Origin of the sequence: Thermosynechococcus sp. HN-54, assembly GCF_023650955.1 — a bacterium.
Classification (GTDB): domain Bacteria; phylum Cyanobacteriota; class Cyanobacteriia; order Thermosynechococcales; family Thermosynechococcaceae; genus Thermosynechococcus.
Window position 1 is genome coordinate 979,920 of the sequence record NZ_CP098039.1, and the last position, 115,343, is coordinate 1,095,262.

General features: G+C 53.3%; 109 protein-coding genes, 1 tRNA gene, 2 pseudogenes and 1 riboswitch (1 of these 113 only partly in view). Of the genes and pseudogenes, 47 read left to right on the plus strand and 65 right to left on the minus strand.

The window, feature by feature from the left end:
* On the plus strand, positions 1-203 hold the 3' portion of the coding sequence (locus tag NBE99_RS04675; protein WP_250683325.1) for a polysaccharide biosynthesis tyrosine autokinase. 2,023 nt of this gene lie to the left of the window's left edge; the window shows 203 of its 2,226 coding nt (coding positions 2,024-2,226); its start codon lies off the left edge, out of view; it ends in the stop codon at positions 201-203.
* 19 nt (positions 204-222) lie between these two features.
* Here the strand turns inward: NBE99_RS04675 and NBE99_RS04680 are convergent, their stop codons facing one another.
* The 7 genes from NBE99_RS04680 to NBE99_RS04710 all read right to left on the minus strand — a co-directional run bounded on the left by NBE99_RS04680 (position 223) and on the right by NBE99_RS04710 (position 6,967).
* Positions 223-1,293 (minus strand): RuBisCO accumulation factor 1, encoded by a 1,071-nt coding sequence (locus tag NBE99_RS04680; protein ID WP_250683326.1) that lies wholly within the window; start codon positions 1,291-1,293, stop codon positions 223-225.
* Positions 1,294-1,333: 40 nt separating this feature from the next.
* Entirely contained in the window at positions 1,334-2,239 is a 906-nt protein-coding gene (gene thrB / locus NBE99_RS04685; RefSeq protein ID WP_250683327.1) for a homoserine kinase, read from the minus strand.
* A gap of 3 nt (positions 2,240-2,242) precedes the next feature.
* Positions 2,243-2,905 carry a uracil phosphoribosyltransferase gene (gene upp / locus NBE99_RS04690; protein WP_250683328.1) on the minus strand — a complete coding sequence of 221 codons (663 nt, stop codon included), beginning with the start codon at positions 2,903-2,905 and terminating at the stop codon, positions 2,243-2,245.
* A 59-nt stretch (positions 2,906-2,964) separates the two neighbouring features.
* On the minus strand, positions 2,965-3,714 hold the full coding sequence (uppS, locus tag NBE99_RS04695; protein ID WP_250683329.1) for a polyprenyl diphosphate synthase: 750 nt from the start codon (positions 3,712-3,714) through the stop codon (positions 2,965-2,967).
* A 22-nt stretch (positions 3,715-3,736) separates the two neighbouring features.
* Positions 3,737-4,615, minus strand: a complete 879-nt coding sequence (gene cdaA, locus NBE99_RS04700) for a diadenylate cyclase CdaA (RefSeq protein ID WP_250683330.1) — start codon at positions 4,613-4,615, stop codon at positions 3,737-3,739.
* Between the two features lie 20 nt (positions 4,616-4,635).
* Positions 4,636-5,994 carry a diaminopimelate decarboxylase gene (gene lysA / locus NBE99_RS04705; RefSeq protein WP_250683331.1) on the minus strand — a complete coding sequence of 453 codons (1,359 nt, stop codon included), beginning with the start codon at positions 5,992-5,994 and terminating at the stop codon, positions 4,636-4,638.
* 133 nt (positions 5,995-6,127) lie between these two features.
* Complete coding sequence (locus NBE99_RS04710) at positions 6,128-6,967, minus strand: prohibitin family protein (protein ID WP_250683332.1); 840 nt, start codon at positions 6,965-6,967, stop codon at positions 6,128-6,130.
* Between the two features lie 106 nt (positions 6,968-7,073).
* Here NBE99_RS04710 and NBE99_RS04715 point away from each other — a divergent pair, with 106 nt between their 5' ends.
* Complete coding sequence (locus NBE99_RS04715) at positions 7,074-7,730, plus strand: ATP-dependent Clp protease proteolytic subunit (RefSeq protein WP_250683333.1); 657 nt, start codon at positions 7,074-7,076, stop codon at positions 7,728-7,730.
* Here the strand turns inward: NBE99_RS04715 and NBE99_RS04720 are convergent.
* From NBE99_RS04720 to NBE99_RS04740, 5 genes are all read right to left on the minus strand, one after another.
* Positions 7,727-9,088 carry an LCP family protein gene (locus NBE99_RS04720; protein ID WP_250683334.1) on the minus strand — a complete coding sequence of 454 codons (1,362 nt, stop codon included), beginning with the start codon at positions 9,086-9,088 and terminating at the stop codon, positions 7,727-7,729. The genes NBE99_RS04715 and NBE99_RS04720 overlap by 4 nt on opposite strands.
* Before the next feature lie 180 nt (positions 9,089-9,268).
* Positions 9,269-10,240, minus strand: coding sequence for a solanesyl diphosphate synthase (sds, locus tag NBE99_RS04725; RefSeq protein WP_250683335.1), 972 nt, complete (start codon positions 10,238-10,240; stop codon positions 9,269-9,271).
* Positions 10,241-10,334: 94 nt separating this feature from the next.
* A complete protein-coding gene (locus NBE99_RS04730; protein WP_305879890.1) occupies positions 10,335-11,408 on the minus strand; it encodes an ABC transporter ATP-binding protein in 1,074 nt (357 codons plus the stop codon).
* Positions 11,409-11,411: 3 nt separating this feature from the next.
* A complete protein-coding gene (locus NBE99_RS04735) occupies positions 11,412-11,570 on the minus strand; it encodes a chlorophyll a/b-binding protein (protein ID WP_250683336.1) in 159 nt (52 codons plus the stop codon).
* Between the two features lie 71 nt (positions 11,571-11,641).
* A complete protein-coding gene (locus tag NBE99_RS04740; RefSeq protein ID WP_250683337.1) occupies positions 11,642-12,631 on the minus strand; it encodes a succinate dehydrogenase/fumarate reductase iron-sulfur subunit in 990 nt (329 codons plus the stop codon).
* 126 nt (positions 12,632-12,757) lie between these two features.
* Here NBE99_RS04740 and NBE99_RS04745 point away from each other — a divergent pair, with 126 nt between their 5' ends.
* The 4 genes from NBE99_RS04745 to NBE99_RS04760 all read left to right on the plus strand — a co-directional run bounded on the left by NBE99_RS04745 (position 12,758) and on the right by NBE99_RS04760 (position 15,044).
* Positions 12,758-13,066: a YnfA family protein gene (locus NBE99_RS04745; RefSeq protein ID WP_315897292.1), complete on the plus strand. Its 309-nt coding sequence runs from the start codon at positions 12,758-12,760 to the stop codon at positions 13,064-13,066.
* 267 nt (positions 13,067-13,333) lie between these two features.
* Positions 13,334-14,458 (plus strand): sodium-dependent bicarbonate transport family permease, encoded by a 1,125-nt coding sequence (locus NBE99_RS04750; RefSeq protein ID WP_250683339.1) that lies wholly within the window; start codon positions 13,334-13,336, stop codon positions 14,456-14,458.
* Between the two features lie 41 nt (positions 14,459-14,499).
* Positions 14,500-14,832, plus strand: coding sequence for a P-II family nitrogen regulator (locus NBE99_RS04755; RefSeq protein ID WP_250683340.1), 333 nt, complete (start codon positions 14,500-14,502; stop codon positions 14,830-14,832).
* A 140-nt stretch (positions 14,833-14,972) separates the two neighbouring features.
* Positions 14,973-15,044 (plus strand) — tRNA-Gly (locus NBE99_RS04760).
* A gap of 52 nt (positions 15,045-15,096) precedes the next feature.
* Here the strand turns inward: NBE99_RS04760 and uvrC are convergent.
* The 13 genes from uvrC to NBE99_RS04820 form a co-directional block, all read right to left on the minus strand.
* Positions 15,097-16,983 carry an excinuclease ABC subunit UvrC gene (gene uvrC / locus NBE99_RS04765; protein WP_250683341.1) on the minus strand — a complete coding sequence of 629 codons (1,887 nt, stop codon included), beginning with the start codon at positions 16,981-16,983 and terminating at the stop codon, positions 15,097-15,099.
* A 13-nt stretch (positions 16,984-16,996) separates the two neighbouring features.
* Entirely contained in the window at positions 16,997-18,772 is a 1,776-nt protein-coding gene (locus NBE99_RS04770) for a M61 family metallopeptidase (RefSeq protein ID WP_250683342.1), read from the minus strand.
* 30 nt (positions 18,773-18,802) lie between these two features.
* Positions 18,803-19,117: a 30S ribosomal protein S10 gene (gene rpsJ / locus NBE99_RS04775; RefSeq protein WP_149819531.1), complete on the minus strand. Its 315-nt coding sequence runs from the start codon at positions 19,115-19,117 to the stop codon at positions 18,803-18,805.
* A 101-nt stretch (positions 19,118-19,218) separates the two neighbouring features.
* Entirely contained in the window at positions 19,219-20,448 is a 1,230-nt protein-coding gene (gene tuf, locus NBE99_RS04780; protein ID WP_250683343.1) for an elongation factor Tu, read from the minus strand.
* A 17-nt stretch (positions 20,449-20,465) separates the two neighbouring features.
* Positions 20,466-22,541 (minus strand): elongation factor G, encoded by a 2,076-nt coding sequence (gene fusA, locus NBE99_RS04785; RefSeq protein WP_250683344.1) that lies wholly within the window; start codon positions 22,539-22,541, stop codon positions 20,466-20,468.
* A 74-nt stretch (positions 22,542-22,615) separates the two neighbouring features.
* Positions 22,616-23,086: a 30S ribosomal protein S7 gene (rpsG, locus tag NBE99_RS04790; RefSeq protein WP_250683345.1), complete on the minus strand. Its 471-nt coding sequence runs from the start codon at positions 23,084-23,086 to the stop codon at positions 22,616-22,618.
* 71 nt (positions 23,087-23,157) lie between these two features.
* The gene (rpsL, locus tag NBE99_RS04795) at positions 23,158-23,562 is read right to left on the minus strand and encodes a 30S ribosomal protein S12 (RefSeq protein ID WP_149819523.1); all 405 of its coding nucleotides are present in this window, start codon (positions 23,560-23,562) and stop codon (positions 23,158-23,160) included.
* Positions 23,563-23,618: 56 nt separating this feature from the next.
* Positions 23,619-24,353 carry a 16S rRNA (uracil(1498)-N(3))-methyltransferase gene (locus NBE99_RS04800; protein WP_250683346.1) on the minus strand — a complete coding sequence of 245 codons (735 nt, stop codon included), beginning with the start codon at positions 24,351-24,353 and terminating at the stop codon, positions 23,619-23,621.
* A 24-nt stretch (positions 24,354-24,377) separates the two neighbouring features.
* A complete protein-coding gene (locus NBE99_RS04805) occupies positions 24,378-24,818 on the minus strand; it encodes a hypothetical protein (protein WP_250683347.1) in 441 nt (146 codons plus the stop codon).
* Between the two features lie 108 nt (positions 24,819-24,926).
* Positions 24,927-25,220, minus strand: a complete 294-nt coding sequence (locus tag NBE99_RS13425) for a class I SAM-dependent methyltransferase (protein WP_399370918.1) — start codon at positions 25,218-25,220, stop codon at positions 24,927-24,929.
* Positions 25,202-26,695: a leucyl aminopeptidase gene (locus tag NBE99_RS04810; protein ID WP_250683348.1), complete on the minus strand. Its 1,494-nt coding sequence runs from the start codon at positions 26,693-26,695 to the stop codon at positions 25,202-25,204. Before NBE99_RS04810 ends, NBE99_RS13425 begins: the two co-directional genes overlap by 19 nt.
* A 55-nt stretch (positions 26,696-26,750) precedes the next feature.
* Positions 26,751-27,170: a VOC family protein gene (locus NBE99_RS04815; RefSeq protein ID WP_399371042.1), complete on the minus strand. Its 420-nt coding sequence runs from the start codon at positions 27,168-27,170 to the stop codon at positions 26,751-26,753.
* Between the two features lie 8 nt (positions 27,171-27,178).
* The gene (locus NBE99_RS04820; RefSeq protein ID WP_250683350.1) at positions 27,179-28,465 is read right to left on the minus strand and encodes an efflux RND transporter periplasmic adaptor subunit; all 1,287 of its coding nucleotides are present in this window, start codon (positions 28,463-28,465) and stop codon (positions 27,179-27,181) included.
* A gap of 145 nt (positions 28,466-28,610) precedes the next feature.
* Here NBE99_RS04820 and NBE99_RS04825 point away from each other — a divergent pair, with 145 nt between their 5' ends.
* From NBE99_RS04825 to NBE99_RS04840, 4 genes and pseudogenes are all read left to right on the plus strand, one after another.
* Positions 28,611-29,912 (plus strand): valine--pyruvate transaminase, encoded by a 1,302-nt coding sequence (locus tag NBE99_RS04825; protein WP_250683351.1) that lies wholly within the window; start codon positions 28,611-28,613, stop codon positions 29,910-29,912.
* A gap of 36 nt (positions 29,913-29,948) precedes the next feature.
* Positions 29,949-30,792: pseudogene (locus tag NBE99_RS04830) on the plus strand (Rpn family recombination-promoting nuclease/putative transposase).
* 103 nt (positions 30,793-30,895) lie between these two features.
* Positions 30,896-32,176: a glutamyl-tRNA reductase gene (locus NBE99_RS04835; RefSeq protein WP_250683352.1), complete on the plus strand. Its 1,281-nt coding sequence runs from the start codon at positions 30,896-30,898 to the stop codon at positions 32,174-32,176.
* A 5-nt stretch (positions 32,177-32,181) separates the two neighbouring features.
* On the plus strand, positions 32,182-32,556 hold the full coding sequence (locus tag NBE99_RS04840; protein ID WP_250683353.1) for a YraN family protein: 375 nt from the start codon (positions 32,182-32,184) through the stop codon (positions 32,554-32,556).
* A gap of 5 nt (positions 32,557-32,561) precedes the next feature.
* On the opposite strand, the gene NBE99_RS04845 is transcribed toward NBE99_RS04840, so the two are convergent.
* The 5 genes from NBE99_RS04845 to queC form a co-directional block, all read right to left on the minus strand.
* On the minus strand, positions 32,562-33,989 hold the full coding sequence (locus NBE99_RS04845; RefSeq protein WP_250683354.1) for a mechanosensitive ion channel domain-containing protein: 1,428 nt from the start codon (positions 33,987-33,989) through the stop codon (positions 32,562-32,564).
* A gap of 140 nt (positions 33,990-34,129) precedes the next feature.
* Positions 34,130-34,429: a TMEM165/GDT1 family protein gene (locus NBE99_RS04850; protein ID WP_149819503.1), complete on the minus strand. Its 300-nt coding sequence runs from the start codon at positions 34,427-34,429 to the stop codon at positions 34,130-34,132.
* A 10-nt stretch (positions 34,430-34,439) separates the two neighbouring features.
* Positions 34,440-34,604 (minus strand): hypothetical protein, encoded by a 165-nt coding sequence (locus NBE99_RS04855; RefSeq protein ID WP_250683355.1) that lies wholly within the window; start codon positions 34,602-34,604, stop codon positions 34,440-34,442.
* Positions 34,605-34,829: 225 nt separating this feature from the next.
* Entirely contained in the window at positions 34,830-36,752 is a 1,923-nt protein-coding gene (dnaK, locus tag NBE99_RS04860; protein ID WP_250683356.1) for a molecular chaperone DnaK, read from the minus strand.
* Between the two features lie 125 nt (positions 36,753-36,877).
* Positions 36,878-37,579: a 7-cyano-7-deazaguanine synthase QueC gene (queC, locus tag NBE99_RS04865; RefSeq protein WP_250683357.1), complete on the minus strand. Its 702-nt coding sequence runs from the start codon at positions 37,577-37,579 to the stop codon at positions 36,878-36,880.
* 143 nt (positions 37,580-37,722) lie between these two features.
* Between queC and NBE99_RS04870 the strand changes: the two genes are divergently transcribed.
* The 3 genes from NBE99_RS04870 (at position 37,723) to NBE99_RS04880 (ending at position 39,864) form a co-directional block, all read left to right on the plus strand.
* A complete protein-coding gene (locus tag NBE99_RS04870; protein ID WP_250683358.1) occupies positions 37,723-38,757 on the plus strand; it encodes a Gfo/Idh/MocA family protein in 1,035 nt (344 codons plus the stop codon).
* Positions 38,758-38,842: 85 nt separating this feature from the next.
* A complete protein-coding gene (locus NBE99_RS04875; protein ID WP_399371044.1) occupies positions 38,843-39,253 on the plus strand; it encodes a hypothetical protein in 411 nt (136 codons plus the stop codon).
* 23 nt (positions 39,254-39,276) lie between these two features.
* Positions 39,277-39,864 carry a 4'-phosphopantetheinyl transferase superfamily protein gene (locus NBE99_RS04880; protein ID WP_250683360.1) on the plus strand — a complete coding sequence of 196 codons (588 nt, stop codon included), beginning with the start codon at positions 39,277-39,279 and terminating at the stop codon, positions 39,862-39,864.
* 8 nt (positions 39,865-39,872) lie between these two features.
* Here NBE99_RS04880 and NBE99_RS04885 read toward each other — a convergent pair whose 3' ends face one another.
* The 4 genes from NBE99_RS04885 to NBE99_RS04900 form a co-directional block, all read right to left on the minus strand.
* Positions 39,873-40,367 (minus strand): hypothetical protein, encoded by a 495-nt coding sequence (locus tag NBE99_RS04885; protein WP_250683361.1) that lies wholly within the window; start codon positions 40,365-40,367, stop codon positions 39,873-39,875.
* A 59-nt stretch (positions 40,368-40,426) separates the two neighbouring features.
* A complete protein-coding gene (locus NBE99_RS04890; RefSeq protein ID WP_250683362.1) occupies positions 40,427-40,741 on the minus strand; it encodes a hypothetical protein in 315 nt (104 codons plus the stop codon).
* An 11-nt stretch (positions 40,742-40,752) separates the two neighbouring features.
* Positions 40,753-41,133 carry a hypothetical protein gene (locus NBE99_RS04895; protein WP_250683363.1) on the minus strand — a complete coding sequence of 127 codons (381 nt, stop codon included), beginning with the start codon at positions 41,131-41,133 and terminating at the stop codon, positions 40,753-40,755.
* Between the two features lie 93 nt (positions 41,134-41,226).
* Positions 41,227-42,618 (minus strand): ParA family protein, encoded by a 1,392-nt coding sequence (locus tag NBE99_RS04900; RefSeq protein ID WP_250683364.1) that lies wholly within the window; start codon positions 42,616-42,618, stop codon positions 41,227-41,229.
* 217 nt (positions 42,619-42,835) lie between these two features.
* Here NBE99_RS04900 and rpsB point away from each other — a divergent pair, with 217 nt between their 5' ends.
* Positions 42,836-43,627 (plus strand): 30S ribosomal protein S2, encoded by a 792-nt coding sequence (gene rpsB, locus NBE99_RS04905; RefSeq protein WP_250683365.1) that lies wholly within the window; start codon positions 42,836-42,838, stop codon positions 43,625-43,627.
* 17 nt (positions 43,628-43,644) lie between these two features.
* Positions 43,645-44,538 (plus strand): translation elongation factor Ts, encoded by an 894-nt coding sequence (gene tsf / locus NBE99_RS04910; RefSeq protein ID WP_250683366.1) that lies wholly within the window; start codon positions 43,645-43,647, stop codon positions 44,536-44,538.
* A gap of 5 nt (positions 44,539-44,543) precedes the next feature.
* On the opposite strand, the gene NBE99_RS04915 is transcribed toward tsf, so the two are convergent.
* The 5 genes from NBE99_RS04915 to NBE99_RS04935 are packed head-to-tail and all read right to left on the minus strand — an operon-like array spanning position 44,544 to position 51,341.
* Positions 44,544-45,188: a riboflavin synthase gene (locus NBE99_RS04915; RefSeq protein WP_250683367.1), complete on the minus strand. Its 645-nt coding sequence runs from the start codon at positions 45,186-45,188 to the stop codon at positions 44,544-44,546.
* A gap of 7 nt (positions 45,189-45,195) precedes the next feature.
* Complete coding sequence (locus NBE99_RS04920) at positions 45,196-47,046, minus strand: S9 family peptidase (RefSeq protein WP_250683368.1); 1,851 nt, start codon at positions 47,044-47,046, stop codon at positions 45,196-45,198.
* Positions 47,043-48,491 carry an amidophosphoribosyltransferase gene (gene purF / locus NBE99_RS04925; protein ID WP_250683369.1) on the minus strand — a complete coding sequence of 483 codons (1,449 nt, stop codon included), beginning with the start codon at positions 48,489-48,491 and terminating at the stop codon, positions 47,043-47,045. The genes NBE99_RS04920 and purF overlap by 4 nt, the downstream gene beginning before the upstream one ends.
* On the minus strand, positions 48,492-50,777 hold the full coding sequence (purL, locus tag NBE99_RS04930) for a phosphoribosylformylglycinamidine synthase subunit PurL (protein ID WP_250683370.1): 2,286 nt from the start codon (positions 50,775-50,777) through the stop codon (positions 48,492-48,494).
* A 39-nt stretch (positions 50,778-50,816) separates the two neighbouring features.
* The gene (locus NBE99_RS04935) at positions 50,817-51,341 is read right to left on the minus strand and encodes a GNAT family N-acetyltransferase (RefSeq protein WP_250683371.1); all 525 of its coding nucleotides are present in this window, start codon (positions 51,339-51,341) and stop codon (positions 50,817-50,819) included.
* A gap of 71 nt (positions 51,342-51,412) precedes the next feature.
* Between NBE99_RS04935 and NBE99_RS04940 the strand changes: the two genes are divergently transcribed.
* Together NBE99_RS04940 and NBE99_RS04945 are read left to right on the plus strand one after the other, a co-directional pair.
* Positions 51,413-52,135: a hypothetical protein gene (locus tag NBE99_RS04940; protein WP_250683372.1), complete on the plus strand. Its 723-nt coding sequence runs from the start codon at positions 51,413-51,415 to the stop codon at positions 52,133-52,135.
* Between the two features lie 28 nt (positions 52,136-52,163).
* The gene (locus NBE99_RS04945) at positions 52,164-53,834 is read left to right on the plus strand and encodes a Ppx/GppA phosphatase family protein (protein WP_250683373.1); all 1,671 of its coding nucleotides are present in this window, start codon (positions 52,164-52,166) and stop codon (positions 53,832-53,834) included.
* Between the two features lie 10 nt (positions 53,835-53,844).
* Here NBE99_RS04945 and NBE99_RS04950 read toward each other — a convergent pair whose 3' ends face one another.
* The 6 genes from NBE99_RS04950 to NBE99_RS04975 all read right to left on the minus strand — a co-directional run bounded on the left by NBE99_RS04950 (position 53,845) and on the right by NBE99_RS04975 (position 56,839).
* The gene (locus tag NBE99_RS04950) at positions 53,845-54,780 is read right to left on the minus strand and encodes a branched-chain amino acid ABC transporter permease (RefSeq protein ID WP_250683374.1); all 936 of its coding nucleotides are present in this window, start codon (positions 54,778-54,780) and stop codon (positions 53,845-53,847) included.
* Positions 54,781-55,164, minus strand: a complete 384-nt coding sequence (gene gcvH / locus NBE99_RS04955) for a glycine cleavage system protein GcvH (RefSeq protein WP_250683375.1) — start codon at positions 55,162-55,164, stop codon at positions 54,781-54,783.
* Positions 55,165-55,180: 16 nt separating this feature from the next.
* Positions 55,181-55,378: a hypothetical protein gene (locus NBE99_RS04960; RefSeq protein WP_250683376.1), complete on the minus strand. Its 198-nt coding sequence runs from the start codon at positions 55,376-55,378 to the stop codon at positions 55,181-55,183.
* A gap of 22 nt (positions 55,379-55,400) precedes the next feature.
* Positions 55,401-55,967, minus strand: coding sequence for a peptide deformylase (gene def, locus NBE99_RS04965; RefSeq protein ID WP_250683377.1), 567 nt, complete (start codon positions 55,965-55,967; stop codon positions 55,401-55,403).
* A 63-nt stretch (positions 55,968-56,030) separates the two neighbouring features.
* Entirely contained in the window at positions 56,031-56,372 is a 342-nt protein-coding gene (locus NBE99_RS04970; protein WP_250683378.1) for a LapA family protein, read from the minus strand.
* Positions 56,373-56,473: 101 nt separating this feature from the next.
* Positions 56,474-56,839, minus strand: a complete 366-nt coding sequence (locus NBE99_RS04975) for a zinc ribbon domain-containing protein (RefSeq protein WP_250683379.1) — start codon at positions 56,837-56,839, stop codon at positions 56,474-56,476.
* Between the two features lie 78 nt (positions 56,840-56,917).
* Between NBE99_RS04975 and NBE99_RS04980 the strand changes: the two genes are divergently transcribed.
* From NBE99_RS04980 to NBE99_RS04995, 4 genes are all read left to right on the plus strand, one after another.
* Positions 56,918-57,745, plus strand: a complete 828-nt coding sequence (locus NBE99_RS04980; RefSeq protein ID WP_250683380.1) for an aldose epimerase — start codon at positions 56,918-56,920, stop codon at positions 57,743-57,745.
* Between the two features lie 34 nt (positions 57,746-57,779).
* Positions 57,780-59,300, plus strand: coding sequence for an anthranilate synthase component I (gene trpE, locus NBE99_RS04985; RefSeq protein WP_250683381.1), 1,521 nt, complete (start codon positions 57,780-57,782; stop codon positions 59,298-59,300).
* A 166-nt stretch (positions 59,301-59,466) separates the two neighbouring features.
* Positions 59,467-60,084, plus strand: coding sequence for a Crp/Fnr family transcriptional regulator (locus tag NBE99_RS04990; RefSeq protein WP_250683382.1), 618 nt, complete (start codon positions 59,467-59,469; stop codon positions 60,082-60,084).
* A gap of 124 nt (positions 60,085-60,208) precedes the next feature.
* A riboswitch (Glutamine riboswitch) is annotated at positions 60,209-60,293 on the plus strand.
* 44 nt (positions 60,294-60,337) lie between these two features.
* A complete protein-coding gene (locus tag NBE99_RS04995) occupies positions 60,338-60,784 on the plus strand; it encodes a DUF4278 domain-containing protein (protein WP_250683383.1) in 447 nt (148 codons plus the stop codon).
* A 122-nt stretch (positions 60,785-60,906) separates the two neighbouring features.
* Here the strand turns inward: NBE99_RS04995 and NBE99_RS05000 are convergent, their stop codons facing one another.
* From NBE99_RS05000 to fmdA, 3 genes are all read right to left on the minus strand, one after another.
* Entirely contained in the window at positions 60,907-61,377 is a 471-nt protein-coding gene (locus NBE99_RS05000; protein ID WP_250683384.1) for a hypothetical protein, read from the minus strand.
* Positions 61,378-61,984: 607 nt separating this feature from the next.
* Complete coding sequence (locus NBE99_RS05005) at positions 61,985-62,251, minus strand: zinc ribbon domain-containing protein (RefSeq protein ID WP_250683385.1); 267 nt, start codon at positions 62,249-62,251, stop codon at positions 61,985-61,987.
* An 18-nt stretch (positions 62,252-62,269) separates the two neighbouring features.
* Entirely contained in the window at positions 62,270-63,475 is a 1,206-nt protein-coding gene (gene fmdA / locus NBE99_RS05010; RefSeq protein ID WP_250683386.1) for a formamidase, read from the minus strand.
* Positions 63,476-63,605: 130 nt separating this feature from the next.
* Between fmdA and NBE99_RS05015 the strand changes: the two genes are divergently transcribed.
* Positions 63,606-64,805, plus strand: a complete 1,200-nt coding sequence (locus NBE99_RS05015) for a DNA double-strand break repair nuclease NurA (RefSeq protein WP_250683387.1) — start codon at positions 63,606-63,608, stop codon at positions 64,803-64,805.
* Between the two features lie 40 nt (positions 64,806-64,845).
* Positions 64,846-66,288, plus strand: coding sequence for an apolipoprotein N-acyltransferase (gene lnt, locus NBE99_RS05020; RefSeq protein WP_250683388.1), 1,443 nt, complete (start codon positions 64,846-64,848; stop codon positions 66,286-66,288).
* Here the strand turns inward: lnt and NBE99_RS05025 are convergent.
* Positions 66,239-67,078 carry a DUF3598 family protein gene (locus tag NBE99_RS05025; protein WP_250683389.1) on the minus strand — a complete coding sequence of 280 codons (840 nt, stop codon included), beginning with the start codon at positions 67,076-67,078 and terminating at the stop codon, positions 66,239-66,241. The two genes, lnt and NBE99_RS05025, sit on opposite strands and share 50 nt — an antisense overlap.
* A 170-nt stretch (positions 67,079-67,248) precedes the next feature.
* Here NBE99_RS05025 and NBE99_RS05030 point away from each other — a divergent pair, with 170 nt between their 5' ends.
* From NBE99_RS05030 to NBE99_RS05040, 3 genes are read left to right on the plus strand one after another with little or no spacing between them, the layout of a single operon-like run.
* Positions 67,249-68,115: a response regulator gene (locus NBE99_RS05030; RefSeq protein WP_250683390.1), complete on the plus strand. Its 867-nt coding sequence runs from the start codon at positions 67,249-67,251 to the stop codon at positions 68,113-68,115.
* A complete protein-coding gene (locus NBE99_RS05035) occupies positions 68,112-69,359 on the plus strand; it encodes an FAD-binding oxidoreductase (protein WP_250683391.1) in 1,248 nt (415 codons plus the stop codon). Before NBE99_RS05030 ends, NBE99_RS05035 begins: the two co-directional genes overlap by 4 nt.
* Positions 69,360-69,368: 9 nt before the next feature.
* On the plus strand, positions 69,369-70,694 hold the full coding sequence (locus NBE99_RS05040; protein ID WP_250683392.1) for a (Fe-S)-binding protein: 1,326 nt from the start codon (positions 69,369-69,371) through the stop codon (positions 70,692-70,694).
* On the opposite strand, the gene NBE99_RS05045 is transcribed toward NBE99_RS05040, so the two are convergent.
* Genes NBE99_RS05045 through NBE99_RS05055 form a run of 3 tightly spaced genes read right to left on the minus strand, consistent with a single transcriptional unit; the run spans position 70,691 to position 73,283 of the window.
* Entirely contained in the window at positions 70,691-71,125 is a 435-nt protein-coding gene (locus NBE99_RS05045; protein ID WP_250683393.1) for a hypothetical protein, read from the minus strand. The two genes, NBE99_RS05040 and NBE99_RS05045, sit on opposite strands and share 4 nt — an antisense overlap.
* 21 nt (positions 71,126-71,146) lie before the next feature.
* Positions 71,147-71,518, minus strand: coding sequence for a hypothetical protein (locus NBE99_RS05050; RefSeq protein WP_250683394.1), 372 nt, complete (start codon positions 71,516-71,518; stop codon positions 71,147-71,149).
* A gap of 55 nt (positions 71,519-71,573) precedes the next feature.
* Positions 71,574-73,283 (minus strand): AarF/ABC1/UbiB kinase family protein, encoded by a 1,710-nt coding sequence (locus NBE99_RS05055; RefSeq protein ID WP_250683395.1) that lies wholly within the window; start codon positions 73,281-73,283, stop codon positions 71,574-71,576.
* A gap of 353 nt (positions 73,284-73,636) precedes the next feature.
* Between NBE99_RS05055 and NBE99_RS05060 the strand changes: the two genes are divergently transcribed.
* Both NBE99_RS05060 and NBE99_RS05065 read left to right on the plus strand, forming a co-directional pair.
* Positions 73,637-75,562, plus strand: a complete 1,926-nt coding sequence (locus NBE99_RS05060; protein ID WP_250683396.1) for a DICT sensory domain-containing protein — start codon at positions 73,637-73,639, stop codon at positions 75,560-75,562.
* Between the two features lie 55 nt (positions 75,563-75,617).
* Complete coding sequence (locus NBE99_RS05065; protein ID WP_250683397.1) at positions 75,618-76,343, plus strand: segregation/condensation protein A; 726 nt, start codon at positions 75,618-75,620, stop codon at positions 76,341-76,343.
* Position 76,344: 1 nt separating this feature from the next.
* Here NBE99_RS05065 and NBE99_RS05070 read toward each other — a convergent pair whose 3' ends face one another.
* Both NBE99_RS05070 and NBE99_RS05075 read right to left on the minus strand, forming a co-directional pair.
* Complete coding sequence (locus NBE99_RS05070; protein WP_250683398.1) at positions 76,345-77,196, minus strand: inositol monophosphatase family protein; 852 nt, start codon at positions 77,194-77,196, stop codon at positions 76,345-76,347.
* A 6-nt stretch (positions 77,197-77,202) separates the two neighbouring features.
* Positions 77,203-77,595, minus strand: coding sequence for a 2Fe-2S iron-sulfur cluster binding domain-containing protein (locus NBE99_RS05075; protein ID WP_250683399.1), 393 nt, complete (start codon positions 77,593-77,595; stop codon positions 77,203-77,205).
* 166 nt (positions 77,596-77,761) lie between these two features.
* Between NBE99_RS05075 and NBE99_RS05080 the strand changes: the two genes are divergently transcribed.
* Together NBE99_RS05080 and NBE99_RS05085 are read left to right on the plus strand one after the other, a co-directional pair.
* The gene (locus NBE99_RS05080) at positions 77,762-78,286 is read left to right on the plus strand and encodes a DUF1269 domain-containing protein (protein ID WP_250683400.1); all 525 of its coding nucleotides are present in this window, start codon (positions 77,762-77,764) and stop codon (positions 78,284-78,286) included.
* A gap of 135 nt (positions 78,287-78,421) precedes the next feature.
* The gene (locus NBE99_RS05085; protein ID WP_250683401.1) at positions 78,422-80,194 is read left to right on the plus strand and encodes a hypothetical protein; all 1,773 of its coding nucleotides are present in this window, start codon (positions 78,422-78,424) and stop codon (positions 80,192-80,194) included.
* A gap of 6 nt (positions 80,195-80,200) precedes the next feature.
* Here the strand turns inward: NBE99_RS05085 and NBE99_RS05090 are convergent, their stop codons facing one another.
* Positions 80,201-81,034 (minus strand): acyl-CoA desaturase, encoded by an 834-nt coding sequence (locus tag NBE99_RS05090; RefSeq protein ID WP_250683402.1) that lies wholly within the window; start codon positions 81,032-81,034, stop codon positions 80,201-80,203.
* Positions 81,035-81,488: 454 nt separating this feature from the next.
* Here NBE99_RS05090 and NBE99_RS05095 point away from each other — a divergent pair, with 454 nt between their 5' ends.
* The 4 genes from NBE99_RS05095 (at position 81,489) to ntcA (ending at position 86,814) form a co-directional block, all read left to right on the plus strand.
* The gene (locus NBE99_RS05095) at positions 81,489-84,215 is read left to right on the plus strand and encodes an MGH1-like glycoside hydrolase domain-containing protein (protein WP_250683403.1); all 2,727 of its coding nucleotides are present in this window, start codon (positions 81,489-81,491) and stop codon (positions 84,213-84,215) included.
* A 392-nt stretch (positions 84,216-84,607) separates the two neighbouring features.
* The gene (locus NBE99_RS05100) at positions 84,608-85,279 is read left to right on the plus strand and encodes a hypothetical protein (RefSeq protein ID WP_250683404.1); all 672 of its coding nucleotides are present in this window, start codon (positions 84,608-84,610) and stop codon (positions 85,277-85,279) included.
* The gene (locus tag NBE99_RS05105) at positions 85,276-85,974 is read left to right on the plus strand and encodes a DUF2834 domain-containing protein (RefSeq protein WP_250683405.1); all 699 of its coding nucleotides are present in this window, start codon (positions 85,276-85,278) and stop codon (positions 85,972-85,974) included. Before NBE99_RS05100 ends, NBE99_RS05105 begins: the two co-directional genes overlap by 4 nt.
* A gap of 174 nt (positions 85,975-86,148) precedes the next feature.
* Positions 86,149-86,814, plus strand: coding sequence for a global nitrogen regulator NtcA (ntcA, locus tag NBE99_RS05110; RefSeq protein ID WP_190278317.1), 666 nt, complete (start codon positions 86,149-86,151; stop codon positions 86,812-86,814).
* Here ntcA and NBE99_RS05115 read toward each other — a convergent pair.
* Complete coding sequence (locus tag NBE99_RS05115) at positions 86,811-88,427, minus strand: cyclic peptide export ABC transporter (protein WP_250683406.1); 1,617 nt, start codon at positions 88,425-88,427, stop codon at positions 86,811-86,813. The genes ntcA and NBE99_RS05115 overlap by 4 nt on opposite strands.
* Positions 88,424-88,654 (minus strand): photosystem II assembly protein Psb35, encoded by a 231-nt coding sequence (psb35, locus tag NBE99_RS05120; protein ID WP_315897293.1) that lies wholly within the window; start codon positions 88,652-88,654, stop codon positions 88,424-88,426. Before psb35 ends, NBE99_RS05115 begins: the two co-directional genes overlap by 4 nt.
* Positions 88,655-88,814: 160 nt before the next feature.
* On the opposite strand from psb35, the gene NBE99_RS05125 reads away from it, so the two are divergent.
* Both NBE99_RS05125 and hemC read left to right on the plus strand, forming a co-directional pair.
* The gene (locus tag NBE99_RS05125) at positions 88,815-90,149 is read left to right on the plus strand and encodes a TIGR03279 family radical SAM protein (RefSeq protein WP_250683407.1); all 1,335 of its coding nucleotides are present in this window, start codon (positions 88,815-88,817) and stop codon (positions 90,147-90,149) included.
* 83 nt (positions 90,150-90,232) lie between these two features.
* Positions 90,233-91,195 carry a hydroxymethylbilane synthase gene (gene hemC, locus NBE99_RS05130; protein ID WP_250683408.1) on the plus strand — a complete coding sequence of 321 codons (963 nt, stop codon included), beginning with the start codon at positions 90,233-90,235 and terminating at the stop codon, positions 91,193-91,195.
* Positions 91,196-91,202: 7 nt separating this feature from the next.
* Here hemC and NBE99_RS05135 read toward each other — a convergent pair whose 3' ends face one another.
* The 3 genes from NBE99_RS05135 to accD form a co-directional block, all read right to left on the minus strand.
* Entirely contained in the window at positions 91,203-95,447 is a 4,245-nt protein-coding gene (locus tag NBE99_RS05135) for a CHAT domain-containing protein (RefSeq protein ID WP_250683409.1), read from the minus strand.
* Positions 95,448-95,559: 112 nt separating this feature from the next.
* Positions 95,560-97,410, minus strand: a complete 1,851-nt coding sequence (locus tag NBE99_RS05140; protein ID WP_250683410.1) for a serine/threonine phosphatase — start codon at positions 97,408-97,410, stop codon at positions 95,560-95,562.
* Between the two features lie 130 nt (positions 97,411-97,540).
* Positions 97,541-98,464, minus strand: a complete 924-nt coding sequence (gene accD, locus NBE99_RS05145) for an acetyl-CoA carboxylase, carboxyltransferase subunit beta (RefSeq protein ID WP_250683411.1) — start codon at positions 98,462-98,464, stop codon at positions 97,541-97,543.
* Positions 98,465-98,701: 237 nt separating this feature from the next.
* Here accD and rseP point away from each other — a divergent pair, with 237 nt between their 5' ends.
* The 5 genes and pseudogenes from rseP to NBE99_RS05170 all read left to right on the plus strand — a co-directional run bounded on the left by rseP (position 98,702) and on the right by NBE99_RS05170 (position 103,317).
* Positions 98,702-99,808 carry an RIP metalloprotease RseP gene (rseP, locus tag NBE99_RS05150; RefSeq protein WP_250683412.1) on the plus strand — a complete coding sequence of 369 codons (1,107 nt, stop codon included), beginning with the start codon at positions 98,702-98,704 and terminating at the stop codon, positions 99,806-99,808.
* A gap of 8 nt (positions 99,809-99,816) precedes the next feature.
* Positions 99,817-100,485 (plus strand): endonuclease III, encoded by a 669-nt coding sequence (gene nth, locus NBE99_RS05155; protein WP_250683413.1) that lies wholly within the window; start codon positions 99,817-99,819, stop codon positions 100,483-100,485.
* 39 nt (positions 100,486-100,524) lie between these two features.
* Positions 100,525-101,154, plus strand: a pseudogene (locus NBE99_RS05160) (Uma2 family endonuclease).
* Positions 101,151-101,909, plus strand: coding sequence for a hydroxyacylglutathione hydrolase (gloB, locus tag NBE99_RS05165; protein WP_250683415.1), 759 nt, complete (start codon positions 101,151-101,153; stop codon positions 101,907-101,909). The pseudogene NBE99_RS05160 and the gene gloB overlap by 4 nt, the downstream one beginning before the upstream one ends.
* Before the next feature lie 82 nt (positions 101,910-101,991).
* Entirely contained in the window at positions 101,992-103,317 is a 1,326-nt protein-coding gene (locus NBE99_RS05170; RefSeq protein ID WP_250683416.1) for a hypothetical protein, read from the plus strand.
* Here the strand turns inward: NBE99_RS05170 and NBE99_RS05175 are convergent.
* The 4 genes from NBE99_RS05175 to NBE99_RS05190 are packed head-to-tail and all read right to left on the minus strand — an operon-like array spanning position 103,314 to position 107,790.
* A complete protein-coding gene (locus NBE99_RS05175; RefSeq protein ID WP_250683417.1) occupies positions 103,314-104,882 on the minus strand; it encodes a serine protease in 1,569 nt (522 codons plus the stop codon). The genes NBE99_RS05170 and NBE99_RS05175 overlap by 4 nt on opposite strands.
* A gap of 54 nt (positions 104,883-104,936) precedes the next feature.
* A complete protein-coding gene (locus NBE99_RS05180) occupies positions 104,937-105,818 on the minus strand; it encodes a 3'(2'),5'-bisphosphate nucleotidase CysQ (protein WP_250683418.1) in 882 nt (293 codons plus the stop codon).
* Positions 105,815-106,348 (minus strand): GIY-YIG nuclease family protein, encoded by a 534-nt coding sequence (locus tag NBE99_RS05185; protein ID WP_250683419.1) that lies wholly within the window; start codon positions 106,346-106,348, stop codon positions 105,815-105,817. The genes NBE99_RS05180 and NBE99_RS05185 overlap by 4 nt, the downstream gene beginning before the upstream one ends.
* Complete coding sequence (locus NBE99_RS05190; RefSeq protein ID WP_250683420.1) at positions 106,345-107,790, minus strand: cache domain-containing protein; 1,446 nt, start codon at positions 107,788-107,790, stop codon at positions 106,345-106,347. Before NBE99_RS05190 ends, NBE99_RS05185 begins: the two co-directional genes overlap by 4 nt.
* Positions 107,791-107,869: 79 nt before the next feature.
* Here NBE99_RS05190 and rodA point away from each other — a divergent pair, with 79 nt between their 5' ends.
* From rodA to NBE99_RS05210, 4 genes are all read left to right on the plus strand, one after another.
* Positions 107,870-109,144, plus strand: coding sequence for a rod shape-determining protein RodA (gene rodA / locus NBE99_RS05195; protein ID WP_250683421.1), 1,275 nt, complete (start codon positions 107,870-107,872; stop codon positions 109,142-109,144).
* A 54-nt stretch (positions 109,145-109,198) separates the two neighbouring features.
* Positions 109,199-109,366 carry a DUF3285 domain-containing protein gene (locus tag NBE99_RS05200; RefSeq protein WP_250683422.1) on the plus strand — a complete coding sequence of 56 codons (168 nt, stop codon included), beginning with the start codon at positions 109,199-109,201 and terminating at the stop codon, positions 109,364-109,366.
* A gap of 18 nt (positions 109,367-109,384) precedes the next feature.
* Positions 109,385-109,867, plus strand: coding sequence for an rRNA maturation RNase YbeY (ybeY, locus tag NBE99_RS05205; protein WP_250683423.1), 483 nt, complete (start codon positions 109,385-109,387; stop codon positions 109,865-109,867).
* A gap of 141 nt (positions 109,868-110,008) precedes the next feature.
* On the plus strand, positions 110,009-110,461 hold the full coding sequence (locus NBE99_RS05210; protein ID WP_250683424.1) for a diacylglycerol kinase: 453 nt from the start codon (positions 110,009-110,011) through the stop codon (positions 110,459-110,461).
* A 17-nt stretch (positions 110,462-110,478) separates the two neighbouring features.
* Here the strand turns inward: NBE99_RS05210 and ychF are convergent, their stop codons facing one another.
* A complete protein-coding gene (ychF, locus tag NBE99_RS05215; protein ID WP_250683425.1) occupies positions 110,479-111,570 on the minus strand; it encodes a redox-regulated ATPase YchF in 1,092 nt (363 codons plus the stop codon).
* 500 nt (positions 111,571-112,070) lie between these two features.
* Between ychF and NBE99_RS05220 the strand changes: the two genes are divergently transcribed.
* On the plus strand, positions 112,071-113,705 hold the full coding sequence (locus NBE99_RS05220) for an alpha-D-glucose phosphate-specific phosphoglucomutase (protein ID WP_250683693.1): 1,635 nt from the start codon (positions 112,071-112,073) through the stop codon (positions 113,703-113,705).
* Between the two features lie 6 nt (positions 113,706-113,711).
* The gene (gene sbcD, locus NBE99_RS05225) at positions 113,712-115,001 is read left to right on the plus strand and encodes an exonuclease subunit SbcD (protein WP_250683426.1); all 1,290 of its coding nucleotides are present in this window, start codon (positions 113,712-113,714) and stop codon (positions 114,999-115,001) included.
* Positions 115,002-115,343: the final 342 nt, after the last annotated feature.

Below are 115,343 nucleotides of genomic sequence, written 5' to 3' on the forward strand. Positions count from 1 at the left end.
AAAACTACTTTGATCTGGTGATTGTGGATACCCCACCCTTGGCCAACTTTGCTGATGCCAAACTCTGGTCTGGTCTAGTGGATCAGACACTCGTGGTCGTTAATTTGCAGGCACCCCAGCAACCTGTGCGCCTAGCCTTGGCAGATTACAGTTTGGGAAATGCCGGTGCCCTAGGGGTTGTGGTCAATCTTGGCTTAAGGTAGCACGGTTAATTGGCAGGAATTATTCCTCAAAGAACCATAGTTCTTTGTTAATACTCTCATCTAACACTTGGGGGGGGCGCAGGACAAGCAGCAGTTGGCCGAGAATTGGGGTTGTTGGCGGTTCAGGAAACCAAGCGAGTCGGACAGTGTCGCCGGGGGCAGGGCTAATCAGGAGATAGCGATCGCGATCCCATTCTTGAAGACCACGATCCACAATCAGGAGCACCTGTTCAATGGGGAGTCCCTCAGGCGTTGGCGGTAATTCTGTGGGTAAGTCTGCCACCGGCCAAAGCACCGCCACTGGATCAAGGGCATTCAGGAGAACCTGCCAACTGGGGAGAGCCACTAGGCTCATGGGTTGGGGGACAGAGACTAGTTGAAAGGCGCCTGTAGAAGTTAACTGGGGTACTTGATTAAAGGCTGCGGCAGTGAGGGGGGCTGTTCCTGCGACGGGAACGAGGTAGGGCAAGTCTTCAGCGGAATCCAAGCGGTAAAGGGGGAGTCGGGGTTGGCTAGCAGCGGGGACAACGGTAAAGTCCGTTAGCAGCTTTTCAAGCGCTTGGCGACCTGTGGTGGATTCAACAAAGCGAAAGCCCTGGGCAATGAGGCGCGATCGCTGAGCGAGATCTCGTTGCTGCCGCGCCAGTTGCCAATAATAGCGACCAATGCGATCGCCGACGCTGTCACCAAAACCTTCACTGTCATCCTTTTGATAGCTCACCACCTTGAGGGCACGACACACCTCATGAACGGCAGTGACATCCAGTTGTTTCTCGACAATGAGGGTTGCTGCTGCAAGGCGATCGCTCGCCGACAACACCCGCAGTTCATAGAGCAGATCACTGCCGCGCGTTTGAAAATAGGCACGCACAGGTTCCGGTGCCTCCCGCAGGCTCTGGCTCACTTGCAGGGCAATGATGAGTTGATTTTGGTGGATCGGTTCAATCCCAGTTGCCTCAAAAATCGCTTGGGGAGATAGCCCCTGTTTTTGTAGTTGCTGGCATCCTGCTCCCCAATCTTGCCAAGTTCCCTCTTTGCGACGTAGGCGTTGAATCACTTCCGTTGTCAGAGCATCCTGTTCTTGACTCATTAAACCACCTCCTAGCAGCAGGGAAGCATTTTATTGATTTCTAGCGATCGCGCACCGTTGTGCCTTGGCGTTGAATGGCTAACACTTCCACCCGTGCCTGTACACCAAAGGTTGCCCATGTTTCCTGCAAAGCAGTGGCAATGCCCGAAGCAGTAACGGGATCGCCAAGAGCTAAGAGGGTTGGCCCTGCCCCACTAATCACAAGACCATGGGCACCCGCCGCCAGAGCCGCTCTGTGCAGAGCGGCATAGCCCTTAATCAAGCTTTGGCGGTAGGGTTGATGCAGGCGATCGCCCAAGGCCAGTTGCAGCCATTCCCGTTGCCCGGTTTCCAATCCCCGCAGCAATGCCCCCAAGTGACTGATATTAAAGACGGCATCAGCGTAGGTACAGTGGGCAGGCAGCACTTGACGTGCTGTTTCCGTGGCTAGCTCAAAGTCTGGAATTGCCACAATCGGCACCACATCCTGATCCCAAGGAATTTCTAGCCAATGCCATCCCCCTGTACCCTCTTGGACCGCAAGGCGACAGCCACCTAGCAAGGCAGGTACCACATTATCGGGGTGGCCTTCCATTTCAATCGCCAGTTCTAGAACCTCGGTATGACTGAGGGGAAAGCCGGCTAACCGATTCGCCCCCACCAAGCCACCAATAATTGCTGTGGCTGAACTGCCGAGGCCGCGGGCAAGGGGAACCCCTAGATCTATTTCTAGATACACGGGCGGCGCTTCACGCCCTAGATATTCATAGAGACGGGTGTAGGCACGATAGGCCAAATTGTCGGTGCTACTACTGACCGCCGCGGCCTCAGTACCCCTAATGCTGACATGGGGGCGATCGCTCCAAGAAAACGTAAAGGTATTCGTTAGGGTCAGAGCCGCCCCAAGGCAATCAAACCCAGGCCCCAAATTGGCCGTTGTTGCCGGCACAGTGACTACTGTCATCATGGGTTAGCTTTCCTCCCCAGTGCCAAAGGCGCGATCGCCCGCATCTCCCAAACCGGGCACAATAAAGCCCTGCTCATTCAATGTCTCATCAATCGTGGCCGCATAAACTTGCACTGCGGGAAAATGGGCACCGAGTTTCTGCAACGCTGGCGGAGCAGTGACAACGGAAATAATTCGCACCAAGGCTGGGTCAATCCCCCGCTGCACCAATTCCTGCATTGCTGTCATGATTGAACCTCCCGTCGCCAGCATCGGCTCACTAATGAGCACACGGGTTTGCGGGTCAAACTGCGGGGGCAACCTATTGAGATAGCAACTGGGTTCAAGGGTGGCCTCATCCCGCACAATCCCTAGGTGGTAGGTTTTTGCCGTTGGTAAAACCCCTTGGGCACCATCCAGCAAGGCCAAACCCGCCCGCAGAATCGGTACGACCACGACGGGTACTTGGGGATTCACCACCAGCGCTGCGCAGGGAGCAAGGGGCGTTTCCACCACTGTTTCCGCCGTTGGCAACCATTCCCGTGCCGCCTCATAGGCCAGCCATCGCCCCAGTTCTGTCATGGCCACCCGAAATAAGGGGGTGGGCGTGTTGCGATCGCGAGCCACCGTCAGCCAATGTTGAATTAAGGGATGGGGGGGGACATAAATGCGCAATTGGGGAGTCACACTATCGCTCCAACGTGTACCCAGCAGGCTTTCCTATTCTCCACCGAAACAGCTCCCTTTTAGACACGGCCAAATCGCCGCTGTCGCTGTTGGTAATCCCGCAGAGCTTCGTGGAAAGCAGCGCGGTCAAAATCGGGCCAGAGGGTCTTGGTGACGTAAATTTCTGAATAGGCCACCTGCCACAGCAAAAAGTTACTGACGCGCAGCTCACCACTGGTGCGAATGAGCAAATCGGGATCTGGGAGGCCACCCGTGTACAAATGCCGCTCAAAAAGCACTTCATCAATATCGGCTGGATCCAGCAAACCCGCTTTCACTTGGGCGGCAATCGAACGGCAAGCGTGGATGATTTCCCGTCGCCCACCATAGTTCGTGGCCACGACAAATTTAATTTTTTGGTTATTGGCCGTAGCGGCCATTGCCCGCTCAATTTCCGCTTGGAGGGACGGGGGTAAACAGGCCAAATCCCCCACGAAGTGGATCTGCACCCCCTCGGCCACCATTTCCTCTAGCTCCCGCCGCAGCACCCGCTCAAAGAGGGTCATCAGAAAGTCCACCTCCGGCAGGGGGCGACCCCAGTTTTCTGTGGAGAAGGCGTAGGCGGTCAGGGCTTCGATCCCCCAATCTTTGCAACAGCGCAGTAGATCCTTGAGGGTGTCCACCCCCCGTTGATGCCCCATAATGCGCGGTAAATTGCGTTGCTTTGCCCAGCGGCCATTGCCATCCATAATCACCGCTACATGCCGCGGCAGGCGATCGCGATCCAAATCCTCGGGTAACTCAATGAGTGAATGGGGCTGTAGCGTCATGGACACATCCTATTGACGGAAATTAGCGCAGTGGCCATACCATTTTCCAGAATTTTAAGCTGTGGCGACGTTGGCTAGGCTGTGAAGTTCCTGTCCTAGGACTCTGCACGTATTGCCGTAACAACTCTCCTAGTTTACTGCTTGTGAGGGGACGTTGAAGCTCCCCCTTAAAGGCAAGGGAAATTGACCCCGTTTCCTCAGAGACCACCACACAGACACAGTGGCTAATGCGTTCGGTAATCCCTAGGGCAGCCCGATGGCGAGTCCCCAACTGCCAAGGCCCCGTGCGATCCGAGAGGGGCAAGATCAATTTTGCCGCGATCACCTCGCTACCCCGTACCCAAATTGCCCCATCATGGAGGGGCGAACTGACCTGAAAAATTGACGTGATGAGTTCCGGAGAGAGGCGAGCATTCAGGGGAATCCCCGCATGGGTAAAATCTTGGGGGGTGAGTTTTGTATGGGTTTCCAGCAAAATGAGTGCCCCTGTGCGATCTTGAGACAAGCCCTTCACTGCCGTCACAATCAGGTCAACGGCATCATTGGTGAGACTAGATTCCGCCACAGGTTGCATCAAGCCAAAAAATTGCCCCCGTCCCAGTTGCTCAAGAAAAATGCGAATCTCCGATTGCAGAATGACGGCTAAGGCCACCGCAGAGCCAATCACTAAGTTGTGAAGAACAAAGCTCAAAAACTGTAGCTCAATGGCACGACTGAGGGAGGTCGCCAAAAGCAGGAAGATAAAGCCCCGTACCATCCACAGGGTGCGCCGCTCGGCCACAAGCCGCAAAATAGCGTAGGTTAAGGCCAAGACCAAAACCACATCCACCACTGTTCGCACCTTGGCCAGTGTCTCCGAGGACAGCAGCAGCCATGGCAAGTTACCTAGGAGACTCATCATCCCATCGTGCTCGTCACCTCCTAGGGGGCAGGAGTGCTCAAGCGTAGCGGTAAGACATCGTGAGCCACCAAATCAGCGTAGGTTTCCCGTTGCAGGATCAGGTTGGCTTCCCCCTCACAGACGATCACCGCCGCCGGCCGAGGAACCCGATTGTAGTTGGAGGCCATGCTGTAGTTGTAGGCACCCGTACTGGCCACCACCAAAATATCATTAGCTTGCAGGGGAGGGAGGGTGACTTCTGGTAGCAGAATATCGCCCGATTCACAGTGCTTACCGGCTATGCGCACGGTTTCTGTAGCCGCAGTGGTCATGCGATTGGCACACACCGCTGTATATTGTGCCTGATAGGTAATGGGGCGTGGATTATCGGACATCCCCCCATCCACTGCAATGTAGGTGCGCAGCTCAGGAATCACCTTACGGCCGCCCACAGTGTAGGCAGTCACTGCCGCAGGTCCCACGATGGAGCGACCCGGCTCGCAGATGAGTTTTGGTAAGGGAAGATGGCGTTGCCGACAGGCTTGGCTCAGTTGATGGCCAATGGCCTTTGTCCAGTGGGCGATCGCCGGCGGGTTATCGGAGTCTACATAGCGAATGCCAAGGCCGCCGCCCACGTTCAGTTCTCGCATCGGTAGCAGAGCCTCACGGGCTTGAGCCAGCCAATCCACAAGGACATCGCATAGGTCTAAATGGGGTTGTTCCTCAAAAATCTGTGAGCCGATGTGGGCATGCAGTCCCACCCAATCCAGTTCAGGATGCGCCTTAGCAAACTGAAGCAACTCTGGAAACTGTTGGGGGTCAAAGCCAAACTTACTGTCTAGATGTCCAGTGCGGATATATTCGTGGGTGTGACATTCAATCCCCGGTGTCAACCGCAACATAACGCGAGGGGGGGTCGAGAGATCATGCTCTTCAACGTAGGCAACAAGGCGCTCCAGTTCCAGCCAGTTATCCGCAACAATGATGCAGTTGACCTCAAGGGCATAGAGGAGTTCTTGGGGGGACTTATTGTTGCCATGGAAGTAAATTTTGCTCGCAGGGACACCTGCACTCAAAGCAGTGTAGAGTTCACCCCCTGAGGCCACATCAATCCCCAAGCCTTCGCTGTGGGCAAGGGCGCAGGTGGCTAGGCAGTTCCATGCTTTTGAGGCATAGAGCACTAGGAATTCACCGCCATAGGTCTGTTGGAGCGTGTCATGGTATTGACGGCAGGCGGTGCGAAAGGTGAATTCATCGAGGATGTAGAGGGGAGAGCCAAACTGTGCCACTAGCTCCACCACATCGCAGCCACCAATCGTGAGATGGCCGCGGGCATTGATTTCAGCAGTCAGGGGTAAAATCTGTTGATTGGCAGCAAGGGGGACAGGGGTGGAGATCATGGGTCAATATCGGCAGAAATCGGGGAATAAAAGAACAAATCGCTATTCTCAATTCTAGGGGGATTTGGGCGATCGCTCCCTTTCCGCTGTTGAGTCTGTCGATTATTGAAGTGTCCCTCAGCTATTTTTTATTTTATTTTTCTGCTGTGCCCGTCCAATTGAGCAAAAAGGGGGGCAGCCCCTCTTGGCCATTGATCACAATCACTTGGGGGACTTGGGCACCGCCTTCACGCCATGCCTCAATGGCTTCCTTTTGTAGCACTAACTGTCCACCGGGAGCTTTCAGGGTTTCGGCAAGGAGGCGCTGGGCTTCTGCTTTGCCTTGGGCACGATTGATTTCAGCTTGGGCTTGCTGAGCTGCTTCTTGGGCAATATAGACCGCCCGTTGTGCCCGCTGCTCAGCAATTTGCTTATCCTCGACTGCTTTGGAGAATTCCTCAGAAAAGTCAAGGTTGACCACACTGGTGTCCAGCACCAGAATGTGATATTTGGACAAGCGATCGCTGAGGGCGTGATCAAAATCCTCCTTTAGCTCATCCCGCTTGGTAATCGCTTCCTCAGCCGTGCGGCGAGCCGCAGCAATTTTGAAGGCTTCTTGGGTTTGGGGCGCGATAATTTTGGCCACGATATTCTCCAGTGTGCCTTGGGTGCGGCGCACATCCACGATCGCCATTGGATCTAGGCGAAAGTTAATCGCAAAACTGGCCTTAATATCTTGCAGATCTTTGGTGGCACTTTCAGCTGGCACTTCAAACTTTTGAACGGTTACATCATAGACATCCACACTGGCAATAAACGGCGGTTTCCAGTGAATACCCTCGAGGAGGGGGGTATCCTGAGCTTTGCCCAAAATACTCAGCACCCCTGCTTGGCCGGGATTAATAATCACCACGGCATTCAAAAGGACAACCAGCAAGACAATGGCGATCGCCACCACTGAGGAGGCGAGCCGCGAACTGAAGAGTTGATTCATGCCCAAAGAATTGGATTTCTGCTTTGATTATAGGCGGTGCTTCCCGCCGATCCTGAAGGCAATTCCTTGCTAGAGTACAGATAGTCTGTCATTTGCTGAGCGTCCTATGCGGTTGCCCATTACTGCTGCCCAAGCGGCCTACTATGGTGATGCCTACTATCGCACACCACCTCCTGATCTCCCTTCACTGCTGTTGAAGGAGCGGATTGTCTATTTAGGTATGCCTCTGGTGCCAGCGGTCACGGAGCTGATCATTGCGGAACTGCTCTATCTGCAATACGACGATCCTGAAAAACCCATCCGCATTTACATTAACTCAACGGGAACCTCCCGCTACGATGGCGAACCTATTGGCTTTGAAACGGAAGCCTTTGCCATCTGCGACACCATGCGCTACATTAAGCCCCCTGTGCATACGATCTGCATTGGTCAAGCGATGGGGATGGCAGCCATGTTGCTCTCTGCCGGTACCAAGGGGTGTCGCGCCAGCTTACCCCACGCCACGATTGTCCTGCACCAAACTAAGAGCTATGCCCAAGGGCAGGCCACCGATATCCAAATTCGTGCCAAGGAAGTACTGGCCAATAAGGCGATGATGGTGGAAATTTTGGCGCAAAATACCGGTCAACCCCCCGAACGCATTACTCGCGATATGGATCGGCTGCTCTATATGACGCCTCAAATGGCCAAGGAATACGGCATTATTGACCGCATCCTCGAACCCGAAGTGGCGACCAAGAAACTGCCCGCAACGCTGACCTAGTGCAACACGGCCGCCCAGTCACGGCCAATGCGAATGGTGATGTCGGAGGAAAGAACGCCAGTGGAGTTGGCAGATACTCGCCCCATGCCAAGGACAGAACGAATCATTTGCGCAGCTCCAATATCCCCTTGCTGGGCCACAATCTCTGTTTCGGGGGTTTGCTGATACCACTCTTCACTGATGATCACATTGGTATAGCCGTGGTGGGTGAGGAAATCCGCCATGTCTTGGGCAGCGTCACTGCTACCGGAGGCATTTTGCAGAGCAATGCGCAGCGTGCCTGTTTCACGCCACGTATGGTCAACCAGCTTCGAGGGGCGATCGCTAAAGTGCTCGGCAACCACTCGATCAATCCGTTCATAATCAGGAAGCCAGTAGCTCGCTTCATAGCCATCGCCACTAAAGCGTCCCGGCAGCAGGATCAAACGCAGGTTGTCTGGCTCGATGCGCAGACTAAATTGGGCGATCGCCATCAGTTCGGCAAAGGTTAAATCCGTATCCACATATTTTTGGAGGACGCTGTAGATTTTCGGCAACTGAGTCAGCATGACAGGATTGGCCAGTTTCTTTTGCAACGCCTTGATCAGCATTTGCTGGCGTTGGGCACGGCCAATATCCCCCAGTTCATCGTAACGAAAACGAACAAAGCCCTCCGCTTGCTCCCCATTCAGCGTTTGCAGCCCTGGCTGAAGATCAATGTAGAGTTTCTGGGTGTGATCGGTATAGACCATCCGCTTGGGGACATTAACCTCGACACCGCCCACCAGATCGACGAGTTCACGAAATGCCCCTGTATCAATGCGAATGTAGCGATCCACGGGAGTATAGTTGAGGGTTTGACTGACCACTCGCACCGTTAGATCCACGTCCCCATAGACATTGGCGGCATTAATTTTGTCGATGCCGTAGCCGGGAATGTTAACGCGGGTATCGCGGGGAATACTCAGAACCGTAATCGTGCCGTTTTCCGGATTAAATCGGGCCAATAGCATCGTGTCGGTGCGGCCGCGAAACCGTTGAGGGGATCCTTCAGGGGCATCCAAAACTCTATCGACTCCGAGTACCAAGAGGTTCACGGGTCGACTCATGCCATACTGGAACCCCCGTGCCATCATTTCTAGCCAAGAGGCATCCCCTTGGCCACGAGAGGTGGCGCTCTGAAAGGGGGATATCAAGACAAAGGTCATGCCGGCAAAAGCCGAGACCAAGGACACTCCCCCAAAAGCGACAATCCAGCCAAGGGTGCGCCACGGTGAAGGGCGCGATCGCTGAGCCCTGCTTTTTTGAGATACCTTTTGCCTTCCCCGACCACCCACAGTTGAACTCACTGGTTTACGCTGTTTGACGCCTCGTGCCACAAATTCACTCCCCAAATAAAAACGAACTGTGGGCTAGTCGGGTGGACGCAACCCCTATGTCCAGTGTAGGAGATTGACTGCCAATCCCGCACTTATACCTATTTGACTGTCCTAGACAATTCTTGTTTCTATTTTTTCGTCCCATTCAGCGGATTTATGCGCTGGGCATTGGGTTTATCGTTAGTACAGGCGCTCAAGGACATAATCCGTCAACTGACTCAGGGCTTGACGCGGCTCCGAAGGGGGCAACACTTCAAGGGCAGGCAGGGCAGCTTCAGCATACTGTTTTGCCAGTTGGCGTGCCTCCTCAATGGCACTACTTTGGCGCACTAGGTTGAGGGCGGTTTCTAAATCGCCTTCTTCACTGAACTCGCGCTCGATGAGGGTGTGCAGATAGGGGGCTTTGGGTAGGGCAAAAAGGACGGGTGCCGTTAGGTTGCCATCCCGCAGATCTGAGCCAGCGGGTTTCCCTAGTTCTGCGGTGGAGCGGGTGAAGTCGAGGATGTCATCGACGATTTGAAAGGCCAAGCCCAAATTTTTGCCGTAGGTGTACATGGCTTCGATGGTTTCTGGGGGTGCTTCACTAAGAACTGCTGCGGCCTTGGCACTGTTGGCAATGAGGGAAGCCGTCTTGTAGTAGGTTTTCAGTAGATAATCATCTAGGGTGATGCTGGTGTCAAAGCGGTTAAAGCCTTGGCGAATTTCCCCTTCAGCAAAGTCTTTGATCACTTGGGAGAGGAGTTTCACCACTTGTAGGTTATCCAAATCCGCTAAGTACCAAGAGGCTTGGGCAAAGAGAAAGTCTCCCGCTTGAATGGCCACCCGATTGCCAAAGACACTGTTGACGGTGGGCACACCGCGCCGCAGTTGGGCTTGATCCACCACATCATCGTGAAAGAGACTGGCGGTATGAATCATTTCCGTAATTTCTGCCAAGCGGCAGTGCCGGGGAGTAATCCCCTGATCGGGCAGCGTGGCTCGCGACACTAAAAAGACAATGGCGGGTCGGATGCGCTTGCCACTGGCAGCAAAAAGATGTTCGGCGGCAGCAGAGAGTACGGCGTGTTGTGCTCCAATCAGTGCCTTGAGGTTCTCTGTCAGTACGCAGAGATCCGCTTCGACAGGGGAGAAAAGAGAGGTTACCGAAGTCATGGACGGGCTGGCCGCATAAGTTACGAAATTTTACAGAATCCTAGTTGTATTCTAAGCGAAGCCTCCAATCTTAGGTAAGGGTTCCGATGAATTTTCAGGAAGGCTCAAAATTGAGAGCTGCCCCGGTCGTGGAGTCAAAAAGATAAAGATGGCTAGCCTGCAACTGGAGAGGGTCACCCATTTGAGGAATTTGGTGACGCGGAGCAAGCCACAGGAGTTCTTGAGGGCTATTCCTCAGGCGGCAGCGGACAATGGCTTCACGGCCAAGGGGTTCGACCAAGGTGGCGATCGCCCCCAATCCCGTTTCTCCAAGCTGTAAATGCTCTGGGCGAATTCCCACAGTAACCGCCTGATCAGGTTGCAGCGGCCAACGCTGGCTATTGGCACACGGCAGGGACTGTTGCTCTAGCCAAAGCTGGGTGCCATCCCAACGCGCGGGCAGTAAGTTCATTGGTGGTGTCCCCAAAAATCGCGCCACCATTGTATTGGCCGGTGCGGCATAAAGATCAGCGGGGGTGCCAATTTGCTGAATCTGGCCACGATCCAGCACCACAATTCGATCGCCAAGGGTCATGGCCTCCACTTGATCGTGGGTGACATAGAGGGTGGTAATGCCTAGTTGTTGATGCAATTGTTTCAGTTCAGCACGGGTTTGCTCCCGCAATTGGGCATCAAGGTTAGAGAGGGGTTCATCGAGGAGAAACACTTGGGGCGATCGTGCCAAGGCTCTTCCCAAGGCCACCCGCTGCTGTTGACCACCGGAGAGTTGACGCGGTTTGCGCTGCAGCAGGGACTCAATCCCCAGAAGCTTAGCCACTTGAAGTACCCGTTGCTGCCGTGTGGCCGGATCAACCCCACGCATTTTTAAGCCAAAGCCAAGGTTTTCAGCAACGGTCATGTGGGGGTAGAGGGCATAGTTCTGAAAGACCATGGCCACATCGCGATCGCGCCCACTCAGACCATTGACACAGGTATCGCCAATGTAAATCTCTCCACTGGTGGGCTGCTCCAAGCCAGCAATGAGGCGTAACAGCGTGGATTTACCACAACCAGAAGGGCCGACAATCACCCAAAGCGCCCCTGCGGGCACGGTTAGAGAGAGTGGGCCAATTCCCACCCCTAGGGCAAATCGCCGCGTGACTCCCTCTAAGCGCAGTGTTGCCGTCACAACCTATCGCAAGCCCAGCCACGTAAAGAAATCTTGGCCAGTCACCCACTCCAGCACCAGCAGCGCGACAAAGCCAATCATGGCAAAGCGGCCATTGATCAGCTCCGCATAGCGCGACCAACCGAATTGAGGAGTCAAATCATCGGGCGTCGGTTCACTCATGGCGTTAGGAATGCAAAACAACTTCTTTAGATTGGCATAAGGCGCTTAGCATTTCATCCCCTTTCTGTATCTCATATTTTAGAAGCGGGCTGTTTCTGCTGTAGGGCGGTGATCACTGCCTTAATTTGCGCTTGACCGGCAGACTTTTCAAATCGCAGCGGAAACTTGCCGCGCCGCAATAACCGCCAGCCTAAAGGGGCAAGGCTCACAACTCCACCGAGATCTCGAAAGCGATTGCCCACCACCCGTAGGCCAAATTGCCGCTCATCCACCCAGCCCCCTTCTTTCACCAGTGCCAAGAGCACTTGCCGATGGCGCAAAGCACGGTCTTGATTGCGAGTTGCTGTTGTTGAGCGTGCTAAGATTGCCTGCTTGATCTCACTAATGCGATCGAGGGGTTGCACGCCCACGGGACACACCGTATTGCAATTAAAACAGCGGGTACAGCCCCACACACCGCTGGTGGCACTGTTGTATTGGTCTAGGCGTTGGTCAGTTTCGCTATCGCGAGTATCAGCCACAAGGCGAGCTGCTTTGGCAAGGGCATGGGGACCGACAAAGTTGGGATTCACTTCCACCGCATTGCAGGCACCGTAACAAGCCCCGCAGAGAATACAGTTACCCGAGGCATTGAGCTTGGCGCGATCGCTGGGGGATTGCAGAAACTCCCGCTCAGGCACTTGTCGTGCCGCGGTGCTGACGTAAGGGTTAATGGCTGAGAGCTTTTGCCAAAAATCACTCATGTCCACGACAAGGTCTTTGAGGACAGCCAAATTCCCCAAGGGGGCGATCGCAATTTGGTTGGGCACAGAACTATTGGCCAACTCAGCACGAATGCTTTGCTGACAGGCAAGAGCAGAACGCCCATTAATGGTCATGGCGCAACTGCCGCAAATCGTGTTTCGGCAATTTTTGCGAAAGCTGAGGCTACCGTCGTGGTATCCCTTGATCTGAATGAGGGCATCAAGGATCGTCAGGGAAGGATCAATGTCTAACTCAAAGGTTTGCCAGTATGCGCTCCTCTCAGGTGTTTGGCGACGAATCGTAAACTGAATTGACATATCTTGACGTCAGCCCAATGTAGTTTCCAGTTTATAGCAAGCCTTTTGTCAAGGATGGAGGATTGATCAATTGAACCATGGTAAACTCCCCCATCCACAAAGGAATGCCATTTCTTGGAGGATTTTATGAAAATGGTGAAATCCTTACTGGAGCTGGGGGGAGCTTATCTGGTATGGCTCTGGCTGCGCCAGCACAAGAGCATTTGGTATGCCTTAGCAGGAGCAGTTGTACTCTTTCTCTATGGCATGGTACCGACGCTTCAACCCGCACATTTCGGTCGTGTTCAGGCTGCCTATAGTGGCATTTTCCTGCTCGTGGCTCTGTTGTGGAGATGGGGAATTGATAAAGTGCGCCCCGATAAATTTGATCTGCTGGGTGCTGGGGTTGCCCTACTGGGAATGCTCATTATTATGTATGCGCCAAGGAGCCATTGAGGGGGTTGCGATCGCCCTAAGGTCATTTTATAAGTTGAGCTTATCTAAGCTATTTGAAAGTAATGTTTATTAAATTATGTGTTTTGCTCAAGAATTTGCTATAGACTAAGTCAAGCAAATGAAAAAGCTTGAATAGATAAAAGGCTATGTTTTGCTTGCGCCGTTGAGCAACGGATGCAATGCTGGCGATCGCCCAATAGTCTTCTATCAACTTCAACCTCTACAGCCCCATGGATAGCCCCTGATAATTTAAGGAGGAATAGTACTGTGGATTTTCTCGGTCAGTTTTTGCAGGATTTTGTCAAGCAGTTACAGTCACCTACCCTTGGTTTCCTAATTGGTGGCATGGTGATTGCAGCCCTAGGTAGCCAACTCCAGATTCCCGATGCCATCTATAAGTTCATTATTTTTATGTTGCTCATGAAGGTTGGCCTCAGCGGTGGCATTGCGATTCGCAGTTCCAACTTGCAGGAGATGCTCTTGCCAGCACTTTTTGCTGTGGTCATGGGTATTCTTATTGTCTTTATTGGCCGTTATACCTTAGCCAAGCTACCGAAGGTCAAAACCGTTGACGCGATCGCCACCGCAGGCCTATTTGGGGCTGTAAGTGGTTCGACGATGGCAGCAGCGGTGACGGCTCTGGAGGCGCAGAAAATTAGCTACGAACCTTGGGCCCCCGCACTGTATCCGTTTATGGATATTCCTGCCTTGGTGACAGCGATTGTCGTTGCCAGCATTTACCTCAAGAAAAAACAGGAGAAAAAGGCGCCGGCTTCCCTCAGTGCCGTTGGTGCCTATGCCGGTTCAGGGAGCGCCACAGGTTATGCCAGTAGCACGAGTGAGTACCCCACCACTGCCAGTGAATACCGCAGTCAACAAAGCAAACGAGTCAGAATCTGGCCGATTGTCAAAGAGAGTCTGCAAGGGGCAGCCCTTTCGGCACTCCTTCTAGGGCTTGCTTTGGGTATCTTTACCCGTCCCGACAGTGTCTATGAGAGTTTTTACAACCCTCTGTTTCGCGGTTTACTCTCCGTGTTGATGCTCGTCATGGGGATGGAGGCTTGGTCACGCTTGGGTGAGTTGCGCAAAGTCGCTCAGTGGTATGTGGTCTATGCCGTCGTAGCACCGCTGGTGCATGGCCTGATTGCCTTTGGTTTGGGAATGATTGCCCACTATGTCACTGGCTTTAGCCTTGGGGGTGTGGTGATTCTAGCCGTGATTGCCTGCTCTAGTTCTGATATTTCTGGGCCGCCAACATTACGGGCAGGTATTCCCTCCGCCAACCCTTCCGCCTATATTGGTGCTTCCACCGCGATCGGGACTCCCATTGCCATTGGCTTAGGAATTCCGCTTTACCTTGGCCTTGCCCAAGCAATCATGGGCGGCAGCTAGGGAACCAGGAGGTGCGAATTTCACTCAAGGAGGTAAACAGAGTGGCCAAGCCAGCAAAGAAGCTTGTGATTGTGACCGAGAAGATTCTCTTGAAAAAAATTGCCCAAATTATTGATGAGGCAGGTGCCACTGGCTACACGGTGATGGAAACCGGCGGCAAAGGCAGCCGCAATGTGCGCTCCTCTGGGCAACCCAGCGTGTCCGATACCCAAGCCAACATTAAGTTTGAGGTTCTCACCCAGACGCGGGAAATGGCTGAAAAGATCGTGGATCGCGTTGCTGCTGAGTTTTTTAATGACTATGCCGGCATTGCCTACATCTATGATGCGGAAGTATTGTATGCCCACAGCTTTTGTGGCCCAGAGGGCTGCTGAACTCGTTGGGTTGTTTGCCTAGATCAGCCAGCTGACCACCAAGGGGATAAACGCCGCGTTGTCTCCTAATTGATTTAATTTGCAGCAACCTTGTTGGGGCTTGACAAAGCCCCTCTAATTTTTTACATTAGAATTCTGCTGCGGGTATAGCTCAGTGGTAGAGCGCAACCTTGCCAAGGTTGATGTCGCGCGTTCGAATCGCGTTACCCGCTTTTGAAGTAGTGAGCGATCGCCCTCTTCTTTTGGAAAACAGATAGCTTTTTGCTAATCGGTATCAGCATGAAAGTAGCGGTAAATTTTTTCCGCTAGGCGGGGGCCGACCCCATGCACCTGCGCCAACTGTTCAGGCGTGGCCATGCGGATGTAGTCGATGGAGCGAAAGGTGGCAAGGAGTTCCTTTTGGCGTTGATAGCCTAAGCCGGGAATTTGGTCGAGGTGCGATCGCCGTTGGCGTTGGGCGCGTTTTTGACGATGGAAGTTAAGGGCAAAACGATGCGCTTCATCCCGAACTCGCCGCAGCAATTGCACCCCCGGTTGTTCTGGATCAGCCGAGAGAGGTTCGCGTTGGTGGGGCAGGAAAATCTCCTCCCGCTGTTTGGCCAAGCTGAGAATCGTGAGATCCGCCAAGAGTGGCTCCAACACCTGAACCACGGCAGCGAGTTGACCCTTGCCGCCATCAATGAGGACGATATCTGGCCAATCATCAGCCTCTAAGGTCTTCCCTTTTCCTTCAAGGTAGGGGGCAAAGCGGCGGCGGAGAATCTCGGCAAGACTGGCAAAGTCGTCGGAGTGGCCAAGCTTTACCTCGGGGTGGCGGATGTTGTAGTGGCGATAGTGCTGCTTGGCGGGCAGGCCATCAATAAAGACCACCCGTGAGGCCACTGCGTCAGACCCTTGAATGTGGGAAATGTCGTAGCCCTCAATGCGGTGGGGCAGGGGTTCAAGGCCAAGGAGTTGGGCTAAATCTTCAAGAGCTATTTGGGTGCGATCGCTGGCCTGTTGAATGCGTGCCAATTCTAATTCTGCATTGCGTTGCACCATGGCAATGAGTTCTGCTTTTGCCTGCCGCTGGGGAACGGTGAGGGTAACGGCGCGGCCCTTTTTTGCACTCAAGTAGGTACGCAGTAGATCGGCCTCTGGCAGCGGATATTGCAGCAAAATTTCACTGGGAATTTCGACATCGTCCACTTGAGCGTAGTGTTCTTCGAGCACCCGTTGCAAAATTCCTCCCGCACTGGCACTTTGAGCATCGGCAACAAAGGCCAAGCGTCCCACCAAGCGACCAGCGCGAATTTGAAAGAGTTGAATGGCGGCATGGCGATCGCCCAAGGCAAGGGCAATGGCATCCCGTGAGACCGTGTCATCGGGCAAGGACACCTTTTGATCCACGCCTAACTGTTCAAGGCCGCGAATTTGATCCCGCAGTCGTGCTGCCAATTCAAAATTGAGATCCGCCGCTGCCTGCGCCATTTGTGCTTGGAGCTGTGCCACCAGTTCCCCCGTGCGTCCCTGAAAGATCATGGCCACCTTTTGCAACGTTTGCCGATACTCTTGGGGTGAAATCAAGGCTTGGCAGACCCCCGGACAGCGACCAATGTCATAGTTTAGGCAAGGACGATCTTTGAAAAGGGGGCGGGGGCGTTGCCGCAGGGGAAAAAGCCGCTTCACAAGGGCAAGGGTTTGGCGCAGACGAAAGCTATCCACGTAGGGGCCATAGTAGCGATCCTTGGGAGCATCACTGCTCGTATCGCCCACATTGCCAAATTGGCGTTTGCGGGTAATAAAAATGCGGGGATAGGGTTCTGACCACGTAATACAGACGTAGGGATATTTCTTGTCATCCTTGAGGAGGACATTAAAGTGGGGCTGATGCTGCTTGACTAAATTGGCTTCGAGGGCAAGAGCTTCGGCTTCCGTATCGGTGACAATAAACTCAATGTCTGCCACCTGATAGACCATTAACTCAAGGCGTGGCCCCAGTTGAGCCGGTTCACGAAAATAGGAGCGCACCCGCGATCGCAAGCGTTTGGACTTGCCAATGTAGAGAATTTGATCCGTCTTGTCCTTGAAGAAATAAACGCCGGGTGCCAAGGGCAGTTGCCGCAAGACCTGTTCCAAGCGATCGCGATCCTGAATCAAGGGCTGAAGCATGCTGCCACCTCCCCTAAAGCTGCGCCGCTGTGGCTCCCAACCAAGCTTCTAGATGTGCCCGCTGATTCGGCGTGGCATCGGCACGACACTGCACCTGATAGCGGGGCTGGGGTTGCCCTAAAATCAACGCCCCAGTGTGCAATTGGTGATCATGAAACCATGTCAGGTGGATTGTCTCTCCCACTGAGTATTCCCGCAGTCGCTCTGACCAGTCCTCTGCCTTGACGCGCCAACCATTGAGGGCAATGATTTCATCCCCAGCCACCAAGCCTGCCTGTTCAGCGGGGGAGTCCCGTAGCACTGCCTTGATTTGAAGAGAACCATGTTCCTGCTTGAACTGAAGTCCCGTATAGGGCAACGCGTCTTGGGGCACCAGTTCCAAACCCACTTTAGCCAGCCACTCCTGAAGGGGGAGTTCCACCGTTTCTTCAATGAATTGCTCGCGCCATGTTCCCAAGTTTTCATCGGCAACGGTTTCAATCGTCTCCCACAACTCGTCGGGGGTGTAGCCTTGACCTGTTTCGCAATACTGCTGCCACAACCGCCGTAGGACATCGAGGAGCGATCGCCGGTGATTAAAGTTCAGGCGAATCCGCAAATCCAACAGCAGTGCCACTAGCTCGCCCTTCAGGTAGTAGGACATTTGCGAGTTGATGCTATTTTCATCGGGACGATAGAGCTTAATCCACGCATCAAAACTCGCAGCACTCAGAGACTGAACAAAACGACCGGGGGTGTGCAAGTAGCGATTGAGACTGTCGCTCAGCAGCTTCAGATAGGCCTCAGCATCAAATAGCCCCGCCCACAGGGGAATCAGTTGGTCAAAATAACTGGTCACCCCCTCCGCAAACCAGAGGCTCGTGGTGTAGTTTTCGCTGTCGTAATCAAAGATCTCAAAGGCTTGGGGGCGGATGCGTTTGACATTCCAGAGATGGAAAAATTCGTGAGCCACTAAACAGAGAAAGCGGCGATACTGCTCCGCTTGCTGAAAGCCAAAGCGATGAAAAATCAACGAGCAGCTATTGAGATGTTCGAGACCGCCATAGCCTTTGTGGGTAAGGTGCAAAATAAAGACATAGCGATCGTAGGGCAGGCCGCCAAAGAGACTTGTCTCTGTTTCAATGATCCGCTGAATGTCAGCGATCGCCCGCTGCGGCTCAAAATTGCCCTTGCCCCACACCGCCAATTCATGAGGTTTCCCCCCCGCCTCAAAGGTGTAAACAGCATGGGTGCCCACCTCAAAGGGACTATCCACCAGCAGGTCGTAATTTGCTGCCCAAAATGTGAAACCATCCTCGCCAAAGGGTTTGAGGGGAGTGGTCACCCGCCAATCGGGGGGCGCCTCAATGGTTACCGTTAGGGGCTGGTCGCGATACTCGGGCACATAGAGGCACACCGCTGCCGGATTGAAGTAGGCGTGGCTGCTATCAAAGTGGTTTGTGCGTACCGAGAGTTCATGGGCATAGATGGCATAGCGCACTTCCAGTTCTTGAGCGGGGGTGCAGGCCACCTGCCACTGATTTTTAGAGCACTTCCACCAGTCAAGGGGAGTACCGTCAGCGGCCGTTACCGTAAAGTCTTGAAGATGCCTCGCATATTCGCGCACAAGGTAGGAGCCGGGCGTCCATACCGGTAAGTGCAGATCAAGGACATCAGTTTGCGGTGCCCTTAACCGCAACGTCACCCCTAAAAGATGCGTATGCCCCTGCTGGCAGTTAATCCTGTAGGCCATGGCAGGGGTCTGAAGAGAAGACTCAGAGGGGGAAGGATAAATGGTCGTATGCGTCATACCCCTCAGTGTAGTGGACTTTGGCGACGCTTACAATTTCACCTCAATATCCACGCCCGCCGGCAAATCCAATTTCATCAGGGCATCAATGGTTTTGGGTGAGGGTTGGTAAATATCGAGAATGCGACGGTGGGTACGGGTTTCAAAATGCTCTCGTGAGTCCTTGTCCACGTGGGGCGATCGCAGGACGCAGTAAATTCGACGGCGGGTGGGTAGGGGAATCGGGCCAACGGGGGAAGCACCGGTTCTTTTTGCGGTATCCACAATGCGATCGCAGGAAGTATCGAGCAACCGATGATCAAAGGCCTTAAGGCGAATACGAATTTTCTGTTGTAAAGCAGCCATAGAAATCTTCCTTACTTGTCAAGGTTCAGAGACAATCCGACAAACTTCAGACAAAAAAAGGCCGCCAACACTACAAAAAGGCTAGCGGCCATCAAGATCAACTACTTCAGGATTTTGGAGACAACGCCCGCACCAATCGTACGGCCACCTTCACGGATGGCAAAGCGCATCCCCTGCTCAATGGCAATGGGCTGGATCAGTTCCACCGTCATTTTGATACGGTCACCGGGCATCACCATTTCAGCGGCGCTACCATCGTCAGCGGTGAAGGAAGTAATCGTACCAGTCACATCGGTGGTACGCACATAAAACTGCGGACGGTAACCCGCAAAGAAGGGGGTTTTACGGCCACCCTCTTTCTCAGTGAGCACGTACACTTCACCCTCAAATTGGGTGTGGGGCGTAATGGAGCCGGGCTTGGCAATCACCATTCCCCGTTCTACATCCTCTTTTTTCAGACCGCGCAGGAGCAGACCAGCGTTGTCACCGGCAATCCCCTCTTCGAGGCTCTTCTTGAACATTTCAATACCGGTGACGGTTGTTGTACGGGTTTCTCGCAGGCCCACGAGTTCAACGGTTTCGTTGAGTTTAATACGACCGCGCTCAATGCGACCCGTAGCCACGGTACCCCGACCAGTAATGGAGAACACGTCTTCCACAGCCATCAGGAAGGGCTTATCCACATCCCGCTCAGGGGTGGGAATGTAGTTATCCACGGCGTCCATTAGTTCGTAGATCTTATCTACCCACTCATTTTCGCCGCGTTGGGTTTTTGGATTGACGGTCATGGCTTCAAGGGCTTTCAGACCCGAACCACGGATGATGGGCACTTCGTCACCGGGGAATTCATATTCACTGAGGAGTTCCCGCAGTTCCAGTTCCACCAGCTCCAGCAGTTCTTCGTCGTCCACCATGTCCACCTTGTTCAGAAAGACAACGATGCTGGGCACCCCCACCTGACGAGCCAAGAGAATGTGCTCTTTGGTTTGGGGCATTGCACCATCGGTAGCGGCCACCACGAGAATGGCACCATCCATTTGGGCGGCACCGGTGATCATGTTTTTTACATAGTCAGCGTGGCCGGGGCAATCCACGTGGGCGTAGTGACGTTTCTCCGTTTCATACTCCACATGAGCCGTGTTGATGGTAATCCCACGGGCTTTTTCCTCAGGTGCAGCGTCAATTTCATCGTATTTGCGAGCCTGAGCTTTCCCTTGGGCGGCCAGTGTCATGGTGATGGCTGCGGTCAATGTGGTTTTACCGTGGTCAACGTGACCAATCGTACCAATGTTAACGTGGGGTTTGGTTCGTTCAAATTTAGCGCGTGCCATGTTGTTCCTCGTATAGACTATGCGTTCCCTTTATTTTTGGCAATGATCGCCTCAGCCACATTACGGGGGACTTCCTCGTAATGGCTAAATTCCATCGAGAAAATTCCCCGACCTTGGGTATTCGAGCGAATGTCAGTGGCATAACCAAACATCCGTTCGAGAGGGACTTTTGCCGTTACTTTGGCAATGCCATTTTCCACGGTTTGTCCCTCAATTTGACCACGACGGGAAATTAAGTCTCCCATCACTGTCCCAAGGAATTCTTCTGGAACCTCGACCTCGACCTTCATCATTGGCTCCAGCAGCACCGGATTAGCTTTCATCACTGCCTCTTTAATGGCCATGGAGCCGGCAATTTTGAAGGCCATCTCTGAGGAGTCAACCTCGTGGTAGGAGCCATCCACTAGTGTGACTTTGAGGTCAATCACTGGATAACCTGCCAGAATCCCGGATTCACAGGCTTCCCGCATCCCCTGTTCAGCGGGTGGAATATACTCCTTAGGCACAACACCGCCGACAATTTTGGAGACAAACTCAAATCCTGTTCCCGGTTCAGCAGGCTCCACTTCAATGACGACGTGACCATATTGGCCTTTACCGCCACTTTGACGGATAAACTTGCCTTCGGCACGGACGGGTTTGCGAATCGTTTCGCGGTAGGCCACTTGGGGTTGGCCAATATTGGCTTCCACTTTGAACTCCCGCTGCATCCGATCCACAAGGATCTCGAGGTGCAGTTCCCCCATGCCCGCAATCACAGTTTGGTTGGTTTCTGGATCAACGCTGACGCGGAACGTGGGGTCTTCCTCAGAGAGGGCTTGCAGGGCTTTGGAGAGTTTTTCCATGTCCTGCTTGGTTTTGGGTTCCACAGCCACGGAAATCACTGGCTCTGGAATATACAGCGATTCAAGAATCACGGGCGAGCTTTCATCGCAGAGGGTATCCCCCGTGAAAGTTTCCTTCAGACCCAAGGCAGCTCCTAAATCGCCGGCTCGCAGTTCATCCACCTCAATCCGCTCATCGGCTTTGAGCACGATCAGACGAGAAATGCGCTCTTTCTTGCCCTTGGTGGCATTGAGGACATAGCTGCCTTTTTTGAGAACACCGGAATAAACGCGCACGAAAGTCAGGCGACCATAGGGATCCGACATGATCTTGAAGGCTAGTGCCGCTAGGGGTTGATCATCATCGGCAGCTCGCTCCACTTCCGTACCATCCGGCAGATGACCTTTAATAGCAGGAATGTCAATGGGTGCCGGCAGGTAGTCCACCACGGCATCAAGGAGTAATTGCACGCCTTTGTTTTTGAAGGCAGAGCCGCAAAGCATCGGCACAATGGTGCCCGAGATTGTCCCTTTGCGTAGGGCAGCGCGGATTTCCTCTTCTGTGAGTTCTTCCCCCTCAAAGTATTTTTCCATGAGGGCATCGTCGGTTTCAGCAACAGCCTCGATGAGCTTGGTGCGATACTCTTCCGCCAGCTCAGTCATCTCGGCAGGAATTTCGGTGTCTTCGATTTCCTTACCAAGATCGTCTTTGTAGATTTTGGCGCGCATCCGCACCAGATCAACGATCCCTTTGAACTTATCTTCAGCACCAATGGGCAGCTGAATCGGCACGGCATTGGCTCGCAGGCGATCGCGAATCTGGTCATAGACTTTGTAGAAGTTTGCCCCAGTGCGATCCATCTTGTTGACAAAGACAATGCGCGGGACGCTGTAGCGATCCGCTTGCCGCCACACAGTTTCTGACTGGGGCTGCACACCACCAACGGAGCAGAATACCGCAATCACCCCATCGAGAACCCGCATGGAGCGCTCCACCTCAATCGTGAAGTCTACGTGGCCGGGGGTGTCAATAATGTTAATCTGGTGGTCTTTCCAAGAGGTGCTAATGGCGGCGGCTGTAATCGTGATGCCCCGCTCCCGCTCCTGTTCCATCCAGTCGGTAACCGTGGTACCCTCGTGCACTTCGCCAATTTTGTGCACCACACCAGAATAGAAAAGAATACGTTCAGTTGTGGTTGTTTTACCCGCATCAATGTGAGCGGCAATCCCGATGTTTCGCACTCGCTCTAGCGGGGTCGTCCGTGCCACAGCTACCTCCTTGTTTGTTGCATTACGTTAGAATTCTTAAATAATTGTATCCAACTCTTGAACCGTGTGACGGTTTAGTAGCGATAGTGGGCAAAGGCCTTGTTGGCTTCTGCCATTTTGTGGGTCTCTTCCCGTTTACGAATGGTGCTGCCTGTCTCATTAGCGGCATCCATTAGTTCATTGGCCAGCTTGACTGACATTGAACGACCGGCTCGTTTGCGGGAAAATTGCACTAACCAGCGCAAAGCCAAGGCAACCCCGCGATCGGGACGGACTTCCATGGGCACTTGGTAGGTGGCACCCCCCACACGACGGGCTTTCACTTCCACTAGGGGCGTTGCATTTTTCACTGCACGCTCAAAAATTTGCAGAGCATCCTCGCCGGTGCGCTCCTGTACAGTTTTCATCGCGTCATAGACAATGCGGCTGGCAAGGGATTTTTTGCCATTGAGCATAATCCGCTGGATCAACATATTCACCAGCACGTTGTTATAGACCGGATCAGGGGCAGTAGGCCGTTTTTGAGCGCGAGTGCGACGAGACATAGGTGTTTGCTGTTTGCTCTAGTGAAGTTTAGGATTTCAAGGGTGGACTCAAGGAGATAGGAGAACGAAAATTATTTTTTCTTGCCGGTAGCAGCAGCCTCACCGGGTTTGGGACGCTTGGCACCGTATTTAGAGCGACCTTGCTTACGGTCTTTGACACCAGCGGTATCCAGCGTGCCACGAATAATGTGGTAGCGCACACCGGGCAAATCTTTAACCCGACCGCCGCGAATCATTACCACAGAGTGCTCCTGCAAGTTGTGGCCAATTCCCGGAATATAGGCGGTGACCTCAAAACCAGAGGTTAAGCGTACCCGTGCCACTTTACGCAGGGCAGAATTGGGCTTTTTGGGGGTTGTTGTATAGACCCGTGTGCACACCCCACGCCGCTGGGGGCAGCTTTTGAGGGCAGGAGATTTTGTTTTCTTTTTCAACAGTTCCCGCTCTTGGCGGATCAGTTGCTGGATGGTGGGCATTGCTGCTTACGTTAATTTCACCGAACTTCTAGTGTATCGAGGTAGCCGTCGTGTTGTCAATGCCGTTGTGCAGTTGCGCAGTGCCTCTCACTGTAATGGCTCACTAAGGTCAGGCTGGCGATCGCTGCCGTGACGGCTCTCAGGGTACGCCGCCCCAAGGAAAAGGCTTGCCACCCGGCGGCTAAGACCTGTGCTAGCTCTGCGGTTGTCCACCCTCCCTCTGGCCCAATCACCAGATAAATGGGCTGGGAAAAATCCATCTGGGGCAAGCAGTCCCAGAGTAATTGGGAGGCACTGAGACTAGCGATGTAGCCCCTTGGGCTAAGGTTGACCATTTCCGCAACTGAGAGGGGATCACTGAGGGTAGGGACGTAAAGACGCTCACTCTGCTCGGCGGCCTCTTGGAGAATGCGTTGCCAGCGCTGGTATTTATTGGCACTGGGTTGCAGGAGCGATCGCGCGGTTTGAATGGGAATAATGCGCTTGACCCCCAATTCTGTTGCCTGTTGCAACACCTGCTCAAAGCTGGCTGCCTTCAGCAGCGCCAGACATAAAACAATGTCTACCCTTAGCTCTGTCTCTAGCTGTTCCGGCTCCAATAGCTCTACGGTATGTTCGTTGACCCCCAGCTTGCCCTGCCATCGCTGCCCTTGACCATCCAATATCGAGACAATATCGCTATCTTTTAACCGCAAGACATGGCGCAGGTAATGGACTTGCTCAGGGGTGAGCCACACCTGCCGATCCTGAATTTGTGAGGGTGAGACGACTAATCGCTGGGGCGATCGCATGAATACAGACTCTCGTCAAACTCTTTAAGCACTGACAGGCTTAGTAGCTTCCATAAACAGAGAGTCGGGTTTGCGCACTTGGCCATCAACCACATCTAAGTTGTAACGGGAAAAGTCTGGAATGCAACTCTCAAAAGCAGAGACTACACGACAGTCGTGAAAACCACAAGCTTCAATAAAGAGTTTGAGAGAGTAGCCATCGTACATCCACAGATGCGCTTCACCACTTAGACGAAACAGCCCCACACTAAGGGCATCCACTCCTCGTTTTCCAAGAATTGGCCAAACTAAAATTTTCGCGAGTAACTCACGGGGATGACGTAGTGGTCTGAGTATTTTTTTGAGAAAGCTCTTAGCTGTTTGCCGTTGTCGAGCTGCTTTGAAGAAATTTTCAGCTTCTTGGCCAATCCGAGATCGGACAAAGTCAGGATTTGGAATATTTGGATTTAGGAGATAGGCCGCCATTGCACCACCACTGTGATGGCGAACGAGTTGATCCAGAAGCTCTAATTTAAGCCATTCATAGTTGGCAGATTCTGTTTGACTGCCATCTCGTAACGCATCGAGTTCAGCTCAGTAGGCACGAGTGGTTTGCTCTAAGTCGGGAACTACTATCCGCAGAACGCCATTCGGCTTCAATACTCTATAAGCATCGCGTAGAAAGTTTTCTGCTTCTTGGCAACTCAGGTGCTCGAGAACGTGCGAAGAGTAAACAGCATCGACTTCTCCTTCCTTAAAAGGTAAGCCTCGGCGAATATCCCAGCGTTTTACGCCCGCCACCGCTGGTGCCACATCAAAGTTAAGCCACTCTGGATGGAAAGTGTGGCCACAACCAACATTAACCAGTTTTATGGACTGAGACTGCATAGCCACTCCACCAACGTGCGCACAGGATAGCCCGTCCCACAGGGATTATTGTAGCCATCCTCTTTCTCTGTCCAAACGGGACCGGCAATATCAAGGTGTGCCCAAGGGGTGTGATCGACAAATTGCTGGAGAAATAGGGCGGCGGTAATCGAACCTGCGGATCGCGGACCTGTGTTTTTCATATCCGCCACTTGGGACTTCATGCCCTCAAAATATTTATTTTCAAGGGGCATTTGCCAGAATTTCTCGCCGGAGCGATCGCTCGCCTTCTGCAATGCTTGCGCTAACTCTGAGTTATTACTCCAAAGACCAGCAATGTTGTCCCCCAAGGCGACAATACAGGCACCGGTCAGCGTGGCCAAATCCACAATCGCATCTACACCTAGTTTTTCCGCATAGACAAGGGCATCAGCAAGGGTGAGACGGCCTTCGGCATCGGTGTTGTTGACTTCGATGGTTTTACCGTTAGAGGCAGTGAGAATATCCCCCGGATGCATGGCACGGCCACTAATCATGTTTTCCGTGGCAGCAATAATAAAGTGGACTTCAATGCCCGCAGGTTTGAGTTGCCCCATCACCTTGGCAGTTCCCAAAACGGCTGCGGCTCCCCCCATGTCCATTTTCATCGTTTCAATGCCCCCTTGGGTCTTGAGGTTGAGGCCGCCTGAATCAAACGTTAACCCTTTGCCAATGAGGGCAATTTTCTTGTGGACAGTGCCAGTGGGCGTGTAGGTGAGGTGAATAAATTTCGGCGGCAAATCAGACGCCTGAGCCACCCCCAAAAAGGCACCCATGCCAAGGGCAGCACACTCATCGCGCTCCAAAATTTTTGCGGTCAGGCCATAGGTAGCTGCCAGTTGCTGAGCTGTTTCTGCAAGGGTCACCGGGGTAACTTCATTGGCAGGGGCATTCACGAGCTCGCGAGCCAAAATCACGCCATCGCAGATTTGCTGCGCACGGGTCACTGCTGCCGTTTGTTCCCCCAGACCCAACAGGGTCACAGATTCAGGGTAGGGCAGGAGTTTACGGGCTTCGGGATCCGACTTGAAGCGGACATCACTGTGGAGGGCAAGGAGAATCCCTTCAGCAATGGCTTGGGCAGCATCCGCCGCGTCTAAGGTTTCATGGGGGAGTGCCATCGCCACTGTTTTCACGCGTTCACGGCGGGCAGTGCGGGCAATGGTAGCGGCAGTTCGACGCAGGGTCTCTAGGTTAAAGTCCTCGCGATTCCCCAAGCCAACAAGGAGGAGCTTCTTAATGGGGAAGTTAGGCAGTAGGCGCATGAGCAGGGAGGTGCCAGATTTACCTTGAAACTCCCCTTCGCTGATGAGTTCTTGTAAGAGGCCATTGAGGCGCTGATCGAGGGTCGTATAGGGGTCTGTAAGGGTGAGGGTGCCTTCCGTTTGAAAGACGGCGATCGCGAGTAAATCACCCGACCACTCGGGAATTGCAGTAGTGACTGTTTGCAGTTGCATGCCTATGTACGACCCAAAAATCTCCCAGCCCCCTTATTTTATCGGCGTTTAGGCCTCAGCAGGAACCCAGACACTGCAAAAATTCAAGGGGCAAGCCATCGCAGTCACGCACAAAGGCGACGTGATAAAGGTGCGACCCAATCACTTGCTGAGTCGGCTTCAGCAATAGCTCAAAGGGTAAACCTTCTGCCTTCAATGTTTCTCCCACCTGCTTGAGCCATGTTTCGAGGGGGTCAGGATGATCACTGAGATCAAAGGAGAGATGGTAGTAGCCGACATAGTGCTCATCGTGAAAAGGGTCAGCAGCAGGGTAGGGTTCAGGCACTTGCAGGAGTTCAAGGCGGGTATGCCAGCCCTTGAGCCAACAGGCGAGGGTATAGCCTGTGGTAAAGCGGATATCCATTGTGAAGCCTAGGCATTCATAGAAGGCGATCGCCCGCTGAATATTGGCTGTGCGAATGGAAACGTGATGCAAACCCATAATTAGTCTTGTTTTGGCCGCAACTGTTCAGGAAAATCAATAAAGACCCGCTCGCCCACACTGAGGCCGCTGATAATTTGGGTTTGATCTTGCCAGCTACTGCCAATGGTGACGGGGCGAAATTTTGGCCGATTGTCTTCACCCACCACATAGACACCCGTTTGGCCACGTTCAACGGCAATGGCCACCGTGGGTACCAGCAGAGCATTATTAATTTTTTGCCCCAGAAAATCTAAGTCCACATTCATCCCAGAGCGCAGTTTCTCCAACCCAGTGAGAAGGGAGACCCGCACCTGAAAAAACGTCACATTCTGCTCCACAACCGCCTCAGGTGCCACTAACCGCACCCGCCCTTGAAAGGTTTCCCCCGGATAGGCATCGGCACGGATCTCAACCGGCTGTCCCACGAGCACTTGGCCAATATCCACTTCTGGTACTTCGGCAAGAATTTCTAGACCCTCAGCGATCGCCACAATCGAGGTTGAAGTTGCAGAGGTGGTGGCAGAGGCCGTGGTTGTAGGGGTTACAAATGCCCCCGGATTGGCATACTTCTGGGTAATAATTCCCATAAAGGGAGCACGAATCACTGTATCTTCGAGAGCCGCACGGGCAGCTTGAACTTGGGCTTGGGCAGCAGCCACTGCCGCTTCTGCTTGGCGGATTTCTTCACTGCGGGAACCCCGCTCTAACAGCTGCAAACGCTTTTGGGCTTCATTGAGGCTGGCGATCGCGCTATCGCGGTTGGTCTTTAGTTCATCAAGAGTATCGCGGGGAATTGCTCCTTCGGCAGCTAGAATTTGATTGCGGTTGAGGCGCTCTTCAGCTAACCGGGCCCGGGCTGCCGCCGCTTGGACTTGGGCTTGGGCTTGGGCAATTTCTTCAGCACGGTTGCCGGCCACAATGCGATCGCGACGGGCAATGGCATCGGCTAGGTTGGCTTGGGCTTGGGCAAGTTGCGCCTGCTCATCGCGGTTGTCCATGCGGGCAATGATCTGACCTGCTTTGACCTGATCCCCCTGCTCAACATAGAGTTTGGCAAGCAGGCCGGCCCGCTTGGGACTGATATTCACGGTTTGTATCGGCACCACTTTGCCCGTGGCAGCAATACGAGCCACAAGGTCTCGACGATCCTGAACCGGCACGGTGTAGCGATCCAGATCGAGGGGCGTTTGGCGCGATCGCCACAGAAGCCATCCGGCACTGCCAATTAGGCCAGCAGCCATCACCCCAATCACGAGCGATCGCCAAGGGGATGAAGGTTTACCGACAAAGGGGATAAACGCTGCCATGAATCCTTTACAGTTCTTGGCCTATTCTAACGTTATGTTACAGTGGCCAACCGAATAGCAGCATTGACCCTACCTATTGCTCCTATATGTCCCTCAGGAGAAGCGCAGATGCTATCCTAACCAATACTGTTGATGTCCTTTGCCTATGAATCCTGCACTCTCCCAGATTGGCCAGCAGATGTCCCAACTGACGGGAGTTCGGGCAATTATGAAGGATATTATCGAGACGCTGCGCCTCAATCGCGGTCAAGACCTAATTAACTTGAGTGCAGGTAACCCACTGATTCTCCCTGAAGTCGAGCAGCTCTGGCGCGACTGTACCCACGAGCTAATGGCCAGCCCAGAATTTGGTCAAGTGGTTTGCCGCTATGGGACTAGCCAAGGGTATGAGCCGCTGATAGCTGCTGTAGTCGATGACTTTAATCGCCGCTATGGTCTGAATCTGACGGAGCGCAATGTCCTCGTTACGCCGGGCAGTCAGGCCATCTACTTCTTTGCAGCCAATGCCTTTGGGGGCTTTAGCACCAACGGTAAATTAAAGAAAGTCGTTCTCCCCTTAAGTCCCGAATATACGGGGTATGGGGGGGTCAGTCTCACGCCCAATATCGTCGTCGCCTATCGTCCGCGCCTTGAGATTTTTGAAGCCGATCACACCTTTAAGTATCGTCCAGACTTTCAACAACTGCACATTGATGAGACCACTGGATGTGTGATCTTCTCGCGCCCCTGCAATCCGACGGGAAATGTGCTCACGGACATTGAGGTGCGGCAAATTGCTGATCTGGCAGTGCCCTACGGGGTACCTGTGCTGATTGATGCTGCCTATGGCCCTCCTTACCCCAGCCTGAACTTTACCGAACTCGCGCCAGTCTTTGGCGGCAATATTGTCCACTGCCTCAGCCTCTCAAAGGCGGGACTGCCGGGGGAACGGGTGGGAATTGCCATTGGCGATCGCGAGATTTTGAGTGTCCTTGAAGCTTTTCAAACGAATGCTTGTATTCATGCCTCGCGCTACGGTCAGGCGATCGCGGCCTTAGCCATTGCCAATGGTGCCCTAGCCGAAGTGTCCGTCAATGTTATTCGCCCCTTCTATCAGCGCAAGTTTACAGTTCTCGAGGAAACCCTACGAACTGCTTTGCCCAATGACATTCCTTGGTTTTTGCATCGGGGTGAGGGGGCGATTTTTGCGTGGCTGTGGCTACGGGACTTACCCATGACGGATTGGGAATTGTATCAACACCTGAAACGAGCAGGGGTGATTGTGGTTCCCGGCAGTTCCTTTTTCCCCGGCTTAACCGAGCAATGGCACCACAAACAGGAGTGCTTGCGCATCAGTCTCACCGCTAGCGATGAGGAAATTGCCCTTGGTATGCAACGACTCGCGGCCACGGTTACAGAGGTGTATCAGGAATCCCCTAGCCGCTCCTATTCTGATGTCCTTGCTTAAGCCCTCCTACATGGGTGAGTACTTCCCCATTTCTCAATGCGCCGCGACTCCCTCTTTTACCAACTGTTTGCCCAACTGCCCCAGACGCTCTTTGACCTCCTCGGCATGGATTGCCCCACGGGCTACCGCTTTGACTCCGTGGAACTCAAGCAAACCGCCTTTCGCATCGACGGCGTCTTTCTCCCCTGACCCCTCAGGAACCGTCTATTTCTGCGAAGTCCAGTTTCAACGCGATAACACCCTCTACGAACGCCTCTTTGCTGAAATTTTTCTCTATCTGCGCCTGTATCGCCACACCTTCTCTGACTGGCAAGCGGTGGTCATTTATCCCCACCGCCAAGCGGAACAAACGTCCTTTGAACCCTATGACGTCTTAGTGAAGAGCGATCGCCTGCGGCGGGTGTATCTCAATGAGCTAGGAAAGCCAGAAGAGTTGCCGCTGGGGGTTGCCTTAATGCAGTTGACAGTTTTACCAGAGGCACAGATGCCGAAGGTCGCACAGTTCCTTGCTCAGCAAAGTCAACAAGAGGGGGAGCAAATCCATAAGGCGATAATAGAATTGTTGGCAACTATCCTGCTGTACAAGTTTCAGGAGTCCACCCGAGAGGAGGTGCTGCGAATGCTAGGGTTTACCACTCAAGAATTAAAGCAAACGCGATTCTATCAAGAGGTTTATGCTGAGGGGCGAGAAGAAGGATTACAGCAGGGAGAAGCAATGGTTGTTTTACGACAGTTAAGACGACGGTTTGGGGATTTACCGGCTGACCTTGAAGCAGCGATTCGCCAACTCCCACCCACTCAGATTGAGACCTTGGCGGAGGCACTCCTTGACTTTGCTACCCTTGAAGACCTTAGGGGCTGGCTCAGGAATCTCGGTTAGGGACAATCCTCCTTTAGTAAAGACTTGCAAACAAGCGTGAAGGAGGCTCAAGAATCCTGATACAACAATTGATGGAGTTGCAGCCGAACGTCAACCGATTCCTATGAATATTGCTGTCATTGGCTTGAGTCACAAAACCGCCCCTGTGGATGTGCGCGAAAAATTGAGTGTGCCAGAGGATGTGCGGGAGCGGGCACTGCAACATCTATGCGGCTACGCCCACATTCAGGAAGCCACCATCCTCAGTACCTGTAACCGCTTAGAAATTTACATTGTTACCAGTGACACTGAGGTGGGCGTGCGGGAAGTGCATCAGTTTCTCAGTGAGTGGAGCCACATTCCCCTGCCCCAACTGCGCCCCTACCTCTTTATCCTGCTACATCAGGATGCCGTGATGCACCTCATGCGGGTGGCGTCGGGTCTAGATAGCTTAGTCATTGGGGAGGGGCAAATTCTCTCCCAAGTAAAACGCTGTCATCAGTTAGGGCAACAGTACAAGGCCATTGGTTCCATTCTTAACCGCCTCTTTACAGGGGCGATCGCTGCCGGTAAGCGGGTACGCACAGAAACCAGTATTGGCACGGGGGCGGTCTCCATTAGCTCAGCAGCAGTGGAACTGGCCGATCTGCGGCTGCAAAATCTCCAGAACTGCCGCATTGCCATTGTCGGTGCGGGCAAAATGTCCCGTTTGGTGGTGCAACACCTAATTGCCCGAGGAGTCAAGGAGATAAGCATTATTAACCGCTCGTTGGAACGGGCACAGGAACTGGCGCAGCAGTTTCCCGAAGTACGCTTTGAACTCTTTACGATGACGGATCTACTGCCGATTGTGGCAGCGATGGATTTGGTCTTTACGGGCACAGCAGCGACACAACCCCTCTTGGATCGCGAGAATTTAGGGTCGGTGCTCACAGGCGATCGCCCCCTTGCAATCATTGATATTTCTGTGCCCCGCAATGTTCATGCCAACGTCACGGAATTGGCCTCCGTGCAACTCTTCAATGTGGATGATCTCGAAGCCGTAGTTGCCCAAAACCAAGAGGCTCGACGTCAGTTGGCTCAAGAGGCTGAGGCTATCCTTGAGGAGGAATTAGAAACATTCTTAGCTTGGTGGCATGCCTTGGAAACAATCCCGACGATCCGCAGTCTGCGCCAAAAAATGGAAGCTATTCGTACCCAAGAGCTGGAAAAAGCCCTCTCCCGCTTGGGCAGTGAGTTTGGTGAGAAACACCAAGGGGTGATTGAGGCGATGACGCGCACAATTATCAACAAAATCCTCCATGACCCGACGGTGCAGCTGCAATCGCAGCGGGATTTAGAGAGTCGCCAGCGAGCGATGCAGACATTACAACACCTCTTTAATCTCGAACCGCTTGAAGCCTAGGGTCGATGCGCCACGTGGGCGATCGCGGGGAGGCAGTGGTCGCCGCCTGGCTACAAGCTCAACAGTGTCAAATTTTGGCTCAGAACTGGTCTTGCCCTTGGGGTGAGTTGGATATTGTGGCTTGGGATCCCAAGGGAGTAGTGCTTTTTGTCGAAGTGAAAACTCGCCGTTTTCGCAACTGGGATAGTGATGGCCTCGGTGCCATTTCCCGAAGCAAGCAACGCAAACTCATTTTGGCCGCCCAAGCCTTCCTAGAACGTCAGCCCCAGTGGCAGGAGCATCCCTGTCGCTTCGATGTGGCGTTGGTGCGCCACCAATCGGGTACCTATCGGCTCCATCACTACTTGGAACACGCATTTACACTGGACGCCACCGATTGAGCACTTTACCAACTCAGCAGTTTTTGTAGGCGATCGCGAATCCAGTGAATGGGGCGACTTTGATCCTGATCTGCCCGACTCAGTTGCTGAAGCTCCTGGTGGTGTTGCGCCAGCACATCCTGACGGCGGGCGATCGCCACCGCAATATCATCAGCAAGGGAAGGGTGTTCTTTTAGCAACTGTTCAAATCCCTCCCGTGGTAGGACAAACAAGACCGTATCCGTCATTGCCATCATCGTTGTTGGGCAGGCCACCCCCAGCATCAGTGGTAGCTCCCCAAAGTGCTCCCCCGGATTAAACGTCATCATCGGCTTGAGTTCGCCATTCTCCTCATAGACCGCTGCCATCTGCCCCTGCAATACGATGTAGAAGTTAGTGATCGGCTCCTGAGCACGGAACAAAATTTCCTTCGCTGTCAGGTGCTTGCGGTAGCCTGATTCAATGAGAAAGCGCAGTTGCAGGTCATTCATACACTGAAAGTAGCTCACCTGCTGAAGCAGCGACTTTAAGGAGGGGGTTGCCGGTGCCAAGGGCATGCCTACCGTTTCGGCTGGCCCAGAGGGAAGAGAGAGCGCCGGCGCATTGCGAATCCACAGATCTCGCTGGGGGAAAGGAATTGAGATATTGTGCTGCCGAAAGTAGTAATCAATCTTGAAATTGAGACTGCTTTTGATGAAGACTCGCCGCTCAATGGCATCCGTCCATACCCAAAGTTCAAACTCAAGAGCCGAATCGCCAAATTCACGGAAAATCACCCGAGGGGCTGGCTCCCTGAGGACATCTGGCTCAGAATGCGCAATATTGAGCAAGACTTCCGTCACCAAAACTGGATCTGTCCCATAGGCCACCCCAATGGGAATATCAATGCGACCGCGATGGGTTTCATAATACCAATTCAGCACCGGACTATCGGCAAGGTAGGTATTGGGCACCACCACATTTGAACCGTTAAAGGTTTGAATCACCGTGGCTCGCATCGAAACTTCCTGAACGTAACCACTGATGTTTTCAATTTCCACAAAGTCGCCGACACGGACTTTGCGCTCAATAAGGAGCGTCAGGCCACTGATGAGATTGCGGGTAACATCCTGCAAACCAAAACCAATCCCCACCCCCAAGCCACCGATAATCACTGCGAGAGAATCGAGATTAATCCCCACTGCTTGCAAAACAATGATGTAGCCCAGTGCCCCCCCGGCACCACTAATCACCGTGGAAATGGCCTCGCGGTTGCCTAGATCCAAACCAAGGCGCGGCAGCAGTTGATTTTTCAATACCCCCTTGAAAAAGCGCGCTAGAATTGCAACGAGAATGAGCAGCAGCACCACTTGAAACAGCCAACGCAGGGAAATGGTTTCCCGCCCAAGGCGAAACAAAGGTGCATCGACAATATTGATAAAGGACGACCACAGCTCAATAACTTGGGATGGCATTCTCCATAGTCTCCTCAGGGGTTCACAAACTTAGACAGTGCCTAAGATAATCAGCGTGCCCAAGCTAACCCCCTCACTTTAGCAGGGGACAACCGTCAACTGAAGGAACTCACCTAAATCGCGATCTGCTCTCTTAGTGATCAAAGACTTGGGTGCAACATATCCCACAATAGCCAAAGGGCGATCGCCAAGAGACTGCTGCCTGTCAACGTTTGTAATCGCTGTTCCGAGAGGTATTGTGACAACCAGCGACCAATCAACACCCCAATCAAACTGGTGGTTACTAAGGCCAAAGCTGCTCCCAAAAACACCAACCAAGGGGAGGCAGCGCGGGCAGCCATGAAAAACACAGCAATTTGAGTTTTATCGGCAAATTCAGCCAAAAAAACGGTTAAAAACGCAACCCCGAACTCTCGCCATGGCAACGCGCGCTTAATCACCGACTACCCTCTAGGTGTCCGTCATTTCCTCAACCGTCTCGGTGGTTTTCGTCTCTGGGCGATTCTCCGTATTTAGACGACGGCTGTAACGCCCCGAAGAACGCTTGCGAAACTTGCGAGCATAGGCTTGATTACGAAGAGCTTTTTCTTTCTTGGGATTGCGGCGTTTGGCCATGCTTACCTCAATGGTAGGGGTGGTCTCAGCACTCAACAAAAATTAAGGACAGAAACCCTATTGTATCGAAATTTTTCCCCTAGCACAAGAAGCGCCTGATCGAAGAGCCACCGAGAGCTCTCTGCATAGGGAGCATATCAGATCAAAAAACATGAGAAACCCCCTAAGCCTTGACCTAGGGGGAGGAGGAGTCTTGTTCTGGCAGAAAGTTGCCAATGGGCGGGACTATTTGGTTTCTGAGAACTCAGCGTCAATCACTTCGTCATCACCGCCACTACCACTGCTACCGCTGCTGCTGGAGCCAGTCCCATCACTGGGCTGAGCACTTTGATAGACACTGGAGCCGACACTGTAGAGAGTTTGTTGCAGATCCTGCATCAGTGATTTCACCCGCTCAAAGTCAATAGACTCAATGGGTTTCTTCTCAGTTTCAGTGCCGATTTCCGAGCGCAGGTTGGCAATGAGGGAGGTGAGACGGTCTTTATCGCTGCTGGAGACTTTATCCCCCAACTCACTCAACTGTTTCTCCGCTTGATAGCAGAGTTGCTCTGCCTGGTTCTTAGTCTCGATTTTCTCGCGTTTGGCTTTATCAGCAGCGGCATTCATTTCCGCTTCGCGCACCATGCGTTCCACCTCATCCTTAGGCAGCGTTGAGGCGCCGGTGATGCTAATGGACTGCTGTTTGCCTGTGCCTTTGTCGCGAGCGGTCACGTTGAGGATACCGTTGGCATCAATATCAAACGTGACTTCGATTTGGGGCACGCCGCGTGGTGCCGGAGGAATACCATCCAAACGGAAGGTACCGAGGCTCTTGTTGTCAGCGGCCATTTCCCGCTCCCCTTGCAGGACGTGGATCTCCACATTGGTTTGACCGTCAACGGCGGTGGAAAAGACCTCGGATTTTTTCGTTGGGATCGTGGTGTTGCGGGGAATAATTTTCGTCATCACACCACCAAGGGTTTCCACCCCCAAGGACAGCGGTGTGACATCGAGGAGGAGAATGTCTTTCACTTCCCCTGCCAGCACCCCAGCTTGAATGGCAGCACCCACAGCCACGACTTCATCAGGGTTCACACTCTGGTTAGGGTCTTTGCCCAATAGCCGTTTGACCAGCTCTTGGATGGCGGGAATGCGGGTGGAACCTCCGACGAGCACCACTTCATCAATCTGCTCTTTGCTGAGTTTGGCATCCCTAAGGGCTTGCTCGACGGGTACGCGGCAACGATCAATCAGATCAGAGCAGAGTTCTTCAAATTTGGCGCGGGTGAGCGTCATGTCGAGGTGTTTCGGACCATCCTGCGTTGCGGTGATGAAGGGCAGGTTGATTTCCGTTTGCATGACGCTGGAAAGTTCAATCTTGGCTTTTTCTGCCGCTTCCGTCAGCCGTTGCAGCGCCTGTTTGTCTTTGCGCAGGTCAATGCCCTCTTGGGCACGGAAAGATTCAGCGAGGTAGTCAACAATTTTCTTGTCGAAGTCATCACCGCCAAGGTGGGTGTCCCCAGAGGTGGCTAGCACTTCAAAAACGCCATCACCGACTTCGAGGATGGACACGTCAAAGGTACCACCGCCAAGGTCAAAAACAAGGATGGTTTCATTGGCCTTTTTATCGAGTCCATAGGCCAAGGAGGCGGCGGTGGGTTCGTTGATGATCCGCAGTACTTCGAGACCGGCAATTTTGCCAGCGTCTTTGGTGGCTTGGCGCTGCGAGTCATTGAAGTAGGCGGGTACTGTAATAACCGCTTGGGTGACTTCCTCGCCAAGGTATTTGCTGGCATCCTCTTTCAGTTTGCGCAGAACTTGAGCAGAAATCTCTTCGGGGGCAAACTGCTTGCCAAGGGCAGGGCAGTCGAGCTTGACATTGCCATTGACATTCAAAACTTTGTAGGAGACCTCAGTGGCTTCGTGGGTCACCTCATCAAAGCGACGACCAATAAAGCGCTTCACCGAATAAAAGGTATTTTCGGGGTTCATTACAGCTTGCCGTTTGGCAATTTGACCCACGAGGCGATCGCCATTTTTGGTGTAGGCAACAACGGAGGGCGTTGTCCGAAACCCTTCAGCATTGGCAATAACCGTGGGCTTGCCCCCTTCCATGACGGCCACACAGGAGTTGGTGGTTCCCAGATCAATTCCGACAACTTTTGCCATAGCGACGAAAACTCCCTTTGCAGGCTAACTTTGATGCGGGGCACAGCACCCATATTGGGCTTAACCCTCTCTCTTTCCTATAGTGCGATCGCTCTTGCTATGAGTAAAAGGGGGATTTACCGAACCTACACAGGGTAGTCAGCCACGTAGGGCAAGGGATCGACTAAACCTAATTCGGCAAAGGCCGTTAAACGCAACCGACAGGCATCACAGCGACCACAGGCCTGTTCCCCTTCGGCATAGCAGGACCAAGTTTTTTCCCAAGGGACGCCGTATTCATTGCCAAGGCGAATGATGTCTTTTTTATGAAGGTTAATGAGGGGAGTCACAATTTCGATGGGCTGACCTTCGCGCCCCTGTTTTGTACCGAGGCGATAGACCTCCTGCATGGCGGCAATGTAATCAGGGCGACAGTCGGGATAGCCGGAGTAATCAAGGGCATTAACGCCGATGTGCACGGTTTGCGCCCCTAGGGCTTCCGCATAGGCAAGGGCAACACTTAAAAAGATAGTATTGCGGGCGGGGACATAGGTAACCGGAATCTCGTGACTCATCGTGGCAAGGTCACGATCGCGGGGTAAGTCAATCGTTGAGTCTGTCAGAGCTGACCCTCCCCATAACCGCAAATTTAGGGAAACGATTTGATGCTGAAGGACGTGAGCAGCGGCGGCAATAGCGATCGCGGCTTCCAATTCTCGCCGATGGCGCTGACCATAGTCAAAGGAGAGGGCATAGCAAGCATAGCCCAAAGCCTTAGCACGAAATAAGATTGTGCTGGAGTCTAAGCCCCCTGAGAGCAACACGACGGCCTTTTGTGTCGTCATCATACCTGTCTATCAAAAACTTTACATTTGGCAATGCTGTGGTAGCATCTTTCTGAAAATGTTCATTCTGTGAGTTTTTACTTACGGCGGGCGATCGCCAACACCAAGCCCTTCCCCGGTTGCGTAGAGGAGTGAAATAACTAGACATGAGTTCTGCCGTCCGTCCCCAGCCCGATCCACTGCGCATTGGCGTTATCGGTGTTGGCAACATGGGTCAGCACCACACCCGTGTTTTGAGTTTACTCAAAGATGTCGAACTTGTGGGCATCTCTGACGTGAATCTGGAGCGGGGCATTGATACCGCCAGCAAATATCGGGTGAAATTTTTTGAAAACTATGTGGATTTGCTGCCCCACGTTGAGGCGGTGTGTATTGCCGTGCCCACCCGTCTCCACCATGAAGTGGGCATTACCTGCTTGCGCCATGGGGTGCATGTGTTGGTGGAAAAACCCATTGCCGCGAGTATTAGCGAAGCAGAATCCCTAGTTAACGCGGCAGCGGAGTGCCAGTGCATCCTCCAAGTTGGACATATTGAGCGCTTTAACCCCGCGTTTCAAGAACTGAGCAAAGTCCTGCGCACTGAGGAAATCCTTGCCCTTGAAGCCGATCGCATGAGTCCCTACTCCGATCGCGCCAATGATGTCTCGGTGGTTCTCGACTTAATGATTCACGACATTGACCTGTTGCTGGAACTCACCAATTCCCCTGTGGTGCGCCTGACGGCGGCAGGCAGTCGCTCTGCCAACTCTGGGTATCTAGACTACGTCACGGCTACCTTGGGCTTTGCCAACGGCATTATTGCCACACTGACTGCCAGTAAAGTCACCCACCGCAAGCAACGGCGCATTACCGCCCACTGCAAGAATTCCCTCACGGAAGCTGATTTTCTTAAAAACGAAATTCTCATTCACCGCAAAACCACAGCAACGTGCAGTGCTGACCACGGCCAAGTCCTCTATCGCCAAGACGGCCTGATCGAGAAAGTCTATACCAGCAACATTGAACCCCTCCATGCGGAATTGGAGCACTTTGTCAACTGCGTCCGCGGGGGTCAACCTCCCTCGGTGGGTGGGGAACAGGCGCTGAAGGCGTTGCGTTTGGCCAGTCTCATTGAGCAGTTAGCCCTTGATGGGCACAGTTGGGGGCAATTGGACGCATCCTTAGCAACCCTGATTCCTTAGACTCTGCCGCCCTCGTTCTTGCGCTAGGGTAGTAAGTACAGCAGCGAGGGTTGTGTCAATGACGAGTATAGAAGGCTGTGCCTTTTTGGCAGCCCAAGCAAAGGTGAAGTCCTATCTTGCTTACTGGTTTCAGTTGGGTAAACGCCTGTGTATTTGGGGTGGCGAACACACGGTGCTGCCGCAACCTGTCCTGCAGGGCGATCGCTACAGTCAAGCCTTTGAAGCCTGCTGGGCCTATGTCATTTCTGGTCAAGCGGGAGATTGCTTCCTTGAAGGTACCACAGAAACCATTACCCAACTGTTGAGCGACTGCTGGGAGATTACCGCCTGTGCCCGCTGTCAAATGCCTGTGCCCTTACCTTGTCATGGCTTGCCCCCTGTGCACTGTCCCTGTGCCAGTCTGCCCAACTGGCCGAACTTTGAGTTACCGCTGCCCCGCAGCCCGATTGACCCCCGTACCCACTTGTTGTCGTTGAAAAAACGTCTCAGTCTTTAAGTCTTTATTTTTCAGTCTTTGGTGTGTGGGATGCCCCCTTACCCTCTATTTTGTCCCTGCCATGGCAAGAGCCACCGCTGCATCCTAGGCTGGATAGCCATACCCTCCATCTTTGGTGGTTTACCCTTGCCCCTAATGTCCCCCGTGAGGTGACCCTGCGCACCTATCTACGACACTATCAGCCTGATCTTGAGGAAGCACCGCTCCCACGCACACCACTGGGGAAGCCCTATTTGCAGGGGTTGGAATTTAACTGGAGCCATAGCGACAACCTCGCCGTGTTGGCCATTAGCGGGAGTGCTGCTGTGGGAGTAGATGTCGAGATTTTGCGCCCTTGTCCTCAGCGTTCAGCAATTAGTCGGCGGTTTTTTGGGGCTTCTCTGCAACAGAGGGTACAGGAGGGGGGCGATCGCGCGTTTCTGCAAGCATGGACTTACTATGAGGCGTGGCTGAAAGCGCAGGGGGTAGGGGTATGGCAGCGAACTGTAGCTCAGACTGTAAAGCATTGGGTGGCTAGTTTTCTTGTGGGCGATCGCGCCATTGCCAGTGTTGTTGTGCTAACACCAACTCCTCCCCGGTGTTTCTTTTTTCGGCCAGAAACGATGGGATAAATTCATGTTCACACTTGATCAAACAGTGTAATCTTGGCCAGAAGTCCTGCCACCATCAAAAACAGTGCCACCAGCAATGCCCAAAGGCGATTATCCGTTGAACTTTGGCGTTTTCCCAATTCCACCAATTGTTCACGATTAGTCTGCACTTCTAAGCGCACAGCCTCAATTTTGGCCTCCATTGTATTAAATTTCTCATCAACAGTCTTAAACTTTTCATTGATGGTGGCCTCCATTGTATTAAATTTCTCATCAACGGTCTTAAACTTTTCATTGATGGCGGCTTCCATTGTATTAAATTTCTCATCAACAGTCTTAAACTTTTCGTTAATAGTCGCTTCAATCGTGTTGAATTTTTGATCAAACCTTACTTCTATGGCATTCAGTTTTTCATCCACGATTTGGAATTTCTGATCAATCGTGTTAAATTTTTCACGGATTTCCGCTTGGCCCACCTTCACTTCAAGGGTGAGTTCCGCCAGTTGCGACTGGATTGCTTTCATTGTGTCTAGGACTTCAGCGAGTTGCGATTGAGTGATAGGTTCGCTCATAGGAGTCTCCTCTAAACTTGGTTAAATTGGTTAAACAGTGTGATCTTGGCCAGAAGTCCTGCCACCATCAAAAACAGTGCCACCAGTAATGCCCAAAGACGATTGTCCGTTGAACCTTGGCGCTTTCCCAATTCGACTAATTGTTCACGATTGGTCTGTACTTCTAAGCGCACAGCCTCAATTTTGGCCTCCATTGTGTTGAACTTTTCACGGATTTCCGCCTGACCCACCTTGACTTCAAGGGTGAGTTCCGCCAGTTGCGACTGCATTGCTTTCATTGTGTCTAGGACTTCAGCGAGTTGCGATTGAGTGATAGGTTCGCTCATAGGAGTCTCCTCTAAACTTTGTCAAACAGTGTGATCTTGGCCAGAAGTCCTGCCACCATCAAAAAGAGCGCCACCAGTAATGCCCAAAGGCGATTGTCCGTTGAACCTTGGCGCTTTCCCAATTCGACTAATTGTTCACGATTGGTCTGTACTTCTAAGCGCACAGCCTCAATTTTGGCCTCCACAGTGTTAAATTTCTCATCAAATCTCGCTTCCATGGCATTCAGTTTTTCATCCACGATTTGGAACTTCTGATCCATGGTGTTAAATTTTTCACGGATTTCCGCTTGACCCACCTTCACTTCAAGGGTGAGTTCTGCCAGTTGCGACTGGATTGCCTTCATGGTTTCCAGAACTTCAGACAGTTGGGATTGGGTGACAGGTTCGGTCATGATTGATGTTCAGGGAGGGGTAACTTCATTTTAGGGGGAGGGAGCAATTTCTGTTTTCAGATTCTTTATAAATCCTGTTACAAAGGTTGTCTGTTAGGTGAGGTCATCAGGAGCAGCTAAAGGCCGCAGATAGGTCTGCACTAATGTCTGATAGAAGCCTAAGACGCGCTTATCTTTGAAGACAGCAGGGACACGGGCAAAGGCGGCACGGGAAATAATGGCATATTCCGGAATGGCAAATACGCTTGTGTCATTGGCTTGATACTGCGGCCAAAAGTAAGGGGTGAGGTGGGGGAGTTTTTGAAGAATTCGTTCAATTTCGGCTTGGGCAACGGCCATCGCCTTATCAGTTGTGGGAGCACCATTAAAGAAAATAGGCAAAGGAAGGGGTCCGCCTTCGCGGCGCAATGTGTGAATTTCGTTAAAGAGAAATTGGTGAATCACCTGAGCCGCATTGTTGAGGGAGGAGAGATCGGTGTGGCGGGTGGGAATCAAAACGGCGTCACTGGCATACACGGCGCTCTTACTTAAAAAGAGCCAAGCACTGGGGCAGTCAATGAGGATGTAGTCGTAGCGATCGCGCAAGGGGGCAAGGAGTTCCCGCAGGCGGGTAATGGGTGGATTTTGGGTTTGCATCGCCTGAATGAGAATGCTTTGCAGTTGTGGGGCAGCGGGAATGACATCAAAGATATGGGCAGACTTGATACTGCTGCTGGTGCGGATGCGCAGGTCAAAAGGGCGAATCGTAGCCGTAATCGGCTGATCAGGGTTTTGCAGACAAGCCGCAAGGGTCGTACTTGTGGAGGTTAGCTCAAGGGCGCGGCTGAGATCCCCTTGGGGGTCGCAATCAACGAGCAAGACAGCGGCATCTGCCACAGCAAGGGTGGCGCCCAAGTTAATCGTGGTGGTGGTTTTGCCCACTCCCCCCTTGTGGTTATAGATACAGAGGGTGGTGGCACGGGGGCGCGATCGCAAGCAGGTTTTGAGGTCTTCGATCATGCCCTCAAGGCGATCGCCCGTCAGTTCATAGTTGGGCGTGGCGGGATAGACCAAGTGGCCATGGCGTTGAAAAAGCTGTAAATGGCGGGCATTCGTGATCAACCCCCAAGCGGTTCCTTGGCAGTGGCAACCACTGAGAAGTTGCCGTAGTTGCTGTAGAGCGCGGCTATGATGGGCAGAACCATTCTCAAGGTTCAAGGCCACGGTTTGACTGGGAGTATTGCGGGAGCGACGGGCAGGGGGTTTAATCTCAACAATTAAATCAGGGTCAACTTGAGTTTGACAAAAAGGAGGCTGATGTTCGCGGGGGAAACGGGCTGCCACATCGGCAATGCCCGCACCTGTGTCAAAGGAAGATAGGCAATCGCGATCGCCAAAGCCCAACACACTCAGGAGCGGTCGGACAAAGTACTGCTCAATAACGGCTTCAGAGGTTTCGTCACCGTGAATTTGTTGCCATTGCAATCGCAAGCGGGAAATATCCAACGTTAAGCACCATCCAGCCGTCTTGAATCTTTCAGAATAGGTTGGCCACCCCCGAGCGTCAAGATCACAACGCTACCAAATCGCTGCGGACTGGGCTTTCCAAAGGCCTTGATCATTGGCTATGATAGTAAATCTGCAAATCTTTCACATTCGTCCCCTTGGGTGTCCTCACCGGATGATGGACGGATGGTTGTTTAACCCATAGGAGTACAACTCAATGGCAGTTCTTAGCCTTGCCCAAATGCTGGAGGCAGGGGTTCACTTTGGCCACCAAGCCCGCCGCTGGAACCCCCGGATGGCCCCCTACATCTTCACGGTTCGCAATGGGGTGCACATCATTGACCTCGTGCAAACCGCCCAACTGGTGGATGAAGCCTACAACTACATCCGCAACGCTGCTGAAAAAGGCAAACGCTTCTTGTTTATTGGTACCAAGCGTCAAGCTGCTGGCATCGTCGAGCAGGAAGCGCTCCGCTGCGGCAGTTACTACGTCAACCAGCGCTGGCTGGGGGGGATGCTCACCAACTGGAATACCATCAAAACCCGTGTCGATCGCCTCAAAGAACTCGAAAGCATGGAGGAAAGCGGCCTCATTGATCTGCGGCCAAAACAGGAGGCCTCGGCTCTGCGGCGGGAACTGGCACGGCTGCAAAAATATCTTGGCGGCATCAAACAAATGCGACGGCTGCCCGATGTGGCGATCATCGTTGATGTCAAGCGGGAATACAATGCCGTTGCCGAGTGCCACAAATTGGGGATTCCGATCGTGGCGCTGCTGGATACCAACTGCGACCCCAACCAAGTGGATATTCCCATTCCTGCTAACGATGATGCCATCCGTTCGATTAAGCTGATTGTGGGTAAACTAGCCGATGCCATTTACGAAGGCCGCCATGGTCAGTTGGACGAACCGGAAGCGGATCTCGCTGATGAGGACGACGATGGAATGACCGCCAGCGACGATGGTGATGCTGAAGCCCTAGATATTCCAGATGACTCTGACGCTTAATCCTTGAGGAACAGATCATGGCAGAAATTTCAGCCAAACTAGTCAAAGAACTGCGGGACAAAACCGGTGCCGGCATGATGGACTGCAAGAAAGCCTTGCAGGAGTCCAACGGCGATATGGAAGCCGCCATTGCTTGGTTACGGCAAAAGGGTCTAGCCTCTGCGGGTAAAAAAGCCGGGCGCGTGACCAGTGAAGGTCTGGTGGATAGCTACATTCACACTGGCGGGCGCATTGGTGTGCTGGTCGAGGTGAACTGTGAGACCGACTTTGTGGCTCGCAACGAGAAATTCAAAGCCCTTGTTCAAGACATTGCCAAGCAAATTGCCGCTTGCCCCAATGTGGAATTTGTCTCAGTAGATGATATTCCCGCTGAGTACAAGGAAAAAGAACGCCAGATTGCCCTTGGCTCCGATGCCCTGAAGGGCAAACCCCCCGAAGTGAAGGAGAAAATCGTTGCTGGCAAACTGGAGAAAACCCTCAAAGAGCTGTGCCTGCTCAACCAGCCCTTTATCCGCGATCAATCTAAGACCGTTGAAGAGTTGGTGAAAGAGCACATTGCCGAACTGGGGGAAAATATCCAGATTCGCCGCTTCCAACGCTTTGTCCTCGGTGAGGGGATTGAGAAGCAAGAAACCAACCTTGCTGAAGAGGTGGCCGCCCAAACCCAAGCCATGACTGCTACCGCAAAAACTGCCGAAGCACCAGCAGAAGTGGCCGAAACTGCAACGCCTGAAGTGAGCACGCCTGAGCCAGCAGCGGAAACGACGGTTGAAGAGCCAGCCCCAGAACCTGTCGCAGTTTCTGAGCAGACGGCGGAACCAGTAGCTGAACCTGCGGCTGAAAGCAAGGGATTTGGTGCCGCTGCCAAAAAATCCGGTGGCAAGTCTCGCACCACCAAGAAGAAAAAGTAATGTCCCTAGGCGTAGCCATGGGCCTGGAGAAAGGCGAGGTCAATTTCCACTGAGGCATCTTGGGGCTGGAGAAACTTGCGGGTATATTTGCCCAGCAGATCCGCCTCTAGGTTCACACCATCGCCAACCCTAAGAAATTGCAAGGTGGTTTCTGCGTAGGTATGGGGGATGACAGCAATGCTGAATTCATCCCCTGTTTCGTTGCAATGGGCAACGGTGAGGCTAATGCCATTGATGGCAATGCTGCCTTTGGGGATGATGTAGGTCGCTACCGCTTCAGGGGCAGAGAATGTGACTTCCCAACTCGATCCTGTGGGGGCGATCGCTAGCACTCGACCCACACCATCCACATGCCCAGTGACAAAATGCCCCCCCACCTTATCCCCGACTCGTAGGGCAGGTTCTAGGTTCACCATTGCGCCTGCTGCTGCTTTGGCCGCCAGTGTCGTGCGTTGCAGCGTTTCTGGGGAGACACTGACTGTAAAACCGGTTGCATCGAATGTTTCCACCGTCAGGCAGACCCCATCAACGGCAATACTATCGCCAATGGCCACGTTAGCAAGGAAAGGGGCATCGGCAGCAGTAACCGTCAACTGCGACTCAGAGCGTTGCTGGAGGACACCAATTGCCTGAATAATACCAGTAAACATGGTGAGTCTAGCCTTTGAGTAAAAACCGCTGATAAAACTTTAATTCTGCCTCAAGGGTAGTGGAGATCGTGCTACTTTGGCGGAAGCCGTGCCCCTCTTCGGCGAAGGTGTAATAATCGACGGGAATGCCCTTGGCCTGAAGGGCGGCCACCATCTGTTCCGCTTGGCTGGGGGGAACGACCACATCCTTGAGTCCCTGAAAGAAAATCACTGGGCAGGTGAGGCGATCCGTATGGTAGAGGGGCGATCGCTGGCGGTAGAGGTCTGCCCCTTCGGGATAGGGGCCAATCAGTTGATCAAAGTAGTGGGCTTCAAAGGCATGGGTTTCCTTGAGCAGGCGAATGAGATCGCCAATGCCGTAATAACTTGCTCCCACATGGAAAACCCGCGTAAACGTCAGCGCACACAGGGTGGTATAGCCCCCAGCACTACTGCCGCGAATGGCCAAGCGATCACCATCAACCTTTCCTTGGCGAACTAAGTACTCTGCCCCGGCTCCACAGTCCGCCACATCCACCACTCCCCACTGTCCCCGCAGGGCATTGCGATAGGCACGACCATAACCCGTACTGCCGCGATAGTTCACATCCAATACCGCAAAGCCGCGACTTGTCCAAAACTGGGTGCGCAGATCTAATCCCGTACCACTAGCTGCCGTCGGTCCCCCATGACTTTTGACAATTAAGGGCGGTCGTGTATTGGCGGGGGGCTGTACCTGAGGATTTTGGGGCGGATAGAAAAAGCCGTAGGCGGTTGCACCGTCACCCGTCGGAAATTCAATCACTTCGGGCTGGGAAATCCACTCTCGCGGTAGGGGCGCAGACACAGGCTGCACAGGTGCACAGATGCCTGTATCCAGATGCAACTGAACAATATGGGGGGGCAAGTGGGGAGAACTGCCAATAAAGGCTACCGTGCGATCGCTTACCCGTACAAGGGAATGAACCTCAGTATAGTCGGCGGCTAGGGTTTGCCATTCCCCCCTAGGGAGAGAAACCACTGCCAGTCGCCACAGGCCACGATCGCTATAGGTTAAAACTGCTGTTTCAGCGTTCACAAGGGCATAGGTGGATTGACCAAAGACCCAGAGGGGTACACCGGCATCATAACTGGCCTGCCAGACAGGTTCATGGTGGCCATCACGGTAACGATAGAGATTCCACCAGCCAGAGCGATCGCTGATGTAGTAGAGGGTCTCTCCTTGCCATTGGGGTTGCTGCACAGATTCCTCACTACTGCCAGCAATGCGGTAGGGGGTACCAAGGGAACCGTTACTACTGACCATGGCTCCCCACAGTTCACAGCCATCCCAGGGCATCTGCGGTGCTGACCATTGCAACCAAACAAGGGTGTTGCCCTCTGGACTCAAGCGGGGCGCCGCATAAAAGCCCGCTCCTTGAACCAGCACTGTTCGTTTTCCCGACAGGTGAATCGCCACAATGGACTGTTGGCTGTGGCCATCGGCAAAATGCGCCTCTTCAACACACAGCAGGCGATCGCGCCAAGAATCGACGCAACCATCGGCAAAGCGGGTATTCGCCGCTTGGTAGATTAGCTTAGGGCTGGGTTCCCCAAGGGCGTAGATGCCCTGATCGGCATCATTAACAAAGTAAATCTGGTTACCGTGGCACCAGTAGGCACCGCCACCATACTCATTGACTCGCGATCGCGCACTAAAGGGAGCCGCCAAAAGCGCTTGCCCTTGACGCACCAACACCACTCGCCCCTTCTCTTGGGGACGCCGCTCTAGCCACACCAGACCAAGGGGCGTGGAACGCAATTCACTGAGACTGGTGGCAGCAGTACTAACGTCGGCGGCCGAGAGGATGGAAGGCCAGTCACCGTAGTCGAGACTCATTGAGGAATTTGCTCAAGCACCAGCTTTTGCCGTTTCACTGGCTCAGGGACACTAATCGGGTACTTGCCGGTAAAACAGGCAGAACAAAAGCGATCGCCCGTATCGTAGGTAGCAGCAATCATTCCCTGCCAACTAAGATAACTGAGGGAATCGACGCCAATCTGAGCCGCAATCTCAGCCACGGACTTGGTGGCCGCAATCAGTTGATCTTGGGTATCGGTGTCAATGCCATAAAAGCAAGGGTGAGTCACCGGCGGCGAGGAAATCCGCATATGCACTTCCACTGCACCCGCATCCCGCAGCGCTTTGACAATTTTGCGGCTAGTGGTACCCCGCACAATCGAATCATCCACGATCACCACCCGCTGTCCCATCAGCACATCCCGTAGCGGATTGAGTTTCATGCGAATCCCCGACTCCCGCATCGACTGGGTGGGTTGAATAAACGTGCGTCCCACATAGCGATTTTTAATTAAGCCTTCGGCGTAGGGCACCCCCGTGGCTTGGGAAAAGCCAATGGCCGCCGGCACACCCGAATCCGGCACCGCAATGACTAGATCCGCATCGGCGGGCGCTTCCCGACCCAACTGCTGTCCCAAGCGCTGGCGGTAGCTATAGAGGCTTTCCCCCTGCATGACACTGTCGGGACGCGCAAAGTAAATCATCTCAAAGATACACAACTTGCGTTGCGACTCTGCCCATTGGATACTTTGAATGCCTGACGGCGTAATGTGGATCAATTCTCCCGGCTCCACATCCCGCACATAGTCCGCACCGATAATATCAAGGGCACAGGTTTCAGAAGCGAGTACGTAGTGGGGCGTGGTCTCATCCATGAGGCGGCCAATCACTAGCGGCCGAATACCATGGGCATCCCGCAGGCCAAACAACCCCGCTGGCGTTCCTATCACTAGACTATAAGCCCCTTGGCACTGCTGGGCAGCGGTAATGATCCCCTCTGACCACGATTGACCCGTAGCCACAGCCTGAGCGATCGCCCAAGCAATGAGTTCAGAATCCGTTGTACTCGCTAACACCGCCGTAGGCGCATCACAGGCCAGCACCTGTTCTCGCAGAGCGTAGGTATTTACCAAGTTGCCGTTGTGGGCTAAGGCCAAAGGTCCTAGGCGAGTTTCGACCACCACTGGTTGGGCGTTGACAATGCGACTGGAACCCGTGGTCGAGTAGCGATTGTGGCCAACAGCCAAATTGCCCACTAGCCGTCCAAGAATCTCTTCATCAAAGACTTGGGAGACCAAGCCCATATCCTTGTAACAATGGACGGTGTCACCCGCAAATGTGGCAATTCCAGCGGATTCCTGACCTCGATGTTGCAGGGCATAGAGACCAAAGTAGGCAAGGCGAGCCACATCCGCCCCGGGGGCATAGACCCCAAACACACCACAGGCTTCTTCCGGCTTATCAGCAAATTGTTGTTCTGTCATTTAGTCCAAATACTTCGGCAGGGGCGATCGCCACGCAAGAGCTAGCTCTTCCATCGTAACCCTGATGAGCGGAGAATGGTCACAGGTGTCAATACACAGTTCTGTATGTTCACCATTAACAACCCCTAGGCGTGTCCAAGCATTGGGCAGTTGCGCCTGCACATAGGCTTCCCACACTGTCTGTTCCGTTGGTGGCACAGAGACCAAAATCCGCGCTCCCCCCTCAGCAAACAGGAGGGCATCCCACCGGGGATAGACACCCTCTGGCAACTGAATCGTTGCTCCGCGCTGCCCACTGAGACAGCTTTCTGCCAAAGCTACCGCCAATCCACCCTCACTCAAATCATGAGCACTGGCCAGCCAACCCTGCTGAATGCCATAGCGACACACCGCCTGCACCCGCTGCTCAAGGTCTAAATCAATCTGGGGTGGACAACCGGCCACCAAGCCATGGATTTGGGCAAGGTACTCTGAGCCGCCAAGGCTAATGCGAGGATCACTCAGAGGTGTGGTCAGGGGCAAGCCCAACAGGTAAATGCCATCGCCGGCGGCTCGCCAGCCTTGACCAAGCACCCGCTGCAAGTCCGGAAGCAACCCCACCATCCCCACCACCGGGGTCGGATAAATCGGCTGTGGTTGGCCATTGCTATCAATTGTTTCGTTGTAGAGGGAGACATTGCCACCCGTGACGGGGGTTTCTAGGGCACGACAGGCCTCCGCAAGACCGCGACAGGCATTGGCCAACTGCCAGTAACCCACGGGCGTTTCTGGACTGCCAAAGTTGAGGTTATCGGTGACGGCAAGAGGCTCCGCCCCCACACAACTCAGATTACGAGCAGCTTCGGCCACGGCCGCTTTACCCCCTTCGTAGGGATCCAAATACACATAGCGACTGGGGCAATCCACCGTCGCCGCAATCCCTTTGGAGGTGCCCCGCAGACGAATTACTGCCGCATCGGCATCGCCGGGGAAGACGAGGGTATTGTTTTGCACTTCGTGATCGTACTGGCGATAGACCCATGCTTTGGAGGCCATACTGGGCGTTGCTAGGAGGGTGAGCAAGATTTCTGCGGGCGATCGCGCCGGTAGCGCCAATTGAGCCACTGACCATTGCCGTGCCTGTTGGACATAGAGAGGCGGCTCACTGGGACACTGCCGCTCATAGACGGGGGTCTCTTCAGCAAGGGCACGGGCAGGCACCTCTGCGGCCACCTCGCCACGGTAAAGCACCCGCACCACCGGCTCGGCAATGACACGTCCCACAACCACTGCCTGCAAGCCCCAACGATGGAAAATCTCAATGAGTTCCGCTTCGCGGCCTTGGGCAGCAACAAAGAGCATGCGTTCTTGGGATTCCGAGAGTAAAAACTCGTAGGGCACCATTCCCTGTTCGCGCACGGGCACCTTGTCCAAGTCCAGCTCAATGCCGACACCCCCTTTGGCGGCCATTTCCGATGTCGAGCAAGTCAACCCCGCTGCCCCCATATCTTGGGCGGCTACCACTGCCCCGGTTTGAAAGGCTTCAAGGCAGGCTTCAATGAGGCATTTTTCCATGAAGGGATCCCCCACTTGCACCGCCGGGCGATCGCGCGTGGAGTCATCTGTCAGCTCGGCACTGGCAAAACTTGCCCCCCCCATGCCATCACGACCTGTGGTGGATCCCACATAGAGAACTGGATTACCAATACCACTGGCTGCCGATTTGACAATCTCTGGGGTTTCCATGAGTCCCAAGGCCATGGCATTCACCAAGGGGTTGCCCGCATAGCAGGGGTCAAAATACACCTCCCCCCCCACCGTGGGCACACCGGCACAGTTGCCGTAGTGGGCAATACCCGCCACGACGCCTTTCACCAATTGTTGGGTTTTTGGCTCCTTGAGATCCCCAAAGCGCAGGGCGTTCAGTAGAGCAATGGGACGCGCCCCCATCGTAAAAATATCCCGCAGGATGCCACCGACCCCCGTCGCTGCCCCTTGGAAGGGTTCAATGGCCGAGGGATGGTTGTGGGACTCAATCTTAAAAGCAAGGCGCAAGCCATCCCCTAAGTCTACAACGCCGGCATTTTCACCAGGCCCGACCAGTACCCGTGCCCCTTGGGTGGGAAACTGCTTGAGCAGCGGCCGCGAGTTTTTGTAGCAGCAATGCTCCGACCACATGACGCCAAACATGCCCAATTCCGCGCGGTTGGGATGGCGGCCAAGACGGCGGACAATTTCAGCATATTCTTGGGGCTTGAGACCTTCAGCAGCAATCTCAGCCTCAGTGACGAGGGGGGGTTGGCTCATGGCAAAGGATCATTTAGGCTACGTTATCGATTATCGAGCCTAGCGGGAATTGGGGTACCAAAACATCCCCTTAATCCCCTCGGGATCGGGACGAAAGCCCAACTGACGGTAAAAGTCCACAACATGGGGATCGGCAAAGAGGGTAATGTTGCTGATGTCCTCGCTGCGCAGTTCTTTGATAATTTGCCGCATCAATTCTTTGCCCAGCCCCCGCCCCTGAAATTCTGGATGTACCACCACATCCCAAATCGTGGCATTAAAGGCATGATCGGAGGTAGCACGCGAAAAACCAATCAGACGACGATAGGCGCCCCGCTGCTCCCACATCGAGATCACAAGGAAACTGTGCTGAATCGCTTTTTTTACCTTGCGAATGGGACGGCGTGACCAGCCAACGGCATCACAGAGTTCTTCTAGTTCATAGACATCAATATCTTTGTCTTTGCTAAAAATAATTTGACTTTCGGTGCCATTGTCCCGCTCTACCTGAGAGCTTAGACTGGGGGACGTGGTGGTGGCGCTGGTAGTCGGTTGCGAATTGAACAGCGATTTCCAGAAGCTCATGCAAGTATGCTGGAGATGGAAGAATGACCAAGTGTAACCCGGCCTAGGCTATAGTATAGCGACTCTCACCCATGGTTTCCGATTTTCAACTGCGTAACCTTGATGTCCTGAAGCGCTTCAATCGCTCCTTTCCGGAGTTCTATGAGCAATTTGTCGGTCGGGATGTCCAACTGCAAAACCTGAAACTAGGGTTTCAAATTCACAAAACGAATCAGGCGGTGATTCAGATTGTCCCCGAGGGCGATCGCTCGGTGCTGCATTTTGCCCATCGCAATCACTCCTATCTGCTGAGCGATCTCTTTGGTGTGATGGCGGCCTACAAACTCACCATCCACAATGTCTCCCTCTATGGCCATGTGCGACCGCCGATGCTGGTGTTTGTCAAATTGGTGCTCTCGGAACAGGGCAAACCCCTGACGAAAAAGCGGAGTGAAAGTGTGCGCCGTGCCCTGCAACAGACCCTGAGTGGCGAGTTTGCGGTTGAGGAAATGCTGGCCATGGAGTTTAACCTCAATGAAGGCCTGCCGCAAATTACCACCAGCTTTTATCAAGATCAGGTCTTTCATCTGCCGGCGCTGTTGGTGGAGTCCACCAATCATCCCGCCTTGCTCTACAAGGTGATGCACGCCATTTGGCAAGAGGAACTGTTAGTAGTGAATATCAACTTTATGCTCTGGCAGGGACGGGTGCGACTGTTACTCTATCTGCTCGGCCCCAATGGCAGTGTCATTCCTGACTATTTAGGCTCCCGTATTGCTGCCAAGATCAAGGATCATCTAACGGGAAACACTTAGGGTAGGATAGGGGGTGTTTGTCCCCTTCATGATGCGTCCAATGGCTGCTGAACAACATCTCCACCTATGGCGACCGGTGAACCTCAGCGATCGCATTCTGGCGGCAATTGATGTCGGGACAAACTCAATTCACATGGTGGTGGTACAAATTCAACCCAGCTTACCCAGCTTCAAAATCATTGCTGCCGAAAAGGATATGGTACGGCTGGGGGAACGCTGCCAAATTACAGGACAACTGACGGAAGAGGCAATGAAGCGGGCGATCGCCACCCTGCGCCGCTGTCGCGAATTGGCCACAGGTCTCAAGGCAGAAGAAATTATTGGCGTGGCCACCAGTGCGGTGCGCGAAGCCCCCAATGGCCGTGAGTTTCTAGAGCGCGTCAAGGCAGAGACCGGCCTGACCATTGATCTCATTTCTGGGGAAGAGGAAGCGCGGCGCATTTATCTAGGGGTACTGTCGGGGCTAGAATTCAACGGCAAGCCTCACATCATCATTGACATTGGGGGTGGTTCCACGGAGTTAATTCTCGGCGATGGCCATGAACCCCGCTACCTCAGCAGCACCAAAGTGGGGGCAGTACGCCTGACGGATTTATTTGTCAAAAGCGATCCCATTAGTGATCAGGACTACGCAGCCCTGCGCGCCTATGTGCGGGGAATGTTGGATCGCGCGGTTGAAGACCTGCGGCAGCATCTCGGTCCCCATGAAAAACCGCAACTGGTGGGTACCTCAGGCACGATTGAAAGCCTAATGATGATTCACACCTGCGATCGCCTTGGTACCTGTCCGACCTCATTGCAGGGCTATGAACTCACCCTAGAGGACTTAAAAGCCCTCGTGGCCAAATTGCGGCGACTCAACTTTAACCAGCGCTGTCAACTCTTGGGGATGTCGGAGCGGCGGGCAGAAATTATTGTTGCTGGAGCGGTGATTCTTGCTGAAGCCATGGAGATGCTCGGCCAAACCAGCCTCATTACCTGCGATCGCGCCCTGCGGGAAGGCATCATTGTGGACTGGATGCTCACCCATGGTCTCATTGAAGACCGTCTCCGCTATCAAAGCTCAGTGCGCCAGCGCAGTACCTACAGTTTGGCGCAAAAATTCCATGTCAATCTCGCCAGTAGCGAACGGGTGGCTGATTTTGCCCTGACGCTGTTCGATCGCACCCAAGGGATTCTCCACGAGTGGACAGAAACAGAGCGCGAACTTCTCTGGGCAGCAGCGATTCTTCACAATGCCGGTCACTACGTCAGCCACTCTGCTCACCATAAACATTCCTACTACCTCGTGCGCCATGGCGGCCTGCTGGGCTACACGGATACGGAAATTGAGATCATTGCTAACCTCTGTCGCTACCACCGCAAGAGTCCCCCCAAGAAAAAGCATGAAAACTTCCGCCAACTGGTGGGACGCCGCGAACGCCAAATTGTCGAGCAACTGAGTGCGATTCTGCGGTTGGCCTCGGCGTTGGATCGGCGACAAATTGGAGCCGTGGATCACATTACCTGTGAGTGGCGTGCTCTACAACGGGAGTTTTGTGTACAGGTGCATCCCGCTGACCCCAGCGATCGCTGTGAGTTGGAAATTTGGAGTGTCAACTACAAAAAAGAACCCTTTGAAACCCAATTTGGCGTCAGTTTGAAGGTGGAATTGGTGCCCGCCAGTAGTACAGTTTTAGCTACAGCGGTGAATTACTGATTGAAGATCCTTAAACTTTTTCCACTGGAGGCTGACCCAGCAGCCCTTGGGGTCGCACCAGCAGCACCAAGAATAAAATTGCAAAGGCCGCAGCATCGCGCAACCCGGAAGCTGCCGCAGGCACCATTGCCTCCACCAGTCCCAGCAAAAAACCCGCCAACATCGTCCCCGGTAAACTGCCTAACCCCCCAAGAACAATCACTGCTAACCCCTTGAGACCAAAGATGACGCCAAACTGCGGCCCTGTAATGCCAACACTCAGGGCAACAAGGGTACCAGCAACGGCCGCTAAGGCACTGCTGACAAAAAAGGTCACTTGAATAATGCGATCGCCATCAATGCCGAGTAATGTTGCGGCTGTCGGATTTTCAGCCACTGCTTGTAAGGCTTTTCCCATGCGCGTCCCCTTTACCCAATAAGTGAGAACCATCATTAAGACCACTGCCACTGTCAAGATCACGAACTGGCTGGTGCGCAGGGTAATGTCGCCGAAATGCAGTGTTAGCGGCAATCCCCCCAAGAGCTGATCCGGATAGGTATAGACTTCGGCACCCACCAAATACTGGATCAAGTTGGTGAGGAGAACGGCTGCCCCAAGACTCGCCACCACAGTCAAGAGGGTGTCAGTGCGCTGCTGCCGCAAGGGACGAAAGACCAACCAATCAATGCCCACCCCCAACAAACCACAGCCAAGGGCACTCAGAACCAAAGCCGGGGCAAAGGGTAAGGCAAAGGGAAGCTGGCCGTTGGCCAAAAGGCCATTAAAGCCAAACCGCCCCCCTAAGAGGGCATAGGTGAGGTAGGCACCAATGGCAAAAACAGCGCCGTGGGCAAAGTTGATAATGCCCAAAATTGAGAACACAAGCGTGTAGCCAAGGGCAAAAATGGCATAGACACTGCCTGTGGCCAATCCATCCACAAGCACTTGCAGAGCACTGGTGGCCACCTAAGCTCCTTCCACAAGGGCACGATAATCCGCTGCTGAGAGGAGTCCTGTCGGGGGGGTACTGACTTGCACCTTGACCAACCACCCCTCCCCGTAGGGATCGGCAGCAATTTGCTCCGGGTTGTCAATGACGGCCTGATTGACCGCAATTACGGTTCCCGCGAGGGGCGCATAGAGATCCTCAACGGCTTTGACGGATTCAATCGTACCAAAGCGCTCACCGGGTGCTAGGGTATCACCCACCGCCGGCAATTCCACAAAGACAATATCCCCCAGTTGATCCACAGCAAAGGCACTAATGCCGAGGGTGGCCGTATCGCCCTCAAGGCGCAGGTACTCATGGCTGTCGAGATATTGAAGATCATCAGGGTAGGTCAGTGTCATAGCGGGTTTCCATCCATCAGGGGCGATCGCTGGCACGGGCAAGGCGCACAGCAGTGACAAAAGCAGCTAAGCCAAGGGGCACACTCAGGAGCAAAATCATGGTTGTGGGTACCACTCCCAACTGAGCTTCTCCAGAACTCAGCTCAAAAATGCACCCCACTGTGGCGATCGCGGCCACACAGGCGGCTAATAGATACAGATAACTCTTGACCACAGACTCTGATCCTCAGCGTTCCCTAAGCGGCAATGGGACGCACGGCACTGGGGGTAAAGCCATGTTCCTTGAGTTCATGGCGTAGTAGCGCTTGGTTTTCCACGCGATCCACAAACATCACCCCCGTCAGGTGGTCAATTTCATGCTGGATGGCACGGGCAAGTAACCCACCTGCCATAATCACTTGGGGACGCCCCCACTCATCTTTGTAGGCCACTTCCACCATCGCTGGACGGCGCACTTCTAGATAGACGCCCGGAATGCTCAAGCACCCCTCTTGGCAAACCTCAAGTTCTTCACTGAAGTCCTTAATGACGGGGTTGATCATCACCAACGGCTCTGCTTCAGGATCATCGGGATGGATGTCAATGACGAGGATTTGCTTATTGATGCCCACTTGGGGTGCTGCCAAGCCAATGCCATCGGCACTGTACATGGTTTGTAACATTTTCCGCACAATATCGCGGATGCTGTCATCAACTTTGGTGACCCGTTTGGCGGGTTGTCGCAGCACGCGATCGCCCAAATAGTGCAGTTGCAGAGGCGGAGTTTTTAACTTTTTCTTTTCAACAGCGAGGGATGCAGCCATAGGACACGCCAAGACAACAAAACTTAATCAATTCCTAGCCTAACGAATTTTCAAAGCTCTAGGCTACTTTTCCGTTGAGGCACTACTGACACTCGGCAAGAGCCGTTGTTGCTCCTCAAGAGCTGCCTTGTAGCGTTCAATATCCTCTTCGAGGTGGGCAATCTGCTCATCGCGGGCTTCCATTTCCACGCGAATCGTAAAGATGCGCTGTACCTGTACCCAAACGTTAAAGACCCAAGCAAAGACCGCCCCAATACCCATAGCCACAATCAGTTCAACGCACAGCGGCGCTTGAATCACCTTCCCTTCAAAAAACTTAATACTAACCGGATCAGTATTTTGGATACTAAAGAGAACTAAGCCCAAACCAATGACAAATATCATCAAAAAATTAAGTTGTCGCATAGGGCATCCTGTCACCAATAGCAAATCTCATCATAAAGGAGAGCTGTCGATCGGGCATCGTGCCAACGACCGACAATCTTGGGCTAATCATACCACTGTGGCTAATCTTCAATCACCGGGTTGCCCACTTCTACCGCTTGGACATCAATGGTGCCGGGGGGAGCCAAGCGTTGAAACCGGCGATCGCGCACCATCAGTACTTCACCACAAGCCGGGCATTGGGTTTGACTATCATTGAAACTGCTAAATTCAAAACCACAGACGGGACAGGCTGCCGTCACCAGCTTCCAGCGCCACCAGAATTGCAACCCTACAACCAAGAGTACAGGGGTGAGCATTAAGATTAAAAACAACACTAAAAAGGATTGCACCAGCCAGCCTAGCCCCAATAGCCCCAGTAACCATGTCACCAGTAACACACTGAACCAAAAACGTAGGGTGGGGTTTAGGGTAAATCTTAGGGACATTGGCCTCCCTCCAAGGGCATTGCCGCTATTGTAACGCAGTTGCGGGTGTATCCTAAAAAGCAAGCGTCCAGCCCAGCAATGGTTATCCCCTATACTCTCCACGCTGAACATACCCGCCTTGAAGTGGTGCCAGAGCGCGGTGGCCTGATTACTCGTTGGCAGTGGCGCGGGCATGAATTGCTGTACTTGGATCGGGAGCGCTTTGCCAATCCCCAGTTGAGTGTGCGGGGCGGCATCCCCCTGTTGTTTCCCATTTGTGGCAATCTGCCGCAGGATACGTTTCACTACAAAGGCCAAGTCTATCGGCTCAAGCAGCATGGTTTTGCACGGGATTTGCCGTGGCAGGTGCTCGATCAACAGGAGCATCGTTTGCAACTGGGATTGCAGGATACGCCAACCACGCGCCAAGTTTATCCCTTTCCTTTTCACTTGAGGTTGACCTACACCCTTGCGGCTGATTCCCTAGCGATCGCCCTTGAAGTGGCTAACCCCGGTGACACGCCCCTACCCTTTAGCTTTGGTTTGCATCCCTACTTTGCCGTTGCGGACAAGCAGCAATTGCAGTTTGACCTGCCAATCCATGCCATGGTGGATCAAAAAACGCAGCAACCCCTCACCTTTAGCGGCACCTTTGACTGGAGCGCTGCCGAGTTGGATTTGGCCTGTCGTCCCCTCACGGGTCAAGTGGCTCGCGTCTGTGACCTGCAACAACAGTACTGCCTGACGCTCCGCTACGACACCGCGTTTACAACCCTCGTTTTTTGGACTGTTCAGGGCAAACCCTACTACTGTCTAGAGCCTTGGACCGCCCCCCGCAATGCCTTGAATACAGGGGTTGACCTTCTCCAAGTGCCGCCGCAGAAACACATGACCCTTGGCGTCGAGATTGCCGTTGCCCCCCTTTAGGGAGAAAATCAAAAAAGTTTTCCCACACGCGACCATGTACCCCGATTTTCAAACCTTTTGTCAACTGGCTGAGCAGGGTAACTTCATCCCCATCTATCAGGAGTGGGTGGCGGATATGGATACGCCGGTGTCGGCTTGGTATCGGGTCTGTCGCGATCGCCCCTACAACTTTTTGCTAGAGTCCGTCGAGGGGGGTGAACAACTGGCTCGCTATAGCCTCCTCAGTTGTGATCCGCTGTGGATCCTCGAAACCCGCGGTAACCAAACCACCCAAACCCATCGCGATGGCTCAGTCACCACGTTTACGGGCAATCCCTTCAGGATTTTGGCCAATTGCCTTGCCCCTTATCAGCCGGTCAAACTACCACAACTGCCGGGGGGCATTGGCGGTCTTTTTGGTTTTTGGGGCTATGAGCTGATTCAGTGGATTGAGCCACGGGTTCCCATTCATCCTGCCACCGAAAAGGATTTGCCTGATGGCGTGTGGATGCAGGTGGATCAAATCCTGATTTTTGATCAGGTGAAGCGAAAAATTTGGGCAGTGGTCTATGCCGATACGCGCGACACGGACTTAAAAACGGCCTACACCCACGCCAGCGATCGCCTAGAGCGGCTTTTGAGTAAACTGCAAACTCCAATTCCCGCCGAAGCGACCCAGCTTCACTGGCAACCCAGTCGCCAGACCCCCAGTTACACCAGCAACACCACCCCAGAAACCTTCCGTGCCCATGTGGAGCGTGCCAAGAACTACATCCGCGCCGGCGATATTTTCCAAGTGGTTCTCTCCCAACGCCTCAGTGCCACCTACAGCGGCGATCCCTTTGCCCTCTATCGCTCCCTGCGCCTGATTAATCCTTCCCCCTACATGGCTTACTTTCAATTTGGCACGTGGCAGATCATTGGCTCTAGCCCAGAAGTCATGGTCAAAGCGGAGCACCACCCTGAAAAAAGTGGCTCTCTCCTTGCCACCGTCCGTCCCATTGCCGGCACCCGCAAGCGGGGGCATACCTACACTGAAGATCAGCAGCTCGCCGCAGAACTCCTTGCCGATACCAAAGAAGTGGCCGAACACGTCATGCTCGTTGATTTGGGGCGCAATGATTTGGGGCGCGTGTGTCGTCGGGGGAGTGTCACTGTCGAGGAGTTTATGGTGATTGAACGCTACTCCCACGTCATGCATATTGTGAGTAATGTTGTCGGCGAATTGTTACCCAACAAAACGGCATGGGACTTGCTCCAAGCTTGTTTTCCGGCTGGAACCGTCAGTGGTGCCCCCAAAATTCGCGCCATGGAAATTATCTATGAATTGGAAGGCTGCCGCCGTGGCCCCTACTCTGGTGCCTATGGTTACTATGACTTCGAGGGTCAGCTCAACACAGCCATTGCCATTCGCACGATGGTGGTGCAACCGCTCACTGGCCATCAACATCTCATTCACGTTCAAGCCGGTGCTGGTATTGTTGCTGATTCCGATCCCCAACGGGAATACGAAGAAACCTTGAACAAAGCCCGCGGTTTATTGGAGGCAATCTCTGCACTGGCTGGCAAACCTTAACCAAATATTGACGCAGCGATCATCGAGTCTTTACGTTTGCCCTCTAGCCTAGTAGGCAGTTTTGGCTAACGTTGCCCAGAACACAGAAACTGGGGATGTTGACAGAACAACCAATTTCTTGGGGATGCGCCTCAGTATTGGTTTCTTTGCTTGAGGTTCTGCTGCCATGGCAAATATCTCCACTGCTGCAATCACTCCCCCCGTGGAGAGCGGCTGGCGTTCTCCCTCTCGGCTCCACACCTTTAGTCTTGGCGATAATATCTGGATGGAGCCGGAACGGATTTGGCTGGTGAGTCGCGGCGTTGTGCTGTTAAATCTTCTGCATCCGGATGGCGAAGAAGTGGTTGTCGGCCTAGCTACCCCTGGCACTGCGTTTGGCATTCCCTTGACCAGTTTGGCGGCCTATCAAGCCAAGGCACTCTCCAAGGTAGAGCTAATGCTCTTTACGCTGGTGGAGGTGGAATCCTCCCCCAACCTCACGCAGAGTCTGGTGCGGGGTCTTGCGCGGCGCCTGCGGCAAGCAGAAGGTCTCCTAGGGATTACGAGTCATCGCCGCATCGAGGAGCGATTGCGTCACTTACTCCTGCTGTTGAAGCAGGAAATTGGTCAACCCCATCCCCTCGGCACTCGCTACAGTGTTCGCCTCACCCATCAGCAACTGGCAACGGCGATTGGGACGAGTCGGGTAACGATGACTCGCCTCCTAGGCAAGCTACGTGACGAACATTGGCTCACCTACGATCGCGATCGCCACATCATTCTCACTCATACCGCTCAGATTTAGGTGATTTGGGTTAGTTCTCCCCTGATCAGGGCACCTTTGGCACAAAAGAGAGGGTTTTTAGTGTAAATTTTTGTAAACACTTGCGTTCATAGTGGCAAAACTGTTAAATTAGATACAGAAATAAATCGTTCATCTTCGCTAAACAGCACCTGAAAATTTGGGTGAGTAGCGAAGACGGAAGTAGGGCACTTGTCCCGAAGGAACGCGCCTCAGTTGACAAAAACCACCTAGTAGAGAATTTGGGGCGATGACTATGAAAACCACACTCACCTATCGCGGCGTTCAATACGACTACGTTCCTCCGGCAGTACGCACTGAAGCAACTGATGTTGTCGCCAAATATCGGGGTTGGAACTACCACTGCACACGCGCAGTGAATCCGCCGGCTCAGCCGGTGCGGGATTTAATCTATCGCGGTGTGGCCTACCGCACGGGTCAGGCGGAAGCAGTGAATACGACAGCTGTTGCAAGTGCAGCGCAGGAAGTCAACATGCCCGCCCTTGACCTCAATCAACTTTCACGGGTCATGCTCACCCATCATCACCAAACGATTAAAAACCGCGAACAGTCCCTCCTCACACGGATGATTGCCCAAATGGGATTACCTGCGGCCGCAGGTCACTACTGGAATCAAATTCAGGGCAAAATTAAGCCCCATCTCTGGACGAGCTACGATCGCAGTCATGCCACGATGAGCTAGCGCACGGGTGTGATTGTCCTCTCTCAAGACTGATTCGTAACGATGCTCGCATTGGAGGTGTCTCTGGTGCGAGTTTTTTTATTGCAGCCTAGGGCGGCGCTAAGCGAAGGGCTGTGCTTGGCCTAACTGAGCCATTCAATCTCATCAAGGTCGAGGTCGATCTCCGCTAAGTCCTCTGGATCCGCCACCTTCTTCAGGGATGCAAGGGATTGTTTTGAATGCTTGCGACTTTGGGGGGGTGTTCGCTTGATACCCGATAGGGTGGTCTTCTCGATGCGAGTACTTTCCTTGAGGGCATTGGGGTTGAGGTATTCTAGGAAGAAGTTCACTGTTTCCTGTTTCACCCAGCCATTGAGGACGGCCAAGGCACCGAAGCGATAGCTTGCCTGCCACTGCTCCTTGAGAATTTGTTTAATTTGCTCTTCCGTCAATAAGCCCGCCTTTTTCAGGTAAAACCCAATTGGCTGCTTTTCCTTGTCTTGGATCAGTTTTGGCCACTCTTCTACAAAAAAGTCAATCGTTTCTTGGGGCAGCCAACCATGGAGAGCAACAATTTCACCAAAGCGCAGGTTGGTATAAATGCTTTTTTCCATTAAGGCGACTTGGAGTTGGCCCCTCGTAATTAACCCCGCCTTCAGCAATAATTCACCAATTCTCATGATTGCCCCTACGAGTAGAAAATCATCAACTTTCAACAACAACGGGACATCAATTGGGTACAGCCCCTTTCACAGGGATCGAACATCCTTGCAGCAGCCAATGCCACTGTAGGACGGGTCACACGTTTTTGTGCTTATTGTGTTTATGCACAATATGTTTAGGACATATTTCAGAAAAAGGCTGCCGTTTTTTCAAGGAAATACATCCGTTACTCTTGACAGTACCCCTAACAATGGGTGAAGTTACGAGAAATTCCTAATTGTAATAAATCTTAATACAGCTCTTTTCAGGGTGATTTCTTCACACTCATTCGGCGTGGTCAGTACAGCCTTTTTCACAGACGCTAAATGCTCGGATGCCATTCTGTGCATTTCAGAAAAGAGCTTTGACATAAGGATGAAACACAGTCAAGACGGCTATGAGGAGAGGGTCACATCTCCTTTGGTGCGCCACATTTTAGAAAAGGTTAGAAAAGGCTTAGAAAGCGGCAAAAAGACTCAGCTCATCCTCAAATGAGGGGTCAATTAAATGAGTGATCAATTAGTGGTTAAGCATCCAAGGGCGACCACAGGATTGTTGTTGAAAGCGCGGCGGCTTGGGTTCTTGGGGCGATCGCTGGACAAGCTCTGGCTCGCTACCCCGCGAGGGTCGGGGCAAGGCGGACGAGAGATTCACTGCTGGTACAGAAAAAATCCGTCGGCCAAGCTGCTGACACTCTGGGCAAAAGGCCGGCTCACTGGACTGGGCGAGCGATCGCCATTCCTCAAAAATGCCACAGCTAGAGCAGCGAAACTCATAAAGGGGCATCTTTCATCTCCAAAATAATTACTTCGGCAAAATATCAATATCAAAAATCTCCGTAGGAATCGCTAAGGTACAGCAGGCGTTGGGAATATCCACAATGCCGCTGACGCGACCCTCGACTGGCGCACAACTAAGGAGAAGGTAGGCTTGCTCACCCGTAAAACCAAACTTTTTCAAATATTCAATGGCATTGAGGCAAGCACGACGATAGGCAATATGCACATCCATATAATACTGCTGACCCGTGTATTCATCGACCGAAATGCCCTCAAAGACGAGGTATTCTGAGTAGCGGGGTTCGACTGGTCCTGGCTTGAAGATCGGGTTTACCAAGCCATACTTTTCTACACCACCTTTGATGAGATCAACATGCAGGTCAATGTAGCCCGACATCTCAATCGCGCCGCAGAAGGAAATTTCCCCATCGCCTTGGGAAAAGTGAATATCGCCCATTGAGAGCTTTGCTCCCTCCACATAAACGGGGAAATAAATGCGGGTTCCCTTGGAGAGGTTTTTAATATCACAGTTGCCGCCATGCTCGCGAGGGGGTACGGTTCGTGCTGCTTCCGCTGCTACCCGTGCATATTCCGACCGTGGCAATGTGCCAAGAATGGCATTTTGAGGATTGGGTAGGGCGGCATAAACGGGTAGATTTCCTGATAAGCCTGCGCCATAGGTTCGTAGATCAGGTGCCCGATTCACCAGATCCCGTTCCCGCTGATTCCACTTGGCCAGCAGTTCATGGGAGGGAGCACAGCCAATTAGCCCCGGATGGATGATACCAGCAAACTTGACATGGGGAATGTGGCGAGAGGAGGTATAAATCCCTTGGAAGTCCCAAATCGCCTTTGCAGCCTTCGGGAAGTGATCCGTCAGGAAACCGCCACCATTTTCTTTGGCAAAGATACCTGTAAATCCCCACTCATCCCCCTGCAGGGCGCCAATATCCAACAGATCAACAACAAGAATATCGCCGGGTTGGGCGCCATTCACCCAAATCGGTCCGCTCAGGACATGAACAACCGATAAATCAACATTTTCAATATCTTCAGGGCTGTCGTTGTTCTTAATTTGGCCGTCCGTCCAATCCTTGCACTCAATACGGAAGACATCACCGGGATTGACTGAAACCACTGCGGGGATCTCTGGATGCCAGCGATTATGCCCCGGCAGTTCTTGCTGATCCATGGGCTTAGTCAGATCCACTTTGAACAGGGTTTTCGGCATAGGGACGGACTCCAACGATTGGCAGCGTGCTCACCTGTAACTCAGTACACATGAGCAATCATTGAGATGTTGTTTAGATTTAGTATTGGAGCAAGACCTCGGTGCATCTGTATCTCTAGATACGAAAACAGTGTTGGACTTCGTCAAAGTCGCTGCTCAAATGGGAACGGTGGGTCAAGTGATCCGCCAAGGGGCGATCGCTAGCCAACAAAAACAAGCCCGTGCCCTCGAAGTCTTGACAGCGATGGCAGAGAATTTAGAGCACTATCGCCAAGCCATCCAAGCGTGGGGTGAGTCCTTTCCCTTTCATGCTGCTGAACCCATTGAATCCCTGACGGTGAAGCACGCTGTCCCCCCTGCCCCAAGGGCGCACACAATTTTTGCCACCGATGGCTCGCAAATTGCCCCCAGTCACCACGAAATTGCCTACTGCTATTTGATCAACGTGGGACGGGTGGCGATCGCCTACGGTCAAGGGCAACGCCCCCATTTAGATAGCGTGCCGCAGTTGGTTTATGACCCCGATGAATTGGGGCGATCGCGGGGCTGGGGACTTACCATAGAAGACTGGTTACGCTACCGCCGTACCCAGACGGAAATTCTTGCCCTCGTTGAACTCATTCAAACTCACAAGGAGCAAGCTCCCAGCTTAGCACTCGTGGATGGTTCACTCATTTTTTGGGCATGGGAGTCACTGCCGCCAATGGTGCGTGAGGAATTGTTGATGCCCATCTTAGCTGCTTGGGATGAATTGCGAGCCAAGCGAATTCCCTTGGTGGGCTATGTCAGCGCCTCCCGCAGTCAGGAAACAGTGAATTTTCTGCGTTTGGGGGGTTGCCCCTACCCTGAACCCAACTGTGCCCTCCACTGTGGTCAGACAAGTCAAACTGGCTTCGAGGCGACTCGCGATCGCCTACCCTGTCAGGTCTTTGAGCCGTTGCGGGATGTCCTTCTCTGGCAAGCGCACTTAGCACCGCAACAGTATAGCCCCCTCTGGCGTAGCCGCAGTCGCATTCTGGAACATTACGGCGAACATCATATCTACGTTGCTTATCTCCACAGTGGCTCGGAAGTGGTGCGTTTGGAAGTGCCTCAATGGGTGGCGCGGGATGCAGACCTGTGGCAACAGGCGGTCGCGTTGACGGCAGCACAAATTGAAAAAGGCCGGGGTTACCCTGTGGCACTGGCGGAAGCCCATAATTTAGCCGTTGTGCGCGGCAGCGATCGCCAGCGCTTTTTTGCTTTACTGGAACGGGAACTGATTAAAGCAGGACACTGGCATGTGGCTCCTTCCCCCAAAGAGCAACGCAAACGCCAAAGTATTGCCTAGGTGGCTGCTGTTCGTTGGTTTCGGCATCGCGGGTTGGGGAATGCAGTTGGCGCTACCGCCAGTAAGCGGGTGGTTCTTGGCCTTCATAGGAATTGTGCCCCTGTGGTGGCAGTGTCAGGTTTTATCGCCACTGTGGGCAGCGATCGCTGGGCTGTGTTGGGGATGGGGGTTCTACGGCAGTAGCTTGGTCTGGGTGTGGGATCTGCATCCCCTGACGTGGATCGGTATTGCCCCAGTCCCCAGTTGGCTAATCTCGCGGGGGATTTGGCTTTTCCTCAGCAGTTGGGGGGCAGTCCTGAGTGGGAGTTGGGCGTTTTTGATGGCACGCTATGGTGTGCAGCGATCCGCCCCTTGGCAACTCCTGTGGGGTGTGACCCTTTGGTGTGCCCTTGAAGCCCTCTGGAGCTATTCGCCCCTGTGGTGGATTAGTTTATCCCTGACCCAAAGCCCAACGGGACTCGTTCAACTCGGTCGTCTGGCGGGACCCACCACGATTACGGCAGTCGTGATAACAGTGAATGGCTTGGTCACCCTCAGTCTGCGGCGGCAAAAGTGGGCAAGGGTCTGGCTTGCGATAACCCTCGCAGGGGCGATCGCCCTCAATGGTGTTTTAGGCGCGAGTGTCATTGCCGATCAAGGGGAATCCCTACGGGTGGGTTTGATCCAAGGCAATATCCCGACACGGGAAAAGCTCACTCCAGAGGGTATTCGCCGCGCATGGCAGGACTATCCCCGTGGCTATCGGCAACTGGTGGCTTTGGGAGTGGATGCGGTCTTGACCCCTGAAGGAGCACTGCCGATTGTGTGGCAGCCACACCAAGTCAATCCCATCACCAGCGCTGTTCGCGAGGCGGGTGTGCCCCTGTGGTTAGGGACATTTATGGAGACGGCGGGGGGACATCATCAGGTGCTCCTGACCCTCGATGGGCAGGGGGAGATTTACAGTCGCTACAACAAAGTCAACCTTGTTCTGTTGGGGGAATATATTCCCGATTGGCTGGGGGGGGTAGTACAGCGGTTATCCACCTTGCGATCGCGCCTAATGCCGGGAGACCCAGCGCAAGTGTTTGCCACCCCTTGGGGCAATGCTGTTGTCCTGATTTGCTTTGAATCGGCGTTTTCCCACCGCAGTCGCTGGCAACTGGTGCATGGGGGGCAGTTCATTCTCAGTATTGCCAACAATGATCCCTACCGTCGCCAACTGATGACCCAGCACCATGGCCATGATGTGTTACGGGCTGTCGAGGGGGATCGCTGGCTCGTCCGCTCTACGAATACGGGTCTGTCTGCGGTGATTGCCCCTACAGGGGAAACCCTTTGGCTCTCCGACCCTGACGAGTTTGTGATTCATCGGGCAACCATTTTTCAACGGCAGACCCAAACCCTCTACATCCGCTATGGGGATTGGTTACTGCCCCTGTTGCTGGGGGGGCTTATCCTGCTGGAGGGCTTACCCGCTCTTCGACCACGAGCGTTGCACTGACCCACTCGCCGCGATCGCCATAGGTACGAATGAGGCGCTGCCGCTGCCCTTCTGCCCATAACCAGCCCACCTCCACAAAGAAGGGATGGCGAAAGGATACCTGCAAGGGGGTCAGGCTAGAGGTACCATCGGGTAGCAACAACAGTTGCTTGGGTTGATCCGTATCGGTAAAGTGTAGGCAGGAGCCAGCAATGGTGGCGGATGTTTTCACCTCTTGGTCAGGGGTTTGCAGCAGTTGGTAAAGACGATCGCCCTCGCGCCAGAGGGTCAGTTGGGTTGGGGTTTCGGTGGGCGATCGCCAGTCGGCATAGACGGTGTAGGCGGTACCGCGCCATTCCCCTAAGAGTTGATCCACGGTTAAGGGGGGACGTTCAACGGCGTTACGGTGGGCACGAAACTCGCGAATTAGAGTCATGGATTGGAGGTGCTGATTTTTGTCAAAGAGCTGGACAAAGCGCAGCCGGCGATCGCCCATGACAAAGCCATACTCTGCGCCAAACTCGGCAAAGGGCGCCACCTGCAACGATCCCTTAGAAAAAGCACCTGTTGGGAAAAACACATTTTGGCGGCCAATGGTGCTGTATTCCTGAACAGTCTCACTGGTGGGGGGCTGATCAAGGCCATTGCCAAAGCGTCGCAGTTCAAAACGCACCCGCTGGCCATCGGCGGTATCGGCAAGGATTAAAATCGAGGGCACAGAGGTTCCTAGTTCACCGGTGGGGCTGACCGCCGTAAACGAGCCATGCCATTCCCCAAGATTTTTGCGAAAATTTTCCCAATTTGTTGTCATTGATTTATTGCCGCTGTGTGCCACCACCATCCTATAGAAATATAGGAAATCAAGTATTGGCGATCCTGCCAATTTTGAACTGGCCGGCGATCGCCTACGGTCAGAAAAAACTTTGATAGGATGGGGAGTGTCAGGGCGCTGACGAACGATCGCGATTGGGAGACCCACGCATGACCACCGACCTCTTTGACTCAGGGGCTGGTCGCATTTTAATTGTCGATGATACCCCCGAAAATGTTGAAGTTTTAACCACGCTGCTGCAACTTGAAGGCTACGATGTGCGCGGTGCCATCAGTGGCCAAATGGCGCTCATGGGCATTGAGGCAGAACCCCCCGATGTCATCCTGCTGGACATCATGATGCCCGACATGAACGGCTACGAGGTCTGTCAGACTCTGAAAGAGAATCCCAAAACGAAGCATATCCCGGTTATTTTTATTAGTGCTTTGGATGATGTGTTTGATAAAGTCAAGGCCTTTGAGATTGGCGGTGCTGACTACATCACCAAACCCTTCCAACAGGCGGAAGTGCTCGCACGGGTAAAAAATCAGTTGACCATTGCCCTCCTGCAGCGCAAACTGCGGCAAAAAAACGCCCTACTGCAAAAGCAAAATCAGCAGTTACAGCAAATTGCCGAAGAACGCCGTGAATTGGTTTCCTCGCTGCAAGCAGCCCAAGAGCAATATCGGCAAATGTTTGAGGAGGCAGTGGTGGGGATTTACCAAAGCTCGCCAGAGGGCGTTTACTTCAAGGTGAATGATGCCCTAGCGCGCATCTATGGCTATGCTGACGCCGAAGATTGGCTAGCGGATATTGAGCACCACAATCAACGTCCCTACGTGGAGGAGAGCAGTTGGGAAAAGTTCCAGCAGCAAATTCAAGCGCGGGGAGTTGTGCGCAATTTAGTTTCAAAGGTCTATCGCGCCGACCAAACCATCACAACCATCTGTGAGTGTGCCCGCCCCGTCAAGAGTGAGGATGGCCAACTCCTATACTATGAGGGGTTTGTCTTTGAACTGCCCACCCGCAATCCATGAAACAAACGCTGAGCGCCCTGTTGGGGGATGCCGCCGTTCATTCTGTTGCTGAATTGGGCGATCGCGCCCCTCACCTGCGTCCCTACCTTCCTGAGCATGCCCTGCTAGTGACTCCCCCTACCCCCGAACAGGGAGCAGAGGTGATTGCCTGTGCCCAGCGGGAAGGCTGGCGGGTATTGCCCATCGGGGCGAGCAGCAAACTCAACTGGCTCGGGAACACCCCCAAGGCAGATATCTTTCTGCGGACAACAGCGTGGCAGAAGCTCATTGATCATGCGGCTGCCGATATGACCGTGACAACCCAAGTGGGCATTCCCTTTCAGCAGCTCCAGCACCACCTAGCACCGGCAGGACAGTGGATTGCCGCCGATCCCCTCTTTCGGGAAACGGCCACCCTTGGCGGCTGCTTGGCCACCCAGAGTAATGGCACCCTGCGGCAGCGGTATGGGTCGTGGCGCGATCAATTGTTGGGGGTGAAGTTCATTCGCAGCGATGGCCAAATCGTCAAAGCAGGGGGTCGGGTGGTCAAAAATGTTGCCGGCTACGACCTGATGAAACTTCTGATCGGCAGCTATGGCACACTGGGGATTCTGACCGAAGTGACGTTGCGGGTGTACCCCCTGCCGGATGCGGTACAAATCTGGCACTTGCAGGGGGAAGTTTCTGCCTTGGCCAAGGGACTTGAGGTGATTTTGACGAGTTCCCTTGCGCCGGCGCGGTGTGTGTTGCGCCTTGAACCACGGGGGACGCTGCTGCTGGAATTAGAATTCCATACCCTGCGGGAAGTGCTCGCCTCGGGCAGGTTGGGCGATCGCCTGAGCCACATTGCTCAAAGCCATCAGCTTCAGTTGGAACACCAAGATCCCCCCACCATTACGCTGAACCCCACCCCCGATCAAGTGATTTTGAAAATCGGCGTGCCTCTGAGTGAAATGTTGGCTGCCCTCACCCAGCTGCAGCAGTTGACAAGGGAATTGGCCTGTGAGTGTCGGGGGGAAATGAGTGCAGGGGTCGGTTACGCCTATCTCCACGGACAGGAAGAGCATCTGCGCCAACTCATTCTCAGGCTGCGCCAAGGGCTACCACGGGGCTATGTCAGCGTCTTGGCTGCTCCTTTGAGTCTCAAGCAGCAACTGGATCCTTGGGATTATCGCGGTAATGCCCTTGAATTGATGCGGAACCTTAAGCAACAATTGGATGCAACGGGTGTCTTTGGCACTGGCGTTTTTGTTGGCAATCTTTAGGCCATTTCAATGACCGCACTTGATCCTGTGACTGGCTTTGATGCCCAGTCACCCCCCGATCCCCATCTGATTGATGCCTGTGTCCACTGCGGGTTTTGCCTCTCCACCTGTCCGAGTTATCGGGTGCTGGGGACTGAAATGGACTCTCCCCGTGGTCGCATTTACCTGATGGATGCCATTAACGAGGGACAAGTCCAACTGGCGGATGTCGTGCCGCACTTTGATTCCTGCTTGGGTTGCTTGGCCTGTGTCACCACCTGTCCATCGGGGGTTGAGTATGACAAGTTAATTGCTGCTACCCGTGTCCAAGTCCATCGTCATTATCAGCGCCCCTTGGGCGATCGCTGGCTGCGGCAGTTGATTTTCCAAACGCTGCCCTACCCCCAACGGCTGCGTGCCCTCCTGTGGCCGCTCTGGCTCTACCAAAAACTCGGCTTGGCAAATCTCGAAAAGCGGGTGGGACTCCTGAAACGGCTGCTGCCCAAGTCGCTTGCGGCTATGTATCAAATGCTACCGCCCCTTTCAACCAAAACATTTCGCGATCGCTCCCCTGAGGTCGTGCCCGCCCAAGGGAAACAGCGTGGCCGCGTGGGGGTGATTCTCGGCTGTGTCCAACGGCTCTTTTTGCCTGAAGTCAATGAAGCTACGATCTCCGTGTTAAGCGCCAATGGCTTTGAGGTGGTGCTGCCGCCGCAACAGGGGTGCTGTGGTGCCCTGCCCCATCACCAAGGGGAGGAGGAGCAAGCGCAAACCCTAGCTCGCCAGATGATTGATTGTTTTGCGGCAGCCCATGTGGATGCCGTTTTGATTAATGCTTCAGGGTGTGGCCACACCCTCAAGGAGTACCACCACCTCTTGGCTGCTGACCCAGAGTATAGCGATCGCGCCCGTGACTTTGTGCAAAAGGTTGAAGATGTGCAGGTCTTCCTCGTCAAACAGGGGTTAGTGACCTCCTTGCATCCCTTGGGCGATCGCCCTCTAACCTTGGTCTATCAAGATGCCTGCCACATGATCCACGGCCAAAAAATTCGCCTTGAACCGCGTCAACTGCTGCGGCAAATTCCCCAAGTGCAACTGCGGGAACCCCTCGATGCAGCGCTATGCTGTGGCAGCGCCGGCGTTTACAACATTCTTCAACCCGATGTAGCCGCCGAACTGGGGCGCCAAAAGGTGCGCAACCTTCTGAATACTCGCCCTGATGTCATTGTCTCAGCCAATGTCGGTTGCACAATTCAATTGCGCCAATATCTCCAAGAGCAAGGCAGTACCGTCCCGATTTACCACCCGATGCAACTTCTCGATCGCGCGATTCGGAATGAGAGGCTACCCCTCTAGGCCATGTCGGGGGGCGCACTGAGAACGGCCCGTACCTGAGCCAGCAGCATTTCGCGTCCCACTTCCCAGCCCCGCTCCCCATCCGCTTCAAGGATAATCAGGCTATCCACCGGCTCAGCCGCTAAAAGCTGAAACAGAAGGGGAATAATGGGCATCGCCACTGGGATTAACTGCTCATCACAGGCCTCTTGAGCCATTGCCTGACTGCCGTAGGCGTGGATAACGTTCTTTTGCTGATGGGGGGGGTGGCGTTCCTCAAGGGTAATCACCTGCCACTGGCCATCGCGGGTTTGCAGCACGTAATAAACCGTTTGCTGGTAGCGCTGGGCTTCTTCATAGAGGATGGGGGCGATCGCCTGAACAGCGCTCACCGTGGCGGGGTCATCAGGGGCGTTGGCAATCAGTTCGTCCACTTGGGTGAGTAAATCCACAACGCCTCCTTTTGGCAAGAACTACTCCTTGACTTCAAGGGTATCGAGATCAAGGGCACGGGAGCCACCCGTACTGAGAATGCTCAGCACTTTCCCCAGTTGATACCACACTAAAAGGGCAGTGGCCAGCGTCAGCACAAAGGCGATCGCCATACTCATCCCAGCCCCAAAGCCATAGGTCCACAGCCCTGCCATCAGGAACAGCCAAATGCCAATGGAAATGCCCAAGTAGGGCAATTGCAGTTGGAGGCCGCGCAATTGGCTAAGGACACGGGTGGAGCGACTGCGATTCCATTCTTGGACACTTTGCTTCAGCGTGGCTTCAAAGGCTTTACCACTGGTCAGCCCCATAAAAATACCCGCCAGCAGGAGGACAATCGGTGGATCAAACACGGAATACCTAACCCTTATTGGACGCTCAGGAACGGTTGATAACCGCTCTCCAGCCTTAGCTAGCAACGGCCAAGGAACTGTTCTCTTCTTCCTTACCGAGGGTATGGGACACTGAGGCCTTGAGGGCTTCCCATGCCACATCAATAAAGAAAAGGGGACGCAGATCAGACTTGATCAAATTCCAAAGGCGCTGCACCTCTTCAGTGTGGAGACGGTCATCTTCGGTTAACGCTAGCACAATTTGCCGCCGCAGGTACTGCCCCTCCTCAGAAAAAAGGTACTGCAACCCCAATGTGGCCGTTGGCGCCAGATTAAAGTGCTGATCCTGACGGGCAATCGTAATCAGATTTTCCAGTCGTTGCCATTGGAGACGACCATCCTTGAAGAGGACATCGAGCAGGCGTCGCCGCAGTTGGGGGGATTCTCCTTGGAGCAGACGCCGTGCCACATAGGGATAGCTGACATCAACAATGCGGAAATTGGGGTTGAGGCACAGCGCAATACCCTCTTGGGTGACAAGGGAGCGAATAATCAAGGCAAACTTAGCGGGAACGCGGAAGGGGTAAGCATACATCAACTCCGAGAAGCGATCAGTGATCACCTTGAAGTTGAATTCCCGCACACTGGAGCCAATCACCTCCTCAAAGACCGATTCAAGGGCAGGAATAATTGGCGTCATGTCGGTTTCGGGAGTAAGAAATCCCAATTTGACAAAATCTTCAGCCAGTGCTGGATAGTCCTTATTCACCAAATGAACCACTGCATCCACGAGGGACTCTTTGGTGCTCTCCTCCAGTTGATCCATCATGCCAAAGTCAATGTAGGCCATACGGCCATCGGGCATGGCAAAGAGGTTCCCTGGGTGCGGATCGGCATGGAAGAAGCCAAATTCCAAGAGTTGCCGCAGTCCCGAAATCACCCCCACACGGATTAGCTCATCGGGATCAACGCCCGCAGCTACCATGCAATCGGTACGGGTGAGCTTAATGCCGTGGATCCACTCCAAGGTCAGCACATGCTCACTGGTGTACTCCCAGTAGATTTTGGGTACCTTGACCGTCGGATCGTCGCGGAAGTTGGCAGCAAATTTCTCGGCATTGCGCCCTTCATTGAGGTAGTCAATCTCTTCGTAGAGCTTGCGGCCAAATTCATCCACAATGTCCCGCAGATCGTGGCAGAGGTTAATGGGCAAAAAGGGCTTAACCCACTGCACCAAGAGGCGAATTAAGAAGAGATCGCGGGTAATGACGGGCAACAGATTGGGACGCTGGACTTTGACAGCTACTTCCTCACCACTATGGAGTTTGGCGCGATAAACTTGACCGAGACTGGCGGCGGCCACAGGGTGCGGTGAGAATTCGGCGAAAATATCGCCCAAATTTAGCCGCAGATCCCGCTCAATGATCGCAATGGCAATCTCATTGGGAAAGGGAGGGAGCTTATCTTGTAGTAGCGTCAGTTCTTCAAGGTAGTCAGGGCGAACTAGATCAGGGCGGGTAGAGAGGGCTTGACCCACTTTGATAAAGGTGGGGCCTAAACGAATCAGAAGTTTGCGCAGTTGCATCGCTCGCAGGGGACGCTGACTTTCCTGTTGCCCCAACCACTTGTCCCACTGCAGGAGCAGCCAAAATGTTAAGAAAGATACTGAGATGTTCAAGAACCGCCAGAGGACGAGCCAAGGGTGTCGCCAGTAGTAGCGAGCGATCGCCTCAGGATCATAGCGACGATGACCAGCACTGGGGACAGCAGAAATACGGGCAGTCACAGCTTTTTCACCTTATTCTCTGAAACCCAACTTACTACAACCCTCTTCCCTTGCCATGGGTGTTTCCACGGAGCGCTTTTGGAAGCAACGTAAGCAACCATCGCAATTATGAGGATTTTGTTGATCCCCGCCGTTAGAGGCGCTGATCTTTTTGGGTTTGCTTAAATATAGTATAGAAAACTACACATAAGTCCTGCTAATCAATAAAATTCTTAATAAAAGTTAAATTTTAGAGCCGAGGGGAGGAATCATGTTTTTACTCAGCCAGAGGCGCTTGCGGCGAATTCTAGTGGGTGCGGATTTGCCGATAATGGTACCGTAGGGCATCTTCTCATTCATACCCATACCCTTCCATGGCCAACAGGATCATTGCCACATCTGTTCTTGAAGAGTTGTTGGCGCGGTTGCCTCACCTGCGATCGCAACTGTACTTCAAGACATCGCTGACGGCGCTCTCCCATGCAATGGAGGATCAGGTTTTGGCCAATGAGGATGCGCCAATCATTATTGCCTGTTTTCAGCGGGAACGCTTTTATCGTCAAGAGGCCCATCGCTACCGACGCATTGCCACCAAATCCAATCACGTCTATGTCCTAGCGGCGCCCGAAACGGAGTTTACCAACTGCTCGGGGGACTATGAAACCGTTGCCTTTGATCCCGCCGATGCCCTGAGTCAAGAATGGCACTTGACGGTCTTGGGTAAAAATTACAGCACTTGCTTGGTATGCCGCGAAGTCCAGCGATCGCCCGCCCATCGCTTAGATGTGTTGCCCCCCATGGATGCGGCGCGTCGTTTTGAGGGCATTTGGACCTTTGATCGGCAAGTGGCGGCCACAGCGGCTGAACTGCTCCTGAATCGGATTCGTGAGTACCGCCCGGAACTCAAGGATAAACTTAAGGAGGCTCTGGGATTGGTGGCGAAGTATCGCCAAGTAGAGGGCTGCAATAGTGACCCTGCCCCCTTTGCCGATCGCTTGGTGACCTATCTGCAAGCAGGACAATACAAGCAAATCAAGGCCTACCGCCAAATTGCCATTCAAGAGCGCAAGGAACGCCTCACCAACGCCATCACCACAGCCATTCGCAACTCCCTCAATCCCACGGAAATTCTCACGCGCGCGGTGGCAGAACTGGGGGAAGCCCTGAAAAGCGATCGCTGTCTCATCTACCGTTGCCGCAGTACCGATACCCGCGTGCGCATTGAGCACGAGTACACAAGCGGAACCCTACCGCCGTTGCAGTACCAGTATTGGCCGGTCAGCGAGCACCCCTACACACAACGGGCACTGGATCATCAGCAGGTGATTCAAGTGGATGATGTGGCGGCTGATCCCCACTACGATGCCCTGCGCTTTAAGCCCCTCGATGCTGCTGGGGTCAAGGCACTCCTGCTGGCGCCAGTGCTCTATCAAGGGCGGCTCCTTGGGATTGTCGAACTGCACCGCGGCGAACCGTTGCCTTGGCACGATATGGACGCAGAATTGGTGGAGGCGATCGCCACCCAAGTGGGGGTTGCCCTGATTCAGGCAGAGGCCTATGCGGATCTAGAGGAACTGAATGCCCAACTGGAGGCCTTGGATCGCACCCGCAGCAATCTGATTGCCATTACCGGTCACGAACTGCGCACGCCCCTTTCGACCATTCAAGTCTGCCTCGAAAGCCTAGCCAGCGAACCCGATATGGATCCAGAACTGCGGCAGGTGATGCTGAGTACTGCGTTGGCCGATGCGGAGCGGATGCGGAAACTCATTCAGGACTTTCTCACGCTCTCGCAGTTGGAAAGTGGTCGTGTCCAATGGCGACCGGAACCACTGCCGTTGCAGGAACTGGTGGATTTGGCGCTAAGTAGCTTACGCACCCCTAAGGATCAACTGCCGACGATTCGGATGGCGTTGCCCAAGGAATTGCCCTTGATCCGAGCCGATGGGGAATGGCTAGTGGAGGTGCTCTCGAAGCTACTCGATAATGCCTGTAAGTTTACGGAACAGTCGGGTCAAGTTTCCATTGCGGCAAAACCCCGTCCTGATGGTTTGCTGGAAGTGACGGTGGCTGATACTGGGCGGGGGATTGAACCGGATCGTCTGGAAACAATTTTTGATCGCTTTTATCAAGAAGAGGGGGCACTGCGGCGCTCGACGGGTGGCACAGGCTTGGGTTTAGCCATCTGTCGCCAGATCATTACCAATCTGGGGGGACAAATTTGGGCAGAGTCGGCGGGGCGCGATCGCGGTAGTGAATTCCACTTTACGATTCCCATTGCTGAGCCTTTTTCTGGATAGGAATCTCCTCAGGCACGAATCCCCTTAACATAGACACCAATGATAGGTAGCAACCGTGGCACCATCCTTTGCCGATACCGCCATTGACATTTTGATTGACTTGGCCGAGCGGGGCGAAATTGACCCGTGGGATATTCAAGTGATTGATGTCTTTGATCGCTGTTTGGCGGAGTTGGCGCGTCGGGGGGAACCGAGTTTGAGTGAGTCAGGACAGGCTTTTTTGTATGCAGCCATGCTGGTACTCCTGAAGAGCGATCGCCTGATGACTGTTGCTGAACCAGCGCCAGAGGTGGAAACGGTTGCAGAATCCCCAGAGATTCCTGAGAACCCCTCCATAGGTGTTTGGCCGACTGCCCTAGAGCAGCATTTACGTCGTCGTCCGGTGGCTCCCCCGCAGCAGCGTCGCCGCGTCACCCTTGAGGAGCTGATTGCTCACCTGAAAACAATGGCGGTTCAGAGCGATCGCGCCCAGATGTTGCGGTCTCATCAACCCCGCCGTCGTCGCCGGCCGACAACCCTCAAGGCGATCACCCAACTGGCTCACCAAGAAAATCTCACGGAGATGGCCAGTGAAGTGGAAACACTGCTGGCAGAGATTGCTCCCGAAGGTACATGGCTAGACTTCCAAGAGCTACTGCGGCGCAAACCCGATCCCGTGGGCGTCTTTTGGGCGCTGCTATTCCTCGCTGCCCAGTCCAAGGTGGATCTGCAGCAAGCAGATTTTTATCAACCCCTACAGGTGCGAACTTCTCTGCCGCAAGCGATTCCCCTTGAGGCCTAAGCTAGCGTCCCTCTGGTAAAAACGAAAATCCTAAGGGCTTTACCCGCAATAGAGCCTCACTCAGAGCAGCGTGGAGGTGGCCATTGGTGGCTAAAATGCGCCCCGATGTGAGGTCAAAGGGGGATTGATCGTAGGCAGTGACCACCCCTCCCGCTTCGCGGACAAGCACAACCCCGGCGGCCAAATCCCAAGGGGAAAGACCCCGTTCCCAATAACCATCAAGACGACCACAGGCAATGTAGGCCAAGTCAATAGCAGCGGCGCCGCCGCGACGCACGCCTTGGGTGAGATGGGTGAGGTAGCAAAATTCAGCGTAGTTGTTGTCCTCGGTTTCACGGCGATCGTAGGCAAAGCCCGTGACCAAAAGGCTATGACTTAATTCTGTGGTGGTGGAAACGCGAATGGGCTGGCGATCGCGGGTGGCACCGAGGCCCGTGGCTGCCCGAAAGAGTTCGCGATGAAAGGGATCATAGACGACACCGATGTGGGGTTCCCCCTCCACCAGAAGTGCCACAGATACTGCACTAAAGGGGTATTGATGGGCATAGTTGGTCGTGCCATCCAGCGGATCAATTGCCCACAGAAATGGATTGTTCTTGAGTCCCGAAAGACCCGATTCCTCCGCGAGCACCGCATGGTCGGGACAGTGGCGACGAATGACATCCAGCACTGCTGCTTCCGACTGGCGATCGGCCACCGTAACGAGGTCACCCGAACGTCCTTTTTCCTCAATCTCACTCAGTTTGCCCCAGTAGTGCTGAAGCACCGCGCCGCCGGCCAAAGCTGCCTCCGTGGCAATTTCCAAGTAGCGCTGCCGCTCATTCTCCGGTAGAGGACACTTCACTTCTGACATGGGTGATTAATCCTCATCGAGGGGCAGCCCCAACTGTACCCGTCCCTTGCCAAAGTAACGGCCAAATTGCAGCTCATAGACCTCGTCCTCATCTTGGGTTTCCACCTCAAGGTCAGAGCGGGCATAGCTGACACACAAGAGGGCATACCCTTGGGCTTGCAGTGCTGGCGAGAGTCCCATGGCTTCGGGTTGATAGACATGGCCAGAGAGAATGCGCACGGCACAAGTGGTACAGGCACCGTTACGGCAGGAAAAGGGCAGTTCAAGGCCTTGGCTCTCAGCGTATTGCAGGATATAGCGATCGCTAGGAACGTTGATGGTGTACGTCCGCGTGGGGGGATCCCCCGGCTTGAGGGGGCGCACGTGAATGGTGACAGAGTAGGTTTGTGGCGTGCTCATGGTCTTGTTATCTCGCAGTCAAACAGCCTTGAAATTGCCATACTAAAACTTTGGTGAAATGAGGAGAGTTGCCCCTTAGTTACGATACCGTAATCCCAAACCCTTAACGATAATGCTAGGGTAGGGACGGTTTGATGACCCACGTTTGTCGGGAGACCTAGAAGTTATGAGTACGTTAGTGGTTGTCGCGTTTGATGACGAGTACAAAGCCAATGAAGTATTGATCCAATTATTAAAGCTCCAGCGCGAACATCTGATTGACCTCGAAGATGCTGCCGTTGTCGTGCGCACCAAGGAGGGCAAGCTGAAAATCAACCAAACCCAAGATTTGACCCTAGAGGGTGCCCTTGGGGGTGGCTTTTGGGGGTTGTTAATTGGTCTATTGTTTTTTAATCCGCTGTTGGGCTGGGCGGCTGGTTTCCTAGCGGGGGCGATTTCCGGCAAATTTACCGATATTGGCATTGACGATAACTTCATCAAGGAGTTGGGTCAAACGATTTCTCCCGGTAGCTCCGCTATCTTTACGTTGATTCGCAAAGCCACTCCCGATAAAGTGCTTGAAGAAATCGCTCCCTTTGGGGGTAAAGTGCTGCACACCTCGCTCTCGAAAGAGGATGAGGCCAAGTTGCAGGCAGCTCTTAACCGCGGCAAGGCCACTGCGGCAGCGACGATAGAAACACCGAATGGTTAGTCCGCTCTAACGCGAGTTTTAAGTTTAAGTTAATTAGGATTAATTAGGGTCATTTTAAGACGCTTAACCATTCCCTGAAGGACGGGGCCTTTTTGCTCAAAGAGGGAACTGATAGCGTTGAGGAGTGAGGACACAGTGGCCAATCAAACCAAGTCAACCGCAGGGGTTGGAGTGCTCAAACAACTCAGGGGGCGATCGCGCCAACTCAATGGTTTAGTGACCCTTGTGCAACAACAGTGGCGCTCCTGCCTCCCTTGGTTGCAACACTGGCAACTGGTGGCTGGTTTCTCCCTCCTGACTTCTGTGGGGATTTCGGGGCTATCCCTGTGGCTGCTGCTGCGGCAACCCACCACGCCCGGTAATTGTGATTTTGTTCTTTGGCCCTTGGCATCGGCCTCCTTTCGCCTCTACTGTGCTCAACAGGCAGCAGAACGCCACACCCTTGAGGATTTGCTCCAGGCCATTGATCTCATTGATGACTTACCTCGCGATCATCCCCTTGCTCCTGAGATTAATCGTCGCCTCGAGGCGTGGTCAGATCAGGTGCTGGCTTTGGCAGAAGCGGCGTTCCATGAGGGGCAATTGCATCGAGCGATCGCCTTTGCACGGCGGATTCCTCGGGATGTCGAAGCCTACACCAAGGTGGAAGAACGCATCCAGCGCTGGCAGCAGATCTGGCAAGAGGGAGAGGAAATTTACCGCCGCGCCGAAGCCGCCTTGAAAAACCTTGAATGGCGAGAAGCCTTTCAAATCTCGCTCCAATTGCAATTTGTTGACTGTCGTTACTGGGCACAGGATCAGTTTGGCGCCTTTAATGAGCGGATTATCCGTGCCCAACGGGAAGATCGGCAATTGGATGAAGCCCGTGCTCTCATGGCAAGCGGGGATGCCGATCAGTTGGCCGCTGCCATTGAAATTGTGCGGCAAATTCCCCCCACAAGTGATATTTATCCGGGCGCCCGTCGCCTGCTCAATCAGTTGGGTGAGCGATTGTTGGAATTGGCGATCGCCGCCTTAAATCGCTATGACCCGCTAGAGGCACGGCGAATTGCTCGTTTGATTCCACGAGATGTCAGGAGTGCCCGTAGTGCTGAGGATGTGGTGAAGTTGGCAGCAGCGGAAGAGTTTGCCCAAGCAGGGATGGGACAGGATATTGACCGGGCGATCGCCCAAGCCCGGACGATTACCGCCGATCGCCCCCTCTACTTTGAAGCTCAGCAGGCCATTCAGCGCTGGCAAACAGATTGGCAGGTCTTACAAACCCTAGCGGAAGCCCAAGCCATTGCCCGTAGCGGCAACATTGATCGCCTCCGCCTTGCCCTCAACCGCCTCAACCTTCCTCTGGCGGAAGCCAGTCCCTACCGCCAAGCTCAAATTCGCGATCAGCGACGGCTGTGGCAACGTCAAATTGAGATTGCTGAGGATCAACCCCTGATTGACCGAGCCAATGCCCTTGCCCGCCAAGGAACGCCAGAAGCCTTGCTGCAAGCCCGCCAACTCCTTGAGCAAATCCGCCCCCAGCGCGCCCTCTATGAAACCGCCCAAAATCGCCTCAAAGAACTCTTTCCCCCCGTTGCAACTGAAGCCGTACATTGGCAGCCGGATTTGGACACAGCTCGCCTGAACGAAGCCCAACGTCGTGCCCGAGGAGGGCGCGATCGCGACTTTGCCGCTGCCATTGCCATTGCTCAGGAAATTTCCCCCGACTCCAGTGTCTATGCCATCGCCAACCAGTTGATTGTGCAATGGGGCAACAACATTTTGGAGCAGGCGCGCTATTGGGTGGGGCGGGACAACCAGCAGGCGATCGCCACCGCCGAACTCATCCCACCCAACCATCCCCTCTACCCAGAAGCAAGGGAACTCATCCGCGTTTGGCAAGAGGCCGAACCACGGAACCCCTTTTAAGCGCTTTTAGTGATTCGTAGGCGCTTCCACCAGCCGCACCTTTTGGGCCAGACCCATGGCTTGCAGTGCCCGAATCGTGATCCACGTAATATCAAATTCCCACCATTGCAGACCGTGACGTGCCGAATGGGGGTAGGTGTGGTGATTGTTGTGCCAGCCTTCGCCAAAGGTCAAGAGGGCAACCCACCAGCAATTCGTGGAGCGATCGCCCGATTCAAACGTGCGGTAGCCAAACTTGTGGGTGGCACTATTCACAAACCAAGTGAGGTGATACACCAGTACAAGGCGGACAAAAATGCCCCAAACTACAAAGGGCAGCCCACCCCACAAATACAGTAAGACCCCTAGAACCACTTGAATGGGCACAAAGTACTGATTCAAAAAGCGATAGACGGGGTCAGTGTTAATGTCCTTGGTGAGGCGTTCCACCTCTGCCTTGGCGGGTACTTCTTGGAGCATCCAGCCCATATGCGACCACCAAAACCCTTTTTGGGAATTGTGCTGATCCAGTTCTTGATCGGAGTGGAGGTGATGATTGCGGTGGAGGCCGACCCATTCAATGATTCCACCCTCACAGGCCAAGCTACCGCAAAAGACAAAAAAGTATTCCAGCCATTTTGGACACTGGAAACTGCGATGGGTGACAAGGCGATGCCAGCCCAAGGTAATCCCTAGGCCACCGGACACCCAGTAGAGGACAAAACAGAGGAGCACTGCCGACCATGAAAACAGCCCCGGCACAAAGGCCAGCAACGCTCCCAAATGGACAACGCCCATAAAAAAAATCACCCCCCAGTTGGGACGCAGGGGGCGCGAAGGCAACGACGAAACAGATGTCATAAAACTCTCAAACACATTAACAAGCCCCAGCTAGAGTTGAGCCAGTTAGGCCACTCCCTTGGGGCAGAGACGGTTGCGAATGCTTTCTTAACTAGACTAGACGTTAGGAGAAATTCTTTTCCAAATAGCCTACGTTGAACCAGCAAGACAATCAACCTCTTTTTCCATCATCGCGGAGATTGGAGAGAACGTCAAGCTAAGTTTGGTATCGGATACTTCGCTTTTTACAAGGATAGAACACGCTCAACACTGCAAAAGTCCCTATTGCAGGGGATGGTATCCCTAGTTCAGAAAAGGGCGGTATCCGCCCTAACAGGTTGCCCAACCTTAATGTTTCCTTTCTTGGGGATTGACGATATTTTGCTTATCTTTAACCTATAAGCTTCTTTTATAATAGCTTTGATTTAATTTTATAAGTGTTTATAGTTTTTTCCGATCACCCGCGAGGTTAAAGATGGTCTCCCGTGCTAATCCCGAACTGGAACGACTCCATGCAGTGCATGGCCAAGCCAACCCTTGGAAATCTTGGGGGCCTTACTTGAGCGAGCGGCAGTGGGGCACAGTGCGGGAAGACTATTCCGCCGACGGCAATGCTTGGGAGTATTTTTCCCATGATCAGGCGCGATCGCGCGCCTACCGCTGGGGTGAAGATGGCCTCGGTGGCATTTGTGATGCCCAGCAGCGGCTTTGTTTTGCTCTTGCCCTCTGGAATGGTAACGATCCGATTCTCAAGGAACGGCTTTTTGGCTTGACCAACAATGAAGGGAATCATGGCGAGGACGTTAAGGAGTATTACTTTTACCTTGACAGCACGCCCACCCACTCCTATATGAAGTACCTCTACAAGTACCCGCAGGCGGCTTATCCCTATTTGGATTTGGTGACAACCAATCGCCACCGCAGCCGCTTTGAAGCGGAGTATGAACTCTTGGATACAGGTGTCTTTGAGGGCGATCGCTACTTCGATGTCTTTATTGAATATGCCAAAGCTGCTCCCAATGATATTTTGATCCAAATCAGTATTCACAATCGCGGCAACGAAGCTGCCCATTTGCACGTTCTGCCCACCCTGTGGTACCGCAATACGTGGAGTTGGACACCGGGGCACATTCCCGCCAAACCTGAACTCAAGCAAATGGATGCGACACTGGTGCGGGCACGCTATGGGGAACTAGGGGAGTATGAGTTTGCTAGCGATCGCCCGGTGCCATTTCTTTTCACCGAGAACGAAACCAACTTTGAGCGGCTCTTTGGCCAGCCCAATGCTTCACCCTACGTCAAGGATGCCTTTCACCGCTACCTGATTAATGGCGAGCAAAACGCCGTCAACCCCGGTAAAGTCGGCACCAAGGTGGCCGCCCACTATCAGGTCACCGTTCCTGCCCAAGGGGTTGAGATCATTCAACTACGCCTCGCACCTGCCAAAAGTAGCCCCCTCAGCTTCGGCAATGCGTTTAGCGATCGCCTCAACCAAGCCCGCACCGAAGCGGATCTCTTCTTTGATCACCTCATCCCCAGTGACTGCACCGCTGACCAGCGCAATGTGGTTCGTCAAGCCTTTGCCGGCATGATGTGGACAAAGCAATACTACTACTACCCCGTCAAGCAGTGGCTGGAAGACAAAACCTTGCCCCCCGATGTTGAGGAGCGCATTGTTACCCGCAACAAATCTTGGTTTCACCTTGAAAGCGCCGACATTATCTCCATGCCCGACAAGTGGGAATATCCTTGGTTTGCCGCTTGGGACTTGGCCTTCCACTGTGCACCCCTAGCGCTCATGGATATGGACTTTGCCAAAGAGCAACTCAAGCTGATGGTGAATGAACTCTACCTGCACCCCAACGGTCAGATTCCCGCCTATGAATGGAACTTTGGCGATGTGAATCCCCCCGTCCATGGAATTGCCACATGGCAAATCTATCTCTTGGACAAAGCCATGAACAAAGGCACAGGCGACTTGGCCTTCCTTGAGAGCGTGTTCCACAAGTTGATGCTCAACTTTACTTGGTGGGTCAACCGCAAGGACTCCCTCGGCAACAATGTCATGGAAGGTGGCTTCCTTGGTTTAGACAACATCGGCGTCTTTGACCGCAGTGCCCCTCTCCCCACCGGTGGTGTTCTTGAGCAGGCCGATGGTACCGCATGGGTGGCGATGTTTGCCCTTGATATGCTCTCCATGGCGTTGGAGCTAGCTCAGCACAATCCCGTTTATGAGGACATGGCCTGCAAATTCTACGAGCACTTTGTCTATATTGCCGGGGCGATGGATCGCGTTGGCATCCAGAAAGATGAACTCTGGGATGAAAAGGATGGCTTTTACTATGATCTGCTGCGCCTGCCCGATGGTCGTGCTCAGCGCCTGAAAGTGCGCTCGATGGTGGGATTGTTGCCCCTGTGTGCCACTGCTGTTTTCTCTGAGGAATTGCTAGACTCGCTGCCGAGTTTTCAGGAGCGTATTGCCGCTTTTAATGCCCGCCATCCTGAGCTTTTGGTCAACATTAACGCTATCGATCGCCCCGGTGTGAAACAGCGGCGGTTGCTCTCGCCCGTCAACGAGGTCAAGCTACGGCGTATTCTCACCCGCCTGTTAGATGAGACCGAATTTCTCAGTGACTATGGCATCCGTGCCCTCTCTCGCCACCACTACGATCACCCCTATATTTTCCAAGTCGGTCGCGAGGCCTATCGCGTCAGCTACGAACCCGGCGAATCCACCACTGGCCTCTTTGGCGGTAACTCCAACTGGCGTGGCCCCATTTGGATGCCCGTCAACGCACTCTTGGTGCAAGCCCTCCGCAAAATGTATGGCTATTACGGCAATGAGTTTACGGTGGAATGCCCAACGGGTTCAGGACGCTGGCTCAACCTCTGGGAGGTCTCGGCAGAAATTTCCCGCCGCTTGGCCAGTATTTTCCTCAAGGATGAATCAGGACGGCGACCCCTCTATGGTGCCACCGAAAAATTCCAAAGTGATCCCCACTGGCGAGATCTGATCCTGTTTTATGAGTACTTCCATGGCGACAATGGCGCGGGGCTAGGTGCGAGTCATCAAACGGGCTGGACGGGTCTGATCGCACGGATGATCATGGCGCTCAACGTCCTTGATGCCGATGAAATACTGGAGAACGGTCATTTGGCCGTGGCCTCGAAACGGCTGGCAGAATTGGTGACCGCTAGTTAGGGTTTGGTTAACACCAAGAGGAAAGAAAAGTAAAGTCAAATGTTGTCGTTGGGGGCGATCGCCCCCTTTCTTGATATCAAGACTTGGACGCCCCCACCAAAACCCCAAACCTCAGTAATCCTAGCTGTTTTAGGTTATATTAAATTTGTCAACGTACGAGTAAATTTCAGTGAAATCACTGAGCAAGTAGCACCCCCTATCCCCTACATTGATAGAGAGATAGAAGGAATGACTCCACTTTTGCCTGAAGCTAACTTCTACTGCTGCTGGAAGCTTCTCCAGTAAATACGGCCTCCATATTTTGCAACAAAGCTAGGAGACATGTTAAGCTGATTTACAAAAGTTCACATTCCGCCTGTGTTCCACTTTGGCTGCGTTTGAGGTTTAGGACTATGTCGCTCACACCCATGACTCGCTACTACATCCGCCGTCTGCTTGCAGAGCGTGCTGAATCCCTTGGGCTGACCGTGAGTGAGACCGAAAGTGACAGTCAAGCCTTTGCCGATCAACTGGCGCGTTTGGAATCCTTGGCCGCAACCAAGTTGGCAGAAATTGACCTGATTGTGCGGATGCACCAAACCCTCAGTCGCAACGGCCAAACCTATAATAGCTATCTTGCCAATCTGGAACAAAAACTCTTTGCGCTGATGGGGCTAGGGGGACAACCCCGAGAAGACCTCACCGAGATCACCCTACCTCAGCTGGAGGAGACAAAAGAGCCAGCAGCTAAACTCCTCACCTTGGCGGAAGTGCTTGAACACTTTAACAAAATTGGCGAGATTGCCCAGAAATACCTTGGCAAAATGATTGTGGCCAACTATTGGCGGGGCACCCGTCCCTACAGCAGTTGGTTTGCTGACTTTAGTGTGACCAATGAGGGTCGCGTAGTTTGTCAGTCGTACCAATCCACCCGTGACGTGTACCTGAGCAAGGAACAACTAGAGCATTTGCAAAACTGGTTAACGGCTTTTATTCGCCAGTGTCAACGGGTACTTCCCCAATTTACGAAGCAGCTGCAAAAAGCCGGGATACCCGAAACGAGCTTAACCACTAACGTTCCATGACGGTCAAAGAAACGGCAGCTGACAGCATCTTTGCCAACTCATATCGAGGACTGCGGATATTCTTTGCGGTTCTCTGGGTGGGACTGATGGTCTACAGCTTTGGCTTTGCTCCCCCCGATCACCCTGAAACTCTAACGCTAATTCAACGACTCGCCACGGGAGACTGGCAGGGCATCAATCCACTGATTGTCAGTCTCTTTAACCTCATGGGGGTGTGGCCACTAATCTATACGGTATTCCTCGTCGTGGATGGTCAAGGACAGCGGTTTCCCGCATGGCCATTTGCAGCTTTTAGTTTTGCCGTGGGTGCGTTTGCCCTCTTACCCTATTTCATTCTGCGCCAGCCTGCACCCAGCTTCACAGGGGAACTCAATAAAGGCGTACGTCTTTGGGAATCGCGGATCACGGCTCTTGGGATTTGTCTATTGGCGGTAGGCTTTCTTGGCTATGGCTGGATTGCAGGGGACTGGATCGATTTTTGGCAGCAGTGGCGGACGAGCCGCTTTATCCATGTGATGACCCTTGACTTTTGCTTGCTGTCGCTGCTCTTGCCGGTTCTCTTGGTTGATGACTGGCAACGACGAGGAGTAGAACAGTCGCAGTGGCGGTGGTGGAGCCTTGTCCCTCTAGTGGGGGTATTGGGTTACTTACTTTTGCGTCCACCGTTAATTCTCTCGAAAAAAAGTGTGGCATGATACAAAAAAATGCCCCTGAATTGGTTTTACTAATCTGTCAATGCTGAACTCTTCACCCAGAGCAGGATTTGCTGGCGTTGAGAGAGTTGCATTGTTGGGGGGATATCAATGCCGACAGCACGCTATGCGATCGCTACACCACCCATTGAACCACCTTGGATTGACACACGACTCATGAACAAAGATCAACCCTTAGCACCCGTCTTTCGCCACATGGCCAGTGGCCTGTTTCCATCCACGACTGAAACCTATGAGCGCGGCAAAACCATTTTCTTTCCGGGGGATCCAGCGGAAAAGGTCTATTTTCTCCTCAAGGGGGCAGTGAAGCTCTCACGGGTGTATGAAGCAGGTGAAGAAATTACGGTGGCGCTGCTGCGGGAAAATACGGTATTTGGGGTGCTGTCCCTGATTACGGGCACCCGCTCCGATCGCTTTTACCACGCGGTGGCGTTTACGAACGTGGAGTTATTGGCGGTTCCCATCGAACAGGTGGAAAAGGCGATGCACGAGGACCCCGATTTGCCCATGTTTATGATTCAGGGGCTGTCATCGCGGATCCTGCAAACGGAGATGATGATCGAGACCCTTGCCCACCGCGATATGGGATCCCGCTTGGTCAGCTTTTTGCTGATTCTTTGCCGTGATTTTGGCATTCCCACCAGTGCCGGCGTCACGGTGGATTTGAAGCTTTCCCATCAGGCGATCGCCGAGGCCATTGGTTCGACACGGGTAACCGTGACTCGCCTATTGGGGGAACTTCGCGATCAAAAAATGATCTCAATTCACAAAAAGAAAATCACGGTGCATAACCCCTTGATGCTTAGCCAACAGTTTACCTAGGTCACGAGTTGGCCATAGTCGAGTTTGATCAGGCGATCGGCCACGTCAAAATAGCGATCGTCATGACTAATGACAAACACCGTTTTGCCCTGCGCCTTTAGCTCCGGCAGCAGTTGACGGTAGAAAATCTCCCGAAACACAGGATCTTGATCTGCTGCCCATTCATCAAAGAGATAGGCGGGGCGATCGTCGAGATAGGCCATCAATAGCCCCAAACGCTTGCGCTCTCCTTGGGAGAGGGAGGTAGTGGAAAAGCGGTTACCTTCTAGGCGAACTTTGTGGCTGAGGCGCAGTTTTTCAAGGTACTCTGGGACTGCTGCTAAGCGTTCTGGAGATTCAATTCCGAGCAGCGAATCAAAGAGGTAAAAGTCACTAAAAACGGTGGCAAAGTGTTGGCGATACCATTCGTAGTCTTCAGGTTGCAAACAGTGATCATCCACCCAAATTTCCCCCTGATCGGGAATGTAGAGTCCCGTAATAATTTTCGCCAAGGTGGATTTGCCACTGCCGTTGCCACCAACAATAAAGAGGAGTTCCCCAGCCTCAACCGTTAAACTCAATGGCCCTAGGGTGAAGGTGGCAGGTTCATCCTCACGGCTACCGTGGTACTGATGGCGGATCTGCCGTAGAGAAAGGGTTTTCCAGCCCAAGGGAGGGAGATCCCCCCGACTGCTAATGTCTTGGCGCGGATCCCCAAGGCTGAGTTGCAGGGATTCCACTTTTTTCAGGGCAACACTGGCACGGCTAAAGACCGGAATGGCATCAATGACCTGTTGCATTGGGAGCATCAGGTAAATAATTGTCAGGACATAGCCGGAGAGTACGGTTGGTGTCGCCCCCAGTAGATGGGGTAGCGTAAAGAGAAAAAAGCCAATCGTCACAAACAGCAGCAACTGCCCCCAACTGGCAGCAATGGCAAAGACCATGTACCCCAGCTCGTTTTGCTGCCGTGTTTTTTGAGCTGTGGGTGCCAATTCCCGATAGAAGAAGGCGAGCCGCCGCTGCCGATGGAGCTTGAGTTCTTTGTTGCCCTCGGTGAGTGTCCGAAAGTGCTGAAAGAGCTGATCCTGTTGCTGCCGTGCCCGCTCTAGGAATTGCCGTGCTCTACCCGCTAGAAATAGGTAGCTGCCAGTACCAATGCCAATCAAGGCCACAAGGGCAAAAAAGAGGGGCGGGGACAGCCACCCCATGTAAATCAGACAGCCAATAACAATGGCAATGGCATTGAACAGGTTGGGCAGGACGGAAAAGGAACGGGAGACCGCCTCCACATCCTCTGTCAGCGTCGCAAGGAGTTGGGGATTGCCAATGGCCTCTAACTGGCGTAGGGGTGAGGCGAGAATTTGGCGGCTGAGGAGGAGACGCATTTCATAGACGGCCTGTTGGGCAGCCCGCACCAGCAGGACTTGGGAGCTAAAGTGGGTCAGTAGGAGGAGTGTCCCAAGGAGAATAAACCCCCAAGGTAATAGGCGCTGGAGGGCAGGGGTTTTCTGCAGGGCGGCATTAATCAGAGCAATGAGCGCCGCTGTGCTACCGCCATTAAGAAGGCCAGCGATCGCTGCCGCAACAATCGTCGGCCAAGCCGCCTGTAGGAGAATCCGAAACAGCTTCACGAATCTGTGGTCTCATCAGAGGTGGGGGTGGACTCGGACTCTTCGAGATTCAAGTTGGGAATAAAACTGGGGCGATCGGCATTTTCCCAGCCGGGAGGGCGCTTGGAGTTGTACCAGGCGATGAGGCCAATGCTCACGGCAGCGATTAAGCCCAGCAGGAGCACCCCATAGAAGGGAACGAAATTACCGGCACCGACGGTAAAGCTAATTGCCAATGACCCCATCATGTTCCTCGTCAACATTGAGAAATGTTTAGAACACCACTATATCAACCCCACGGCTGCTTTGAGAATCCTCAGAGGCTAGGCGGCCTAGAGTACAGTAAAAAGTGAGGTGTTTGCCGCCTCCTTAACAGATGATTTCTTGTTGGTTTTGAACCACTGACCTATGAGCGATCGCGCCCTTCGACCGGCTGTAGTGGCTGCTGTGGCACCCGGTTCCATTGCTGCTGAGTTGGGATTTGAACCCGGCGATGCTGTAGTGGCGATTAATGGCGATCGCCCCCGCGATTTGATTGACTATCGGTTTCTCTGTGCCGAGGAATACCTCACCCTCGAAGTACTGGGCAAAGACGGCCAAACCTACATTCTGGAAATTGAAAAAGACATTGATGAGGATTTAGGGCTGGAGTTTACCACGGCTCTTTTTGATGGGTTGATGCAGTGCAACAATCGCTGCCCCTTTTGTTTTATTGATCAGCAGCCCCCCGGCAAACGGCAGAGCCTCTACATTAAAGACGACGACTACCGCCTCAGCTTTCTTTATGGCAGTTATATTACCCTCACCAACTTGCTCCCCTCAGAGTGGCAACGGATTGCCCAACTGCGCCTTTCTCCTCTCTATGTCTCTGTCCATGCCACCGTGCCTAGCGTTCGCCAACGCCTCCTCAAAAATCCACGGGCAGGGGAGATTCTGCAACAAATTCGCTGGTTTCAAGAGCACCGGCTCCAGCTCCATGTCCAAGTGGTGGTGTGTCCGGGTATCAATGATGGGGAGTGTCTTGAGCAAACGGTGCGGGACTTAGCGATGTTTTATGATCCTGATTGGCCAACGGTGCTCTCAGTGGCCGTGGTACCCGTGGGTCTCACCCGCTTTCGTCCTGCTGAGGATGAACTTACTCCCGTCACCCCCGCCCATGCCCAAGAGGTGATTCAACGGGTACAGGCCTTGCAGCAGCAGTTTGAACAGCAGTGGCAAACCCCCTTTGCTTGGCTAGCGGATGAGTGGTTCTTGATTGCTGGATGGCCCTTACCGCCCGCAGCCCACTATCAGGATTATCCGCAGCTCAGTAATGGTGTGGGAACCATTCGCCTGTTTTTAGAAGAGTTTGATGTTCACGCGCCGCAGCTACCCCAACGCCTCCCAAAGCCACGCCATCTCAGTTGGGTGGTGGGCAATGCGGTGGAACAGGCTTTTGCACCTTTGGTGGCGCGCTTCAATCAAATTGAGAACTTGCGCCTTGACCTCTATGCCTTGGCCAGTGACTATTGGGGACAGCAGATGTCTGTCACGGGGTTGTTGACAGGCCATGATTTGATTTATCACCTCAAGGGCAAGCCGTTGGGCGATCGCCTGCTCCTACCCAATCTGATGCTCAAGCACGATGAACCCGTTTTTCTCGATGATGTGCCTTTAGCCACTGTCGAGGCGGCGCTAGGGGTGCCTATTCAAGTGGTCTCTGGCGGAGCCGCGGGGATTATTGCTGCGTGTACCGCCCCTTAGAATACCGAGATGGCAGCGCTCTTGCCCCTTGGGATCCACGCGACCTATAATGGCTGGATGCTGTCCGCTGCACACTCAACGCTATGATTGCCACCTCGTCCCGTCCGGTTCGCATTGGTTCCCGCAAAAGTCAACTGGCTCTCGTGCAAACGGAATGGGTACAGGCGCAGCTGCAAACCCACCATCGCGATCGCGCCTTTGAGGTGGTGACAATGACCACCCAAGGGGATAACATCCTCGATGTCGCTCTCGCAAAAATTGGCGATAAGGGACTCTTTACCAAAGAGCTAGAACTCTCGATGCTGCGGGGCGAAACGGATTTAGCTGTTCACTCCCTCAAGGACTTACCCACCAAGTTGCCCGATGGTTTAGTTTTAGGCGCGATTACTGAGCGGGAAGACCCGGCGGATGCCCTCGTTTTAGGCGCGAAATGGACAGGACACACCATTGATACCCTACCTGAAGGCACGGTGATTGGCACCTCGTCACTGCGACGCTTGGCACAATTGCGCCACTACTATCCCCATCTGACGTTCAAGGATGTGCGCGGCAACCTGAATACCCGCCTCGCAAAATTGGATGCCGGGGAATACGATGCCTTAATTTTGGCAGTGGCCGGCCTGCGACGGCTGGGTTTTGGCGATCGCATTAGTCAAGTCCTGCCAGCAACAGTCTCCCTCTATGCAGTTGGTCAGGGAGCCTTGGGCATCGAATGCCGTGCTGAGGATGCAGATATTCTAGCCTTGGTGAAAACCCTTGAACATCCAGAGACAGCGGCGCGTTGCTTAGCAGAGCGAGCTTTCCTAAGGCAACTGGAAGGGGGCTGTCAAGTGCCCATTGGCGTTCATACCGTCATTGAAAGTGGCCAACTCACCCTCACAGGCTTGGTCGCTAGTCTCGATGGCCAGCGCCTTGTCAAAGACAGTCTCACAGGAGAACCTGCCAGCGCAGAAGAACTGGGGACACGCTTAGCTTTGAAACTGCGCGAACAGGGTGCTTCAGAAATCCTAGAGGAAATTTTTGCCACCGCGCGCCCTGAACACTAATCTGCTGCTACCATGGGTTGCCAACTATTGTAAAGGCTGCCCAGAAATAGGGATGACTGAGGGAGCGATCGCCCACAGCAACTTCTGGCGGCAAGGGAATCCCCCCACGCAGGGTTCGCAGTTCATTACCCTTCACCTGAATATCTCCGCGAAGCATCGCCAACTGGGCTTGGCGTAGCGCCTCCGCCTTGATGGGTACCCTATTCAACTGATTGTAAAAACCTGTCATTAAAGCCAATGTTCCCTCATCGCTGACGTACCACAAACTGGCCAGCACCGACTTCACCCCAGACTGCGCAGATAGACCTGCAAACCCCAGCTCGGCATCCAAATCACCCACCGCTGTGCGGCAGGCACTCAATGTCAGTAACTCCGTTTCCGGGCGGTACAGGCGTAAATTCCGCAACTGCAATAAATTCAACCGCCCATCAGTAAAGGCAATGTAGGAGTTTTCAGGAGAGCCCGGCTGAAACTCGCCATGAGTGGCTAAGTGGATGATTTGATAAGTTCCCTGCCGATGCTGTCGCTCCAAGTTGGGAATTGTAAAGTCCGCATTGAGAAACTGAGTGCCGCCTCCTAAATCCTGGGTAATTTGGGCTAGCTCAACAGGCACAGCGGGTAAGGGAGACTGATCTTTGAACTCCGATGCCCCCATCGCCAGAATCCGTCCCTGTTGGATATTGCGGTAACGGGTATCCATGAGGCTCATACTGGGCACCAAGGCCATGCTAAAGCGCTCAATCAAGAAGCCCTTGTCATCATGGAGCGCTGCCACGGGAATTCCCCGCATGCCACTGTCTAGGACAAAGACCAACGTCTCTATCCCTTGGGCATCTAGCTGCGGACGCAAGGGCGCAATCAGCCATTGGTAGAGTTGCTGTGAGGCAGGCAGGTAGGCACGGGTATTGACTAAGCGTGGGTCACGGACGCTATTTGTAAATCGATCCACCGTTTTTAGGAGTTGCTCACGCCCCACTCCCCGCACAGGTACGTGAATTGGCTCACCCTCTGGCGTCACCATCATCAAATCCAGTTGATCTGGTCGTGCCAAAGTGTAGAGGACTGCTGGTTTCTTCCCTGTTTGCTTAGCAATTTCATTCAGTGCGGCTTGGAGAGCTTCAATGGATAATTCCTCCTTACCACAGGGACGACCAAAGTAACTTGTGACCTCTTCACAGCCTCGCTGGTCTAACAGGGCAAGGGCACGGCCGAGATCATTACTCGCTAGTGCAATTTCAATCTCTGTTGTTAAAAGAATGGACGTTGACTCAGTGGGTACCGTTGGAGGTACATAGGGAACAGGAGAGGGCACTTGCAAAAGTGTATTTGTTTCCTGCTCAGGAATCGTGGCAATATTTTGACCAGTATTCTCAAAACGAATATTCCCTACTTCAACAAGCCCTGACAAAGTTCTAGGCGGCGCAATAGTGGAATTCTCAGACTGAATAGCCCCTGCTGTTCCATTGAGAGCAGGACTTCCCACTAGGAATGGCGTCTCATTATTGATGAAGATATTGACCGAGCGGCCAAATATACTAGTGGGAACCCCATTGCGATCAAAGGTTCCTAAACCACGCAATGAATTCGCAGCATTAATGTCAATCCTGCCGGTGCCAGCGTTTATCCAATCAAAAACAATATTACCGCCACTCAAGTTAACATTTCCACCATTGGTGGCTAAGCTGTCCAAGGTTAGATTGCCGCTAGGTATAGCACGATTAGTTAATAGCCCCCGCAGCGTTAAGCTGCCATTGAGAATTGAATCAATCGTATATTCAAATGTTTGAACAGTAAAGTTACCCGTTTGTGCCAAGAAGCTACCACCATTTGTAAAAATATTACCCGTGGTGATATTTGGGGCAAAGAGACTGGCACTACCCCCACTGCCAGCAGTATTAATGCTTCCAGTAGTCAATTGCCCACTATAGGACACAGCATCGAAGTTACCACCTCCAGTTGTAATATTTCCTGTGGTAATACCCGTGATCGAGTCAAGGTAAACAAAACCACCATTGCTGTCGATATTGCCAGTTGAAATGCTTGCACCACGGGAAAAGACAGCGATCGCTCCCCCTGCACTGAGCAGATTGCCGAGAGTAATATCATTAGGAGCAACCACACGAATGATACTACTACTCTGACTTACTTGTAAGTTACCAGCAGTAATGTTAAATGCGGAGTCTAGACTAATACCTGAACTCGTAATTACATTGTTCAGTTGAATATTCCCAAAAGCATTGATGGTTAGACTCGCAGTGTTAATTGTTCCTGAAACTTTAGTTTGGCCTGTTGAGTTAATCGTTAAGGAATGGTTACCATTAATATTACCATTGAATGTAACATTTCCGCCTGAAAAGCTGGTTGAGTTCAGTAGAGTTGTATTACCACTGAATTGAATACTGCCTGAAAACGCACTAACTAAACCTCCAAGCGAAATTGTTCCTCCACTACTCTGTAAGTTAATACTTCCCCCTAATGTAGAGAGAACAGTGCCACTAGAGGGCAGAAGGATATTACCACTCGCTTGGAGGGTGATATTTGCGCTATTAGTTTGGATGGGAGCATTCGCACTAATATTTGTTGCACTGATATGAATTGGATTATCGAAAGATGGGTGATTCCGAATCACCCCCTGTGCTTGCAATACCAAGCTCCCCTGAAGAGAGATGGGGTAGCCAATGATGATATTATTATCAGCCTGTAGCGTGAGCGAGTTTGTCGAGCTGCTAGAAATTGGGGTTTCGACATAAATATTGCCAGTGCTATTTGCAGTACTGGCTGTTGTTATAATCACGTTTGTAGAATTGAGTGCTGATAATAGTGTTCCTATAGTCAACTGAGACAATGGATAAAAACCTGATGCTGCTTCAAAGGGTGGAGAAGAGGTAATGTTGAAGTTATTTATGCTATCAATGATATAGATGTCTGTCGGATCAAGTAATAGGGTTCCTGTATTGCCATGGGGGGCAGTGGTATCAACTGTGCCTTGAAAATCAAGCAACTGCTTGCCAGAAACTTCGACAAAGCCACCGTCTCCGCTGAGAGCGCCTCCGCGCGCGCTCATTTGACCATAGAAACGGGTGCTGTTGTCTGCCCAGTTGATAATCGTACCGCCATTGCCGTGGTTGAGGGCATTGGCATTCAAGACAGTCCCAGCATTCACGAAAAGATTTTCTGCGTTGAAGCTAGAATCCAAGCGATTGGTTCCTGTTGTTCCTCCTAAATAATCACCCCCAACAAGAATCGTGCCGCCCCCTGTAGCGCCCGCAGCAGTGAGTTGAGTATTGAGGAGGGCGATATTACTGCCGTAGCCAGCAATGGTGATTTTCCCACCGGCGCCTGTGGCACTGCTCACATCAATGGTGCCACCAATGACAGCTGTGTTGCTGGTCAGGGGAATCTTGGTACTGTCGTGCACCAAACGAATGGTGCCATCAGGGTTGCGGATGACACTATTGACACTTGGATAGCCATTTCCTCCCGTGAGTAAAGTCGGTAAATCCGTGGCTGGGATGGTGCCTTCAGCGGGTAATCGCTCTTGGGGAATTTCAAGGCTGAGGAGCATCCCCTCTTGGGCAACACGCACAAGTCCTGATTCGGGGACAGCGACAACATTAACTGTTCCCCCGCCTGCCGCTAGGGTACCTGTATTGATCACCTGATGTGCCATCAGGGTCAGGGATTGACCAGCATTGACCCTAAGATTGCCTTCATTAATCAGGAGGCCTTTACTGGCAAATTCAAAGCCAATCGGCGAGCCATTAAGTTGGCTGTAGGTGTTTGAACCATTGAGATCAAAGAGGCCATTGCCAAAGTGAACGCGCTGGGCTGTCGAGGCATGGAACGCCGCTGGTAGATTCAACTGCGCATTCGAACCAAAGACAATACCCGCAGGATTCAGGAGATAAAGATTACTGTTGCCCCCTGTTACTTGTAGTAAGCCATTGATATAGCTGGCACGACCGCCATTGACGCCAGCGAGAATGTTTTGAATGTGTGGCGTAGAAAGAAAGTTGGCAGTTTGTCCCTGCTGGACGTTGAAGTCGTGGAACAGGTGAAAGAGGTTTTGGCCATTCCCCGAAAACTGTCCACCACCAATGTTGAACTGATTGTTGACGGTTTCTACGGTGGTGCCGGTGGTATTGGGAGCGGGGGTGATTTGAGCCAGTAGCGGTGGCGCAAGAAGAGAGACGAGGCCGGTCAAGCTAACTAAAGTACGGGAAAACACACTCGGTAAGAACTGAGAGGCCATATAAATTTTTGTAAAAAGAGTTTGATCCTGAAGATAGTTTTATCCTCAAGGACTCTTTTCAGCATGGTCAAGTCTATGTGCCACTTAGTCGAGTGTCTGTTCTGGGTGCTGCTTAAAATAGGGTGCTGAGAACTGAGCGTAATTTGAAGCGGAGGGCGATCGCCGTCAGGTTATCGTGACCGTTGACTTGATTGCCGATATCAATGAGTTTATGCAGGGACTGATGGAGGGGGATACTAAAATCCAGCATTGGCACTAAATGACTGATAATGTGGGTTTCGAGGCAGCGGTTGTCCGAAAGGCCATCTGAGCACAGTAGAATCAGCGTGTCTTCTTCAATGTCCAAGTCTATGACCTCAGGTGCAATGGCCTCATTATTGCGGGGTCCAAGGGCTTGGGTGAGTTGATAGGCATCGGGGCGACTGTAGGCAATTTCAGGTTCTACCCCCTGCTGAATCAGGCGTTGACCGACTTCGTGATCAATGGTGAGTTGTTGGAGTCCTTGACGTTTCGTAAAGCGGTAAACGCGACTATCGCCGACATGTCCAAAGCGGAGGTGGTAGTTATGCAGTAGAGCCATGACGAGAGTGGTTCCCATGCGACCACTACCCATTTTGGCTTTTTGATCATTGGTGGCAAAAATGACTTCATTGGCTCGGTAAATGGCCTTGCGTACCTCTTCGGCGCTAGGGAGTTCTCCCTGCCATGGCCACGTCTGTTCAAAGTACTCATAGACGGTTTTCGTTGCAAGGGAGCTAGCGACTTCTCCTTCAGCATGGCCGCCCATGCCATCACAGAGCACGTATAGTCCCTGAACATCCAGTTGCTGCCCTTGGGGGGTGAGACGCACCTGTTGCCGATGGTTGATGAGGTAAAAATCCTCGTTGTGGTGGCGATCGCGCCCGGTATCGGTCTGCGCAGCAACATCCACCTGTACCAGTTGGCGTGGTAAGAGAGCAGTCGGTGCATCTTCAATAGCGGTGTGATCCTCCGCCGCTGTGAGTGTGATCTCTGGCAATTCATCAATCAGATTGCCCGTACTTTCACCTTCTTCGGCCCCAAGGTCTGGCAGAGGTGCACTGCGCAGGGTGGAGGCAAGGGAGTCGAGCAACAGTTGGATTTCTGAGATTTTCTCAAGGGGAGCTGTGCTCAAGGACACCAAGAGCGGCATGAAAACAGATTGACGGCGATTAGAGGCATGGGCAAATAATTCTTGCCAGACACTGGTGAGACTAGGAGGCGCTGTAGGGTGCTCGAAGGTTTCTACCAAAGGCAAGGTAAAGTCCAGTTGATGCAGCCGCAATTGGTCGTCAGGGTTGACGGCCAAGTTCCTGATGGTCAGCAATGAATAGTGACAGTGCCACGGCTCCAAGACTTTCCAGAGTTCAATCATGTCCTCTAGATACTGAAAAATTTGCTCATCGGCAATGTTGTCGTCTGCCCAAACATCCCTGAGAGGGCGAGTGGCGTGATTGTAGTCAAGGATAATGCCGTGGCAGTAGTTGGCGGGCAGGTTGCTTGTGGAAACCGTATCTAACCATGCATCGTGAATCGCCGGAATGGTTTCCGGATAAACAAGGTGCAAGGCGAGGTAGGCGATCGCCACCGCACTGAGATCAGGGTATTGCGATTGCAAATGAGGAATGACCACACTGGGGTCGAGAATGTTTAGCCCCTGTGCCCACTCCTGAGCGGTTTCACGGAGGGCTTCTAATAGGGTTGGTTCCTCAGGCTGTAGATCCTGCACTAGTTGCGGCAAATCACAGGCATAACGATGATCCCAGCGTTGGTAGCGGTGCTGTGGGTCAAAAAAGGCGGCGGCATTGGGAGGATTGGTGTCCTGCTCAAACACAGTTCCCTCAGAGTTGCGGTGGGGGACAGCCAAAATGGGGTGATCGGTATAGGCAGGATAGAGGACGCCCCACCAAAGTTTGAGGTTTTGATTGGTTTGAGTGGTCGGCATTAGAGCAGGTCAGCCAGCAAAGACAGCACAGCAACAACCCCACTGTTACGGTATGGGAGGGGTATCCCCTATTGTATAGCGATCGCCCCAGTACAGCCCGTTTCTATGCGTTACTGCTGTTTTTGTATCCCTATTCCTCAGCCATTGCCATCACAGGAAATGATTTAGGCAGCAAGGTCGAAGAAACATGACGCGCCACAGGTTGGTGCAAGCGAATTAACTGTGCCAAGGTTGACTTCAGTTGAGTCCGCGGCACAATCACATCGACAAAGCCGCATTTCTGGACAAATTCCGCGGTTTGGAAGTCCTCAGGCAGTTTTTCCCGCAGCGTTTGTTCAATAACCCGCCGCCCTGCAAAGGCAATTGTTGCTTTTGGCTCGGCAATAATAATATCTCCCAACATGGCAAAGCTAGCTGTCACGCCCCCAGCAGTGGGATGGGTCAAAACGGGAATATAGAGCAGGCCAGCACTGCGATGACGCTCAAGGGCGGCGGCAGTTTTCGCCATTTGCACCAAGCTGAGCATCCCTTCCTGCATGCGAGCACCACCGGAGGCACAGACAATGACAAGGGGAATCTGCTCCCACGTGGCACGTTCAATGAGGCGGGTGATTTTCTCACCGACGACGCTGCCCATGCTGCCGCCCATGAAGGCAAAGTCCATCACCCCCAAGGCAATTGGCAAGCCCTCCAGCTGACCTAAGCCAGTTTGCACGGCGTCTTTAAGACCGGTTTTTTCTTGATACTCCCGCAGGCGATCGCTATAGGGCTTGCGATCTTTGAATTGCAAGGGGTCACAACTAACCAGATTTTCATCGAGGGGACGCCACGTCTGTGGGTCAATCAGCTGTTGGATGCGCTCACTGCTGCTGACACGGTGGTGATGGCCACACTCTGGGCACACCAGTTGATGACTGTGCAGATCCTTGCTGTAGATCATGACGCCACAGGCTTCGCACTTTGTCCAGAGACCATCGGCGATTTCGCGCTCTGGCTGCATGGGCGTCAGGGAGGTTTCTTTGCGGCGATTTGCAAACCAATCAAATAAAGACATTGTAGAAAATTCCCTTTAACGTTGAGTTCTCAAATAGCGCGTTTGTATGGGTCTCTCCAAGGAGTAGCCACTAAGAATAATTACTTATCATCCCACTTTGTTGCATTTTTGCAATATATCGCACAGGTTGGAGAAATTATGCAAGGAGCTAGGGGGAAAGCACCGACCCAAGGGGGAGGTTCGATGTCACAATAAGAGAGAAGTTGACAGTTCGCAGCGTAGCACTAGGTTGAATTTATGTCCATGGTTGCAGTCGTGGTGGCGATCGCCATCTTGGGAATTTTGATTTTTGTCCATGAATGGGGGCACTTTATCGCTGCCCGCAGCCAAGGCATCCATGTCAACCGCTTTTCCATTGGTTTTGGCCCCATCCTCTGGAAATTTCAAGGCAAAGACACCGAGTATGCTCTGCGCTTGATTCCCCTAGGGGGCTATGTGGGATTCCCAGACGATGACCCCAATAGCAGCGTTCCCGCCAACGATCCCAATCTCCTGAGCAACCGGCCGATTTTGGATCGCGCCATTGTCATCAGCGCGGGGGTGATTGCTAATTTGGTCTTTGCCTATTTGCTACTGCTGGTGCAAGTGGGCGTTATGGGAATTAGTCAGGCCACCTACTATGAGGGGGTGCTCATTCCAGCGCTTGTCCCCGAAAGTAGCCTTGTAGCCACCAAAGCGGGCATTCAGCCGGGGGACTTGGTTTTAGCCGTGGATGGTCAACCCCTAGGCGCCGATGCCAATAGCCTGCCCAACTTGATGCGAGCGATTCAACAACATCCGCAACAACCCCTAACCCTGACGATTCAGCGCGAAGGAGCCATCCAAGAGATTACCGTCACGCCAGAGGTGAGTGAGGATGGCCAAGCGCGGATTGGCGTTCAACTAGCACCCCATGCCGACATTCACCGCGAACACACCCTCAACCCGATTAAATTGGTCATGGCAGCAGCGGCGGAGTTTCAGCGAGTCATTGTGCTAACGTTAGACGGGTTTCGCGAACTCTTCCAGCATTTTGATCAAGCGGCTCAACAGGTCTCTGGCCCGGTGGCGATCGTGGCGATGGGCGCGGATATTGCCCGCTCCAATGCTGAACAGCTCTTTACCTTTACCGCTTTGATCAGTATTAACCTTGCGATTATTAACATTCTGCCCTTTCCAGCCCTTGACGGCGGTCAACTGCTCTTCTTACTCGTGGAAGCCCTGCGGGGTCGTCCCTTACCTAATCGCATCCAAGAGGGCGTCATGCAAACGGGGCTGGTGTTGCTCCTCGGACTGGGGATGTTCCTGATTGTTCGGGACACCGTGAACCTCACGGGCTTGGGCTGGGTGCAGCAACTCTTTTAAGTTCACCTATGGCTATTACCCGTCGCCTCTCCGCCAAGCAACAACGGGCACTGGAAATTCTCACCCGCCTTAAACGCCTCTATCCCAATGCCACCTGTAGCCTCAACTTTGCCAACCCATTGCAGCTGTTAGTGGCCACGATTCTCTCTGCCCAGTGTACGGATGAGCGGGTGAATCAAGTCACACCAGCGCTGTTTGCTCGCTATCGTGATGCCGAGGACTTTGCTAGGGCGGACTTAGCAGAGTTAGAACAATACATTAAGTCCACGGGGTTTTATCGCAACAAAGCTCGCCATATCCAAGGCGCCTGCCGCCGCATTGTCGAAGTCTATGGGGGTCAAGTGCCCAAGGTGATGGAGGATCTGCTGTCCCTACCGGGAGTTGCTCGGAAGACAGCCAATGTGGTTCTGGCTCACGGCTACGGCATTTTGGGGGGAGTCACCGTGGATACCCATGTGAAGCGTCTGAGTCGGCGGCTAGGTCTGACCGCAGAGACGGATCCAGTGAAGATTGAGCGGGATTTAATGCGCCTGATTCCCCAACCCGATTGGGAAAACTGGTCAGTTCGCTTGATTTACCATGGGCGGGCAGTTTGCCAAGCGCGCCAACCCCAGTGCGAAGGCTGCGAACTCATTGATTTGTGTGCGACGGGCAGGAAACTTTTGCCCCAGTCCTAGGAGATTTCAGATTGAGTACATGGGTTTTGCTCTAGCAAAATGACAACCCCAACACCTACCACTGGCGAGCAGCGGGTCACCCTCCACGGCCTCACTTGGCAGCAGTACCCAGACATTCTCAATGCCCTGCCATAAACCCGTGCTGCCCACTTGATATTCGATCGCGGAACCCTTGAAATTACCATGCCCCTCGAAGAGCATGAGTTTGCCAGTGGGCTGATCGGCCTATTTTTGCGCATTCTGGTCGTGGAAACAGGACTACGACTGCGATCGCTGCGCTCAACAACCCTGTGGCGCCCGGATTTAGAGCGAGGGGCAGAACTGGATAATGCCTATTACATCCACCATCAACCACAGGTGGCTGGCTGCAGGATTGATCTGAGGGTTGATCCACCGCCTGATTTAGTCATTGAGGTGGAGATGACTCCTACCGATATTGATAAAAACCGCCTGTATGCGGCCTTGGGGGTACCAAAGCTATGGCGGTACAATGGTGAGGAATGGCAAATTTTCCGGTTGCGGGACGGATGCTATCAAGGGTGTGATCGCTCGCTCCTATTTCCTTGGGTAACCAAGGAGTGTCTGTATCACTTCCTAGCAGAGGCCAAAATGGATGAGGTAGAGGCAGAGAAAAATTGGCGACGCTGGGTACAGGAACAACGGTCATGATCATTTATCGCCTCAATGCCCTTACGGATAACTACATTTTTTTGCTCCATGATCCGCAAACAGGGACAGCGGCAGTGGTGGATCCGGCAGAGCCAGAACCTGTTCTTGCCAAATTAGCGGCATTGGGAGCAACGCTGACAGCGATTTTCAATACCCACCACCACTGGGATCATGTGGGTGCCAATCGTGCCCTGCGATCGCGCTTCCCCGACATCGAAGTCTATGGCAGCCGCGAAGATCAAGGCCGCATTCCAGAGCAAACGGTTTTTCTCAGTGCAGGCGATCGCGTTCCCTTTGGCCAAGCTTATTTTGACGTGCTCTTTATCCCCGGCCATACCCGCGGTCACATTGCCTATTATGCGCCAGAAATGGGCGACCTATTTTGCGGTGATACCCTCTTTGGCGGTGGCTGTGGACGTCTCTTTGAAGGCACACCAGCCCAGATGCTGGACTCTTTGAATCAACTGCGGCAACTACCGGAGCAGACACGAGTTTGGTGCGCTCACGAATATACGCAAAAGAACCTCAGCTTTGCCCTGACAGTGGAAGCCAATAATCCTGCGCTGCAAGAGCGCTATGCTCAAGTCTGTCGCGATCGCGCCCAAGGGAAAAGCACGATTCCTAGTACGATTGGCCTTGAGAAGGCAACAAATCCTTTTTTGCGCTGTGAGGTCAGCACCATTCAGGCGGCAGTGGGGGCGACCACACCCCTCCAGACCTTTACACGGTTGCGGGGTAAACGGGATCAATACTAGAAATAAGAAATATAGTGAGTAACACCACTGGAACAGTTAGAACGGTAATCTAGTTTTATATTCCCCTACCCAGAAAGCCGCGATGGCAGTTTCCTATCAGAGTCGCTTTTTTAGCTTTTGGCGACAGCAATGGCACCGGTGGCAGCAACAGTGGCAACGCCAAAAATGGCAGGTTGAAAGCACCCTCAGTGGCACACTTCAGGTCATTGGCGCGATTCTGGCACAGTTTTGGCAGCGGGGACTCTCCCAACTCATGGGCACGGTCTCCCAAATGCGTCAACGCCTCCTGCCGAAACCCACAGTGGCACCCCCTGCGGATGAGGCCTTGTTAAGTGTGATGTCTGCCCTCTCCCTGACAGCAGGAGAGGATAAATCTTTGGCGGTGGCGATCGCCCCCATTGCCCGTCCACTTCCTTGGTGGCAGCGCTGGATTACTACTGTGCAACGCTGGTTTCAACCCCAGTCCAAGACGTTACCGCCACAGAACGCACCTTTGGCACAGCGACAACCCTTTTACCTTGCTTGCGATCGCACCGCAAAATCCCTCTTGATCGTAGATGAAGCGGCTCATCCCTTGAAAGTTTTCACTACCGCAGAACAGCAGCAAATTGAGCAACGCATTGCCTATGCCTTGGCAGTGTACTATCAGCACGTTCGGCAGTGGTATCGGCGACGGCATCACTGGTTCTGGGGTTGGCAGGAGCGATTCTTCAAAGCAGGCGTAAAACCGCAGTCCTGTTTGGTAGGGACATTCTTAGGGCAACTTCAGTTAACCGGAACAAGGGAAGGGGATTTAGCCTTACCTTCAGTGTCTCCCCTAGCCACTGCCCTCCGGTGGTTGCGATCGCGCCTTCCCTTCGGTGGCAAAAACACGCTTTCCCAAGTGCGGGTACAGGGGATTGCCACCCTCCTAGAAACCCAGCAGATGGTGCTCATTGGCAGCGATAATACGATTCTTTACACCCTCAGTCCTGCTCAACAGGCTCAGGTGCTGGCTTGGATCGAACGCCATCTCAACCCCTGCAAGCTGCCCTCCCGAGACTGGCTGAGTCAACTCTCCTACTGGCTAGGGGGATTCCAACCCGCTGCGGTGGCAGCCGTGAATTCACCGCTATTGGCGGCCATGGATCCTTTACCGGTCTTTTCCCCCGTGGACACCCTGCTCAGTTTAGGGAGTGCGGCGGCGCCCTTAGCTCATTCGTCCCCATCAGAAACTGCGGCCACCAGTGTCCATCCGAATCCAGAGCAGTTGATTCTCGATGTGGATGCTGCCCTCATTGGCTATGAACTCCATTGGTTTGAACGGTTGCTGCTGTGGTGCGATCGCCTGTTTTTGTGGATTGAGGAACATCTGATTCGCCTAGGTCGTTGGCTCTTGCAGCAGTGGCAGCGCTGGCGGCACTTCTAACGGTTCTCAATCTGGCGAATTGCCTCCATCATTTGGTTGTAGGACTGCATGTTCCCCTGTTGGCGGTAGAGTTCAGCCGCTTGCCGCAGATCGGGGAGGCTGCCTTTCAAATTCTCTTCTAAAAGATATGTCACTCCTCGCAAGGCAAAGGGCATCGGATCTTTCGGGATGAGTTGGGTCAAGGCAGTCCAACTGGGGCGACTCAGGGCATAGTCTCCCATCATGAAGGCAGCAACTCCCCGTAGCAAATGATAGTCGGTACTCTTGGGATTGGCAGCAATGAGACGGTCAAACACAGGGATACTGCGGCGAAAATCACCACTGAGAAAGAGCGCCAATGCCTGAATCATCTGTAAATTCCTGTTGTTGGGACTGAGGGCAAGGGCGCGATCGCTATCCGCAACAGCAGTACCAAAGTTGCCGAGGAGCAAATTCAAAAAGCTACTGATGCCATAGGCTTCGGTGTACTGGGGATTGAGGGTGATCGCTCTGGCAATGTCTTGCTGAATCGTGCCGGGGCGTTCAGCCATATTGCGGACAAACGTATCCAGCAGTGGGGTGGGTGGGTTGGGGGGAAAGGCATCCTTGAGAATGGGGTTGCCCTGGGTGAGACGACTCAAGTACTTGGTGCCCAGTTCTTCGCCGAGCTGATTAAAGTCTTGGTTCGGCACACGGGCAAACATTTGCGCCACGGCGCGTCCGAGATAGGCTTCACTGTAGTTGGGATTGAGGGCGATCGCCCGCGTATAGTTATCAATGGCGGCGGTAAAATTTTTGCGTTGGAAGTACTCCTCAGCGGCAAGGAAATAGTCGGCTGCCTTCAAGGGAGTCCGGGCAGGCAGAGCCGTGGTTTCCCGCGACGGTGTGGCCAAACTCAAGTAGGTATTGATGGGAATGCCGAGATTAAAACCGCGTTTCACAAAGACGGTACTGGAGCCACCGCCTTCCTGCACAAGGGTGGAGGCAATATCGGCACTGCCATGCACCCCAATCAAACGCCCTTGTTCATCGAGGACAGGGCCGCCACTCATTCCCGGCAGTGTGGGATTGCTATAGACCAAGGCATAGCCATCTTGAATCGGACGCGAGGCATTGGCCGTCAGCCGTCCCTCAGTAAATTGATAAATGCCACCCAAAACTGAGGCCTCCTGAGCAGGAAAACCCGCCACAAAAACGGGCATGCCCTCCACCGCTTCTACAGAGTTTCCCAGTCTGGCAAGGGTATACTCTCGGCTACTTTCAATTTCCAGCGTTGCCAAATCAACACCGGGTAAGCGACGAACTGAGTTAGGGCGAATGGCATAGCGCTGACCATCAACGGTTTTCACAGTGTATTGGCCTGCTTTTTCCACCACATGGTAGGCAGTGAGGATGGTATAGGTGTTGCCATTGCGCTGTAGCAGAATACCAGAGCCGTGGCTGCTGCCACCTTCAATGAGGACGGTGATAGTTTTGGCAATGCGGGCCACTTCTGTGACGGTTACCGCTGGGCTAGGGAGGGATTGAACAATGTGGACGGTGGCGATCGCCATTCCCACTAACGGCCAACTGTGCCAGCGCCCCATAGGGATGCCTCCAAGGCAGACTCTAGCCCCACGATAGCCTATTTCTAGGGAATTCTAGGCAGAGCCAAGGGACAGTTGAACCGCCGTAATCGCCTCCACCAAGGGCGATCGCAAGGCAGCGATATACTCTGGCCAGCCAATGAGGATCGGTTGCTGATGGGCAAGGGTCTGTCCCTGTAAGCCTGCGGCATCAAAGCGCAAGGGATTTCCCTGCAAGTCGGTGCACACCAAACCTGCTGCTGTTGCTAAAGCCAAGGGGGCTGTGGTGTCCCAGAGCTTGACCCGTTGGTTCAAGTAGAGGTACAGTCCTGCCCGCCCCAAAATCACTTCAATCACCTTGAGGCCAAAACTGCCCAAAAAGCGAAATTGGACTTGGGGCAAGACCCGATGAATTGCATCGCCGTAGGTGCGGTAGTCGCGATAGCCAATCATGATCGGGCAATGGTCTTCACTAGGGGAAGGCGGGCAAACGGGTAAGAGGGGAACAGGGGGCCCACCACTGCTCATCTGAAAGAGTCCCCAATCTTTACCGCCGTAGTAGAGATGATCCAGATTGGGGGCATAGATCCAACCCGCCACCGGACTGTAGTGCTCCAGCAGACCCACCATGAGAGCGTAGCCTTGGCGATGGTGAATCAGATCGTCAGTGCCATCGAGGGGATCAATCAGCCAGTAGCGATTTTTCGGTTCTTGAAAGACCGCTTGGGAGTCAGCATTTTCCTCGCTGATGATGCCATCCTCAGGAAACCAAGCGCGAAATTTCTGACTTAGCAGCCGATCCAAGAAGCGATCAATACTGGTGGCAAAGTCTTGGCGTCCCTTTTCAATCACCTCAAAGGGTTGCTGTGCGAGTTGCCGTGCCCGCTGCCCCGCTTGGCGCAGGAGTTGATTGATCTGCCAGATTTGGCTAGAAGTCAGGGGGGGAGAAGTCGTCATTTGAGGTCCAGCCGTCCACTTTCCTTTAGTTTGGCGTTAAAAACCAGCGGCTCCTGTAGCGATCGCTGCCGTAGGTGCTCCAGAATCTCGGCCTCAACCCGCCGTGCCACCTGTTTTAGCAGTTTTGGTTGGGTCAATGGATCAGCACTGAGCCATGCAGTGCGTTCTGCTGCCGTCATGCGCTCTTTGACATCAATGGCAGTTTCCCACTGGGGGCGATCGCGATCGTTGCCGAGGGGTACAGTTCCCAATTCCGCTAGCCACTGTTGTTTTACGGCTTCTAGCCACGGGCGATCGGGGCGTTCAATGGCGATCGCCTTATAGCCACGACACTGCTGGGGACAGCGCACAAGGTGTTGGAGCAAACTCAGTCGCACATCCCGCGAATAGCCAATGTACTGCACGCTGCCAGTGGCATCAAAAATGGCATAGAGACCGATCGCCCCCTTGAGATCAGGTGCCACCCGCCCTGAACCATCAATGTAGGGATGGAAGGGCAATTCAGCCAAAGTCGGCGCAGGAAGGCTCATGTCGGCAGTGGTGGATCATGTGGATCATTTTCACGTTCGTCATCCTCAGTATGCCGTATCTGTGGATGTGTAGCAGTAGGGGGGGATTTGGTGTGGGCCCGTTGGCGCAGTTGTTGTGCCCGTTGACGCAGTTCTTGGAAGTAGTCAGTGCTGGTAATTTCGGCAACGGATTTTTTTCGTTTTTCTTGGTCAATTTCGATTTTTAGCTCACTCAGTTCCTCCTCCAGTTGATCTTGGCGCTGCTCTACCGCCTGTGCCATCTCCAAAAAGACTTGAGCCAGTTCTGCCATGTCATCACTCCCTTGGGCATATTGCCTGAGAACTCTGGGATCAAACTGGTCAAACTGGTCATGCTTGAGGGCGTGGACAGCACTGACAAGGGCACGAATCGGCTTAGTAATTGAACGAGCCACAATCAGGGAAATGAGAATGACCCCAACACCAACCAAGAGAAGACTGAAGAAACCTTGGGTAGCCAACCGCTCTAAGGGCGCTAGAAACTGGCGCAACCGTACACTGACCACAACAACGCCCTGATGGCGGGTCAGGGGCGCATAGGCATAGATATAGTCGGCGTCCCCTTGGGAAGAAGGACTGGTGAGGAGAGCACCGACCTGTTTTGATTTGGCCTTGAGAAAGACATTGCGCAGGGTATAGTGAACCTCTGCCACTGGGGAAATGGGTTGAGGCAGTGTCAAGAGAAAATAATGGTCGCGAATCTTGGGGGGGAGTGGATCAATGCTATGAAGATTCAGGTGGGGATTCGTCGTGCTGAGAATCAGACCGTGATCATCAATCAGAAAAGATTCACCGTGAATATCGGGCACTAGGTAGGTCACGATGTCTTTGACTGCGGTCGCTTGTAGAGGCAATAGAACCGCCCCTAATCGTTCATTATTGCTATCAACAATTGTTTGGAAGACAATAAAGAGGGGGCGCTGGGCGATCGCACTATTGATTTTGACCCGAGAAATAAAGTAATTTGCTGTTGCCGACTGCTGCCAGAGGGGGGTGTTCTTGTAGTCTAGGCCTAGACGAGTGCCTCGGGTTCCTGCGATCGCTTGGCCATCACGGTTGAGGAGAATCACCTGATAATAGGCTGGGTTCAGGTTCCTGACATCCTCGAGAAAGTTGGTCATCGTCGCTTGCTCGATGGCGCTATGGCTACCACTCCTGAGGAAATACCGTACGTCACTGTCATTGGCTACCAAGAGAGCATCATTGAGGGCATCCTGAAAAAGGTGATCAAGGGAACGGGCTTTGCCGATCGCTAGCAGTTGCAGGGCATTAATTTCTAAGCGCTTCATCATCTCAGCGCTTTCAGTTTGGTTGTAGAGCACCACCATCCCCATCGGTAATAGGGAAATTAGCAGCATCACGAGCAGCAGCCGCCCCGAAATGGACCACAAAAGCCTTGACCAACGCTGTCGCCACCCAAGCATGGAATCCACTCAGGATAGAATGGGAATCTTGATCAAACCACCACTGTTCCAGCCTAGTGCGAACGAAGGATACTTGGCGATGTTTTGGACAACTCGGCTATGGCAACGCCGCTGGTCTGCTTGGCTCCACCCTTGGTGGGGGATGGATTGGCTCCTTTTAATTGCAGTATGGCTGATTACGCTGTTGGGGGCAGTGGCTATTCACAGTGCCGAGTTGCACATTGGCGAAAAGGATGGCTTCCAACATCTGGCGATCGCGGGCGTGGGGACGATTTTGCTTTTCCTACTGGCACGGGTGCCGACATCGGTCTTTATCTCATTCCATTGGTGGGTCTATGGCCTCAGTTGTGCCCTCCTACTGGCTGTGAGCTTATTTGGTGTTGAAGCTAACGGTGCCCAAAGTTGGCTGCCTATTGCTGGCTTTAACCTCCAGCCTTCAGAATTTGCCAAAATCTCGATCATCCTCACCCAAGCTGCCCTACTCCAGCGGGTGCCCGCCAACGGCCTCAGCGGCATTCTACGGGTGTTTGCGGCAACGGTCTTGCCCCTAGGGTTGATTTTATCGGAACCTGATCTGGGGACTTCCCTTGTGTTTGGCGCCATCACCTTGGGCATGCTCTATTGGGCCAATGCCCGTTTGGGCTGGATTGTGCTGATGCTCTCCCCTTTGGTGGCGGCGATTCTCTTTGCCCTACCACTGCCCTATGAACTGAATCTGGTGCTGTGGTTCCTATGGACATTAGGGATGGGAGTTGTGGCATGGCAAAGCCTTCCCTTGGGGTGGATTGGGGCGATCGGCGGCATTGTTCTGAATCTTTCGGGGGCAGGGTTGGGGCAATTGCTGTGGAGCGTGCTCAAGGACTATCAAAAAGACCGCCTCTTAATGTTTTTAGACCCCGATAAGGATCCCTTGGGGGCAGGCTATCACCTGATCCAATCCCGCATTGCCATTGGCGCAGGTGGACTGTGGGGGCGGGGTCTATTGCACGGTACCCAGACACAGCTGGGGTTTATTCCCGAACAACACACTGATTTTATTTTTTCAGCCATTGGCGAAGAATTAGGCTTTTTAGGCGGCTTACTCGTTTTAGGACTATTTTGGTTGATTGGCCTGCGGTTATTGCAAATTGCCAATAGTGCCCGTGATGATTTTGGCTCGCTCCTTGCCATTGGTCTCTTTTCCATGCTGATGTTCCAAGCGGTGGTCAATATCGGCATGACCATGAACCTATTTCCTGTGACAGGCATTCCTTTGCCCTTCCTCAGCTATGGCCGTTCTGCCCTTTTGGCAACCTATATTGGTTTGGGCTTGGTGCAATCGGTGGCTAACCATCGCCCGCGATCGCGCTACTGAAGTCAAACACCCTTTGTTAAAATTCATGAAGATTGCCAATAGCAGTGAAATCCTATGAACAAGTCCCCAGAACCCGTGTCCTCCCCTGCCGAGCAGCCCAGTTATGTCAAATTGGCCATGCGGAACATGGTGCGCAAGGGACGCAAATCCCTCACCCATTTTGCCCTCACGAGTATTGGCTTGCTGGCCCTGTTGGTGGGTGTGTCCTATCTTACCCGTTAGGCAAACCTCGAAAGCCTCATGAGGGTTACCGTCTATCTAGAACTCCACGATCCGGCGCTTCCAGCTGAGGTCGCAGCGCTCCCTTGGCAAACGTGGTTTAGTACGTGGATTGCCATGGTTGAACCGAATCAGGCGAAAGAATATGAGCTGACATTGCGTTTGACAACCGATGCCGAAATTCAAGTTCTTAATTGTCAGTATCGCGATCGCGATACCCCCACAGATGTACTCGCCTTTGCCACCCGCGATGACGCCCTCCCGCTGCCCCTAGGGGAACCTGAATATCTTGGGGACATCATTATTTCTGGCGATACTGCTCGTCGGCAAGCCATAGAAGGCGGGCATGCTCTATCGCTAGAGGTGACGTGGCTTGCCTGCCATGGCCTCCTCCACCTCCTAGGCTGGGATCATCCCGATGACGCGCAATTGGCACGCATGCTGGCTCAGCAAGCTCAGTGCCTCGAAGCAGTGGGTCTCATACCCCCCGTTGTCCTCAAATGATCCGTTGGATACGAACGATATCGCAAGAGATGTGCTTAAATGGGGAGCGTTAACAACCAAATTTTTTGAAATTTTTTTCTAGAGGTGTATGAAATCCAAGGTTATTACTTAAGTTTAATGTTTGGTGTGATGGGTACCGTTATGACACAAAAAGTTCTTGCGTCCTATACTGACAAAGCATCAGGGACAACTGTGCTGCGACAGCGCTCCTATCGGGTGGCCTCCTCTCTACTGAATAGTTTCTGCTATGCATGGGCAGGGGTGGTCTATGCCTTTCAGACTCAGCGCAATTTTCGGATTCACACCGCAGTTGGTCTTAGCGCGATCGCCCTCAGTGGTCTGCTCAAACTTCCCCCCGTTGAGGTGGCAGTGATTTTGCTCACGATTGGTATTGTCATGGGGTTGGAGTTACTCAATACCGCCCTTGAAGCAGTGGTCGATCTCACTGTTGGCAAGGAATACCATGAACTTGCTCGTATTGCCAAAGATTGTGCGGCTGGCGCCGTGCTGCTGAGTGCAATGGCAGCCGTAGGGGTAGCGATAGCCTTAATTGTGCCTCCCTTAGTTTACCCGATTGTCGGGACGTTGTTATAAATTGTCAGGGGGAGCCGCTAAACGTTGAAGCGGAAGAGCATCACATCTCCCTCCTGCACAACATAATCTTTGCCTTCACTGCGTACTAGGCCTTTTTCCTTAGCTACTGTCATGGACTGACAAGCCACTAAGTCTGCGTAGCTCACCGTCTCAGCGCGAATAAAGCCCCGCTCAAAGTCACTGTGAATGACGCCTGCCGCTTGGGGTGCCTTGGCACCTGCTGGAATTGTCCACGCTCGGGTTTCCTTTGGTCCTGTGGTAAAGAAGGTTTGCAGGCCAAGAAGTTTATAGGTTGAGCGAATCAGTGATCGCAAACCTCCTTCACTGACGCCCAAACTGGCGAGATATTCAGCGCGATCGCCCTCTGGCAAATCCACTAATTCTGCCTCTACCTGAGCTGAGACAATCACCACCTCCGCCCCCTCCTGCTTCGCTATCTCCTGCACAGCCGCTGTCCATTGATTCCCAGTGGCCAAATCCTGCTCAGCCACATTGGCGGCATAGATCACCGGCTTACGGGTGAGCAAGCCAAGAAAGCGAATGGCAGCTTCTTCCTCCTCCGTGAGCGGGCAAAGACGGGCCGGCTGTCCCTCATTCAGTACGCCAAGGAGCTTTTCAAGAGCCGTGAGTTCAATCTGAGCCTCTTTTTGCGATCGCGCTGCCTTACGGGTACGTTCAATGCGCTTTTCGATTTGCGCTAAGTCCGCCAGTGCCAACTCTAAGTTAATGACCGCAATATCCTCGACAGGATTGACGCGACCTGCCACGTGGACAATATCCTCATCTTCAAAGCAGCGCACCACATGAACAATGGCATCCACCTCGCGAATATTTGCCAAGAACTGGTTGCCCAATCCTTCCCCTTTGCTGGCTCCCTTCACCAAACCCGCAATATCCACAAACTCCACCCGCGTCGGCACAATCTGCGCTGATTGGGAAATTTTTGCTAGTACCTCTAGCCGTTCATCGGGGACGGCTACCACACCGACATTGGGTTCAATTGTGCAGAAAGGGAAATTGGCTGCCTCAGCCTTAGCATTGGCCACAAGGGCATTAAATAGCGTTGATTTGCCCACATTCGGTAGGCCGACAATTCCCGCGCGTAGCATCAGATCCTACAACCTCATTCTCAAGGGAAGACATTTCCCAAACATGACACCCAAAAATGGGAATGTTAATTTTTAATAACACCCCAACTTATCAGAAATTTCAGCCATGGGCAACTACAAGCGCACCTATCACAGGGCAAACGCATACTCAGGCAAGCGACTCTCATCTTGACAAAAGTAGCACAGCCGCTTGTGGCTAATCCTGAAGTGGGGTTTAGAAATGCTAGGCATTGAGTGGAACAACGGCACCCAAGGGCATTGGGGAACTGGGGAGAAATCCCGAACGACTGGGGAGACGATCGCCTCTGCGGTGGAGGGTTAACCTGAAATCATAAGTGATGTCGCGGAACCGGTAACGTCCAACCCCATAGGAGATAACGACTGCATATTACCGCCACTGTGCTGATCTTCTATCTGTTTAGGATAACGCAGCTTGACCGCAATTCCACATGTCACTAACTAAGCTACGCTATAGTGGCAGTACCCTTGCGAGGTTTATGATGGGTATTCAAGTTATTGCCACCACTCCCTTCAAGGATCAAAAACCCGGCACCTCTGGGTTGCGTAAGGCGGTACTTGTTTTCCAGCAGCCCCATTATCTAGAAAACTTTATTCAAGCCATTTTTGACACCATTGAGGCACCGCAGGGGCAAACCCTTGTCCTAGGGGGGGATGGCCGTTACTTCAATGCTGAGGCGATTCAAGTCATTCTCAAGATGGCCGCAGCCAATGGCTTTGCACGGGTCAAGGTGGGGCAAAATGGCATTCTCTCAACGCCGGCAGCCTCCTGTGTGATCCGCAAGTATGGGGCGATCGGTGGCATTATTCTCTCAGCCAGTCATAACCCCGCTGGGCCACAGGGAGATTTTGGCGTTAAGTTCAACATTGCCAATGGCGGGCCTGCGCCTGAAAAAGTTACCAATGCCATCTATGAGCGGAGCCTCGCCCTCACCAGCTACAACATCTACACCGCCCCCGATGTGAATCTGCACACCCTTGGGGAGTTTCCCTTGGGTGAAATGATTGTTGAAGTCATTGACCCCGTCGCTGATTATCAAGCGCTGCTGGAGACTCTTTTTGACTTTGATCGCATTGCCGAGGTGATTCGTACCGGGAAGCTGCGCCTTGTCTTTGATGCCATGCACGCAGTTACGGGACCTTATGCCCATCAGATCATTGAAAAACGCCTAGGAGCACCCCAAGGCACGGTTCAAAATGGTGTGCCGCTACCAGACTTTGGCGGAGGGCATCCGGATCCCAACTTGGTCTATGCCCATGATCTGGTGCAGCAACTCTTTGGCGAGCATCCCCCGGATTTTGGCGCCGCCTCCGATGGCGATGGCGATCGCAACATGATTTTGGGGGCAAACTGTTTTGTCACCCCCAGTGACAGCTTGGCCATTCTGGCCGCCAATGCCCAACTCGTGCCCGGCTACAAAGACGGATTAGCAGGGATTGCCCGTTCGATGCCCACCAGTCAAGCGGCCGATCGCGTTGCGGCCAAGCTGGGTATTGACTGTTATGAAACCCCAACGGGCTGGAAGTTTTTTGGCAACCTCCTCGATGCCGGTAAAGCCACTCTCTGCGGTGAGGAAAGTTTTGGTACTGGCTCCAACCACGTGCGCGAAAAAGATGGCCTCTGGGCTGTGCTCTTTTGGTTGAATATCTTGGCTGTCCGCCAAACCTCTGTGGCTGAGATTGTCAAAGTCCACTGGCAAACCTATGGCCGTAACTACTACTCGCGCCATGACTACGAAGGCATCGAGGGCGATCGCGCCCACACGCTCATGAGCCAACTGGAGCAAAAACTCCCCCGCTTGGTGGGTCAAACCTTTGGGACTTATACCGTCTCCGTTGCCGATAACTTCAGCTACACCGATCCAGTGGATCACAGCGTTAGCCACAATCAAGGGATTCGGCTGATTTTTGAGGATGGCAGTCGCATTGTCTATCGCCTGTCGGGCACAGGAACCCAAGGGGCAACCCTGCGGGTCTATTTGGAGCGGTTTGAACCTAATCCGGCCCAGCAGCACCTCGATGCCCAAGTGGCACTCGCCGATTTAATTCAAGTGGCCAATGAAGTGGCAAATATCCAAGGCTTAACGGGGCGCGATCGCCCCACCGTGATCACCTGATCACCAATGAAAATTCTGCATTTATCTGATATTCACCTTGGCAGTGGCCTCAGCCATGGTCACATTAACCCGGCGACGGGCTTAAATACCCGCCTTGAGGATTTTATTGCTGCCCTAGCCACCTGTATTGACCGCGCCCTTAGGGAACCCGTTGATCTGGTGCTCTTTGGCGGTGATGCCTTTCCCGATGCCACCCCACCCCCCCTCGTCCACGAAGCCTTTGCCCAGCAATTTCGCCGCTTGGCGGATGCCGGCATTCCTACCGTCTTGCTGGTGGGCAACCACGATCAGCATGCCCAAGGACAAGGGGGCGCCAGCCTCAGTCTCTATCGCACCCTTGGGGTGCCCGGTTTTATTGTGGGCGATCGCTTGGCCACCCATCGCATTGACACCCGCCAAGGTACAGCTCAAGTGATTACCCTCCCTTGGTTAACCCGATCCACCCTCCTCACCCGTCCAGAAACCAGTGGCCTCTCCCTTGCGGAGGTGCATCAACTATTGCTAGAGCGGCTACACCTTGCCCTTGAGGGGGAAATTCGCCAACTCGATCCGGAGCTACCCACTGTCCTACTCGCTCACGCCATGGTGGATACAGCGCAGTACGGCTCTGAGCGCTATTTGAGTGCTGGCAAAGGCTTTACCATTCCCCTCAGCCTCTTGGCACGCCCCTGTTTTGACTATGTTGCCCTCGGCCATGTTCATCGTCATCAAGTCCTAGGTCAGGATCCACCCGTTGTCTATCCCGGCAGCATTGAGCGCGTTGATTTTGGTGAAGAAGGGGAAGAAAAGGGCTATGTCTTAGTAAACCTCGCTAAGGGAAAAACGGAATTTCAGTTTTGCCCCCTGCCCACCCGCCCCTTCCGCACCATTCGCATTGATTTAACCGCAGTGGAAACAGACCCTCAAGCTGCACTGTTGGGGGCGATCGCCAGCCGGGAGATCACCGGAGCTGTGGTGCGGGTCATGTATCAACTGCGCCCCGATCAAATTCCCCTGATTAACCTCCATGAACTGCAAAAGGCTCTTGAAAGCGCCCACAGCGTCAGCCTCCTGCCCCAACTCGTCAATAGCCAGCCCATTGCCCGCCTGCCAGAAGTTGCTCTCGAACAGTGCCTTGACCCCCGCCATGCCCTGCAACTGTATCTGGATCATCACCCTGACCTTGAACCCCTGCGGCAGGATCTGCTAGCGGCGCTCCAAACCCTTGATGGTTCTCCTGAAGAAGAGAGTCAGGACATTCTAGAGATCCCGCGATCGCCCGAACCCGTGATTCAGCAACTGAAATTGCTCTCCTAGCCTGAAGTTAAGCTTTGACTCAAGTCCGATAGGCTAGGCTGGAGTTAGGCACTCGTTTGAATTTGTGAGATTCAGCCATGACTCAAACTCCCGTTAGAAAGATTACTTTTGCAGAGTTCCTTGACTATGATGCGGCAGATCATCGCATTGAATTAGATCCTGAATATTAGATCGTTGACCCTGAAGAACAAAAGGTGGTGCTTTGCCTTTTCGTCGGTCAATCTTATCAGCTCACCGAATTGGCAGGACAATCCCTAATTCGATCAACGCTACTCCCGCAATTGGTGTTGACGGCTGAGCAAATCTTTAACTTTTAGCCCCCCTCAGCAATGGCAACTTTTC

Excerpts from the sequence above, each read along its gene's own strand:
- NBE99_RS04680 (WP_250683326.1), bottom strand. The coding sequence starts at position 1,293 with ATGAGTCAAGAACAGGATGCTCTGACAACGGAAGTGATTCAACGCCTA.
- thrB (WP_250683327.1), bottom strand. The coding sequence starts at position 2,239 with ATGATGACAGTAGTCACTGTGCCGGCAACAACGGCCAATTTGGGGCCT.
- uppS (WP_250683329.1), bottom strand. The coding sequence starts at position 3,714 with ATGACGCTACAGCCCCATTCACTCATTGAGTTACCCGAGGATTTGGAT.
- cdaA (WP_250683330.1), bottom strand. The coding sequence starts at position 4,615 with ATGATGAGTCTCCTAGGTAACTTGCCATGGCTGCTGCTGTCCTCGGAG.
- lysA (WP_250683331.1), bottom strand. The coding sequence starts at position 5,994 with ATGATCTCCACCCCTGTCCCCCTTGCTGCCAATCAACAGATTTTACCC.
- NBE99_RS04710 (WP_250683332.1), bottom strand. The coding sequence starts at position 6,967 with ATGAATCAACTCTTCAGTTCGCGGCTCGCCTCCTCAGTGGTGGCGATC.
- NBE99_RS04715 (WP_250683333.1), top strand. The coding sequence starts at position 7,074 with ATGCGGTTGCCCATTACTGCTGCCCAAGCGGCCTACTATGGTGATGCC.
- sds (WP_250683335.1), bottom strand. The coding sequence starts at position 10,240 with ATGACTTCGGTAACCTCTCTTTTCTCCCCTGTCGAAGCGGATCTCTGC.
- NBE99_RS04735 (WP_250683336.1), bottom strand. The coding sequence starts at position 11,570 with ATGAGTGAACCGACGCCCGATGATTTGACTCCTCAATTCGGTTGGTCG.
- NBE99_RS04740 (WP_250683337.1), bottom strand. The coding sequence starts at position 12,631 with ATGTCAATTCAGTTTACGATTCGTCGCCAAACACCTGAGAGGAGCGCA.
- NBE99_RS04745 (WP_315897292.1), top strand. The coding sequence starts at position 12,758 with ATGAAAATGGTGAAATCCTTACTGGAGCTGGGGGGAGCTTATCTGGTA.
- uvrC (WP_250683341.1), bottom strand. The coding sequence starts at position 16,983 with ATGCTTCAGCCCTTGATTCAGGATCGCGATCGCTTGGAACAGGTCTTG.
- NBE99_RS04770 (WP_250683342.1), bottom strand. The coding sequence starts at position 18,772 with ATGACGCATACGACCATTTATCCTTCCCCCTCTGAGTCTTCTCTTCAG.
- rpsJ (WP_149819531.1), bottom strand. The coding sequence starts at position 19,117 with ATGGCTGCTTTACAACAGAAAATTCGTATTCGCCTTAAGGCCTTTGAT.
- tuf (WP_250683343.1), bottom strand. The coding sequence starts at position 20,448 with ATGGCACGCGCTAAATTTGAACGAACCAAACCCCACGTTAACATTGGT.
- rpsG (WP_250683345.1), bottom strand. The coding sequence starts at position 23,086 with ATGTCTCGTCGCACTCGCGCTCAAAAACGGCCTACTGCCCCTGATCCG.
- rpsL (WP_149819523.1), bottom strand. The coding sequence starts at position 23,562 with ATGCCCACCATCCAGCAACTGATCCGCCAAGAGCGGGAACTGTTGAAA.
- NBE99_RS04800 (WP_250683346.1), bottom strand. The coding sequence starts at position 24,353 with ATGCGATCGCCCCAGCGATTAGTCGTCTCACCCTCACAAATTCAGGAT.
- NBE99_RS04805 (WP_250683347.1), bottom strand. The coding sequence starts at position 24,818 with ATGGCGGCCTATCTCCTAAATCCAAATATTCCAAATCCTGACTTTGTC.
- NBE99_RS13425 (WP_399370918.1), bottom strand. The coding sequence starts at position 25,220 with ATGCAGTCTCAGTCCATAAAACTGGTTAATGTTGGTTGTGGCCACACT.
- NBE99_RS04810 (WP_250683348.1), bottom strand. The coding sequence starts at position 26,695 with ATGCAACTGCAAACAGTCACTACTGCAATTCCCGAGTGGTCGGGTGAT.
- NBE99_RS04820 (WP_250683350.1), bottom strand. The coding sequence starts at position 28,465 with ATGGCAGCGTTTATCCCCTTTGTCGGTAAACCTTCATCCCCTTGGCGA.
- NBE99_RS04825 (WP_250683351.1), top strand. The coding sequence starts at position 28,611 with ATGAATCCTGCACTCTCCCAGATTGGCCAGCAGATGTCCCAACTGACG.
- NBE99_RS04835 (WP_250683352.1), top strand. The coding sequence starts at position 30,896 with ATGAATATTGCTGTCATTGGCTTGAGTCACAAAACCGCCCCTGTGGAT.
- NBE99_RS04840 (WP_250683353.1), top strand. The coding sequence starts at position 32,182 with ATGCGCCACGTGGGCGATCGCGGGGAGGCAGTGGTCGCCGCCTGGCTA.
- NBE99_RS04845 (WP_250683354.1), bottom strand. The coding sequence starts at position 33,989 with ATGCCATCCCAAGTTATTGAGCTGTGGTCGTCCTTTATCAATATTGTC.
- NBE99_RS04855 (WP_250683355.1), bottom strand. The coding sequence starts at position 34,604 with ATGGCCAAACGCCGCAATCCCAAGAAAGAAAAAGCTCTTCGTAATCAA.
- dnaK (WP_250683356.1), bottom strand. The coding sequence starts at position 36,752 with ATGGCAAAAGTTGTCGGAATTGATCTGGGAACCACCAACTCCTGTGTG.
- queC (WP_250683357.1), bottom strand. The coding sequence starts at position 37,579 with ATGATGACGACACAAAAGGCCGTCGTGTTGCTCTCAGGGGGCTTAGAC.
- NBE99_RS04870 (WP_250683358.1), top strand. The coding sequence starts at position 37,723 with ATGAGTTCTGCCGTCCGTCCCCAGCCCGATCCACTGCGCATTGGCGTT.
- NBE99_RS04885 (WP_250683361.1), bottom strand. The coding sequence starts at position 40,367 with ATGAAAGCAATCCAGTCGCAACTGGCGGAACTCACCCTTGAAGTGAAG.
- NBE99_RS04890 (WP_250683362.1), bottom strand. The coding sequence starts at position 40,741 with ATGAGCGAACCTATCACTCAATCGCAACTCGCTGAAGTCCTAGACACA.
- NBE99_RS04895 (WP_250683363.1), bottom strand. The coding sequence starts at position 41,133 with ATGACCGAACCTGTCACCCAATCCCAACTGTCTGAAGTTCTGGAAACC.
- rpsB (WP_250683365.1), top strand. The coding sequence starts at position 42,836 with ATGGCAGTTCTTAGCCTTGCCCAAATGCTGGAGGCAGGGGTTCACTTT.
- tsf (WP_250683366.1), top strand. The coding sequence starts at position 43,645 with ATGGCAGAAATTTCAGCCAAACTAGTCAAAGAACTGCGGGACAAAACC.
- NBE99_RS04915 (WP_250683367.1), bottom strand. The coding sequence starts at position 45,188 with ATGTTTACTGGTATTATTCAGGCAATTGGTGTCCTCCAGCAACGCTCT.
- NBE99_RS04920 (WP_250683368.1), bottom strand. The coding sequence starts at position 47,046 with ATGAGTCTCGACTACGGTGACTGGCCTTCCATCCTCTCGGCCGCCGAC.
- purF (WP_250683369.1), bottom strand. The coding sequence starts at position 48,491 with ATGACAGAACAACAATTTGCTGATAAGCCGGAAGAAGCCTGTGGTGTG.
- purL (WP_250683370.1), bottom strand. The coding sequence starts at position 50,777 with ATGAGCCAACCCCCCCTCGTCACTGAGGCTGAGATTGCTGCTGAAGGT.
- NBE99_RS04935 (WP_250683371.1), bottom strand. The coding sequence starts at position 51,341 with ATGAGCTTCTGGAAATCGCTGTTCAATTCGCAACCGACTACCAGCGCC.
- NBE99_RS04940 (WP_250683372.1), top strand. The coding sequence starts at position 51,413 with ATGGTTTCCGATTTTCAACTGCGTAACCTTGATGTCCTGAAGCGCTTC.
- NBE99_RS04945 (WP_250683373.1), top strand. The coding sequence starts at position 52,164 with ATGATGCGTCCAATGGCTGCTGAACAACATCTCCACCTATGGCGACCG.
- gcvH (WP_250683375.1), bottom strand. The coding sequence starts at position 55,164 with ATGACACTGACCTACCCTGATGATCTTCAATATCTCGACAGCCATGAG.
- def (WP_250683377.1), bottom strand. The coding sequence starts at position 55,967 with ATGGCTGCATCCCTCGCTGTTGAAAAGAAAAAGTTAAAAACTCCGCCT.
- NBE99_RS04970 (WP_250683378.1), bottom strand. The coding sequence starts at position 56,372 with ATGCGACAACTTAATTTTTTGATGATATTTGTCATTGGTTTGGGCTTA.
- NBE99_RS04975 (WP_250683379.1), bottom strand. The coding sequence starts at position 56,839 with ATGTCCCTAAGATTTACCCTAAACCCCACCCTACGTTTTTGGTTCAGT.
- NBE99_RS04980 (WP_250683380.1), top strand. The coding sequence starts at position 56,918 with ATGGTTATCCCCTATACTCTCCACGCTGAACATACCCGCCTTGAAGTG.
- trpE (WP_250683381.1), top strand. The coding sequence starts at position 57,780 with ATGTACCCCGATTTTCAAACCTTTTGTCAACTGGCTGAGCAGGGTAAC.
- NBE99_RS04990 (WP_250683382.1), top strand. The coding sequence starts at position 59,467 with ATGGCAAATATCTCCACTGCTGCAATCACTCCCCCCGTGGAGAGCGGC.
- NBE99_RS04995 (WP_250683383.1), top strand. The coding sequence starts at position 60,338 with ATGAAAACCACACTCACCTATCGCGGCGTTCAATACGACTACGTTCCT.
- NBE99_RS05000 (WP_250683384.1), bottom strand. The coding sequence starts at position 61,377 with ATGGAAAAAAGCATTTATACCAACCTGCGCTTTGGTGAAATTGTTGCT.
- NBE99_RS05005 (WP_250683385.1), bottom strand. The coding sequence starts at position 62,251 with ATGCCCCTTTATGAGTTTCGCTGCTCTAGCTGTGGCATTTTTGAGGAA.
- fmdA (WP_250683386.1), bottom strand. The coding sequence starts at position 63,475 with ATGCCGAAAACCCTGTTCAAAGTGGATCTGACTAAGCCCATGGATCAG.
- lnt (WP_250683388.1), top strand. The coding sequence starts at position 64,846 with ATGCAGTTGGCGCTACCGCCAGTAAGCGGGTGGTTCTTGGCCTTCATA.
- NBE99_RS05025 (WP_250683389.1), bottom strand. The coding sequence starts at position 67,078 with ATGACAACAAATTGGGAAAATTTTCGCAAAAATCTTGGGGAATGGCAT.
- NBE99_RS05030 (WP_250683390.1), top strand. The coding sequence starts at position 67,249 with ATGACCACCGACCTCTTTGACTCAGGGGCTGGTCGCATTTTAATTGTC.
- NBE99_RS05035 (WP_250683391.1), top strand. The coding sequence starts at position 68,112 with ATGAAACAAACGCTGAGCGCCCTGTTGGGGGATGCCGCCGTTCATTCT.
- NBE99_RS05040 (WP_250683392.1), top strand. The coding sequence starts at position 69,369 with ATGACCGCACTTGATCCTGTGACTGGCTTTGATGCCCAGTCACCCCCC.
- NBE99_RS05060 (WP_250683396.1), top strand. The coding sequence starts at position 73,637 with ATGGCCAACAGGATCATTGCCACATCTGTTCTTGAAGAGTTGTTGGCG.
- NBE99_RS05070 (WP_250683398.1), bottom strand. The coding sequence starts at position 77,196 with ATGTCAGAAGTGAAGTGTCCTCTACCGGAGAATGAGCGGCAGCGCTAC.
- NBE99_RS05075 (WP_250683399.1), bottom strand. The coding sequence starts at position 77,595 with ATGAGCACGCCACAAACCTACTCTGTCACCATTCACGTGCGCCCCCTC.
- NBE99_RS05080 (WP_250683400.1), top strand. The coding sequence starts at position 77,762 with ATGAGTACGTTAGTGGTTGTCGCGTTTGATGACGAGTACAAAGCCAAT.
- NBE99_RS05090 (WP_250683402.1), bottom strand. The coding sequence starts at position 81,034 with ATGACATCTGTTTCGTCGTTGCCTTCGCGCCCCCTGCGTCCCAACTGG.
- NBE99_RS05095 (WP_250683403.1), top strand. The coding sequence starts at position 81,489 with ATGGTCTCCCGTGCTAATCCCGAACTGGAACGACTCCATGCAGTGCAT.
- NBE99_RS05100 (WP_250683404.1), top strand. The coding sequence starts at position 84,608 with ATGTCGCTCACACCCATGACTCGCTACTACATCCGCCGTCTGCTTGCA.
- NBE99_RS05105 (WP_250683405.1), top strand. The coding sequence starts at position 85,276 with ATGACGGTCAAAGAAACGGCAGCTGACAGCATCTTTGCCAACTCATAT.
- ntcA (WP_190278317.1), top strand. The coding sequence starts at position 86,149 with ATGAACAAAGATCAACCCTTAGCACCCGTCTTTCGCCACATGGCCAGT.
- psb35 (WP_315897293.1), bottom strand. The coding sequence starts at position 88,654 with ATGATGGGGTCATTGGCAATTAGCTTTACCGTCGGTGCCGGTAATTTC.
- NBE99_RS05125 (WP_250683407.1), top strand. The coding sequence starts at position 88,815 with ATGAGCGATCGCGCCCTTCGACCGGCTGTAGTGGCTGCTGTGGCACCC.
- hemC (WP_250683408.1), top strand. The coding sequence starts at position 90,233 with ATGATTGCCACCTCGTCCCGTCCGGTTCGCATTGGTTCCCGCAAAAGT.
- NBE99_RS05135 (WP_250683409.1), bottom strand. The coding sequence starts at position 95,447 with ATGGCCTCTCAGTTCTTACCGAGTGTGTTTTCCCGTACTTTAGTTAGC.
- NBE99_RS05140 (WP_250683410.1), bottom strand. The coding sequence starts at position 97,410 with ATGCCGACCACTCAAACCAATCAAAACCTCAAACTTTGGTGGGGCGTC.
- accD (WP_250683411.1), bottom strand. The coding sequence starts at position 98,464 with ATGTCTTTATTTGATTGGTTTGCAAATCGCCGCAAAGAAACCTCCCTG.
- rseP (WP_250683412.1), top strand. The coding sequence starts at position 98,702 with ATGTCCATGGTTGCAGTCGTGGTGGCGATCGCCATCTTGGGAATTTTG.
- nth (WP_250683413.1), top strand. The coding sequence starts at position 99,817 with ATGGCTATTACCCGTCGCCTCTCCGCCAAGCAACAACGGGCACTGGAA.
- gloB (WP_250683415.1), top strand. The coding sequence starts at position 101,151 with ATGATCATTTATCGCCTCAATGCCCTTACGGATAACTACATTTTTTTG.
- NBE99_RS05170 (WP_250683416.1), top strand. The coding sequence starts at position 101,992 with ATGGCAGTTTCCTATCAGAGTCGCTTTTTTAGCTTTTGGCGACAGCAA.
- NBE99_RS05175 (WP_250683417.1), bottom strand. The coding sequence starts at position 104,882 with ATGGGGCGCTGGCACAGTTGGCCGTTAGTGGGAATGGCGATCGCCACC.
- NBE99_RS05180 (WP_250683418.1), bottom strand. The coding sequence starts at position 105,818 with ATGACGACTTCTCCCCCCCTGACTTCTAGCCAAATCTGGCAGATCAAT.
- NBE99_RS05185 (WP_250683419.1), bottom strand. The coding sequence starts at position 106,348 with ATGAGCCTTCCTGCGCCGACTTTGGCTGAATTGCCCTTCCATCCCTAC.
- NBE99_RS05190 (WP_250683420.1), bottom strand. The coding sequence starts at position 107,790 with ATGCTTGGGTGGCGACAGCGTTGGTCAAGGCTTTTGTGGTCCATTTCG.
- rodA (WP_250683421.1), top strand. The coding sequence starts at position 107,870 with ATGTTTTGGACAACTCGGCTATGGCAACGCCGCTGGTCTGCTTGGCTC.
- NBE99_RS05200 (WP_250683422.1), top strand. The coding sequence starts at position 109,199 with ATGAACAAGTCCCCAGAACCCGTGTCCTCCCCTGCCGAGCAGCCCAGT.
- ybeY (WP_250683423.1), top strand. The coding sequence starts at position 109,385 with ATGAGGGTTACCGTCTATCTAGAACTCCACGATCCGGCGCTTCCAGCT.
- NBE99_RS05210 (WP_250683424.1), top strand. The coding sequence starts at position 110,009 with ATGACACAAAAAGTTCTTGCGTCCTATACTGACAAAGCATCAGGGACA.
- ychF (WP_250683425.1), bottom strand. The coding sequence starts at position 111,570 with ATGCTACGCGCGGGAATTGTCGGCCTACCGAATGTGGGCAAATCAACG.
- NBE99_RS05220 (WP_250683693.1), top strand. The coding sequence starts at position 112,071 with ATGGGTATTCAAGTTATTGCCACCACTCCCTTCAAGGATCAAAAACCC.
- sbcD (WP_250683426.1), top strand. The coding sequence starts at position 113,712 with ATGAAAATTCTGCATTTATCTGATATTCACCTTGGCAGTGGCCTCAGC.